Origin of the sequence: Absicoccus intestinalis (assembly GCF_033971885.1) — a bacterium.
GTDB classification, from domain to species: Bacteria; Bacillota_I; Bacilli_A; order Erysipelotrichales; family Erysipelotrichaceae; genus Absicoccus; species Absicoccus intestinalis.
In genome coordinates, this window is record NZ_JALBUS010000004.1 from 57672 (window position 1) to 171910 (window position 114239).

At 38.7% G+C, this 114239-nt stretch carries 135 protein-coding genes, 2 tRNA genes and 1 other annotated feature (2 of these 138 cut by a window edge); of the genes, 29 read left to right on the forward strand and 108 right to left on the reverse strand.

All coding sequences use genetic code 11. The annotated features are described in order from the left end of the window. The 9 genes from MOZ64_RS03450 to thrC all read right to left on the reverse strand — a co-directional run. Positions 1-582, reverse strand: the 5' portion of a protein-coding gene (locus MOZ64_RS03450; RefSeq protein ID WP_320325213.1) for a PP2C family protein-serine/threonine phosphatase. The gene continues 66 nt to the left of window position 1, outside the view; 582 of the gene's 648 nt are visible here — the first part of the coding sequence; the start codon lies at positions 580-582; the stop codon falls past the left edge of the window. Positions 583-619: 37 nt separating this feature from the next. Beyond that, the gene (gene pepT, locus MOZ64_RS03455; RefSeq protein ID WP_320325214.1) at positions 620-1810 is read right to left on the reverse strand and encodes a peptidase T; all 1191 of its coding nucleotides are present in this window, start codon (positions 1808-1810) and stop codon (positions 620-622) included. Further along, positions 1807-3405: a putative manganese-dependent inorganic diphosphatase gene (locus MOZ64_RS03460; protein WP_320325215.1), complete on the reverse strand. Its 1599-nt coding sequence runs from the start codon at positions 3403-3405 to the stop codon at positions 1807-1809. Before MOZ64_RS03460 ends, pepT begins: the two co-directional genes overlap by 4 nt. Before the next feature lie 111 nt (positions 3406-3516). Then, positions 3517-3801: an HU family DNA-binding protein gene (locus MOZ64_RS03465; protein WP_320325216.1), complete on the reverse strand. Its 285-nt coding sequence runs from the start codon at positions 3799-3801 to the stop codon at positions 3517-3519. A gap of 65 nt (positions 3802-3866) precedes the next feature. Beyond that, the gene (locus tag MOZ64_RS03470) at positions 3867-4415 is read right to left on the reverse strand and encodes a Maf family protein (RefSeq protein WP_320325217.1); all 549 of its coding nucleotides are present in this window, start codon (positions 4413-4415) and stop codon (positions 3867-3869) included. Next, complete coding sequence (locus tag MOZ64_RS03475; RefSeq protein WP_320325218.1) at positions 4412-5101, reverse strand: TIGR01906 family membrane protein; 690 nt, start codon at positions 5099-5101, stop codon at positions 4412-4414. The genes MOZ64_RS03470 and MOZ64_RS03475 overlap by 4 nt, the downstream gene beginning before the upstream one ends. Position 5102: 1 nt before the next feature. Continuing rightward, positions 5103-5537 (reverse strand): ACT domain-containing protein, encoded by a 435-nt coding sequence (locus tag MOZ64_RS03480; RefSeq protein ID WP_128520779.1) that lies wholly within the window; start codon positions 5535-5537, stop codon positions 5103-5105. Beyond that, positions 5530-6387, reverse strand: coding sequence for a homoserine kinase (gene thrB, locus MOZ64_RS03485; RefSeq protein WP_320325219.1), 858 nt, complete (start codon positions 6385-6387; stop codon positions 5530-5532). Before thrB ends, MOZ64_RS03480 begins: the two co-directional genes overlap by 8 nt. Further along, on the reverse strand, positions 6380-7855 hold the full coding sequence (thrC, locus tag MOZ64_RS03490) for a threonine synthase (RefSeq protein WP_320325220.1): 1476 nt from the start codon (positions 7853-7855) through the stop codon (positions 6380-6382). The genes thrB and thrC overlap by 8 nt, the downstream gene beginning before the upstream one ends. A gap of 141 nt (positions 7856-7996) precedes the next feature. Between thrC and MOZ64_RS03495 the strand changes: the two genes are divergently transcribed. Together MOZ64_RS03495 and MOZ64_RS03500 are read left to right on the forward strand one after the other, a co-directional pair. Continuing rightward, positions 7997-9316, forward strand: a complete 1320-nt coding sequence (locus MOZ64_RS03495; protein WP_320325221.1) for an aspartate kinase — start codon at positions 7997-7999, stop codon at positions 9314-9316. 3 nt (positions 9317-9319) lie between these two features. Beyond that, complete coding sequence (locus MOZ64_RS03500) at positions 9320-10303, forward strand: aspartate-semialdehyde dehydrogenase (protein WP_320325222.1); 984 nt, start codon at positions 9320-9322, stop codon at positions 10301-10303. Between the two features lie 61 nt (positions 10304-10364). On the opposite strand, the gene MOZ64_RS03505 is transcribed toward MOZ64_RS03500, so the two are convergent. The 3 genes from MOZ64_RS03505 to rlmD all read right to left on the reverse strand — a co-directional run bounded on the left by MOZ64_RS03505 (position 10365) and on the right by rlmD (position 12829). Next, positions 10365-11252, reverse strand: a complete 888-nt coding sequence (locus tag MOZ64_RS03505) for an NlpC/P60 family protein (RefSeq protein ID WP_320325223.1) — start codon at positions 11250-11252, stop codon at positions 10365-10367. A gap of 171 nt (positions 11253-11423) precedes the next feature. After that, positions 11424-11511: transfer RNA gene (locus MOZ64_RS03510), tRNA-Leu, on the reverse strand. 13 nt (positions 11512-11524) lie between these two features. Then, positions 11525-12829 carry a 23S rRNA (uracil(1939)-C(5))-methyltransferase RlmD gene (gene rlmD, locus MOZ64_RS03515; RefSeq protein ID WP_320325224.1) on the reverse strand — a complete coding sequence of 435 codons (1305 nt, stop codon included), beginning with the start codon at positions 12827-12829 and terminating at the stop codon, positions 11525-11527. Positions 12830-12923: 94 nt separating this feature from the next. Between rlmD and MOZ64_RS03520 the strand changes: the two genes are divergently transcribed. Genes MOZ64_RS03520 through MOZ64_RS03530 form a run of 3 tightly spaced genes read left to right on the forward strand, consistent with a single transcriptional unit; the run spans position 12924 to position 16934 of the window. Then, complete coding sequence (locus MOZ64_RS03520; RefSeq protein WP_320325225.1) at positions 12924-13358, forward strand: MarR family winged helix-turn-helix transcriptional regulator; 435 nt, start codon at positions 12924-12926, stop codon at positions 13356-13358. Further along, complete coding sequence (locus MOZ64_RS03525; protein WP_320325226.1) at positions 13352-15100, forward strand: ABC transporter ATP-binding protein; 1749 nt, start codon at positions 13352-13354, stop codon at positions 15098-15100. The genes MOZ64_RS03520 and MOZ64_RS03525 overlap by 7 nt, the downstream gene beginning before the upstream one ends. After that, positions 15087-16934, forward strand: a complete 1848-nt coding sequence (locus MOZ64_RS03530; RefSeq protein WP_320325227.1) for an ABC transporter ATP-binding protein — start codon at positions 15087-15089, stop codon at positions 16932-16934. Before MOZ64_RS03525 ends, MOZ64_RS03530 begins: the two co-directional genes overlap by 14 nt. 58 nt (positions 16935-16992) lie before the next feature. Here MOZ64_RS03530 and MOZ64_RS03535 read toward each other — a convergent pair whose 3' ends face one another. Genes MOZ64_RS03535 through MOZ64_RS03550 form a run of 4 tightly spaced genes read right to left on the reverse strand, consistent with a single transcriptional unit; the run spans position 16993 to position 22855 of the window. After that, a complete protein-coding gene (locus tag MOZ64_RS03535; RefSeq protein ID WP_320325228.1) occupies positions 16993-17577 on the reverse strand; it encodes a hypothetical protein in 585 nt (194 codons plus the stop codon). A gap of 39 nt (positions 17578-17616) precedes the next feature. Then, positions 17617-18690 (reverse strand): CamS family sex pheromone protein, encoded by a 1074-nt coding sequence (locus tag MOZ64_RS03540; RefSeq protein WP_320325229.1) that lies wholly within the window; start codon positions 18688-18690, stop codon positions 17617-17619. Next, positions 18677-20671, reverse strand: coding sequence for an NAD-dependent DNA ligase LigA (ligA, locus tag MOZ64_RS03545; RefSeq protein ID WP_320325230.1), 1995 nt, complete (start codon positions 20669-20671; stop codon positions 18677-18679). The genes MOZ64_RS03540 and ligA overlap by 14 nt, the downstream gene beginning before the upstream one ends. 30 nt (positions 20672-20701) lie before the next feature. Further along, complete coding sequence (locus tag MOZ64_RS03550) at positions 20702-22855, reverse strand: ATP-dependent helicase (RefSeq protein ID WP_320325231.1); 2154 nt, start codon at positions 22853-22855, stop codon at positions 20702-20704. 128 nt (positions 22856-22983) lie between these two features. On the opposite strand from MOZ64_RS03550, the gene MOZ64_RS03555 reads away from it, so the two are divergent. Further along, positions 22984-23481: an ECF transporter S component gene (locus MOZ64_RS03555; protein ID WP_320325232.1), complete on the forward strand. Its 498-nt coding sequence runs from the start codon at positions 22984-22986 to the stop codon at positions 23479-23481. 44 nt (positions 23482-23525) lie between these two features. Here MOZ64_RS03555 and MOZ64_RS03560 read toward each other — a convergent pair whose 3' ends face one another. Together MOZ64_RS03560 and MOZ64_RS03565 are read right to left on the reverse strand one after the other, a co-directional pair. After that, positions 23526-24701, reverse strand: a complete 1176-nt coding sequence (locus tag MOZ64_RS03560; RefSeq protein ID WP_320325233.1) for a hypothetical protein — start codon at positions 24699-24701, stop codon at positions 23526-23528. A gap of 12 nt (positions 24702-24713) precedes the next feature. After that, on the reverse strand, positions 24714-25649 hold the full coding sequence (locus MOZ64_RS03565) for an AEC family transporter (protein ID WP_320325234.1): 936 nt from the start codon (positions 25647-25649) through the stop codon (positions 24714-24716). Positions 25650-25687: 38 nt separating this feature from the next. Here MOZ64_RS03565 and MOZ64_RS03570 point away from each other — a divergent pair, with 38 nt between their 5' ends. Then, the gene (locus MOZ64_RS03570) at positions 25688-26557 is read left to right on the forward strand and encodes a class I SAM-dependent methyltransferase (RefSeq protein WP_320325235.1); all 870 of its coding nucleotides are present in this window, start codon (positions 25688-25690) and stop codon (positions 26555-26557) included. An 83-nt stretch (positions 26558-26640) separates the two neighbouring features. Here the strand turns inward: MOZ64_RS03570 and MOZ64_RS03575 are convergent, their stop codons facing one another. The 4 genes from MOZ64_RS03575 to MOZ64_RS03590 form a co-directional block, all read right to left on the reverse strand. Continuing rightward, positions 26641-26823 carry a ferredoxin gene (locus tag MOZ64_RS03575; RefSeq protein ID WP_128520762.1) on the reverse strand — a complete coding sequence of 61 codons (183 nt, stop codon included), beginning with the start codon at positions 26821-26823 and terminating at the stop codon, positions 26641-26643. Then, the gene (locus MOZ64_RS03580) at positions 26816-27490 is read right to left on the reverse strand and encodes an ATP-binding protein (RefSeq protein ID WP_320325236.1); all 675 of its coding nucleotides are present in this window, start codon (positions 27488-27490) and stop codon (positions 26816-26818) included. The genes MOZ64_RS03575 and MOZ64_RS03580 overlap by 8 nt, the downstream gene beginning before the upstream one ends. Positions 27491-27556: 66 nt before the next feature. After that, entirely contained in the window at positions 27557-30610 is a 3054-nt protein-coding gene (locus MOZ64_RS03585) for an AAA family ATPase (RefSeq protein WP_320325237.1), read from the reverse strand. Further along, a complete protein-coding gene (locus MOZ64_RS03590; RefSeq protein ID WP_320325238.1) occupies positions 30607-31746 on the reverse strand; it encodes an exonuclease SbcCD subunit D in 1140 nt (379 codons plus the stop codon). The genes MOZ64_RS03585 and MOZ64_RS03590 overlap by 4 nt, the downstream gene beginning before the upstream one ends. 109 nt (positions 31747-31855) lie before the next feature. On the opposite strand from MOZ64_RS03590, the gene MOZ64_RS03595 reads away from it, so the two are divergent. After that, positions 31856-33532: an aryl-sulfate sulfotransferase gene (locus tag MOZ64_RS03595; RefSeq protein ID WP_320325239.1), complete on the forward strand. Its 1677-nt coding sequence runs from the start codon at positions 31856-31858 to the stop codon at positions 33530-33532. 120 nt (positions 33533-33652) lie between these two features. On the opposite strand, the gene MOZ64_RS03600 is transcribed toward MOZ64_RS03595, so the two are convergent. The 4 genes from MOZ64_RS03600 to MOZ64_RS03615 all read right to left on the reverse strand — a co-directional run bounded on the left by MOZ64_RS03600 (position 33653) and on the right by MOZ64_RS03615 (position 37339). Next, entirely contained in the window at positions 33653-34498 is an 846-nt protein-coding gene (locus MOZ64_RS03600) for a MetQ/NlpA family ABC transporter substrate-binding protein (RefSeq protein WP_320325240.1), read from the reverse strand. Between the two features lie 94 nt (positions 34499-34592). After that, positions 34593-35261, reverse strand: a complete 669-nt coding sequence (locus MOZ64_RS03605) for a methionine ABC transporter permease (protein WP_320325241.1) — start codon at positions 35259-35261, stop codon at positions 34593-34595. Then, on the reverse strand, positions 35242-36288 hold the full coding sequence (locus MOZ64_RS03610; RefSeq protein ID WP_320325242.1) for a methionine ABC transporter ATP-binding protein: 1047 nt from the start codon (positions 36286-36288) through the stop codon (positions 35242-35244). Before MOZ64_RS03610 ends, MOZ64_RS03605 begins: the two co-directional genes overlap by 20 nt. Positions 36289-36324: 36 nt before the next feature. Further along, positions 36325-36551: a binding site (T-box leader), on the reverse strand. A gap of 65 nt (positions 36552-36616) precedes the next feature. Next, positions 36617-37339 carry an amidohydrolase family protein gene (locus tag MOZ64_RS03615; RefSeq protein WP_320325243.1) on the reverse strand — a complete coding sequence of 241 codons (723 nt, stop codon included), beginning with the start codon at positions 37337-37339 and terminating at the stop codon, positions 36617-36619. A 92-nt stretch (positions 37340-37431) separates the two neighbouring features. Between MOZ64_RS03615 and MOZ64_RS03620 the strand changes: the two genes are divergently transcribed. Then, complete coding sequence (locus MOZ64_RS03620; protein WP_320325244.1) at positions 37432-38112, forward strand: alpha/beta hydrolase; 681 nt, start codon at positions 37432-37434, stop codon at positions 38110-38112. Here the strand turns inward: MOZ64_RS03620 and MOZ64_RS03625 are convergent. From MOZ64_RS03625 to MOZ64_RS03645, 5 genes are read right to left on the reverse strand one after another with little or no spacing between them, the layout of a single operon-like run. Continuing rightward, positions 38093-38710 carry a cysteine hydrolase family protein gene (locus MOZ64_RS03625; protein ID WP_320325245.1) on the reverse strand — a complete coding sequence of 206 codons (618 nt, stop codon included), beginning with the start codon at positions 38708-38710 and terminating at the stop codon, positions 38093-38095. The genes MOZ64_RS03620 and MOZ64_RS03625 overlap by 20 nt on opposite strands. 26 nt (positions 38711-38736) lie before the next feature. After that, positions 38737-39759, reverse strand: coding sequence for a recombinase RecA (gene recA, locus MOZ64_RS03630; RefSeq protein WP_320325246.1), 1023 nt, complete (start codon positions 39757-39759; stop codon positions 38737-38739). Then, positions 39760-40239: a CinA family protein gene (locus tag MOZ64_RS03635; RefSeq protein ID WP_320325247.1), complete on the reverse strand. Its 480-nt coding sequence runs from the start codon at positions 40237-40239 to the stop codon at positions 39760-39762. It abuts the gene before it with no gap. Continuing rightward, positions 40239-40817: a CDP-diacylglycerol--glycerol-3-phosphate 3-phosphatidyltransferase gene (gene pgsA / locus MOZ64_RS03640; RefSeq protein ID WP_320325248.1), complete on the reverse strand. Its 579-nt coding sequence runs from the start codon at positions 40815-40817 to the stop codon at positions 40239-40241. The genes MOZ64_RS03635 and pgsA overlap by 1 nt, the downstream gene beginning before the upstream one ends. A gap of 12 nt (positions 40818-40829) precedes the next feature. Next, positions 40830-41879 carry a helix-turn-helix domain-containing protein gene (locus MOZ64_RS03645; protein ID WP_320325249.1) on the reverse strand — a complete coding sequence of 350 codons (1050 nt, stop codon included), beginning with the start codon at positions 41877-41879 and terminating at the stop codon, positions 40830-40832. A gap of 121 nt (positions 41880-42000) precedes the next feature. Here MOZ64_RS03645 and MOZ64_RS03650 point away from each other — a divergent pair. The 3 genes from MOZ64_RS03650 to MOZ64_RS03660 all read left to right on the forward strand — a co-directional run bounded on the left by MOZ64_RS03650 (position 42001) and on the right by MOZ64_RS03660 (position 43905). Then, positions 42001-42074: transfer RNA gene (locus MOZ64_RS03650), tRNA-Thr, on the forward strand. Between the two features lie 119 nt (positions 42075-42193). Continuing rightward, the gene (locus MOZ64_RS03655; protein WP_320325250.1) at positions 42194-43300 is read left to right on the forward strand and encodes a site-specific integrase; all 1107 of its coding nucleotides are present in this window, start codon (positions 42194-42196) and stop codon (positions 43298-43300) included. A gap of 404 nt (positions 43301-43704) precedes the next feature. Then, positions 43705-43905: a hypothetical protein gene (locus tag MOZ64_RS03660; protein ID WP_277017508.1), complete on the forward strand. Its 201-nt coding sequence runs from the start codon at positions 43705-43707 to the stop codon at positions 43903-43905. 23 nt (positions 43906-43928) lie between these two features. On the opposite strand, the gene MOZ64_RS03665 is transcribed toward MOZ64_RS03660, so the two are convergent. The 34 genes from MOZ64_RS03665 to MOZ64_RS03830 form a co-directional block, all read right to left on the reverse strand. Beyond that, the gene (locus MOZ64_RS03665) at positions 43929-44252 is read right to left on the reverse strand and encodes a type II toxin-antitoxin system PemK/MazF family toxin (RefSeq protein WP_320325251.1); all 324 of its coding nucleotides are present in this window, start codon (positions 44250-44252) and stop codon (positions 43929-43931) included. A 3-nt stretch (positions 44253-44255) separates the two neighbouring features. Continuing rightward, on the reverse strand, positions 44256-44501 hold the full coding sequence (locus MOZ64_RS03670) for an AbrB/MazE/SpoVT family DNA-binding domain-containing protein (RefSeq protein ID WP_320325252.1): 246 nt from the start codon (positions 44499-44501) through the stop codon (positions 44256-44258). 463 nt (positions 44502-44964) lie between these two features. After that, complete coding sequence (locus MOZ64_RS03675) at positions 44965-46029, reverse strand: hypothetical protein (RefSeq protein ID WP_320325253.1); 1065 nt, start codon at positions 46027-46029, stop codon at positions 44965-44967. 178 nt (positions 46030-46207) lie between these two features. Next, a complete protein-coding gene (locus MOZ64_RS03680; RefSeq protein ID WP_320325254.1) occupies positions 46208-46762 on the reverse strand; it encodes a hypothetical protein in 555 nt (184 codons plus the stop codon). 15 nt (positions 46763-46777) lie between these two features. After that, positions 46778-47002 carry a hypothetical protein gene (locus tag MOZ64_RS03685; RefSeq protein ID WP_320325255.1) on the reverse strand — a complete coding sequence of 75 codons (225 nt, stop codon included), beginning with the start codon at positions 47000-47002 and terminating at the stop codon, positions 46778-46780. Further along, positions 47003-47305 carry a hypothetical protein gene (locus MOZ64_RS03690; protein ID WP_320325256.1) on the reverse strand — a complete coding sequence of 101 codons (303 nt, stop codon included), beginning with the start codon at positions 47303-47305 and terminating at the stop codon, positions 47003-47005. It abuts the gene before it with no gap. Between the two features lie 22 nt (positions 47306-47327). Then, positions 47328-49103: a GH25 family lysozyme gene (locus MOZ64_RS03695; protein ID WP_320325257.1), complete on the reverse strand. Its 1776-nt coding sequence runs from the start codon at positions 49101-49103 to the stop codon at positions 47328-47330. Further along, on the reverse strand, positions 49100-49447 hold the full coding sequence (locus tag MOZ64_RS03700; protein WP_320325258.1) for a hypothetical protein: 348 nt from the start codon (positions 49445-49447) through the stop codon (positions 49100-49102). Before MOZ64_RS03700 ends, MOZ64_RS03695 begins: the two co-directional genes overlap by 4 nt. Next, positions 49444-49647, reverse strand: coding sequence for a holin (locus MOZ64_RS03705; RefSeq protein ID WP_320325259.1), 204 nt, complete (start codon positions 49645-49647; stop codon positions 49444-49446). Before MOZ64_RS03705 ends, MOZ64_RS03700 begins: the two co-directional genes overlap by 4 nt. Positions 49648-49702: 55 nt before the next feature. After that, the gene (locus MOZ64_RS03710; protein WP_320325260.1) at positions 49703-50089 is read right to left on the reverse strand and encodes a hypothetical protein; all 387 of its coding nucleotides are present in this window, start codon (positions 50087-50089) and stop codon (positions 49703-49705) included. After that, a complete protein-coding gene (locus MOZ64_RS03715; RefSeq protein ID WP_320325261.1) occupies positions 50090-50521 on the reverse strand; it encodes a hypothetical protein in 432 nt (143 codons plus the stop codon). Continuing rightward, positions 50515-50940, reverse strand: a complete 426-nt coding sequence (locus MOZ64_RS03720) for a hypothetical protein (RefSeq protein WP_320325262.1) — start codon at positions 50938-50940, stop codon at positions 50515-50517. The genes MOZ64_RS03715 and MOZ64_RS03720 overlap by 7 nt, the downstream gene beginning before the upstream one ends. Next, positions 50937-51116: a hypothetical protein gene (locus MOZ64_RS03725; RefSeq protein ID WP_320325263.1), complete on the reverse strand. Its 180-nt coding sequence runs from the start codon at positions 51114-51116 to the stop codon at positions 50937-50939. Before MOZ64_RS03725 ends, MOZ64_RS03720 begins: the two co-directional genes overlap by 4 nt. A gap of 64 nt (positions 51117-51180) precedes the next feature. Further along, on the reverse strand, positions 51181-51510 hold the full coding sequence (locus MOZ64_RS03730) for a hypothetical protein (RefSeq protein WP_320325264.1): 330 nt from the start codon (positions 51508-51510) through the stop codon (positions 51181-51183). Then, a complete protein-coding gene (locus MOZ64_RS03735) occupies positions 51507-52457 on the reverse strand; it encodes a hypothetical protein (RefSeq protein ID WP_320325265.1) in 951 nt (316 codons plus the stop codon). Before MOZ64_RS03735 ends, MOZ64_RS03730 begins: the two co-directional genes overlap by 4 nt. Before the next feature lie 17 nt (positions 52458-52474). Beyond that, on the reverse strand, positions 52475-52939 hold the full coding sequence (locus tag MOZ64_RS03740) for a hypothetical protein (RefSeq protein WP_320325266.1): 465 nt from the start codon (positions 52937-52939) through the stop codon (positions 52475-52477). Further along, positions 52939-54753: a phage tail spike protein gene (locus MOZ64_RS03745; protein WP_320325267.1), complete on the reverse strand. Its 1815-nt coding sequence runs from the start codon at positions 54751-54753 to the stop codon at positions 52939-52941. The genes MOZ64_RS03740 and MOZ64_RS03745 overlap by 1 nt, the downstream gene beginning before the upstream one ends. Continuing rightward, entirely contained in the window at positions 54750-55517 is a 768-nt protein-coding gene (locus MOZ64_RS03750; protein ID WP_320325268.1) for a hypothetical protein, read from the reverse strand. Before MOZ64_RS03750 ends, MOZ64_RS03745 begins: the two co-directional genes overlap by 4 nt. A gap of 4 nt (positions 55518-55521) precedes the next feature. Further along, on the reverse strand, positions 55522-57483 hold the full coding sequence (locus tag MOZ64_RS03755) for a phage tail protein (RefSeq protein WP_320325269.1): 1962 nt from the start codon (positions 57481-57483) through the stop codon (positions 55522-55524). 3 nt (positions 57484-57486) lie between these two features. Then, the gene (locus MOZ64_RS03760; protein ID WP_320325270.1) at positions 57487-57870 is read right to left on the reverse strand and encodes a DUF5361 domain-containing protein; all 384 of its coding nucleotides are present in this window, start codon (positions 57868-57870) and stop codon (positions 57487-57489) included. Continuing rightward, positions 57870-58148, reverse strand: coding sequence for a hypothetical protein (locus MOZ64_RS03765; RefSeq protein ID WP_320325271.1), 279 nt, complete (start codon positions 58146-58148; stop codon positions 57870-57872). Before MOZ64_RS03765 ends, MOZ64_RS03760 begins: the two co-directional genes overlap by 1 nt. Positions 58149-58152: 4 nt before the next feature. Then, positions 58153-58725 carry a phage tail tube protein gene (locus MOZ64_RS03770; RefSeq protein WP_320325272.1) on the reverse strand — a complete coding sequence of 191 codons (573 nt, stop codon included), beginning with the start codon at positions 58723-58725 and terminating at the stop codon, positions 58153-58155. Between the two features lie 14 nt (positions 58726-58739). Further along, positions 58740-59072: a hypothetical protein gene (locus tag MOZ64_RS03775; protein WP_320325273.1), complete on the reverse strand. Its 333-nt coding sequence runs from the start codon at positions 59070-59072 to the stop codon at positions 58740-58742. Beyond that, positions 59065-59322, reverse strand: a complete 258-nt coding sequence (locus tag MOZ64_RS03780; RefSeq protein ID WP_320325274.1) for a hypothetical protein — start codon at positions 59320-59322, stop codon at positions 59065-59067. The genes MOZ64_RS03775 and MOZ64_RS03780 overlap by 8 nt, the downstream gene beginning before the upstream one ends. Then, on the reverse strand, positions 59315-59647 hold the full coding sequence (locus tag MOZ64_RS03785) for a hypothetical protein (protein ID WP_320325275.1): 333 nt from the start codon (positions 59645-59647) through the stop codon (positions 59315-59317). The genes MOZ64_RS03780 and MOZ64_RS03785 overlap by 8 nt, the downstream gene beginning before the upstream one ends. Then, positions 59644-60021, reverse strand: a complete 378-nt coding sequence (locus MOZ64_RS03790; RefSeq protein ID WP_320325276.1) for a hypothetical protein — start codon at positions 60019-60021, stop codon at positions 59644-59646. The genes MOZ64_RS03785 and MOZ64_RS03790 overlap by 4 nt, the downstream gene beginning before the upstream one ends. A gap of 5 nt (positions 60022-60026) precedes the next feature. Continuing rightward, positions 60027-60161, reverse strand: coding sequence for a hypothetical protein (locus tag MOZ64_RS03795; RefSeq protein ID WP_320325277.1), 135 nt, complete (start codon positions 60159-60161; stop codon positions 60027-60029). Beyond that, on the reverse strand, positions 60161-61015 hold the full coding sequence (locus tag MOZ64_RS03800; RefSeq protein ID WP_320325278.1) for a phage major capsid protein: 855 nt from the start codon (positions 61013-61015) through the stop codon (positions 60161-60163). Before MOZ64_RS03800 ends, MOZ64_RS03795 begins: the two co-directional genes overlap by 1 nt. Positions 61016-61027: 12 nt before the next feature. Next, positions 61028-61501 (reverse strand): capsid assembly scaffolding protein Gp46 family protein, encoded by a 474-nt coding sequence (locus tag MOZ64_RS03805; RefSeq protein ID WP_320325279.1) that lies wholly within the window; start codon positions 61499-61501, stop codon positions 61028-61030. Between the two features lie 81 nt (positions 61502-61582). Further along, positions 61583-62296 (reverse strand): VG15 protein, encoded by a 714-nt coding sequence (locus MOZ64_RS03810; RefSeq protein ID WP_320325280.1) that lies wholly within the window; start codon positions 62294-62296, stop codon positions 61583-61585. Then, positions 62268-63734 carry a phage portal protein gene (locus MOZ64_RS03815; protein ID WP_320325281.1) on the reverse strand — a complete coding sequence of 489 codons (1467 nt, stop codon included), beginning with the start codon at positions 63732-63734 and terminating at the stop codon, positions 62268-62270. The genes MOZ64_RS03810 and MOZ64_RS03815 overlap by 29 nt, the downstream gene beginning before the upstream one ends. Next, entirely contained in the window at positions 63731-65089 is a 1359-nt protein-coding gene (locus MOZ64_RS03820; protein WP_320325282.1) for a terminase large subunit domain-containing protein, read from the reverse strand. The genes MOZ64_RS03815 and MOZ64_RS03820 overlap by 4 nt, the downstream gene beginning before the upstream one ends. A 74-nt stretch (positions 65090-65163) precedes the next feature. After that, a complete protein-coding gene (locus MOZ64_RS03825; protein WP_320325283.1) occupies positions 65164-65550 on the reverse strand; it encodes a hypothetical protein in 387 nt (128 codons plus the stop codon). Between the two features lie 131 nt (positions 65551-65681). Beyond that, positions 65682-66029, reverse strand: coding sequence for a hypothetical protein (locus MOZ64_RS03830; RefSeq protein WP_320325284.1), 348 nt, complete (start codon positions 66027-66029; stop codon positions 65682-65684). Positions 66030-66514: 485 nt separating this feature from the next. Between MOZ64_RS03830 and MOZ64_RS03835 the strand changes: the two genes are divergently transcribed. Then, entirely contained in the window at positions 66515-66709 is a 195-nt protein-coding gene (locus MOZ64_RS03835) for a hypothetical protein (protein ID WP_320325285.1), read from the forward strand. A 12-nt stretch (positions 66710-66721) separates the two neighbouring features. Here MOZ64_RS03835 and MOZ64_RS03840 read toward each other — a convergent pair whose 3' ends face one another. The 14 genes from MOZ64_RS03840 to MOZ64_RS03900 all read right to left on the reverse strand — a co-directional run bounded on the left by MOZ64_RS03840 (position 66722) and on the right by MOZ64_RS03900 (position 72648). Beyond that, positions 66722-67159, reverse strand: a complete 438-nt coding sequence (locus MOZ64_RS03840) for a hypothetical protein (protein ID WP_320325286.1) — start codon at positions 67157-67159, stop codon at positions 66722-66724. A gap of 4 nt (positions 67160-67163) precedes the next feature. Further along, complete coding sequence (locus MOZ64_RS03845) at positions 67164-67391, reverse strand: hypothetical protein (RefSeq protein ID WP_320325287.1); 228 nt, start codon at positions 67389-67391, stop codon at positions 67164-67166. Beyond that, the gene (locus MOZ64_RS03850; RefSeq protein ID WP_320325288.1) at positions 67366-67515 is read right to left on the reverse strand and encodes a hypothetical protein; all 150 of its coding nucleotides are present in this window, start codon (positions 67513-67515) and stop codon (positions 67366-67368) included. The genes MOZ64_RS03845 and MOZ64_RS03850 overlap by 26 nt, the downstream gene beginning before the upstream one ends. A gap of 145 nt (positions 67516-67660) precedes the next feature. Next, positions 67661-68518, reverse strand: coding sequence for a tyrosine-type recombinase/integrase (locus MOZ64_RS03855; protein WP_320325289.1), 858 nt, complete (start codon positions 68516-68518; stop codon positions 67661-67663). After that, positions 68515-68838, reverse strand: coding sequence for a single-stranded DNA-binding protein (gene ssb, locus MOZ64_RS03860; protein ID WP_441293711.1), 324 nt, complete (start codon positions 68836-68838; stop codon positions 68515-68517). Before ssb ends, MOZ64_RS03855 begins: the two co-directional genes overlap by 4 nt. A gap of 15 nt (positions 68839-68853) precedes the next feature. Further along, the gene (locus MOZ64_RS03865) at positions 68854-69063 is read right to left on the reverse strand and encodes a hypothetical protein (protein ID WP_320325290.1); all 210 of its coding nucleotides are present in this window, start codon (positions 69061-69063) and stop codon (positions 68854-68856) included. After that, the gene (locus MOZ64_RS03870; protein ID WP_320325291.1) at positions 69060-69476 is read right to left on the reverse strand and encodes a DUF551 domain-containing protein; all 417 of its coding nucleotides are present in this window, start codon (positions 69474-69476) and stop codon (positions 69060-69062) included. Before MOZ64_RS03870 ends, MOZ64_RS03865 begins: the two co-directional genes overlap by 4 nt. Before the next feature lie 34 nt (positions 69477-69510). Then, the gene (locus tag MOZ64_RS03875) at positions 69511-70194 is read right to left on the reverse strand and encodes a hypothetical protein (protein WP_320325292.1); all 684 of its coding nucleotides are present in this window, start codon (positions 70192-70194) and stop codon (positions 69511-69513) included. Between the two features lie 185 nt (positions 70195-70379). Further along, the gene (locus MOZ64_RS11670; protein WP_502547939.1) at positions 70380-70487 is read right to left on the reverse strand and encodes a zinc ribbon domain-containing protein; all 108 of its coding nucleotides are present in this window, start codon (positions 70485-70487) and stop codon (positions 70380-70382) included. A 114-nt stretch (positions 70488-70601) separates the two neighbouring features. Beyond that, positions 70602-70892 carry a hypothetical protein gene (locus tag MOZ64_RS03880; protein ID WP_320325293.1) on the reverse strand — a complete coding sequence of 97 codons (291 nt, stop codon included), beginning with the start codon at positions 70890-70892 and terminating at the stop codon, positions 70602-70604. Then, on the reverse strand, positions 70867-71601 hold the full coding sequence (locus tag MOZ64_RS03885; RefSeq protein WP_320325294.1) for a hypothetical protein: 735 nt from the start codon (positions 71599-71601) through the stop codon (positions 70867-70869). Before MOZ64_RS03885 ends, MOZ64_RS03880 begins: the two co-directional genes overlap by 26 nt. A gap of 9 nt (positions 71602-71610) precedes the next feature. Beyond that, positions 71611-71841 (reverse strand): hypothetical protein, encoded by a 231-nt coding sequence (locus MOZ64_RS03890; RefSeq protein WP_320325295.1) that lies wholly within the window; start codon positions 71839-71841, stop codon positions 71611-71613. Between the two features lie 217 nt (positions 71842-72058). Further along, entirely contained in the window at positions 72059-72316 is a 258-nt protein-coding gene (locus tag MOZ64_RS03895) for a hypothetical protein (RefSeq protein WP_320325296.1), read from the reverse strand. 140 nt (positions 72317-72456) lie between these two features. Next, positions 72457-72648 carry a hypothetical protein gene (locus MOZ64_RS03900; protein WP_320325297.1) on the reverse strand — a complete coding sequence of 64 codons (192 nt, stop codon included), beginning with the start codon at positions 72646-72648 and terminating at the stop codon, positions 72457-72459. An 81-nt stretch (positions 72649-72729) separates the two neighbouring features. On the opposite strand from MOZ64_RS03900, the gene MOZ64_RS03905 reads away from it, so the two are divergent. Together MOZ64_RS03905 and MOZ64_RS03910 are read left to right on the forward strand one after the other, a co-directional pair. Beyond that, on the forward strand, positions 72730-73218 hold the full coding sequence (locus MOZ64_RS03905) for a hypothetical protein (protein WP_320325298.1): 489 nt from the start codon (positions 72730-72732) through the stop codon (positions 73216-73218). A gap of 124 nt (positions 73219-73342) precedes the next feature. Further along, positions 73343-73765: a hypothetical protein gene (locus tag MOZ64_RS03910; protein ID WP_320325299.1), complete on the forward strand. Its 423-nt coding sequence runs from the start codon at positions 73343-73345 to the stop codon at positions 73763-73765. A gap of 187 nt (positions 73766-73952) precedes the next feature. On the opposite strand, the gene MOZ64_RS03915 is transcribed toward MOZ64_RS03910, so the two are convergent. After that, entirely contained in the window at positions 73953-74168 is a 216-nt protein-coding gene (locus MOZ64_RS03915) for a helix-turn-helix domain-containing protein (protein ID WP_320325300.1), read from the reverse strand. Between the two features lie 131 nt (positions 74169-74299). On the opposite strand from MOZ64_RS03915, the gene MOZ64_RS03920 reads away from it, so the two are divergent. The 4 genes from MOZ64_RS03920 (at position 74300) to MOZ64_RS03935 (ending at position 78979) form a co-directional block, all read left to right on the forward strand. Next, a complete protein-coding gene (locus tag MOZ64_RS03920) occupies positions 74300-74926 on the forward strand; it encodes a LexA family protein (protein WP_320325301.1) in 627 nt (208 codons plus the stop codon). A gap of 35 nt (positions 74927-74961) precedes the next feature. Continuing rightward, a complete protein-coding gene (locus tag MOZ64_RS03925) occupies positions 74962-75213 on the forward strand; it encodes a helix-turn-helix domain-containing protein (RefSeq protein WP_277661738.1) in 252 nt (83 codons plus the stop codon). Positions 75214-76061: 848 nt separating this feature from the next. Further along, positions 76062-77336, forward strand: coding sequence for a 2-hydroxyacyl-CoA dehydratase subunit D (locus MOZ64_RS03930; RefSeq protein ID WP_320325302.1), 1275 nt, complete (start codon positions 76062-76064; stop codon positions 77334-77336). Further along, entirely contained in the window at positions 77333-78979 is a 1647-nt protein-coding gene (locus tag MOZ64_RS03935) for an acyl-CoA dehydratase activase (RefSeq protein ID WP_320325303.1), read from the forward strand. Before MOZ64_RS03930 ends, MOZ64_RS03935 begins: the two co-directional genes overlap by 4 nt. A gap of 49 nt (positions 78980-79028) precedes the next feature. Here MOZ64_RS03935 and MOZ64_RS03940 read toward each other — a convergent pair whose 3' ends face one another. From MOZ64_RS03940 to MOZ64_RS03955, 4 genes are all read right to left on the reverse strand, one after another. Further along, a complete protein-coding gene (locus MOZ64_RS03940) occupies positions 79029-79706 on the reverse strand; it encodes a transaldolase family protein (protein ID WP_320325304.1) in 678 nt (225 codons plus the stop codon). 61 nt (positions 79707-79767) lie between these two features. Further along, on the reverse strand, positions 79768-80328 hold the full coding sequence (locus tag MOZ64_RS03945) for a 5-formyltetrahydrofolate cyclo-ligase (RefSeq protein WP_320325305.1): 561 nt from the start codon (positions 80326-80328) through the stop codon (positions 79768-79770). Next, positions 80321-80587 carry a hypothetical protein gene (locus tag MOZ64_RS03950; RefSeq protein ID WP_320325306.1) on the reverse strand — a complete coding sequence of 89 codons (267 nt, stop codon included), beginning with the start codon at positions 80585-80587 and terminating at the stop codon, positions 80321-80323. Before MOZ64_RS03950 ends, MOZ64_RS03945 begins: the two co-directional genes overlap by 8 nt. An 8-nt stretch (positions 80588-80595) precedes the next feature. Beyond that, positions 80596-81240, reverse strand: a complete 645-nt coding sequence (locus tag MOZ64_RS03955) for an HAD family hydrolase (protein WP_320325307.1) — start codon at positions 81238-81240, stop codon at positions 80596-80598. A gap of 122 nt (positions 81241-81362) precedes the next feature. Here MOZ64_RS03955 and MOZ64_RS03960 point away from each other — a divergent pair, with 122 nt between their 5' ends. After that, a complete protein-coding gene (locus MOZ64_RS03960; protein ID WP_320325308.1) occupies positions 81363-81923 on the forward strand; it encodes a 3'-5' exonuclease in 561 nt (186 codons plus the stop codon). 37 nt (positions 81924-81960) lie between these two features. On the opposite strand, the gene MOZ64_RS03965 is transcribed toward MOZ64_RS03960, so the two are convergent. From MOZ64_RS03965 to MOZ64_RS03975, 3 genes are all read right to left on the reverse strand, one after another. Beyond that, positions 81961-82230: a hypothetical protein gene (locus MOZ64_RS03965; RefSeq protein ID WP_320325309.1), complete on the reverse strand. Its 270-nt coding sequence runs from the start codon at positions 82228-82230 to the stop codon at positions 81961-81963. Positions 82231-82374: 144 nt separating this feature from the next. Further along, positions 82375-82854, reverse strand: a complete 480-nt coding sequence (locus tag MOZ64_RS03970; RefSeq protein ID WP_320325310.1) for an S-ribosylhomocysteine lyase — start codon at positions 82852-82854, stop codon at positions 82375-82377. A 41-nt stretch (positions 82855-82895) separates the two neighbouring features. Then, positions 82896-84557, reverse strand: a complete 1662-nt coding sequence (locus tag MOZ64_RS03975) for a diphosphate--fructose-6-phosphate 1-phosphotransferase (protein ID WP_320325311.1) — start codon at positions 84555-84557, stop codon at positions 82896-82898. 227 nt (positions 84558-84784) lie between these two features. Here MOZ64_RS03975 and MOZ64_RS03980 point away from each other — a divergent pair, with 227 nt between their 5' ends. Beyond that, a complete protein-coding gene (locus tag MOZ64_RS03980; RefSeq protein WP_320325312.1) occupies positions 84785-85870 on the forward strand; it encodes a SpaA isopeptide-forming pilin-related protein in 1086 nt (361 codons plus the stop codon). A gap of 39 nt (positions 85871-85909) precedes the next feature. Here MOZ64_RS03980 and feoB read toward each other — a convergent pair whose 3' ends face one another. Both feoB and MOZ64_RS03990 read right to left on the reverse strand, forming a co-directional pair. Further along, positions 85910-88261: a ferrous iron transport protein B gene (feoB, locus tag MOZ64_RS03985; protein WP_320325313.1), complete on the reverse strand. Its 2352-nt coding sequence runs from the start codon at positions 88259-88261 to the stop codon at positions 85910-85912. Further along, entirely contained in the window at positions 88248-88964 is a 717-nt protein-coding gene (locus MOZ64_RS03990) for an MJ1433 family protein (RefSeq protein WP_320325314.1), read from the reverse strand. Before MOZ64_RS03990 ends, feoB begins: the two co-directional genes overlap by 14 nt. Positions 88965-89026: 62 nt before the next feature. On the opposite strand from MOZ64_RS03990, the gene MOZ64_RS03995 reads away from it, so the two are divergent. Further along, a complete protein-coding gene (locus tag MOZ64_RS03995; RefSeq protein WP_320325315.1) occupies positions 89027-90202 on the forward strand; it encodes a BaiN/RdsA family NAD(P)/FAD-dependent oxidoreductase in 1176 nt (391 codons plus the stop codon). Positions 90203-90259: 57 nt separating this feature from the next. Beyond that, positions 90260-91537: an O-acetylhomoserine aminocarboxypropyltransferase/cysteine synthase family protein gene (locus MOZ64_RS04000; protein WP_320325316.1), complete on the forward strand. Its 1278-nt coding sequence runs from the start codon at positions 90260-90262 to the stop codon at positions 91535-91537. 65 nt (positions 91538-91602) lie between these two features. Here the strand turns inward: MOZ64_RS04000 and MOZ64_RS04005 are convergent, their stop codons facing one another. From MOZ64_RS04005 to MOZ64_RS04020, 4 genes are read right to left on the reverse strand one after another with little or no spacing between them, the layout of a single operon-like run. Beyond that, positions 91603-92784, reverse strand: a complete 1182-nt coding sequence (locus MOZ64_RS04005; RefSeq protein WP_320325317.1) for a CobW family GTP-binding protein — start codon at positions 92782-92784, stop codon at positions 91603-91605. An 11-nt stretch (positions 92785-92795) separates the two neighbouring features. After that, positions 92796-93320, reverse strand: a complete 525-nt coding sequence (locus tag MOZ64_RS04010; protein WP_320325318.1) for an SOS response-associated peptidase — start codon at positions 93318-93320, stop codon at positions 92796-92798. Beyond that, positions 93299-93952 carry a B3/B4 domain-containing protein gene (locus tag MOZ64_RS04015; protein ID WP_320325319.1) on the reverse strand — a complete coding sequence of 218 codons (654 nt, stop codon included), beginning with the start codon at positions 93950-93952 and terminating at the stop codon, positions 93299-93301. The genes MOZ64_RS04010 and MOZ64_RS04015 overlap by 22 nt, the downstream gene beginning before the upstream one ends. Beyond that, positions 93949-94629 carry a Crp/Fnr family transcriptional regulator gene (locus MOZ64_RS04020; RefSeq protein WP_320325320.1) on the reverse strand — a complete coding sequence of 227 codons (681 nt, stop codon included), beginning with the start codon at positions 94627-94629 and terminating at the stop codon, positions 93949-93951. Before MOZ64_RS04020 ends, MOZ64_RS04015 begins: the two co-directional genes overlap by 4 nt. 122 nt (positions 94630-94751) lie before the next feature. Between MOZ64_RS04020 and asrA the strand changes: the two genes are divergently transcribed. The 4 genes from asrA to MOZ64_RS04040 are packed head-to-tail and all read left to right on the forward strand — an operon-like array spanning position 94752 to position 98246. Next, on the forward strand, positions 94752-95771 hold the full coding sequence (gene asrA, locus MOZ64_RS04025) for an anaerobic sulfite reductase subunit AsrA (protein ID WP_320325321.1): 1020 nt from the start codon (positions 94752-94754) through the stop codon (positions 95769-95771). Next, complete coding sequence (gene asrB, locus MOZ64_RS04030; protein WP_320325322.1) at positions 95764-96552, forward strand: anaerobic sulfite reductase subunit AsrB; 789 nt, start codon at positions 95764-95766, stop codon at positions 96550-96552. Before asrA ends, asrB begins: the two co-directional genes overlap by 8 nt. Before the next feature lie 8 nt (positions 96553-96560). Beyond that, on the forward strand, positions 96561-97571 hold the full coding sequence (gene asrC, locus MOZ64_RS04035; RefSeq protein WP_320325323.1) for a sulfite reductase subunit C: 1011 nt from the start codon (positions 96561-96563) through the stop codon (positions 97569-97571). A gap of 39 nt (positions 97572-97610) precedes the next feature. After that, the gene (locus MOZ64_RS04040; protein ID WP_320325324.1) at positions 97611-98246 is read left to right on the forward strand and encodes a Crp/Fnr family transcriptional regulator; all 636 of its coding nucleotides are present in this window, start codon (positions 97611-97613) and stop codon (positions 98244-98246) included. On the opposite strand, the gene MOZ64_RS04045 is transcribed toward MOZ64_RS04040, so the two are convergent. Both MOZ64_RS04045 and MOZ64_RS04050 read right to left on the reverse strand, forming a co-directional pair. Further along, positions 98247-99521 (reverse strand): glutamate-cysteine ligase family protein, encoded by a 1275-nt coding sequence (locus tag MOZ64_RS04045; protein WP_320325325.1) that lies wholly within the window; start codon positions 99519-99521, stop codon positions 98247-98249. A 64-nt stretch (positions 99522-99585) separates the two neighbouring features. Further along, positions 99586-100155 carry a xanthine phosphoribosyltransferase gene (locus MOZ64_RS04050; protein WP_320325326.1) on the reverse strand — a complete coding sequence of 190 codons (570 nt, stop codon included), beginning with the start codon at positions 100153-100155 and terminating at the stop codon, positions 99586-99588. A 97-nt stretch (positions 100156-100252) separates the two neighbouring features. On the opposite strand from MOZ64_RS04050, the gene MOZ64_RS04055 reads away from it, so the two are divergent. Next, positions 100253-101299: a hypothetical protein gene (locus tag MOZ64_RS04055; protein WP_320325327.1), complete on the forward strand. Its 1047-nt coding sequence runs from the start codon at positions 100253-100255 to the stop codon at positions 101297-101299. 100 nt (positions 101300-101399) lie between these two features. Here MOZ64_RS04055 and MOZ64_RS04060 read toward each other — a convergent pair whose 3' ends face one another. The 12 genes from MOZ64_RS04060 to MOZ64_RS04115 all read right to left on the reverse strand — a co-directional run bounded on the left by MOZ64_RS04060 (position 101400) and on the right by MOZ64_RS04115 (position 112961). After that, positions 101400-102515, reverse strand: a complete 1116-nt coding sequence (locus MOZ64_RS04060; RefSeq protein ID WP_320325328.1) for an iron-containing alcohol dehydrogenase — start codon at positions 102513-102515, stop codon at positions 101400-101402. Next, positions 102515-104047, reverse strand: a complete 1533-nt coding sequence (locus MOZ64_RS04065; protein WP_320325329.1) for an APC family permease — start codon at positions 104045-104047, stop codon at positions 102515-102517. The genes MOZ64_RS04060 and MOZ64_RS04065 overlap by 1 nt, the downstream gene beginning before the upstream one ends. 1 nt (position 104048) lies before the next feature. Next, the gene (locus MOZ64_RS04070) at positions 104049-104663 is read right to left on the reverse strand and encodes a cytidylate kinase-like family protein (protein WP_320325330.1); all 615 of its coding nucleotides are present in this window, start codon (positions 104661-104663) and stop codon (positions 104049-104051) included. 45 nt (positions 104664-104708) lie between these two features. Further along, positions 104709-105938, reverse strand: coding sequence for an aspartate aminotransferase family protein (locus MOZ64_RS04075; protein WP_320325331.1), 1230 nt, complete (start codon positions 105936-105938; stop codon positions 104709-104711). Positions 105939-106184: 246 nt separating this feature from the next. Next, on the reverse strand, positions 106185-106739 hold the full coding sequence (locus tag MOZ64_RS04080) for a helix-turn-helix domain-containing protein (protein ID WP_320325332.1): 555 nt from the start codon (positions 106737-106739) through the stop codon (positions 106185-106187). Then, positions 106720-108075 carry an aspartate aminotransferase family protein gene (locus MOZ64_RS04085; protein ID WP_320325333.1) on the reverse strand — a complete coding sequence of 452 codons (1356 nt, stop codon included), beginning with the start codon at positions 108073-108075 and terminating at the stop codon, positions 106720-106722. Before MOZ64_RS04085 ends, MOZ64_RS04080 begins: the two co-directional genes overlap by 20 nt. Positions 108076-108181: 106 nt before the next feature. After that, positions 108182-109081, reverse strand: coding sequence for a tetratricopeptide repeat protein (locus MOZ64_RS04090; RefSeq protein ID WP_320325334.1), 900 nt, complete (start codon positions 109079-109081; stop codon positions 108182-108184). Continuing rightward, positions 109081-109578: an HD domain-containing protein gene (locus MOZ64_RS04095; protein WP_320325335.1), complete on the reverse strand. Its 498-nt coding sequence runs from the start codon at positions 109576-109578 to the stop codon at positions 109081-109083. Before MOZ64_RS04095 ends, MOZ64_RS04090 begins: the two co-directional genes overlap by 1 nt. A 51-nt stretch (positions 109579-109629) precedes the next feature. Continuing rightward, a complete protein-coding gene (locus tag MOZ64_RS04100) occupies positions 109630-110073 on the reverse strand; it encodes an Rrf2 family transcriptional regulator (RefSeq protein WP_320325336.1) in 444 nt (147 codons plus the stop codon). A gap of 13 nt (positions 110074-110086) precedes the next feature. Next, positions 110087-110848 carry an ATP-binding cassette domain-containing protein gene (locus MOZ64_RS04105; protein WP_320325337.1) on the reverse strand — a complete coding sequence of 254 codons (762 nt, stop codon included), beginning with the start codon at positions 110846-110848 and terminating at the stop codon, positions 110087-110089. Next, positions 110845-112350, reverse strand: a complete 1506-nt coding sequence (locus tag MOZ64_RS04110) for an ABC transporter permease/substrate-binding protein (protein WP_320325338.1) — start codon at positions 112348-112350, stop codon at positions 110845-110847. The genes MOZ64_RS04105 and MOZ64_RS04110 overlap by 4 nt, the downstream gene beginning before the upstream one ends. Positions 112351-112352: 2 nt before the next feature. After that, positions 112353-112961: a 4Fe-4S binding protein gene (locus tag MOZ64_RS04115; RefSeq protein ID WP_320325339.1), complete on the reverse strand. Its 609-nt coding sequence runs from the start codon at positions 112959-112961 to the stop codon at positions 112353-112355. Positions 112962-113087: 126 nt separating this feature from the next. On the opposite strand from MOZ64_RS04115, the gene MOZ64_RS04120 reads away from it, so the two are divergent. Then, the gene (locus MOZ64_RS04120; protein WP_320325340.1) at positions 113088-113525 is read left to right on the forward strand and encodes a hypothetical protein; all 438 of its coding nucleotides are present in this window, start codon (positions 113088-113090) and stop codon (positions 113523-113525) included. Here MOZ64_RS04120 and MOZ64_RS04125 read toward each other — a convergent pair. Then, a protein-coding gene (locus tag MOZ64_RS04125) for a diaminopropionate ammonia-lyase (RefSeq protein WP_320325341.1) crosses the window boundary here: on the reverse strand, positions 113514-114239 show its 3' portion. Its footprint extends 390 nt past the window's final position; only the last 726 of its 1116 coding nucleotides appear in the window; its start codon lies off the right edge, out of view; its stop codon occupies positions 113514-113516. The two genes, MOZ64_RS04120 and MOZ64_RS04125, sit on opposite strands and share 12 nt — an antisense overlap.

Here is a 114239-nt window from a genome sequence, read left to right on the forward strand (position 1 = left end):
TTGTTCGATCGATGTATTTTGATCCAATGCATGAGCTAATTCATCCACAGATAAAGACTCCAGTACACCATCTGAACCAAAAACCAATTGATCCCTTGCTTGAATAGACAAAGAATGCGCATAGTAAGCCGTTAAATACCCCATACAAGAAGTAATCACATGCGGATAGCCTTCTAAAATATGCGGTTTTGATAAAAGCATCAAAGTATGATCCCGAAACAAAAAAATCGGACTATCTCCCACATTAAAATACGTAAGTCGTTTTTTTTCGATATATCCACCCGAAACCGTGCACATGGATCCATTCATCCTTTTTTTGATTGTTTGATCCATGGCTTGCAATGTCTTTTGAATGTCTTGCCCTTGCCAGTCTGCCAATTGTTGACAAGTAAAACGAGCAGCCCGCAAAGGAGCATTCGAAGTAGAAACCCCATCCGCAACAAACAATCCCACATGATCTTTCGCATGTCGTGTATGGATCCAACTTGATGGCATGATCAACTTTCGACCTTTCTGATATACACCAAAATAATCTTCATTCTGTGCTTTTTTCCCAGCTATGCTGAATGCTTGAATTTTCATTACTTGTATTATATAAAAAAACACAAAAAAGGGCATCCTAGATACCCTCACCTTTGATAATTTGTACCAATATTTCTACCATTTGTGCCATTTTAGAAAGAGAAGCAAATTCCCGTGGTCCATGATGAAGAAACGTTCCCGTACCCAGATTGGGGCAAGCCAATCCCTTTTCACTCAACATCGCGCCATCCGTTCCGCCACGAATCGGGATGGATACCGCTTCCAAGCCACAGCGCGCCATCGCTTTTTTCGCCCGATATACTGGCGTCTTATCGGTCATAAATTCGGCCATATTATGATATTGATCATGCATTTCGATGGAAAATCTTTGTCCATACTTGTCATTTAAAGCATCGACAACATTGTTCATCAACGCTTTCTTACGTGCAAATTTTGTGGCATCATGATCACGAATGATATAGACCATCTTTGCCTTGGCCACATCACCCTCCAGCTTTAATAAATGAAAGAACCCTTCTCTACCTTGCGTATGGGCTGGCGTTTGATTATGCGGAATACAATGGGCAAAATCCATCGCCAACAAAGAAGCATTCACTAATTTATCTTTACCTTCGCCAGGATGAATTGCGGTTCCTTTGATCGTGATCGTCGCTTGGGCTGCATTAAAATTTTCATATTCAACATTATCAATACGATCGCCATCGATCGTATATGCATAATCGACTGGAAACTTCTGCAAATCAAATGTATCCGTACCACGACCAATTTCTTCATCCACAGTAAACGCAACACAAATCTTACCATGTGGTAACGATCGTATTTGTTCGATAGCCGTAAGAATAATGGCGATCCCCGCTTTATCATCTCCACCCAATAAGGTATTTCCATCCGTTACGATCAAGTCATCGTGGATACATGTCTTCAATACCGGATAGATGTCCGGATCGATCACAAGTCCATTCTTTAAAGTAATCGATTGCCCATCATAATCACGAATCATCTGTGGTTCCACCCTGGCTCCACTGATTTCAGTTGCTGTATCCATATGAGCTAAAAGCCCAATGGAATCGTCCGCTTTGGTGGCATTTAATGTTGCATAAACAATCCCATCGTTTCCTTGTTCAACATGATCAAACAAGGAAAGACATTCTTTATACAATTGATTCGATAATTCCCATTGTTTTGCGGTACTGGGAATTGTCGTACTTTCTTCATTGGATTGGGTATCATACGATATATACCGCAAAAAACGATTGGCAACACTCATAATAACACCTGCGCTAGTGACGGTACGATTTGTTTTTTCCGAGAAACAAATTGCTGATCGGCAAAACGAGCTACGGCCGGTGCCACATCTTGTGCTAGATCACCGACACATAAGAAACGAGAGCCATTGCCTTCTACATTGGTAAAGACCATCATCAATAAATCATAATGAAGCTTTTTGTTTTCTTGTTCCATAAATGCCTTAAAATCTTTTTCGATATAATCTACATCATCCAGATTATAAGTAAATACTTGTGAAATATCGATACGATGACCACTCAAGATATATTCTTTTGTATCGTTATACAATAAGTTTTTAAATTCCTTTCCCTTGATAGTTGCCGTATTTTCAAATAGTTCTTTTGCCATGTCGTTCAAACACAATCCATATTCTTTTTCCAAATATGCCTTTAGATCTATATCTATTTGTGTTGTTGTCGGTGAATGAAAATTTAATGTATCACTGATCATGCCATAGGCACATAACATGGCTATTTCATTGGACATATGAATATGGGCTTCGCGATACATCATCGCAACGATCGAGCAAGTACTACCAATAATCATATTTCGAAACGAAATGGGACGACTTGTTTCAATATCACCAATACGATGATGATCCACGATTTCCACAATTTCAGCCGTCTCAATATCATCAATCGATTGTTTGACTTCATTATGATCAACCAAGATAAATTTTTTCTTTTCACTCTTCAACAAATGATATCGTGCAACCGAACCCACCAAATGATTCTGAAAAAGGACGGGATAACTCGAATGACGCGTTTTCAACATTTCACTTTCCACTTGCTCCACAAATTCCGATTGACTAAAAGATATGATCTTTTCTTTTGGCGTCATGATAAAAGATACCGGAATGGAACGATAAATCATTTGGATCACTTTCATGATATTGTAGGGCGTCTGGATCAATGTTGCACCCTTTTGTTTGGCAATTTCGATGATATAATCCGATGGACGATAATTTTGCGTACAAACAATGACAGCACAACCACGAACGATACTCTTAAACATATCATCTTCATGATCATCCAAGACCATGATGGCCCCTTCCAAATTTCTTTCATTCAACCGTTTATCCGATATGCGCACATATCCACTACGACAAAGATTTCCCTCATAAATAAATTGACCTTTTAAAGCACGGACAATATTTGCTAGAGGGGTATCTTTTAATAAATCTTTGGTGATGCTCACATCCTGCATCTGGATCTTTGAAATGTCATTGATCGTACAAATACCTAGATATTCATCTTCTTCATTAACGACATATAATGTTTTTACATGATGCTCTAAACAAACATCCCAAGCAAAACGAATCGTATCGTCTGGATGCACCCGAACAGCTTCATCAATTTCGATTTCAGATAAAGAACATTTGGCAGTATTCATATATAGTGGCGGTTGTATGCCTACTTTATCTAATATAAATGAAGTTTCTGGACTTAAATGTCCAATTCGACCGGCTACGGCATGAATTCCTTGGGCTTCTTTAAAGGCCGTAAGCGCCAATGCAGAACATATCGCATCCGTATCTGGATGTTTATGTCCTATTACGTAAATTGGTAAACTCATAAATTTCCTCGTTTTCTAATAGTCTGTATCTATTATAACAAAATTTATAGCGCTTTCACGGTTTCGCACATATTTTAAAAAAAGAGCACATCGTGCTCTTAGTCCATATCCTTATTTCACTGCGTCTTTCAAAGTTTTTGCTGCTTTGAATTTAACGCTCTTCGAAGCAGGAATCTCAATCTTTTCCTTCGTCATTGGGTTAATACCTGTACGAGCTGAACGTTGAGCCAAGGTAAATTTTCCAAAGCCAAATACATCAACGGTTCCATCATTTTTCAATGTATCAGCAATCGTATCAAATACGCTTTGTACATATGCAGTCGCATCTTTTTTCGAAATACCATACTCTTCAGCTAATGCATTAGCTAAGTCTTGTTTTTTTACCACTTCTGCCATGATAATTGTTCCTCCTTTAATTCTTGAACGCGCTTATTGTAACACTTACAAACTGAAAAGAAAAGCTAAAACCGCACGTGGAAAAATTGACATATTCTTTCCATTGGTAAGCCCACAACATTGGAATACGATCCATCGATCCATTCCACAAAATCGCATTCTTGGATTCCATATGCACCGGCTTTATCCATACAAGAACCACTATTTACATACCGATTGATTTCATCATTCGATACATCACGAAAATGGACCTTGGTCGTTTCCACAAACGGATAACACTGATGATCTTTGATGATACAAACCCCCGTTTTCACTTCATGGGTTTGATTGGATAATGCATGCAGACATCTTTTTGCTTCGTTTTTATTTTTCGGTTTTCCTAACCGTTTTCCTTGAAAATAAACGATCGTATCCGCACCAATCACAACATAGTCCGGATACACATCCGCAACATCCATAGCCTTTGTTTGCGCTACTTTCATTAAAGCTTCATCAATGGGTAAGCTTTCATCAAATACCTCTTCTACTTTGGCAGGTTCCACTTCAAAGCGAAAATGAGCCTGTTCCAATAATTCTTTTCTTCGCGGTGAATTCGAAGCCAATACTATTTTCATGAATCCTCCTCAAATCCAATGGGTGCTTTTTTTAAGAGTAGACGCCCACACCCTATACAAACACATCCTAAGATCACTATGACTGTGATCACGATGCGAATGACTAATTGTGAAAAAACCGTTTCTGGTAACATATCAATCATAAAGTCTACACCTGGGGTCAATAACCAATACTCATTGGTAAAGAAGACTTGATGAAAATGCGTCCAGAAATCCGTAAAATCGGTCAAGATCCACATTCCTAAGATCCCAATCAATATCAGAAAACCGATACACGCACGTAAATATCCCTTCGCCAAAAAGAATTTGCCATTTTTCTTACGATACATACATATCCCAATCCCAATGGCTGCCATCGATAGGATGTTTCTGACCATCATCGCATTTTGATAAAATTGTTTCACATCCTTCATATGGGTCGTTTCACGCCAATCAAAAGCTTTGCGTTTCGTTTTGGATTGGGTAATGGTCACTTGAATGTCTTGTCGATCATCTTTTAGATAATCCAACAATACCGTAATACAACGATCCAGGTCACGATCTGAAACATCCAAACGCGCCGCTAGATCCATACGATCATAGATGTGATAATAAAAACTTGGTTGAAGCGCCCAAAGTCGCACGCTCCATAAAAGAACGGCAACAATGACACACCAACCAAAAAGTAAACAGATCCATTTTTTCATCTTATTCTACAGCAACCAGATCTACTTTATCGATGACATCTAGATTTGACAATAAATGCAAGAAAACGTCGATCGTGACATCCATATCGGTGATATCCAAGGTCAAAGATAAAGTATGGATCCCATTGATAGGTATTGTTTGATTGATCGCTAAGATATTCCCATTTTTAGAAGCTACTAAATTCAATACTTTGGATAAAGACCCTGCTTGTTGAGAGATGATCATCGTAATGACCGCTCGGCGACGAGATGTTTCATCATTGAAAGAAAAAACAGCATCTTTATATTTATAATACGTACCACGTGATACACCAACCGCTTTTACAGCTTCACTAATGCGTTTGACCTTTCCTGACTGCAACAAGTTACGTGCTTCTATGACTTTTTCTAATACATCTGGCAATATATCTGAGGAAACGACATAATACTTACTCATACTCTATATACGCTCCTTTTTGAGAAATTTGTACATGATGCCAAGGAACAACCAATGTACTGGCAAGATCATCTAATTTTTTCTTGTCTTTTGAAATCGCAAGCATCGAACTACCCGAACCAGAAATCCACATGGATAAATCATGTGCTTGACAATAGGCATGAATCCCTTCATATTCTGGGATCAAATCTTTTCTATAGGGTTCATGTAAATAATCAACGCAACTCAGAAATAAAGCTTCTTCATCTCCTGTTTGTAAAGCTTGCTCAAACACCAAAGCATGGGCCACTTGTTGTTTGGCCTGATCAAACGAAATCGATGGTGGCAAAACTTTTCGTGCTGCTTTGGTCGATATGGTTTCTTTTGGCACGATGGCCAAGATCTGCCAATTTGCGGTTGGAAGATAGGTCATATGAGGTATCCCATCGATCATGATGGATACCGTAGCTGCACCAAAAATTGCTGGTGCCACATTATCTGGATGACCTTCAATATCGGTCGCAATTTTTAATACATCCGCTTTTGTTAACGATGTATGAAACCAGGCATTCGCACCTAAGATTCCTGCAACAATGCATGTGGCCGAAGACCCAAAACCATGACTGAACGGAATATCCGTTTGAATGTGCAAATGAACGGCTGGTTTTTTTACATCCAATATTTCGCAAGTTCGATAAAATGCTTGCAGGACTAAATTGTCTGGTGTCCCAAATTGAGGATCACAACCAGAAATCCATGTCGTATGTGCAACATCAAATGTAAAGGTTGACCACCAATCTAGAGCAATCCCCATACAATCAAAACCAACACAACAATTGGCCGATGTAGCAGGGACACACACTTTAATCATGAAACAACTCCTCAATATAATTGGCGACATCTTGTTTCATATCATCGATTGAAATGACATCTTTATGTAGAATTGGTAAATCATTCAATTCAGCCAATCCCTTTGGTGTTTTTTCATGGGCATAGTCTTCCAATTTTTTCATGGCCTGCATCGGATCTGCTTCTTTTACGCCAATGGCATCCAATACATCTTGGGCAAATTTATAAGGACTGGCGGTAGCCAAAGTCACCATTGGACGCTCCTTAGCTGCTTTACCAATTTCATACCCAATTGCAGAATGAGGATCCAAAATTTCGTTCGTTTCTTGATACGTTTTACCAATGACCGCTTTGGTTTGTACATCATCAATATAACCACAATCAAATAAGGATTGGATCTTTTTCAACAAATCCGCTGGAATTTGATATTTCCCGGTTTGCGCCAATTCATCCATGCAACCTTTCACAAAGTCTGCATCACAATTGGATACATAATAGAGCAAGCGTTCCAAATTCGAACTAATCAAAATATCCATACTTGGTGAGATGGTTTGAATAAATTCACGATTTCGATCATAAATACCCGTTGTTAAAAAATCAGTCAACACATGGTTCGCATTGGAAGCAACATAGAATTTTTCAACAGGCAATCCCATCAAGTAGCCATAATAACCGGCTAACACATCACCAAAATTACCAGTAGGAACACTATAAGAAATCTTATCTCCCAATTGGATCACGCCTTGGTTGACCAATTGCTTATAGGCTTCAAAATAATAAACAATTTGCGGAACCAAGCGACCAATATTGATAGAATTCGCACTGGTCAAACGCACATGATATTTGGCAGCCACTTCACGCAAATCAGGATCCAAGAATAATTCTTTTACCTTGCTTTGCGCATCATCAAAATTACCTTTCACACCATATACTTTGACATTCTTGCCTCGTTGGGTGACCATTTGACGATATTGTACCTGACTGACTTTATGATCGGGATAAAAAACCACAATACCCGTATCTTTTACATCTTGAAAACCAGCCAAAGCTGCCTTGCCGGTATCACCGCTAGTTGCCGTAAGGATCAAGGCTTTCTGATGTGCCGATCGTAAGGCGACCGACATCAATTGAGGAAGCAAAGTCAAGGCAACATCCTTAAAGGCAGATGTAGGTCCATGGAATAATTCCAATACATACACATCACCTACTTTACGTAGTGGGGTGATGTCTGGTGAAGAAAAGGTGTTCCCATAGGCATTGGCCACACATTGTTCCAATTCTTCTTTGGTGAAATCAGGTAATAAATGATGCAAAATATATACAGCATTTTCTTGATAACTTTGTTTACAAATCGTAGTCAAATCTAATTGTACTTGAGCTAGTTCTGGCCAAACATATAATCCTCCATCCGGAGAAATACCTTCAAAAATGGCTTGTTTACTAGTGATTTTTCGATCTCTATTTCGAGTAGATTCGTATACTTCGTGCATGTCAAATCCTCCTTGAAAATCTACATCTCCTATGATACAATGTCCACAATGCAAAAACAAGTGTTTTCAAACTGAAACTTTTTTCTTGCATCATGTACACCATTCGTACACAAAATCTTAATGATAGATATGGAGACTAGCATGTTAAAAATCACAAAATTTGGTGGTAGCAGTGTCGCAAACGCAACACAATTTAAAAAAGTAAAAAATATTGTAAAGTCAGATCCTGCTCGTCAATATGTTGTTGTCAGTGCCCCAGGACGGCGTACGGCAAGCGATAATAAAATTACCGATTTGCTCTATCTATTAGATGCACATCGTCATTATCATGTCGATGCTTCGAATGTCACCAAGATCATTCGCGAGCGTTTTTTATCGATCAAAGAAGAATTAGGCTTACAACTAAATATGGAAAAAGAACTCGATGAGTTCTTTGCGAATTTATCCAAAATGACCCAAGCCGAAATTGTCAGTCGTGGCGAATATTTCTGTGCCAAAATGATGGCTGAATATTTAGGCTATGCCTTTGTTGACGCTGCCGATGTCATTCGTTTTAAAATGGATAAAAGCATCGACTGGGAAGCAACGACCGCAAAAGTAAAAGCCAAATGTGCAAAATATGACCATTTTGTCTTTCCTGGCTTCTATGGAACCGATGCCAATGGTCATATCCAAACTTTCCCTCGTGGTGGTGGAGATATAACCGGTGCTGTCTTGGCACGTTGCATTGATGCTGATATTTATGAAAACTGGACCGATGTTTCTGGTTTCTTGATGGCAGATCCACGCATTGTCAAGAATCCTGAACCCATTACGCATATCACGTATTCGGAATTGCGTGAATTATCGTATATGGGAGCCAGCGTATTGCATGAAGATGCCATTTTCCCGGCCAAAGAGAAAAATATACCGATCCATATTTTAAATACCAACCGGCCACAAGACAAAGGAACGATCATTCAAGAAAATATCGATCAACCAAGTGAATATCCCATTACGGGCATTGCCGGTAAGACCGGTTTCACAAGCATTCTTGTCTATAAGAAACATATGTCCAATGAAGTGGGTTACATTCGTAAAGTCTTATCCATCTTAGAAGATTATCGCATTTCGATTGAACATATTCCAAGTTCCATTGATTCCTTCAGCATTGTAGTTGCAGATAAAGATGTAGAAGATATATTATATGAAATGGTCGCACGTATCAAAACAGAATTAAAACCTGATCGTGTACGTGCAAAATCCGGTCTTGCTTTGATTTCAACCGTTGGTCGTAACATGTCATCCAAACCAGGTACTTCTGGTCGTTTATTTGGCGCACTAGGTTCCAATCATATCAATATCAGCATGATTGCTCAAGGCAGTGATGAAATGAATATTACAGTGGGTGTCAAAGAAGAAGATTTCAAAAAGACCATTCAAGTCATTTATGACACGTTTGTTACAAAAGAAGGAGAATAGATCATGAAAATCGCAATTGTTGGTGCAACCGGTGCTGTAGGTCAGCAAATGTTGCAATGTTTAGAAGAAAGAAACGTTCCTGGTGAATTGAAATTATTAGCTTCCGCTCGTTCGGTTGGTAAAACATTTACATATAAAGGTCAAGAAATTGCTGTTGAAGAACTTTGTGAAGACTCTTTTCAAGATGTCGATTATGCTTTGGGGGCAACTGGCAATGATATCACAAAAAAATGGATGCCCTGGGCACAAAAAAATCATGTGATCGTAGTGGATAATTCCAGTGCTTATCGTTTAGATAAAGATGTCCCTTTGGTCATCCCGGAAATCAATCCAGAAGATATTCAAAATCATCATGGTTTGATTGCCAATCCCAATTGTGCAACCATCATTGCGTTGGTTGCTTTAAATGCCCTTCGTAAAGAATTTGGCATCAAACGCATGATCGTTTCTACGTATCAAGCCGTTTCGGGGGCAGGTGTGAAAGGTATCCACGATCTAGAAGTACAGTCCAAAGATCCAAGCGTACCTAGTACGGCTTTCCCTTATCAAATTGCTTATAACTTAATTCCTCAAATTGGTGATTTTGATGATCAAGGCATCTCTAAAGAAGAATGGAAAATGCAAAATGAAGGTCGTAAGATCTGGCATGATGAAAACTTGCTCGTTAGTTGTACTTGTGTTCGTGTGCCTATCTTCCGTAGTCATAGCGAAAGCATTTTCATCGAATGTGAAAAAGAAGTGGATGTTGAAAAAGCTCGCGCATTGATCAATCAAGCGGCCGGATGTGTCTTAAAAGATGATCCTAAAAAGGGTATCTATCCAATGCCATTGGATACAACCAATCAAGATCTTGTCTATGTTGGTCGTTTCCGTAAGGATATCTCCGATCCAACTGGCCATAGCTTATCGCTATTCTGCTGTGGCGATCAGATTCGCAAAGGTGCTGCCACCAACGCTGTACAAATCTTACAAGAATTGATCAAGTAACAAAACCCAGACCATTCTGGGTTTTTTCTTATGCAGAAAAAAAGTCGTGTATTTCACACGACTAATGACGAACATGGACATAAGCAATCAATGGTGATGAACACTGTACACTGGTAATAACGGTTTGGTTCCCATTCCATCCTCCATGGACAGCCTGGCCATTACCAATATAGACGGAAACATGTCCTTGATACACACAGATATCACCCGGAACTGGATTGTCCGTTCGGTCCCCTAAGGACAAGTATTCTTCTGGCCATCCATGAAAATCAATGCCTACCGCTTTTAATGAATTCGTGACAAGCATCGTACAATCTTGGCTCACTCCCACTTGTGCTTTAGCCGCTTGGGCAATTTTGTCATAAAAATCATCTTTATTGACATGAACAGTCAATGTGGTTTCTGCCTGGCCACCTGATTTATTGGTTGCGGTAGCCGTTACTGTATATGTACCAATTTTAGAATAATCGACACTGCCTGAAAAAGAAAGGGTCGCATCTTCATCTGTGGATACATAAGAAGATAGATCCACTGTTTTATTTTCAACAGTATCGATCGTAGTTTGGCTAACTTCTAAATTTGGTTTTGGTGCCACTACAGATACTGTCGTTTTCTTCTGTTCTGTTGATGGCAATATTGTATTCTTTTTCGAAAGTTTAAAAACGACGTTTTGGTCCCCTTTTTCATCGAGCTCCAATCCCGAAACTTCCATTCGGTATGTTTTCGATTCATAAGTCATGACCTCTTGGTCTTGAATCAAACTTGTATTTTTGTACTTCATAGTTCCCATGTTTTCGGTATACATTTTTTCGAAAACCGGAATGACTGAACTCTTATCTTTATAATCAACTTTGTATGTGCTCCCCTCGTTGGCAAATACAGGTGTGGCCAATGAACCTAGGCATGAAATAGATGCGAAAATCATGGCCCATCTTTTTGCGTAACGCATTAAATCCCTCCATTCTTTCATAAAGCCTTTTTTATGTAATCATGAATTTCCATCAAATTCCACTTTTTAGCCTAAAAACACACAATTTCACACAGGATTTCCCACTTTTTGAGACAAAATAAAGAAAAAGCGCTTCCATTTTACCACTTCTGGAAGCACTTGATTTTCTTATGGTGCGGCCGATGCGATTTGAACGCACACAGAAATAATTTCCACAGCCCCCTCAAAGCTGCGTGTCTACCGATTCCACCACGACCGCGTGTAGTCTTATTTTAATCTATTTTTTCCAATTTGGCTACACATTCTATACCATTTGTTTGACAAAATAAATCGACGGGTTGCACATATTGGCAATCATAGCCCACCTGTGCAAAACTTTGGATATCTCGTGCTAATGTCTTTGGGTTACAAGACACATAGATCACACGTTGTGGATCTAATTTCGCAATATCTTCAATGCCTTGTTTATTCATCCCTTTTCGTGGTGGATCCACAAAAACAACATCAACATTTTGTTTTTGTTCTTTCATGGCATGTGCAAACTGACTGGCATCCATACAATAATAAGACCCATTATGGAGATCGTTTAACGCATAATTTTCTTTCGCATTTTCCACCGCTTCGGGCACAATTTCTACCCCAATCACTTGTTTCACATAAGAGGCCGCCATCATTCCAATGGTTCCGGTTCCAGCATAGAGATCGATGACCGTCATGGATGGATCCAAGCAAGCTGCCTGCAACGCTTGTTGGTATAAGACTTCCATTTGCATCGAATTGACTTGAAAAAACGCTTTGAAATGCAAACGTACTTGGTTTTCGAAACAGGTAGCCAAGATATATGGCTTTCCATATAATACCTCGTACTCTTCGCCTAAGATCACATTGTCTTTTCGCGTATTTCGATTATAAACAATGCTTGCCACATGATCAAATGTAGCCACACAATCTTTCACCAATGGCTCCCAATCGTTTTTTTGTTGACCAATCAAAACAATTTGTGATTGGTGCGTGGACGAACAATATCGTATATATATATGTCGTAAACCTTGTGCGAGTCGAGGTGTTAAATGTTGTTGAAACCATTCATACAAGTCATTGATCACAGGATCTTGAATGGCACAGCGTTGAATAGGAACAATGTCATTGGAATGTAGACGATAAAAACCCATGACCACCTTATCCGAATGAATCTGAATCGGAAATTGGGCCTTATTCCGATAGGCATAGGGTGTATTCATGCCCAATGGATATCGAACTTCTTGTTCCGGCATCCAATCCTGTACCATTTTTTGTTTATAAGCCAATTGAGCTGGATAGCGCATATGTTGCAACTGACATCCACCACACGTCTTAGCAACCGGACAAACCGGTTCGATCCGATCCGGACTGGGCTTGATGACTTCTATCAATCGTGCATAGGCATATTTTTTACAAACCTTCGTGATTCCTACTTTTACTTCTTCTTGAGCTAATACATTGGGAACAAAAACAACCCATCCATCAATACGAGCCACGCCATAAGCCATATTCGTTAGATCAAGGATCTGGGTCGTATATACTTCATTTTTCTTCATGTTCACATTCTAAACAATTTATTTGTAGATATCAATTGACGAATGCGTATATTCGTTGTATATATATTTAGCATGCTAAATAATAGGAGGAGTTATGTTTCATTATGGATATTATTTTAAGCATATTAACATAGAAATTAATAAATATATTCAGCAACGTTTGCAATCGTTTGATTTGACCAAACCACAATTGGATATTTTATTTATTCTACATCAACAAGAGGATCATCGCATCACCTTAAAAGAACTACAAGATCAGTTGCAACTTTCGTATCCGACCCTAACGGGGCTTGTCCATCGGTTGGAATACAAAGGCTATGTCTATCGCAGTCTCAGTAAGAAAGATAAACGAATTCGGTATATCAATGAAACGGAAGAGGCACAAAAGATCCATCATCAAATTTGTCTTGTATTTGAAGATATGGAATCGCAATTGATGAAAAATATCGATGTAGATTCCCAAGCGTCATTACGATCGATGCTGATACAAATTTTACAAAATATAGAAATGGAGGAAAAACCATGTTAAAAACGATTCTTTCTGAACTAAAAGAATACAAACGTGCTACCATTGTTACCCCGTTGTGGGTCATTGTCGAAGCCTTGATGGAAGTTTTTATTCCCTATCAATTAGCCATCATGGTCGATGAAGGCATTCAAAAAGGCAATCTACACGTTGTTGGTATAAGTGCTGCATTGATGTTGGCCGCTGCTATCCTTTCTTTATATTGTGGGTTCCAAAGTGGTAAATATGCAGCCTATGCATCCACTGGATTTGCGAAAAATCTTAGAAAAGCGGAATATAAAAATATTTCCAATTTTTCTTTTAAAGAAATTGATCACTATTCCACGGGTTCATTGATCACGCGTATGACAACCGATGTTACCAATGTGCAAATGGCATTCATGATGGTCATTCGTACATGTGCTCGTGCACCCATGATGCTCATTGCTTCTTTGGTGATGACCTTTTTGATCAATCGCAAGATCGCCCTGATTTTTTTAGGCGTCAGTCTTTTTCTCGCCCTTGTCTTATTTGGCGTCATCTTTATTGTCCGTCCCATCTTCAATCGTTTATTCAAAAAATACGATGCCTTAAATGCACGTATCCAAGAAAATATAACCGGTATTCGAGTCGTCAAATCCTTTGTGCGGGAACCTTATGAAATTCATAAATTTGAAGATACCAGCCAAAACTTATTCAAGATACAACGATTAGCGGAACGTATCTTAAGCATCAACTCACCAGCCATGCAACTTTCTGCTTATATCATGATTTTAGGGATTGCCTGGGTTGGTGCTCACATGATCGTGAGTTCCCAATTGACAACCGGTCAATTAATGACTTTATTGACCTATGTCATGAACATCTTATTCGCATTGATGATGTTATCGATGGTCGTCGTCATGGTATCGATGTCCATTGCTTCTGGTCAAAGAATCAGTGAAGTATTAACGCAAAAAAGTTCGATCGTGTCCCCTGAAAATGCGATCAATTCGGTTGCCGATGGCAGCATTCAATTTGATCATGTCTATTTTGATTATGGTAAAAACGATAAAGAAGATGAGCATGTTTTGAGTGATATCAATATTTCCATTCCTACTGGTTCGACCGTGGGCATATTTGGTGCTACCGGAAGCTCAAAATCAAGTTTTGTTCAATTGATTCCTCGTCTATATGATGTCACGTCCGGATCCATCCGAGTCGGTGGTATCGATGTTCGAAAGTATGATCTGGAAGTGTTGCGTGATAATGTCGCCATGGTCCTTCAAAAAAATATCTTGTTTTCTGGTTCTATCAAAGAAAATATGCGTTGGGGAAATCCAAATGCGAGTGATGAAGAAATTCTAGAAGCTTGTCAGTGGGCACAGGCCGATGAATTTATTCAAAAAATGCCTGAAAAATACGATAGTCATATTGAACGTGGTGGAGCCAATGTTTCGGGTGGCCAACGACAACGTTTATGTATTGCCCGTGCTTTATTGAAAAAACCAAAAATCTTGATCTTGGATGATTCTACCAGTGCTGTTGATACCAAGACAGATGCGTTGATTCGTCAGGCTTTTAAAGAAAAAGTACCCCATATCACACGCTTGATCATTTCTCAACGAATCAGTTCCATCCAAGATGCGGATATGATCATTGTTTTAAACAATGGAAAGATCGATGCCATCGGTAATCATGAAACCTTATTGAAGACATCACCAACATATAAAGAAACATTTGAAGCTCAACAAGAAGGAGGAGGTGATTTTGATGAAGCAGAATAGTTTAGTCCGTATCGTAAAAGAAGTCATTCATAATTATCCTATACATTGTCTACTCGTATTGATCTTCATCATCCTTTCATCATTGGCCAGTGTCTATGGCAGTATGTTCCTGCAACAATTGGTCGATGACTACATTACCCCATTGATTGATCAGACCCATCCCAATTACACGCCTTTGTTTCATGCACTGATCCAAGTTTCCATCATTTTTCTGATTGGTGTATTCGCAAACTGGTTATTTAATTTTCTATGTGTGACCATTTCCGTTGGCTCTTTAAAGAAATTACGTGATGGCTTATTTAAACACATGGAAACCTTGCCTATTGGCTACTTTGATACCCATGCCCATGGGGACATCATGTCAGTCTATACCAATGATATTGATACGCTACGTCAATTATTATCGCAAAGTATTCCGATGGCTCTTTCTTCATTGATCACGATCATTACCGTATCGATTTCCATGTTGATCTTAAATATTCCTCTGGCCTGTGTCACTTTTGCGGTTGGTGCTTTGATGATCCTTGTTTCCAAAAATGTGTCAAAAAAATCCAGCACCTATTTTATTCGCCAACAAAAAGATCTGGGTACGGTCAACGGATTTATTGAAGAAATGATCGAAGGAAGTAAAGTCATCAAAGTCTTCAATCATGAACAAGCATCGATTGAGGAATTTAATCAATATAATGAAGATTTGTTTCATGCCGCCGACCAAGCCAATAAATATGCCAATGTCCTAATGCCAATCTTAGGTAATATGGGCTATATATCTTTAGTATTAAATGCGTTAGTAGGATCTATCTTAGCCATCAATCATATGGGTGGCTTAACTTTAGGAACCATTGCGGCTTTTATCCAGTTGAACCGATCTTTCAATGGTCCCATTGGTCAGATTTCAACCCAATTAAATGCGATCGTCATGGCTCAAGCCGGTGCGCAACGAATCTGTGAACTCCAAGATGCTGTAAGCGAAGTCGATGATGGCCGAGTCACCTTGGTCAATATGAAACAAGATGAACAAGGAAATTGGCATGAATGCCATGAAAATACAGGTCATTGGTTCTGGGCGCATCCACGTAAAAATGGAACCGAATATGTTGAATTAAAAGGTGATGTTCGCTTCTTGGATGTTTCCTTTAGCTATACGCCGAATAAAGAAATTCTCCATGATATCAATTTATTTGCGAAACCCGGTCAAAAGATCGCGTTTGTTGGACCAACCGGGGCAGGTAAAACCACCATCACCAATTTGATCAATCGCTTCTATGACATCCAAAAAGGTTCCATTACCTATGATGGCATTGATGTTAAATTGATCAAGAAAAAAGACCTGCGTCAATCTTTAGGTATCGTCCTTCAAGATGTTAACTTATTTACCGGTACCGTGATGGATAATATTCGTTATGGAAATTTAGAAGCCAGTGACAACGATTGTATTGCCGCCGCAAAATTGGCCAATGCACATGAATTTATCATGCACTTGGAACATGGCTATCATACGATCATCAATAGTAACAGTTTATCGCAAGGTCAACGACAACTTCTTTCCATTGCGCGTGCAGCTGTTGCCAATCCACCGGTCTTGATCTTGGATGAAGCAACATCTTCCATTGATACCCATACCGAACGTATCGTTCAAGAAGGTATGGATAAACTGATGGAAGGCCGTACGGTCTTTGTGATTGCGCATCGTTTATCTACGATACAAAATGCCAATGCCATCATGGTCTTAGAACAAGGTAAGATCATCGAACGTGGTAATCATGACGATCTATTAAAACAAAAAGGTAAATATTATCAATTATATACAGGATCATTTGCCGATAATGCCTAAGAGAAATTCTCTTAGGCATTAATATTTTCCCACAAAAAAAGGCAAAGCCAAGCCTTGCCTATCGGGTAATTTCATTGACCAATTCCTGATCTTTTGGTGTCGTTAATACATCCGTCGTTTTCTTACCTGGTGCCGTCTTTGTGATCTTGATATAGATCTGACTCGATTGAGGATGCGAATTATCTACCACATAATTATATCCATCGACTTCGAGATCATACATCTTTCCTTTACTGCTATTGGTGAAATAGGTCTTGATCGGAAGCAAATTATCCACAACACTATATGCTTCTTCCGTGATTTGATTGATCGTGGCTTGATCGGCGTCATCCGCACAATCTAAATTCACACGTAAAGTCGCACTTTCCAAAGTGACGGTCACATCGGATACACCACTAATTTGGGCAACCTTTGTTTGCACTTCGGCTATATTTTCCGTTGTGATCTTTGGATCTAAATCACCATCTTGGAAACGATTGCCCTCAACGGGTCGATCACTGCCGATGGCACTCGTTCCTACGACATATAATACGAAAACAATGGGAATCGCAATCAAGATCAACGTGATCCAAACAAGTTTATGTCCCTGTTTTCGTTTCACCTTCTTCATTCGTTTCGGTTTTCTTGTTTTTTCTTCTTGCATAGCATGTCTCCTGGCTTTCATTATAACATACTCTGCAAACTACATGGAAGTCACACTGACCACTTCCGTCGAGTTTGCGGCTCGCTTCATCATGCAGTACACCTTATCATTATTCGTGATCCGTACCGTATATTCGCATGTACGTTTTTTGAATTTCGATAAATTTTTTTCTGCACTCTGTGAAACCGCCAACATTTCACCTGCTGTTTTCCCATGCGCGGTAATGTCAATGGTCATTCGCGTGAGGGTATCCCCTTCATACTTGGCAGAGCCAATCACATACGAATTATCTGGCAATACCTTTTGCATGGCTTCTTGGAAAGATGTAAATTGATCGGCGGTCGTTGAATCTTTACTTGTTAAACTGGTACTTGGAACGCGATACCATTTTTCATCTAAAACGGCATATTCTTGTTTATTTCCTTCAAAGTAGCCAGAATACATATATCCGCCCGTATCATCCGCGGTTTCACTACCATTTAATTCATAGGTGGCCACATAGATGGGAATATTATCATTGATCTCATTAAAACGTGAACGCATATAGTTGACCAATTTCGTAGATGTTACTTTCAAATATTGTCGCATTTTTGCTTTCGTGATCTTCGTGTTATTATCGCCGACACGATCATTGACAACCAAGCCCAAAGAAATGCCTTTTAGATCATTTTTCTTATACCAATCCAGCTCATAGATATCCACCAAAATGGTAGCTCCTTTGACCTTGCCATTGCCCGTATCAAATTCATCATTGGTACTTGGATTTAAACCATTGGGATTATCATCACGTAATGTTCCTAAGAGTCCACGTGAGCCATCGGTTGCATCCAATTCATCATAATCCAAGAAAGCATGAGTCTTATAACCAACTTCGCTTGGCGAAAAATAGTGTTTGGAAAGATCCATCAAACCATCTTCAATTTGTATCCGGACATCTTCACTCGCAATGATTCCAACATGTTTGACCCGCGTATCACTGGATTCATAGGGTAAGATAGCACTATATTCTTCTTGTTGATCCGATGAAGATTTGGACGAAGTGATCGATGAACAACCACTACCACTTAATAAAGAGGCACAAAGAATGCCTACGAGTATATTACGCTTGTGCATTTTCTACCTCCTGTAAAAATTCATCCTCACTCATCGTTGCTACGCCTAACGTTTGTGCTTTCGTTAATTTTGAACCCGCTGCCGTTCCATAAATGACATAATCCGTTTTCTTTGAAACCGATCCCGATACATTGGCACCTAATGAAACCAAAATGGCCTTGGCCTCGTTGCGCGTATAATGTTCCAACGTACCTGTCAATACACAAGTTTTATTCGTAAATCGACTTTGTTGGATCGATTTCTTCGTTTGCGTCATACACAAACCTTGATCTTGTAAGACCTGTATCAAATGGATATTCTTTTCTTCTTGAAAAAAGGCAACGATGCTTTCGGCAGTAATTTGACCAATATCTTTGATCTGGATCAAATCATCGATCGAAGCTTGTCGCAAGGCATCCATCGAACCAAATGCATTCGCTAAGATCATGGCTGCTTTCTTACCAACTTGTCGAATTCCTAAGCCAAATAATAAAACACCTAATTCTTGTTTTTTGCTGGCTTCAATTTGTTCCAGTAATTTATCCACAGATTTAGCTTGGTAATGTGGTTTATTCAATAATTCTTCGCGATGATCTTTCAAAAAATAAATATCTTCAATGGAATTCAATAAGCCCCAATCATGTAACTGTTCAATTTTTTTATCACCGAGCGTTTCAATATCCATCGCATCTCGGGATGCAAAATGAATCATGCTTTCTACAACACGAGCTGGGCAATCTTGATTCACACAATAATGCGCTGCCTCATCTTCAAAACGCACCAATTTTGAACCACAAACCGGACAAGTAGATGGAAAGATGTACGGCTTTTGTGTCCCATCACGACGTTGTGGAATGGCTCGCACAACTTCTGGTATGATCTCACCGGCCTTATGGATCACAACAATATCGCCAATTCGCAAATCTTTATGAAGGATCATATCTTCATTATGCAAAGTAGCTGCTTGTACAGTGGTTCCTGCCACGCGAACCGGTTCTAAAACTGCATTGGGTGTGATCTTGCCAGTTCTTCCCACACTCAATTGAATATCCAACAAACGCGTCTGGACTTGTTGAGCTGGAAATTTATACGCAATCGCATAACGTGGTACTTTAACAGTCGTACCCAAACGAGAAGAATCCGTTAAAGAATTCAATTTAATGACCATACCATCGATCTCATATGGTAAACTTTCTCTTTTCTCACCAATTTCTTGAATGAATGCCCAAATTTCATCCGCGTTCTTACAAACTTTACGAATGGGATTGACTCGAAAATGAAGTTCATGCATTTTTTCTAGTGCTTCTTCTTGGGTCAAAATGCCAAAATCCTGCGCATTTTGAAAATAATACCAATAGGCATCCAATTTTCGCGAAGCACAGATGCGTGAATCCAATTGACGAATCGAACCAGCTGCGGCATTGCGCGGATTCGCAAATGGCTTTTTATGAGCTGCTTTTTGTTTCGCATTCAATTTTTCAAAGCTTTGTTTGGGCATATAGACTTCACCACGTACTTCTACATGCTGCTGAGTAGGAATATGCATCGGAATCGAAGGAATGGTACGGATATTATTGGAGACATCTTCTCCCACCGTTCCATCACCGCGAGTCACAGCACGGATGAATTCCCCATTATCATAGGTCAGTGACATAGCCAATCCATCGTATTTACATTCCACTACATATTCTGCATCGGTAACGCTTTCTTCAATACGGCTACAAAAAGCACGGATCTCATCCAGATTAAAAATATCGGAAAGCGACAACATCAAAGATGTATGGGTCACTTTTTCAAATCCATCTAAGACCGACCCAATGATGCGTTGACTGGGTGAATTGGCATCGTACATTTCCGGATGTTTTTGTTCCAAATGAATCAATTCATCCAATAGACGATCATATTCTTGGTCAGGTACCGTTGGATCATCATAGACATAATATGCGATCGAATATTCTTCTAATATTTTTCTGAGTTCTAGAATTCGTTTCTTTTCATCCATATAAATATACCTATCAATGTTTGTATTATATCACGATTCCCGTTTCTTGAGAGATGGATGTAGGATATTCAATTTTTTCACACCAATCTTATGATCAAACGCAATCGTTGCCACACGGCCTTCAACCTTAATGATCACACCTTGTCCATAGACCGTATGTTCCACAATATCTCCCTTCCGATATTTGGATTTATGACCAGCTTTCGGTCTCGAAGATAAAATTGGTTTTGATGCTTGATGTTGACTTGTCTGCATCGCATCCGATTCAATAAAAGAGGCAGGAATCTCTTTTAAGAACCGGCTTGGTAATTTATTTCCTTCCAACATATAGCTATAGCCACGATTGTAAGTAATATATAAAACTTTTTTTGCCCGGGTCATGGCAACATAACACAAGCGTCTTTCTTCTTCCAAGGCAGCATTGCCACCTTCATCCAAGGAACGTAAGCTTGGAAAGATACCATCATTAAAATTTACCAAGAAAACCGTATCAAATTCCAATCCTTTGGCAGCATGGACGGTCATCAAAAGTAAATGATCTGAATTGGCCACCTCATTCCGATCGGTAAATAACGAAATATCTTGAAGATAGGTTTCCAACGTGGTATCTGGATTTTCTTGTACCGTTTGTGCGATATCTTGTTTTAATTCTTTCAAGTTATCGATACGGGTTGTATCTTGTTCTTTTTCCAACATATCCATATAACCGGATCGTTCCAATACATAATCCAGGAAATCTTCTAATGCATAATCATCTCGATGCGAGCGTAAATCATCAATTAAATGAACAAAGTCTTCACAACGTTTTTTTGTTGCTCCCGAAAGATCTTGACTATGACGCATGGTCTCTAACATATTGAGATGACGAGCGGATGCTTCTTCCTGAATTTTTTGAAGCGATACGGCACCAATTTTTCGACGAGGCTGATTGATCACACGAGTCACAGCTAAGTCCAGCGAAAATTGTTGTGGATCTTCTGTATCCGGATGAGTACATAATTTCAAATACGATAAAGCATCTTTAATTTCCTGTCGTTCATAAAAGCGAATCCCGCCATAGACAACATAAGGAATATTGGCTTGTCGCATTCGTTTTTCAAATGCCCGAGATGTGTAATTGGATCGATACAATACGGCCATATCCGCATAAGAAATGCCTTGATCATGGCGTTGTTTCACCAATTTGGCTACATACAATGGTTCTTGATCATCATCCAACTCACAATGTACATGAATCTTATCCTTACCTGGCAAATTGGTGAATAGATCCTTTTTGATGCGCGATTGATTATGCGCAATGACCGCATTGGAAGCATTCAAGATGGGTTGTGTGCTTCGATAGTTCTGATTCAAGATCACAGTTTGACAATCAGGAAAATCTTTATCAAAACGCAAGATAATATCAACCGATGCCCCCCGCCATGTATAAATCGTTTGATCGGGGTCCCCCACCACACACAATTTGGTATCAGGTCCGGTCAATAAACGAATGATGCCATATTGGGTTGGATCCACATCTTGAAATTCATCCACATGAATGTAATCCAAGCGATTTTGCCATTTTTTTCGAACTTCGCGATCAAAGTTCAATAAATGATGGCCTTCCAATAATAAATCATCAAAGTCAAATGCCTTCATCTCCTTTTTTTTCTTTTCATAGTTGCGATACAATTTGACCATGATTTCTTGCTCTTCTGTTTGCACATAATTTTCAGCTTCTTCCGGATCCACATGTGCCATTTTATGACTGGAAATAAAGCCAATCACTTTATTCAATGGAAAACTTTTCTTATCGATATCCAACTCTCGATAGAAAGGATTCAATATGGATCGTTGATCATCGCTATCTAAGATCGTAAAGGATTTTGGATAGCCTAACTTATCCGCATCTTCACGTAATATTCGTACACACAAAGCATGAATCGTTGAAATACGCACACTATATGCATCTTCTCCAAGTAAATGGATCAGGCGTTCTTTCATTTCATTGGTTGCCTTATTCGTAAATGTGATGGCAAGAATACGACTGGGATATACGCCAATCTTGTTGACCAAATATACGATACGTGCCATCAATACACGTGTTTTTCCAGATCCAGCCCCAGCAATGATACGCACATGCGAATCAATGGTCGTTGCTGCTTTATATTGATTTTCATTTAAAGAGTCCAGTACTTCTGTCATTTTATCACCGTGCTTTATCATATCACGGTTCAATTTGTTATGTATAGAATGAATACCATCTATTGTTTTCTTTAATTAGACAAACCAAAAAAATTGCGCTAGAGTATGCCTAAGGAAGGGTGAGAAATATGTCAACACAAAAAGAAACACATCGTATCGTACTTGTCGCTTTAGGCATTGCGTTAGTTGCCATTACAACACTTTTGATTCGGATTCCCAATGGTCTTCAAGGATATGTCAATGTGGGCGATGCTGTTATTTTTATCTTCGCTGCATTGGTTGATCCAATCGACACATTATTGATTGGTGGTATTGGTTCTGCCATTGCTGATGTTGCAGGTGGTTATGCCTACTATGCGATCTTTACCTTGATCATCAAAGGCATTGAGGGCTATGTCGCCAGTCGTTTATACAAACAATGGAACAAAGGTTGGTTCGCATTTATCATTGCTGCTCTTTGCATGATTGGTGGTTATATCATTGCGGACAGTATCGTGAATCAAAGCATTTGGTTAGGTCTTGCTTCGGTCGCCGGAAACCTTGTACAAGGTGGTGCCAGTGTGATCATTGCGATCGCATTAGAACCAGCCATTAAACGAGCCGCCATTAAACGATTTTCTTTTTAGTCAGCTAAGCTGACTATTTTTTTTATTAAAAAAAGCCCAGTTACCTAGGCTTGATGAATAAATCCGCTTTCTTTGATGCATTGTTTGATATAAGGCACATCCTTTGGATTGGCAATGATCGCGTGAAAATATAAACTACGATCCTCTTCTTCCAGTAAAGCATCGATCATTGTCGCATCGTCCTCCATCCATTGCGTAAAATAAAATTGTTTGTTGTCATAAGAAATCGGGTCTTCATGTAATAATTCATCCAAATGCGAACAAATATCCGATTTTTTACTAGCCATCAGTAACCAGGACCACTGGGACTCATCCTTATAAGGAGCCATCAAACATAAGGCTTCATTGACCGGATCCACACTTCTTTCACAGGCACCATCAGCAACGACCTTCACATCATCGAATAGATGATACACTTCTTGGGTACGATATTGGATGGCTTCTTGTTCCATCGCATGTGCATGTTCCAATTGTGGTTGGCGCCCTAATTGTTGACACAGATCTTCATATACATCCAAGGGCAACGAAATATGTGGATCTTTCCGATTTGCCAATTCAATAAAATCACAAATTTCATTGGCATGTTTGATCGTATCCGCATTCATGGTCGCATACGGACCGACGCCTTCTTTCGCCAGTGTCACCAATGCGGCATTCTTATAATAACGGGCATTCTTTTCCCAATCGTTCCAAACAAAAAAGCTATCCATCAGATCATGCGCTTCCATGCGTGCAAATTCAGAAATATCCATATCCCCAATGGCGGTGGAAATACGTCCATCTTTTTCAATGGGTAAAAAATACGTTTGATCATACATATAATTCATATTTCTGACTTCCGGATTTTTCAGCAATAGATCCTTTAAATAGACAATTTCATCTTCATAGATATGGTGTAAACGATGAAAATCTTCATCTGCATCAAAATCCAGATCATCAATCAATTCATATTCCCCTGGACATTCGGTTTGAATATCTTTACAAAACTCCACCGCAAAAGCATGGAAACCAGCGCCGCCATGTCGTGTATTCGCTTCGATGATCACATCATCGTCTTCTTCGGTAATCACAATATTCCCTTGTACACAAGCATAGATCACAACACGATCTGCTTGTTCTTCTATTTGCATATGTTCACGCGCACATAGAGCACCCATGACTTGATATAACTCATTTTTTTCTTTTTCGTTTCGATCCTTACAAATCATCCGTACAAACATTCTTTTGACCTCCTAGATCCATCCATGAGATTTCATTATAAAGAGCCACATTGTTAAAGTAAAGGCAGATACTAATGTCGTCAAAGAAACAACAGCCGCACTGAGTTCTCCTTTATGATGCATATTGATGGCCATCACATAACTGGATACGGTCGTTGCTGAACCCATCATCACCAATAAAGCGACGATGTAACTATTGCGAAAACCCATTCGAATGGCCAATGGCATAAACAAAGCAACAAAACCAACCAATTTCATAAAAGTGGCAACAAGAGTTTGTTTCCATACTCTTCTCATACTATGAAATTCAAAGGCAGCTCCCATCGCAATCAGAGATAACGGTGTTGCCAGATTTGCCACCGATTGTACCACTTTGCCAAAAATAACGGGATATGGCAAGTGACAAACCGACCAAAATAAACCAACCACAATGCCAATGAGAATGGGATTGGTCAATATTCCAATCAGGCTTTGTTTGATGGCTCCTGCCTTTTTTTCGGAACTGGTCAACGTCAAGATAATGACGGCTGCTACATTGTATAAAGGAACCGTACCGATGATCATTAAAGGAGCCATGCCAGAAGATCCATAAATATTTATGATAAATGCTAAACCAAGAATGGCTGCGCTACTGCGATACGTCGCCTGAATGAATTCGCCACGTTCGGCTTTATCATGCATGGGTAACGATAACAGAAAAGCAATGCCAATGGATGCCAAAGTGATGACAAAACAAAATAACACATATTTCCCATTCCAGGCTTTCGCAAAATCTTGTTGTGCAAGATCTTGAAATACCAGAACCGGAAGAGCAATTTGAAACGCAAATCGATTCATCTGATTGGCAAGCGCTTTATCGAGTATGTGAACTTTTTCAAAAAAATATCCCAAAACGATCAATAAAAAAACGGGCATCGTCGCTTCTAAACTAAAAATCAAATTATCCATGGGTTTATTATATCACGAAGTTACTATATAATATCCATATGAATCAAATCGCAAAAGACTGGAAAGACTATGAAGTCATCGATACCGGAAATAAAGAAAAACTAGAACGTTGGAATCACATTGTATTGCGTCGTCCGGATCCCGTTTGTATCTGGCCCATTGAAGATGCCACTCCATGGCATCAAGCCGATGCCATCTATCATCGCTCCCACAAAGGGGGTGGCTATTGGGAAACCAAGAAACAAACCAAAGAATTCTGGACCATTGGTTATAAAGAATTGCGCTTTAAGATCAGTCCTACAGGATTCAAACATACCGGTCTATTTCCGGAACAAGCCGCAAACTGGGATTTTATCATGAAGTCCATTCGTAACTCCCAACGTAAAGATATTCGTATCTTGAATTTATTTGCCTATACAGGTGGTGCCACCATGGCTGCGGCCAAAGCAGGTGCCAATGAAGTTGTTCACGTAGATGCAGCAAAAGGAATGATCCAATGGGCGAAAGAAAATATGCAACTCAATCATCTAGAAGATCATAAAATTCGTTTTATTGTCGATGATTGTTTAAAATTTGTGAAACGAGAACAACGTCGAAATCGAACCTATGATGGTATCATCATGGATCCACCAAGCTATGGTCGTGGTCCCAAAAAAGAACTCTGGAAATTGGAAGACAATCTCTATGAGTTGGTCAATGAAACACAAAAGCTATTGAGCGAGGATCCTCTATTTTTCATCGTGAATTGTTATACAACAGGGTTTTCTTGCCAAACTTTACAAGAAACGCTACAAAGAAGTGTACAAAAAGAACATGGTGGATCCATTGAAACAGGTGAAAATCTATTACCAGTGACCCATGATCACAGTGTCTTGCCCTGTGGTATTTTTGGCCGTTGGATTCCATAACATTGTTTGCGCAGAATTTTCTGCGTTTTTTTCATTTCCATCAAAAAAAGCTGCCTTCGTAAAAGACAGCTTGCAGGGATATATTATTTTTTTTGGATGGCACCAACTGGACAGCTTCTTTGTGCTTCTTCAGCTGCTGGATCTTCCGTATCCACATCTTTCGCATGGGCTTGATAACTATCCTCACCCATTTCAAACACATCTGGACAAAGGCCCACACACATACCACAACCGATGCATTGATCATTGACTTCGTATTTACTCATCTAAAATCCTCCCATCTCGAGAAATCGTTACGACTTGCCATGGAATAAATTTGCCACTGGCTTGTAAGGCTTTTTTCGCAGCCATTTCCAAACCACCGCAACAAGGCACTTCCATTCGTACGATCTTCACGCTTTTAATCTTATTACGAGAAAGAATCGCTGTTAATTTTTCACTATAGTCGACTGGATCCAACTTTGGACAACCTACACAAACAATATGTCCTTGGATAAAATCTTGATGAAAATTCGCATAGGCATAGGCCGTACAATCCGCCGCAATCAATAATTTCGCATTTTCATAAAAAGGAGCTTCCATTGGCAATAATTGAATTTGGACAGGCCATTGTCTCAATTGACTTTGTTGCACCAAAGAAACCTGTTCAACATCTTTTCTCTCAAACATTTGTACTTGATGGCCTGGACACATATTACTTTGCTTATGTCGTTGTACCGCAATTTCATCATAAGCAGCTGCTTCCCTTTTTTGAATCTGGATGGCTTGCGTTGGACATTCTGGTAAACAATCGCCAAATCCATCACAATAATCTTCACGAATTAAATGTGCTTTTCCATTGATCATTTCAATGGCTCCTTCATGACAGGCTTGTGCACAAGCACCACATCCATTACATTTGGATTCATCAATCGTAATAATATCTCTTAACATCTATGCTTCCTCCTATCTATTACTATAATGAAAGAACCAATCTTATTTCGTTTGATTTCCAACAAATTAACTAATTTGCCAACGAATATGCGACCCTTTATCATCTTTTGTGACGATCAATTGATCTTCGATTGACTGTTTCAATTCATCCACATGACTAATCAAACCAATCATTTTTGTACCGGTTGACATACGTTGTAAAACGCGAATGGCTTGTTTACGTGCATGATCATCCAAGGTACCAAAGCCCTCATCAATAAATAAGATATCCAATTGGATACCAGATGCATGGGCTTGAATTTCATCAGCCATTCCTAAAGCTAAAGAAAGGGCAGCCATAAATGACTCTCCACCCGACAAGGTACGAACTTCACGAGTTTGTCCGGTCACATGGGAATAGACCATAAAATCAAGACCTCGATTCTTGCCTTCACCAGCTGTTTCGACATCTTTCATCCGCAATTCAAACATGCCCGAAGACATTTCTAAGAACCGAGCATTGGCTGCATCCAGGATACGAGCTAAATACGTTCGTTGCACATAGGTTTCAATATCCATACGAGATCCTGGTATATTTCCCGATAATTGTCGATACAATCGATCATACATTCCATACATATGTAGCGTATTTTGGTGTTGTTGCCACTGCGCTTTGATCTTTTGCATCGTTTTCTGATTATTGTCAAATTGCGACAACGATCGCACGGCATGCTCGGAAGTTTCTTTGGCCGTTTCTTCTATCGATCGTAGTGTTTCTTCCATTTTTTTGATATCCGGTCTTGGTCGATTTTTGATCAATTGCTGTGCATCTTGAATCTGAGTATGGATCGCAATGATCGATCGTTTAAAGGTATCCACAGATCGTTTCCAAGTTTCCACATCTTCTTTGGTATATTGCGTGACATAGGTTTGCCAATCATCGATGGGCTGTTCTTTCTGTTGTTTAAGAAAAGTAGCCTGTGTGCTTTCCATCCATTGTTTTCTTTGTGGAAGTTCCTGTTCGTACTTGCTTTTCAATGTTGCCAAACGATGCCATTCGTTCGACACTTTTTCTAGATCATCATGGATCGTTTCATATGCCTGTTTCTTGTTTTTCATTTCACCATGTTTATCTTGCCATTGTTGCTCAGCCTGAAACAACGATTCAAACGGTGTTGCTTTTTTTAATGTCTCTTTTTGTACCTGCCACTTTTCTTTTTGTAGCGAAAGATCCTGTTGGCGCGTTTGACAAGCTAAGATCTTTGTTTCCATATCCTGGATTTGTGAAGTCATTTTTTCTATTTCTATGGTACTCTTTTGAAATCGTTTTTGATCATTTTGCCATTGATTCCATTGATCTTGATACATTTGATAAGCGGTAGTAAAATCTCCCTCATGTTGATTGCTCAATTCTTGTCGTTTTTTTGTCATCGCATCAATATCATAGGCCATCTTTTCTCGTTCTGTATCTAAGCTTTGTACCAAAGCTTGTTGTTCATTGACTTCTTCTTTTGTGATCGTATTTTCTTGTTGACTAGCCGGATGAGGATGTTGACAAGAACCACAAACAGGACATGGCTTTCCTGGTTCTAATTGAGCAGCGAGCAAACCGGCTTGGGTATCATAAAACTGATTGGATACTTGGTGATAACTGATCAAAGCTTGATCGTGTTCAAAAGCAATATTTGTGTAATCTCCTTGCTTCATTTTTATCTTTGCGTCTAATTCATCCATTTGATCCAAGTCTTTGTCCCAAGCATCCAATTCTTGTTTTTGATTTTCCAGTTGGAGCTTACGAACATCTAGATCTTTTAACGTATCCAAGATGGTTTGATGCCTCTCTTGATCTTTTTTCAAACGGATTCGTTTCTCTTCCAACGTTTTTAGATCCGAAACATTTTGTTTCTGATCATCATTGACTTGTTTCAATAACGTATCACAGTGATCGATTTCTCCAAACGTTTTGCGAGCTCTTTGTACTTGTTCTTCCAACGCATGATACCCTTTCATCCATGACTCGTATTGTTTCTTTTCCTGCGCTTCTTTTGTTTGTAGATCAATCATACGTTCATGAAGTTTTGGTTCTTTTTCCTTTACCTGTAACAGATGGGTTTCTACTTCCTTATATAAATTGAGAGCTTGCGTATATTGTTGATACAACTGATGTAGATGCCATGCTTGTTCCGTTTTCTGGATCCAATCTTCTTGCTTTTGAATATTTGGTTTTTGTCTTTCCAATTCTGCTTTTTTCTTGTTCGCTATGGATAAAGATGTATAGGCCTCTTCCAAATGGATGGCTTGTTGAAACAATGTATAGTACGTATCCCTTTCTTTTTGAGCTTGCTGGTTTTTTTCATTCCATCTGTCACTTTCTTGCTTCTCGGATTTTAAAGCCGCTTGTAACTGTTGAATATATGCCTCTAAGTCATTGTTTTTCCCATCGATGATCATTTGTCGATTGGCTATCAAAACGGGGTCATCACATTCAAAATGTTCAAATTCAGAAAACAAGCGCAACTGAAATTGATGAAGATCATTTTCTCCTTGTTTCTTTCGTTCATTCGCTTGATCAATGATCTTCTGATAAAGATCGGTATGAAAGAGCTTACGGAAGATGGCTTTTTTATCATCGGAATGGGATCGCAATACATCCATAAATTCGCCTTGAGCGATCATGGCCACTTGCATAAATTGTTCTTTGGATAATCCCATAATTTGTTCGATCTTCGCATTGGTTTCTTTTGGTGGATACACGCGTCCATCGGGCATGATCAAAGAGACAGAACCATTTTCCGCTTTTTCCTTACGTTGCCCTTTTTTAGGCCCTCGTTTATACATCTGATAATGAGCCGGCACGCGATGAATCGTATATTTTTGACCATGGTCGGTAAAAGTCAATTCAACATAGGGAGTCGTATCATACGAACTAAATTGACTTTGGAGGATAGCTCCCATTTTTTTATTATTGTTGGAACTGGCTTGGCCATATAACGCAAAAACCAATGCATCAAAAATGGTTGTTTTCCCGGATCCAGTATTTCCGGTGATCAAGAAAAGATTTTGATTGGGCTTATCAAAATCAATCGTTGTTGTTTGTGCATAAGATCCAAACGCACATAGCGTCAATGTATTGGGTTTCATTCTTCCACCTCCAGTACAGCATTCAAGATATCTTTTAAAGCCCTTTCTTCTTCCGTATTCATTGGGCCTAAAAATTGCGAGCAAAGCGTCCATGGATCGGCGATTGGTTCGCTCGAAGAAATCGTTTGATAGCTCGATGTATATCCAAATGCTCGTTTGATTTCCAATAGATGAGGAAAAGCTGTGCGCAGTTGTTTTTGGATTTCAGCTACATAGATATTGGTTTGATCGGTCAGTTCCAACGAAACATAATCCTCACAAGCTTGATCCAATAACGTTTCCAAAGATCCCGAGAGTTTACGAATCGGATGGATTGGAGCTAATGGTAAATATTGGATCGCAATCTTTTCTTTTTCTTTGATTTGAATCATCACGATATGTTTTTCTTGTCCAGCTTCACTAAGTGAATACGGCATGGGTGTACCACAATATTGAATGGTCTCCTTCCCAACTTTCGTTGGTTTGTGGATATGGCCTAAAGCAACATAATCAAAAGGAGCCAAGATATCACTATAGATTTGATCGATATTGCCTACGGTACAAACTTCAGAATCCATTCGTTCAATCGAGGATGGATCACTTCCTTTTGGTACAAAAAATTGATGCGCTACAAAAATATTTCGTATGGATGGATCGATATGTTCTCGTTGCAACAATTTTCGCATCGAAGCATCATACGATAATCCATCCTCTTCAAAAATAGAACGGACCATGGACGGTTTAATGAATGGTAACAAGAAGAAACGCACAGGTCCATAGGCATCGTTTATATCAATCGTAAAGATGGATTCGGTTTTATTTTGTGGTGGCTGACCAATCATATAGATATTTTGTTTCGATAGAATATGACGAAAACAATCAATGCGTGGTGCACTGTCATGATTTCCTGAAATCATCATGAATACGCAAGAGGGTAAAGCCATTGCCAAAGTGGAAATAAAAGCATCAAATAATTCAATGGCTTGAGCACTTGGCACGGCTTTATCATAAATGTCACCAGCAATGAGGATGACATCAGGCTTTTCTTTTTTTGCATAGGCAATAATTTGATCAAAGACATATCTTTGATCTTCGATCAAATCATAATTCATAAGATTCATACCAATGTGTAAATCGGATAAATGAAATATTTTCATGATAACCTCCCTATTCTCTAGTTATAGTATCATTTTATTAATTTTCATGTTTTTTTAAAGTATCTCTAATTTTTCATAGGATAAAGTACTCTCGTTTAGGGAGGAATTTATGAAATCACATCGTAAGATTGTCGCTTGTGCCTTAGTATTGGCCTTGATGTTAAGTGCATGTTCGACAACCAGCACAACGCAAATCACTGATACTGGTGATACCGTATTGAAAAATACGAATTTTGATTCTTTGGAAAATCGAAAGAAAAAAACCGTGGCTGCTATGGTCGAAACGTTTTATTCGACCGATTATTCGAGTTCGGTTAAAGAAAATATCGATGATCTAAAGAACCAAAAGGACTATACCGATGAAGATATGTTGATCATTCATGATCCATATGGAACCAATCATTTGTCTTTATATGTTTACTTCAAGACCGATAAAGCCGTTCAAGTATCTTATACGATCCAAGCGAAGAATACGTCCGATTTTAGTGAAACGGTTGAAAAAAGCGCCAAGAAAACGCATGAATTTACTGTACTTGGATTGATTCCAAATACGACCAATACCATCACCTTTACATTAACGGATGCGAATGGTAAAAAGACGACAAAGACCATCAAATACAAGATGGGCAAAAAATTAGGCGTAGAAGAAACCAATTTGGAAGTTACGGCCAATAACGAAACCCAATCTTTATCCAATGGTTTATATGCGATCTTAGGCAATGACAGTGATGATCAAGATTTTGTTTATTATTATGACAATAATGGAACCCTTCGTGGTGAAACGCCCATTATCGGTTATCGTGCCCATCGTTTATTGTTCCGAAACGGTTTGATGTATTACAGTATTTCCGAAACCAAAATAGCAGCTGTCAATTCTTTCGGACAAGTCAAGAAGATTATCCATACGGGTGATTATGAACTCCATCATGATTATTGTTTCGATGATGATGGAAACTTACTTGTCTTAGGAAGTAAGGAAGGGAAATCATATAGTGATTCCAGTAGTGAAGATCTGATCTTGCGCATAGATCCAGATACCGATAAGATCTTACAAGTCGTCGATCTAGGTGATATTTTAGGTGATTATAAAGCCACAGCGCATAAAGCCAGTATTACCAATCAAGAAGGTGTCGTTGGTTTAGATTGGATCCATATCAATGCCATTCAATGGTTGGGAAATGATACGGTCATTTTATCGAGTCGAGAAACTTCATCCATCCTTAAAATTAGTCATTTATTTGATGACAGTCCAAATATTGATTATATCATTGGTCAACAGAATTTCTGGGATGCTACATATGGAGATAAGGTATTGAATCAAGTTGGTACGTTCGCAAATACAGGTGGCCAACATAGTGTAACCATTGAATACGATGATAGCTTAGCCGATGGTCAATATTATTTATACATGTTCAACAATAATTATGGTCAGTCACCAACACAAACATACGATTGGACGCAAATTGATGGTATCCAAACAAAGACCAATTCAAATTTAAGTACAACGGAATTAGCTCAAGCCTCTTCGTATTACTACAAATATTTAGTAGATGAAAATGCTGGTACGTATGAATTGGTACAATCCTTTGCAGTTCCTTATTCTTCGCATGTATCAAGTGTTCAGGAATTAGCTGGCAATATTATTGTGGATTCGGGATTCCAAGGTATCTTTGGTGAATACACAAAAGATGGTACGTTATTAAAGCAATTTCAGATGAAATTAAATAAATATATGATCTATCGCGTATACAAATACGACTTTGATGGATTCTACTTCAATAAATAACAAAAAAGAGCTGTGCAAATAGATCCATCTACTTGTCTACAGCTCTTTTCTTTTGATCCATACAAAAGAACCAGCAGAAGCAAGACCCATTTGCTTCTACTGGTTCCAAATTGGACTTATTTATTCAACCGGTAATACTGTTCCTTTGAATTCATCTTTGATCCATTTTTTCGTTTCATCGGATTTTAAGATCTTGACCAAAGCTTTAACGGCCTTACTATTCTTATTGGTTTCTTTTACGGCAATGACATTACCATATGTTTTGGCAACTTCACCAGAACTGGATTCACTGGCCAATAGCTTATCGGTAACTTTTGCATCCAATGCATAGTTTCCATTAATGACACCAAAATCAACATCGGCTAATTTTGAAGCAATTTGGGCGCCATCCATTTCCACTAAATCTAAATTATGTGGATTGGAAGTAACTGCTTTTAAAGTAATCTTGGTTGTCGTTGGCGTTACGCTCTTTTTCAATTTGATCAAACCTTGATCTTGCAGCAACAACAAGGCACGAGCTTCATTGGATTCATCATTTGGAATGGCAATTTGGGCACCATCTTCAATTTTGTCAAGATCATCACTCTTTCCAGCATAAATGCCCATTGGCTCAAAATGGATCTTTCCAGCAGATACTAGATAACCATCATCCCCTTTTTTGTATCCTTTATCTTTGTTGTAGGATGTTAGATAAGGTTGATGTTGGAAATAATTGGCATCCAAGGAACCATCCGAAGTGGAAGGATCAATTTCTGGATAATCCGAAAATTCTTTGATTTTTAGTTTATAGCCTTTTGCTTCAAATTCTTTTTTTACATGTTTTAAAATAATCGCATGAGGCGATGTTGTTGCGCCTACAGTTAATGTTTTGGTTTGTTTAGCGGCTACATCTGGTACATTGGCAACTACTAATGACAATGCCAAAGTCGAAGCAGCTACGGCTTTAATGATCTTACTTACTTTCATTGTTCTCTCTCCTCTTTTATTTAAGTACACTTAGAATAGCATAGCACATGTTATTTGCATACTAACCAATATTGATATTGGCTATAAATATTTTTTATCGGGTGAACTTTTCAACCAATCGATCACCAATGACCTGAATGACCGAAATGATCAATAAGATCAAGATGATGATGACCAATGTAATATCGCCCATCGATCGATACAAACCATAGCGAATGGCCATATCTCCTAAACCACCTGCACCAATGGTACCAACGATTGCAATTTGACCAACTAAAGCAATCATAGAGATCGTTATCCCCCGAATCATGCCAGGAATGTTTTCACGTAATAATACTTTGAAGATAATTTCTTTTGGGCTTAGTCCCATGGCTTGACTGGCTTCAATGATGCCGGGATCAATTTCCATGATAGAAGTCTCCATTTGTCGTGCAATAAATGGGGCCGTACCAATTACTAAAGGAACCAAGGCGGCTTGCATACCGATGGTCGTTCCGCAAATAAAGCGGGTAACAACCGCAACGGTTGGCACTAAAATGATAAATGGAATGGAGCGAAACAAGTTAATGATCTTGTCCAAGATCCAAAAAATAACTTTATTTTCAAGAATACCTTCTTTGCGGGTCACCACCACAATGACGCCTAAAAACAATCCAATGATCGTTGAGATCACACCACTGACAATCAACATATATAAGGTATCGGCAATGGCACTTGGAAATTCATCCGCATATGCAATGACATTAGAAAACCATGCTTCCATATTTTTTCACCTCCACTTTTACGCCACTTTTCTTAAAATATTCAAATCCTTTTTTGATATCTTTGCTATCGCCTGTAAAAATCGCTTCAATTTGACCAATGGGACTGTCATGCACAATCTCTACATTGGCAAATAATAAATTGATATTCACATTAAATTCACGCGATACTGTGGATATGATTGGTTCAGCCGTATTGGCACTTTGATACTGCAAATGAACTAAAACTTGATTTTCTTTTAATGCGATCAATGGATTGCTTTCTTCAATCAAGGTGTCGATCTTTCTAGTATTATTTGTGGTATTGATAAAGTTTCTTGTGACTTCTTGTTGCGGATCACTGAATACCGAAACAATATCCCCTTGTTCAACAACTCGACCATTTTCCATGACCGCAATATGATCACACACTTCTTTGACAACCGCCATTTCATGCGTAATGATGACTACGGTAATATGCATTGTTTGATTGATCTTTTTAATCAGATCCAAGATGGTTTGTGTGGTTTGCGGATCCAATGCACTTGTGGCTTCATCACACAATAATACTTTTGGATTATTGGCTAATGCACGAGCAATGGCTACGCGCTGTTTTTGTCCACCCGACAATTGACTGGGATACGAATCTTTTCTTTCTTCCAAATCGATCAATTCCAACAATTCATTCACTCTTTGATTGATACGGTTTTTATCCCATCCAATATGTTCCAATGGCATCGCAATGTTGTCATAGACCGTGCGAGATTTCATCAAATTAAAATGTTGGAAGATCATCCCCATTTTTTGTCGTTCCACTCGCAATTCTTTTGGTGTCAATTTTAATAGATCTTTATCTTCTAAATAAACATTTCCATGATCGGGACGTTCTAATAAATTGATACAACGAACTAAAGTACTTTTTCCTGCTCCAGAAAAACCAATGATGCCAAAGATCTCACCTTTTTGAATATGTAAGCTGACATTTTTGACAGCTTGCACTTCTCCATCTTTGGTTTGGAACGTTTTTGATACATGTTCCAATCGAATCATATTTTCTCTTCTCCTTTTCATAAAAAAAGCCCCATCCATTAGGACGAAAGGCTTCGTGTTACCACCTAATATTCATGAAACAATCACTTGCTTCACCTTATCGAGTACTTCACTCTTGTGCGATAACGAACACAACCGGCATAACTTACCTATCAGTTATGCAACTCCAAGACCATCTTCAACATATATTTTTGATCTGTTTTCACCAACCACAGACTCTCTTTTCAAATGTATATGCCTACTCTTCTTTTCAACGTCTTTGTTTCATTATATCGATAATTTAAGGATTGTCAACATAATTACTATTTTCATACATGATTAATAGGTTTTAGCAAACACGCCAATCTGGATAAAACTGGATCCCATTCTTGATCATGCGATGAATCAAAGGTCGACCTAAGGTTTGAAAATAATGTTCGATCGTTGGTACTTGAAGCACAAGGATATCGGCTCGTTTCCCAATTTCAATGGAGCCGCGATCATCCAAATGATATTCCTTGGCTGGAATCGAAGTCATGGATTCAAGCACAGGTTGACTTGGTACATTCAAACTATTGAAGAGTTGATAGGCTAAGGGCTGAAAACTATAGACATAGCTATTGGGACGACCAAATCCACACGATAAACAAAATGTATTGTAAGTCTTTTCAAACATTTTTCGTGATTCGATAATCGGTACATCGGACGTATTTTTACGCAAAAATACATCTTGTGTCAGCTCATGTCGTAAGAGTGCTTTTTGACTGGTCAATAAGGTCAAGATACCATTCATTTTCATCGCAAACAAAGCCGATCCATCTTGTCGTAATTGATCACCCAAGCGAACATGATGAAATCCTTCATAGTTGCAATCAATGAAAGCAGGTAATACGCATTCCCCACAAGAATCGATCACGACCGTAGCGGGATCTAACCATTTTTTAAAGCTATGAGTACCAAAATCGATGATTCGTTCATGATGAATGGCTAAAAACGCTTGGTGTAATATGGTAAAATGAGCATCACATGTATATAAATTCTCAATATTTTTTATGATCAACGTGGCTTTCATATGTTCATTATAAACTATTTGGGCTGGCTTTTCTTCTATTGATTCTACTTTTCGCTTTGACTATAATAAGTCCAAGTCGGAGGTAAACATCTATGTTTTTCTTTCATCCTATCCAAAAACCGGTGATCGTGACCATTCATGGATTTGGTAAACGACTCCATACAGAATTTGATCCATTCGCCGCTTATTTCGAAAAACGGCGCTATACCGTGATTCAATTTGATATATATGACCTGAATAATCCCAACGATGCAGATCCTCAAGTTTGGATCGAACGTTGTGAAAAGAAACTTTTAGAAGTGACAAAACAATATGAACATGTCATTGTGATTGGTTTTTCCATGGGCGGGGTCATTGCTTCTTATTTAGCATCTATCTTTACTATTGATCAATTGATCTTAGTGGCTCCTGCCTTTGAATACATCAGCGCACATACGGTACTTGAATATGGCGTAAAAGCCGTTAAAAATATCTATCAAAATCAACCTCAAAAAGAAGAAAAGCCGAGTTCAAAACAAACTTCGGCTTTTACGGAAATTGTAAATACCTATCGCGAATCCATCGCATCGGTAAATTGTCCTGTCTTGCTTCTACATGGCTTAAAAGATGAAGTCATTCCGCTTTCCAGTAGTCGAAATGCTTATCAAAAAATCAAAGGCAAACATCGTTTGATTTGTTTTGAAGATGGCAAACATCGCATGTTGTATGACAATACGATCCAAGAAACCATTTTCCCTATCATCGAATTGATGATCACCAATCGGCTGATGTAATGGTAGAAACAACATCAATGCCATTCATAGCCATATTTTCTAAGCCAAATGCATTCCACATAGTTGCAGGATGCATTTTATTATCGTAAGTATCCACACAATCCACCGGAACGATCAAGCGATGTTCCTCCTTATTGTGTTCATTGAGCCAGCTTTGAAAACTCAAAACAAACTGTAAGATACATAGATCTGTACAACAACCTGTAATGATAATGTCTTTGTACCAAGATAATTCATCTTTTAAGAATTCTTGAAAAGCCGGAGCCATAAAGGTATTGGTACTATTTTTCGCTATTGTTCGCTTAATATAAGGTTGTAACGAATCAATCACTTTTGCTTCTTGAGTACCAATGACACAATGAGCAGGAAAGGCCTGAAATTCTCTTGTATGTGGCGGATGATTATCACACACAAACACATTACGGCAATCCAATCCTTTTACTAAACGTTCGATCGATGGGCCGATCGCACCAATGCTTTCATCATGTAAAGCTCCTTCATTGATAAAGCCATTGACCATATCAACCACAAAAACAATGGGGTCCTTTATTTGATTGGCATGGATGGGTACATACTCATTTTTTTCTAAACGTGCCATCTTTTCTCCTTCTAAAAAAGATGTGATCAAGCCACATCTTTTTGTTCGGCTTCATACGCCTTCAATTCTTGTTCAATTTGTTCCTTAAATTCTGGATGCTCTTTGATATATTGTTTCACCGAATCGCGTCCCTGACCAATCTTATCCCCTTTATAACTGAACCAAGAACCACTCTTATGAATGATATCGGCTTCAATACAAAGATCGATCAATTCCGATAAGTAAGAGATGCCTTCGCCATAGATAATTTCTAAGGTTGCCGTTTTAAATGGAGGGGCCACCTTGTTTTTGACAACACGCACCTTCACTTTATTCCCGATCATTTCGGATCCATTTTTGATTACTTCCGAACGACGGATATCTAAGCGAACCGATGCATAAAACTTGAGTGCACGTCCACCCGGCGTCGTTTCTGGATTTCCATAAATGACCCCCACTTTTTCACGCAATTGATTGATGAAAATAGCGGTGCATTCATTATGATTCATGATCCCAGCTAATTTACGCATAGCTTTTGACATCATACGGGCTTGTGCACCGACTTGTAGATCACCCATTTCGCCATCCAATTCCGATTGTGGAACCAAAGCAGCCACACTATCGATCACGACCAAATCAACAGCCCCACTGGCAACCAACATATTCATGATGTTCAATCCTTGTTCTCCTGAATCGGGTTGAGATAAGATCAATTCTTCAATATCCACACCTAAATTATGCGCATAAACCGGATCGATTGCATTTTCGGCATCGATGAAAGCTGCACGTCCGCCTGCTTTTTGAACTTCAGCAATCGCATGCAAAGCCAATGTCGTTTTACCACTCGATTCAGGACCGTAAATCTCGATGATACGTCCTTTCGGATAGCCGCCAATCCCTAATGCACGATCCAATAGTAAACTTCCCGAATGAATGGGTTCTACATTGACAGCTGGCCGTTCTCCCAACTTCATGACCGAGCCTTTACCATATTCACGTTCAATTTGTTTGACGACATCCTCTAGCAATTTATCTTTATCATTGGTCGTTTCGGTTTTTTTTGTTGCCATTTATTCACACTCCTTTTTCACTTGCACTAACAAGTTATTGATCATTTGTTCCACTACATAGATACGAACTTCATTCCTATCCATCCTATCACATTGAAAAGGAAAGAGATATGTATTTGCTCGGGTCGCAATAGCACAATATACACATCCTGCTGGTTTTCCTTCCATCGTAGATGGGCCCGCATTCCCCGTAAAGGATATCGCAAAATCAACATCCATGATTTGTTGGGTATGTCGCGCCATGGATTGGGCACATGGGCCGGAAACGACCCCATACTCTTCTACGATAGACGGTTCCACATGGACCACTTTTTCTTTTATTTCGGTCCAATAGGTCACAAATCCGCCTTTTAAAACACGACTAGCGCCGGGGACACTGGCAATTGTTGCACTAAATAAACCAGCTGTTAAACTTTCACAACTGGCTATGGTAAAGCCTTGTTTTGTGCATTGTTGAACCAATTCTTCTACTGGTTTCATCACATGCTCTCCAAGACATATTTTTTTAATTTCACAAAATAAATATATCCACTATATAAAGACATAAGCGTAGCCAACCACAACAGGATGGATCCCATTGGAATACCAATCAAGGCAAATGGCCAATTACGCAACAACAGTACACATAAAGCAATCATTTGTAAGACTGTCTTACATTTTCCATAAATACCGGCACTAACGACCCGACCATGCTGAGCAGCAACCATGCGTAGCCCATCCACGATCAAATCACGAGCTGTCATTAAAAGTACGGCAATCAAATTGGCTTGCCCTGTCGCAGCCATCATGATCAATAAGGTATTGACTAATAATTTATCCGCAATCGGATCTGCAAATTTACCAAATGATGTGATCAAATGATTTTTACGGGCAATACGTCCATCCAAAAGATCGGTGATCGATGCAACCGCAAAGATCAAAAATGTCAAAATATCACGCAAAGCGAGACCACTTCTCCTATCTACCACACCAATAGTCGTAGGAATACATAAATATACAATCACTACGATTGGCACCATGATAATACGTGCCATCGTCAATTTATTTGGTAAATTCATCTTGTCATCTCCTTATTCACTCGTTGTTGTCTGATCGGTCGTTGTCGTATCGGATGAAGTCGTACTATCCGTTGTCGAAGAACTATCGGTTGAATCCGTACTCGTGGATGTCTTTACTTCAAAATACAATACAGCTGGAGTGCCTTTTTCCCAATTGGTTTTTGAGAAAGATACCGATTTGCCATTCAAACGAATCTTGTTGTTGTCATAAGTACCAATCTCTACTTGGATCAAACAAGCAGAATCCACACTGATCGTTTGTTTAAAAGTACCTGAATATTCTTTATCCGCTGAAGAATTGACCAATTGATCATCTTTGTAGACCGCAATCGTACTATCACTCGGTAAAGTGATGGTCAATTGCAACTCTTTTGAACCTTCTACTACATTGGTTACTTCATAGGCATTGTTATCCTTATCCGTAGCTGTCAACGTAATCTCATTGTTTGTCGTTTCTTGTGATGATTTTTGCTGTGCCAATTGTTCAGTTTGTTTTTCTTTTTGTTTGATTTCTGCTTGTCGTTGGGCTTCTTCTGCTGCTAAGCGCCGATTATTCGCATAACTAACACCCATATTGAATAAAGACAAAACCAACACAACAACAATGCCAAGGATCACAATATGATAGGTACGTGCATACTTCGATGCATTCATTCGTTTATTCCAATTGCGTATTCTTGAAAAAACGCTATTACTATTATTTTTATCTTTTTTCGCTTTCTTCGTTTTCGCCCGTTGATGATTGGGTTTCTTTGGTGATTGACTTGTTTTTTTGGGTTGTGGTTTCGGCTTTTGGGCAGCCAATTGCTGTTTGCGAGCTTGCTCATAAGCCGATAAATTTGCTTCGACCTGTGGTTGAATCGCTTGCCAATTCACACCAATGGCTTCGCAATACGACTGCATAAAATAACGAATAAATGAATAATCATCATTAAATACTTCTAAATGATTTTCTTCAATGGCTTCAATGTATTGTGGCGCCAATCGTGTTTGTGAAGATATATCTTGAATAGAAAGCTGCAAAGCTAATCTACGTTGTTTCAATATTTGATAATAAGTCACTATCGTTCCCCCTATAATCCTAATCATTATATCAAAAAATGATTCACCCTTGTAGGTGGATGTCAGTTATTTTTTTATAGTAGTTGACAAAACTGGTCTTTATCTGTCAAAATAGACGTATGCCGATATAGTATAATGGCAATACGGATCCATGGTAAGGATCAACTCGTGGTTCAATTCCGCGTATCGGCACCAGTGCTTTATATAAAGGGTTTCAGAGACCAATGGGCAACTATTGGGCAACTCTAGAGACCCTTTTTGTTTGAAAAGTGGTTTTTATATTTGTATCGGCACCATTATTTGGGAGATAAAATATGACCGTAAACAAAGATAAAAAAACTGGAACATGGTATTATCATTTCAAAATAACCATTGACGGCAACACACAGTGGCACAAAAAAAGAGGCTTTTTAACCAAGCATGAGTGCTTACTTGCCGAGGAAGAATTTAAACTGTCACTTCAAGATCCAATTCAATATGCCACATTTGAGCAAATCGTCAAATCTTACCTTGCAAATTGGTCCAATCAGGTCAAGGCCATTAGTGTAAATACAGATAGATATATAATCATAAAACTACAGAATAAATTCAGAAATACACAAGATTTCCGTGATTATCGAAAAATTCAAATATATATCAATGAGCTTGATAGTAAATATTCCAAGACCTATGTTAAAAAGATATATTACACATTGGTCAAGATTTGTAAGTTTGCTGTCTTGTACGGTTACATGAGTACAAATCCAATGGATCGAGTGCGCTTCTCAGCACGTAGAGATGAAAAGAAAAAAGAAATGAAATTTTGGGAACCTGATCAGTTTAAACTGTTTATAAATGAGATTCATGATCCAATGATGCATCTACTTTATTCCACCTTATACTATATGGGATGTAGAAAAGGTGAGGCTATGGCTTTAACATGGAAAGACATCGATTTCTACAGACATACAATCACAATCAATAAAACATGCAAAATGCGTGCTAGAGAGCCTGGAAATTACACCACACCACCAAAAACAAAAAATAGTTATAGAACAATCACAATGCCAAAAATCTTGTACAAAGAAATGAAAGAATGGAAAGACATAGTAATGGGCTTTTCTGAATACTCTGATGATTTTTTCGTGTTTGGCGGATGTCAGCCTTTGCCAGCCGAAACTGTTCGTAGACATTTTAAAAAAGGCATATATGATGCCAATATCAAATTAATACCACAAGAACAGATACCAGAGATACGTATACATGATCTACGTCATAGCCATGCAAGCTATCTTATTAATCACATGACCAATGGATTCACTGATTTTGATATTGCCAAACGTCTAGGTGATACGGTTGATACCTTACATAACACTTACGCTCATTGGTTCAAATCGGCAGATAAAGGCATCGTTGATTTTATGGACGACGATATACAATGATTTATCATATTTTTATAAGATTATAAATCATTCGCAAAAATAATCAAATTGTTGTTTACATAGTGCATGCACCATGTTATAATATGTATGTAAAGAGATAAAGAACCTAGTTCTTTAGGGGGTAAGAGATGAAGAAACCAAAGAAAAAAGGCAAGTCCAAATATAAACGGTTCAAGCAATATTTGGAAATTGCCAAAGAGTTGTTAGAAATCGTCTCACTGATTCTAGCAATAATCAAGAGCATGGGGAAATAACTTCCCCTCTCTTGATTCCATTCTAACATATACCAAAAAGAAAGGAATGATTTTAATGAAAAAAATTGAAATTGTAAAAATGGTATTGGATATAATCGTAATCGTATTATTGATCGTATTAATTTACACATTAATTAGATAGAGGTCCCTATGGGTAATCATTTTGATCAAAAAAAATATATGAGTGATTGGAAAAAAGAAAATATGGGTAGCGTTTCAGTACGCTATAAAAAATCTTTTGTTGACCAATTCAAACAAGCCTGTACAGAGCTTGGCATCACCCAATCAGAAGTATTTCGAAAAGCTATGCAAGAAACAATAAATAAAGCACAACAAAAGACTGGCAAATAGCCAGCCTTTTGTTTATAATGAGCTTAGAAGAAAGATCTAACAATCTCCAAAACTTCGTTTAGAGTGCTGTCCGGACACTCTTCTTTTTTTATGGGATTTCTTTTTCCAATATCTACTGTTCTGACATGTTCGCATAAGATAGCTCCTGTAATTGACAGGCCATCCGGAATCAAAACATGAGATGGAAAATATTTAGTATTGTTTGTGATTGGACAAACAACATACAATCCCATAATGCGATTATAATCATTGTTGGATATAATCAATGCTGGGCGTCTCCCAGCCTGTTCATGCCCCTTTGTTGGATTAAAATCCATAAAGACTATATCGCCCTGCTGAAACATCATTTATTAGATCACCTCCTTGCCTACAATATCATTATCCCAAAACTCTTCTTGAGTTGTTGGACCATCATAAGATGCGAATCTTTCAGCCAATGTCATTGGTTTCTTTTTTTTAGGAGATAAGATGATTTTTTCATCTTCAACTTCCATAGAAAGCTCATCGCCAACATTCAATGACAACAGATTCATTACAGCCATAGGTAACCTGATACCTTGTCCGTTGCCCCACTTTGATACTTTTACTCCTTTCATTTCATTTTCCTCCTTTTAATTTCAAACATGATTTGCATCCATAAATAGTATATACATTGTATAAACTTATGTCAACAACACAAAAAAATCGGGATGACCGCTAAGGCCATCCCTTTTTACCGCTTCAATACATTTTGAAATATTTCGCTAACAATCAGTATAATGAATGCCAAAAACATACCCAATACAAGCATTAGAGGAAACAATACAATATGCCATGGCCAATCAATAACATGGCATATTTTTAGAGCGATAACAGCAATTGGCAATGTTACATAAGCTATGATAAAACAACGATCATGATTATATTTTTTCATAAATATCCGCATTTGAAAAAAAAGCGCACCTAATTAAAGGCACGCTAATTACTCGACAAGAAAATATAGCTGATAAATTCAACAAAAATTACAGTTTTTAGAAACTGCAAAAACAATATTCGAAATTGGTTAGAATCTACTCGAAACTAGGTCATCATAGCATCGATATCTGCATTAGTCACATCGCTCTTTAAAAGCACGTACTGACCATCGCTATCATTAGCTATCATAGTGTCTATTTCTGTATTTGTAACATCCGTAGCATCCGATGACTTGATATATGTGGTACTTATTGTATTTCCATCAGAGTCCGCATTTGCTCGTGTGGCTAATCCGTTAAACTGGGTGGCGGTAACTTGTGCTGGAAAAGTTGCATTTTTAAAAACATCATACTCATACAGATGCCCAGTTCGTGCAAGTGTGCTATTTGTTGTCCAATATGTAGTGCCAAAAAACAGTATATTGCAGACAACCAAATCACTGGCGTATTTGTTTGTGCTTTGGTCTTTTTTGCTGATACTAAATGTAAATCTTATGCTATCAGTTTGGGTTGTTTGCGATGAATTTCCACCAAAGTTACAATCAAATGGTATAGAATTCCATCCGGACCATCCGGATATATCATAGATACCAAGTGTAAGCCATGTCGTTGGTGCTCCAATGGTCGCGTGCTCCACTTTTGCTCTGCATCCGGAAGCTCCATTACCCGATATATTAATTAATATCTTTTTTAATCTCGTGTAAAAAAAACATTTGTTGGCATTAACAGTAATTCTAAGTTGGTCATTGATTGTAACAGTGTCAAAAGTATTATGCTTACCGATGCTAAACGAACCTGTACCAATGGCAGATAAAAGTGCGATTTTATTTGCATCATCTGCTCCGTAATCTAACCATGTGCTACCGCCATCATTAGAGTATTCGATTGTGATTCCTTTCGGATTTGCAAATTCGGCACGATTGGCGCTATGCAAGCTTGACATAGCAGCGTCAATTGGAGATATATCACCAACAATATTGGTATCGCCCCAAAGCAGACGCGATTCGTGCACCGCTTTAGTAGCATCTCTCGTATTATCAACATTACCAAGTCCAACCTGTACTTTGGTAACTCCGTGAGGATTGGATTTATTGCTCGTGTGAGCTGTCACTAGAGCCTTAACTTTCGACCACAGACGGCTAAGCCCTGTACTATCTAAGTACTTAGTCATGATTACTTATCCTTATCTTTAATTACCACGGATGTGCTTCCAGATAAAACAGACTTCTGCCATGATTCAATTGCATCTAACCGACCGTTTATAGTTGTGATTTGAGCCTTCAATTTGCCCCAAAAGTATTTTAGGTTGTCGAAACTTATGTATTTCATATACTACCTTCTTTCGCTCATTACACAGCAATTGTATCAATTTCGGCCGTCGTGATTGCAGTAATATCTGATTGCTTGATATAACCACTCAAATCAACATCTGTATTTCCTATTTTTTCGAACTTTGATGTGGCCGAAATCCATACATACTCATCATAAGCATCGCTAGAATCAGAATGCTTATCTGACACTAAATAAAACACTCCATTAGTTCCAGTAGTAGGCAATTTGTCAACGATTTGAAAGCTTATGCTTGTCACACCGGACAATGCCGCAGCGATAGAGCTTGATACTTGTGATGCTGTTTGAAATCCTGAATCATTGTTCAATGCACTCACTTTTGTCGGTACAGTGATATTAACCGCCTTGCTTGATGGAGTAATTGCATTGCCATTAACTTTGACTTGTTCAATGATATTGACTTGTGCACCTGATGCAACACCGGACAGTTTGCTTTTTTCTGCGGTGGTATAGTCGTTGGTCGAAAGTCCTTTGCCACTTTCTTGCTTCACAAAATAATTTTTTAATCGGTTCCAAAAATATGTAAGACCTGTACTATTTAAATATTTTTCCATTTTTCCATCCTTTAACTACATGCCATAAATAATTTTATCGATATCTGTATCAGATATAACACTCATTTCATCTTGCAGATGTAGATCATTTGATTTCTTGTTTCCAACTAGTTCTATATCATTAATTTTGGGCTTATTAGACAGTGCATTATAGTCGTAAATCAATTCTAGATCACTTTTTGAAAAACTGATGTCATTATCATCCAATATAGATAGCTCAATTTTTGCGTCTTCTAACATCTATATCACCTCGTTATCCAATGATCTAAAAATATCGATTCTTTTTATATTTGTTGCATACGCTTCACCATCTAAAAGCTTTAACCTAACTTGGATATCTGCACCACCGTGCGCAAAAAGAAAGGTCTCTTCCTGTGTTAGATGTGCTTGCACGATGTTCTTTTTAATGATTAGTTCATCTTTATCCTTGATAAGTTTAGTCATACGATTTTGCGATATGATCAGCCTGACGTTTTCACAATCTGTCAAATCCATATCGATATCAAGCTTGCAACTAATTGTTGGAGTAGTTCCCATGCGCATAGATGATAACTCCTTTCTGCAATCATTTTCCAAAAATGCTTAGTAGTTTTTTTAACAGAGATATGATCATACTAAGTAGGCTAGTCAATTCTTTTGATTCTGAGCCTTGCTCTTTTTTTGTATCATCTTCTATAACGTCATTTTTGTTTTCGTTATTGTCTCCTTTTTGCGTATTATCTGCAATTTTAGACTTGTAATGGTCAAAATCAACGTACATCGCATTTTTATCCAAAGACAAACCACTATGTGAATCGATAGATGTATATTGATGGATGGTACCAATGCTTGATGTATCGCTATGATATAATCCATCATTTTTATCCCATTTAGCTACCCATTTGTCATACTGATTTAATTCGCTATCATTAAACCAATTTTCAAAGAACCAGGTACTTGAATAAATTCCTGTATAGAATCCTGCATCTTTAATAGCCTTACATACGATTTTACATGTCTGCACTGCACGTTCTTTTGTCCATGCATTGCGCTTCTTTTTATATTCATCGGCATCTTCCATATCTAGCCATACACCTAATTCAGGCTTATATTTTTTGGCAAGATTAATTGTATATTGTGCTTCCGCTTTTGCTTCATCGTCATTAATAGCATAGTCATATACATATAATCCGTATGGTTTCTTCAGCCCATTCATACGTTCAATCCATTGATCAAGCTTTTTGTCTGTATTTTCTCCATAACAACATCGAATGATTGCAAAATCATATACAGACAAATCAATTGAATCAATATTGTGTTCAGATAAATCAACACCCCAATGTTTAACATTTGATTCATCGATTTCTGATTTTGTGGTTGGTGTTTGTGGCGCGGTGGTATCTGTACTAGGTCCTCCAAAAGTGGCCCATTGATCAACACCGTATTTTTCTGACCCTGATACAGCCACAAAGTATCTGTACTTATTGCCATTAGGTTCAGTTTCGACCCATGAGATATAACGATGACCATTACCAATCCATTTATTGGTATACGTTAGTTTCTTACCTGACTTTAAAGTTTCAACGACCATTCCGGTTGGTGTATCACGACGTTTATTAACATTTTGTGTAAGCGTGGCTACACCAACTTCATTGATCAACTGTGATTCGCTATAGCCACTATTTGTAGCTTCATTGTTTGGTGCATAAACAAAATATCGATACTTGTTACCGTTTGGCTCTGTTTCGACCCAACTGATATATCGCAAATTATTGAAAGTAGTAACATTTGTATATGTTAACTTCTTTCCAGTTGGTAATGTTTCTGCAATAATTCCATTAGGTGAATCTCTACGTTTATTAGTAGGAACGGTTAATGTATATGTTCCGTTTTCATTTGTTAACTTGACGCCAGCTAATTCTTTATGAATAAGATAACCACATAATCGTAAGTTGTTATATCCGTTAGGATAATACGATCCAGGCGCTTGGTACATTTTGTTTAAACGAAAATTAAATTCTTTATACGACGATTCCGAGATAGTAATTTTACCGTCGCTAATGCCTTCTACAACTGCTACATGGCCATAATAATAAGGCGCTACTCCACCGCTAAAAATAGCCAATGCTCCTAATACAGGTATTGATGATCTAGTATATTCAGGTGCATAAGCATTCCATAATTGCGACGCACCAGATACTTTGTATCTATCCAAGGGTTGATTATGGCCTACAATTTCAGAAATACGTGCCGTTGCGTATGTGAAGCAATTCGGCATGGCCACACCAGTCCGCGCCAATGCATATTGCATATACTGCGAACTGCCAAAATTTCCATATGATGTTCTAGGTGTAAAGCTCATGCTTTATCATCTCCTTTTTTTTCAAGCTTTGTGATTCGACAGCATGCACTGTCTAAGTCTTTTTCTATTTGTCCTAACCTGAAATCATGTTCCATCTGCTTCTTTGTCATCTTCTCAATGTCGGACTTCATGCTTTTCAAATCAAGTCTTGTTTCGCTCGAATCGCGACATAGTGCATCAAGCTTGATATTAGCTTTTACAACTCCTTCATTGGCTTTAGCTACATCTTCGGCATCTTTTTTTGAATTATTTTTTACTGTCACAACAACATTAACAATTAACGCGATAAATGCCGCTGAAGAAAACAAAAATTCAAATGTCATGCCATCGTTTGGATTAATCATCCGTCTACCTCAGGTAAGCCGCCAAGACTTGTAAGCAGTGATATCAGTCCGGCCAAAAGGCTTGCGGATAGCACCACTTTCCAATCTACTGATTCAATCATGGTACTAGCTCCGATGGTACCTACTGCCGTTTGACATACCGTTTTGATAGCTCGTGTAAGTGATGCGTCCCACCACTTTTTATTTTTTAATTTATCCATATTAATCTCCTCATTTTTTAAATAAAAAGGGCTATTTCTAGCCCTGTGCAAAACATTAAACTGTTTTTGTGTAGTAAATCGTCACATATAGATTACGTCCAGATTTTACAGAATACGTATCAGTGCCCGTAATAGTTACTTTCGTTGCATTGATTCTTAGACCTACAGTCTTATCACTTGTTGCTCCAGTAATAGGGAATCGTACATAAGAATCACCATCACAATAGATTGCTTTATAATCGACAATAACATCAATGTTGGAAATGCCATGCGCAAAACTTACAGTATTGTTCAATGCCTGATTTTCCCATTTTATAGTAATAGCATAAATCTTCTTGCCATCAATCCATGTAGCACCTGTATCATGCTCTGTAGTACTGTACGACACATCTGCGTATGTCATAAGTTTATATGCATTGGATTCTGCTTTAACATTAAACATTTACAACACCTCCTTAATCTGACTTAAGAAGGTGCTAATATGTTTTAATACTTTAGTTAGTACCCCCCCCGAAGTAATCCATGAAGCGGTTACTATACGCTCAATTGCTCCAGTTGTTGTAGAAAAGTTTGTGATTGTTCCATCGGTATTAATTACGTAAAAGCCATCTCCACTTCTGCCTGATCCAGCAATTCCCAAATAGAAAATCCTTTGAGTGAAAATTGGTCGGTATCCTTCAGGAATCACTACAGTAGTAGAATTATATCCACTTTTGGATACATTTCCGATTTTATTAATATCAGCATTCACAACATTTCCGCTTTTATATAATTTAATTGTCATGCCATCACCTGATACAGTCGTTGTCTGCACGTCAAGATCATCTTGTGTAATGACTTTATAAGCGGTAGATTCTGCCTTTGCATTTAGCATGATACCACCGCCTTTTTGACGATTTCTACAATATCATTAAGGGTTAATGACCCCCCCCGATTTACACCGACTACACCATCGATTTTTACGCCATTGTTATTAGAAGAATTTAGCCACTCGGAAACTTCTATATGCATTGATGTTCCATTAGTTGTAATCAAAAGCGAAATCGTGCGATAAACTGTTGATGTAGACAGAGTATACCAATTGCCATTGTAATACTTAGCAATACACATAACATTTCTATCACTACCTGGAGCATGCATATAAATTACAATATAATCAAAAGTGGTTGGGTCCTCAGCGCACGTAATATCATGCATATATTTTACCGATGTGCTCGATCCAAGTACGGTTTCTTTGATATCACCTTGTTCCACTAATTTATAATTATTGCTTTCTGATTTTGTATTGATCATTCGCTATCTCCTTTCACGACGACTTTAGTGTTACCGGACATAACTGCGTCCTTCCAGTCTGAGATATCGCTCACGTTGTTAAGAGCGGTGCCAAAATCCTCAATAAATTTATTGATTTTTTCATGCCAGTCCGATTCACCTTTTACGAGCTTGTAGTCATCTAGATTTACTGCCATTATTTATTACCCTCCTTCTTTAACGAACCACTAATCTTGATCCTTTTGATTTCGCCTTTCAATATCATTGCCACGTCACCTCCGGGCTCAATATAAATTCATCACATGGAACAACGGTATATACATCGCCATTTTCCAAAGTTAATTGCACGTCATAGCAGTATCCGCCAAAATCCATACTGCTTGTATCAATTGGATCCAGTTTGAATGTATTGACCGTTCCATTTGATTTGACGTCTTTTTCAATCAATATTCTTTCATCCGCATATGATTTTTTTACCGTAAAAAGACATGTTTCCTTGTCAGTGACAAGATGATTCGTTCCATCTTCATTTGTGATCAGCACATCGATGTTTTGCGTATCGCCTCGAACCATTATGATCTTATTTGTCATCTTAGTATCAGTGCCCCTGTTCTCACACTATCTTTAAAAACAACTGCGTATTGGCCATTTCTTACCTTGTTGATTTGGTCAACTGTCAAGCTAACCCCATTGCTATCGACAAGAACTTTTGGGCTGGCACTGACCTTTGTATGATTCATATCCGTGTGCTCGTATGAGCACATGACATGTACAAGAGATGTACCGCCGCATGTAACATTTTCAACTGAACTGCATCCGGCACCTCCGTCAAACAAGTATAAGTCAACCGTTGGATAACAGTTCATTTCATGATCAATCGTACCAATGACAATAGATTCTGTTTCTTTTCCTGTTTCTAACGCAGAGATGCGTGCAGATAATTTTGCCTCCGTCGTATCTTCAATCTTCTTATATTCCGATTTTGCGATTTCCGAATAATACTTCGCGTTATCTGTATCTTCTCCAACTCTTCTTCCTGTACCACCTTTTGCCCATGAGTTTGAGATGGTTGACCAATATTTGGCGTTATCCGTATTTTCGCCATCTCTTTTTCCAGTCTCGCCATGGGCCCATGATTCCGCCCATTTGTAACCCTCATTGATCAACTTATCAACTTCTGCTTTGGCCGTCTCATATGGGTCATCGTAATGGGTCTTAACAGATGGTGAAATTTCCAGAATAACTGGATAGTAGCTTACGACTTTAGTCAAATCATCCTGGTTATATACGATGATCTGTGCCTTGTACTTTCCAGCTTTCCAACTGATCTGTGTATCGACCCAAAAGCGCACGATACGATCATCAATGGTATCCGCCGGGCAGTGCAAAACATTGCCAAGAGATGTTTCAACATCAACATATACTGTTTTGTATTTTAGATTTTCTTCGACTGCAATACGGACCTCATAATTAGAATCGTACTGCATCAATGGGATCGTTATATTCTCTTCATGGTTTGATAGATTGATCCTGTACATAGGCATTCCTCCTTTCGCTACTTGACAACGAGCTTTGTGATAATACCGTTAACGCATGTGATATAGATATCTGGCTTGCCAACAAAATTAGGTCTTAGTACAAGCTTTGGTGCTACAAGGCTCATGATATTAAATGCTTTACCAGTCGTACCATTAGCACCGTCACCTTGATTCTGACCAAAGTATTGACCGTTATAGTACATGGATACATGACCGTAGGGATTACCCGCAAATTGGGTGCCATCCCAGAAACAGATATCGCCGTTCTTGTATTGCTGTCCAGTCACGTTCTTGCAATAAGATGATAGCCCGTTTGATTGCCACCCGGATCCAATATCCCAGGCATTTCCCGATATCCTGGAATGACCGCCCCACATGACATATACGTTAAATCCATCTACACACTGTGCGCCATATGCGCCGTCTACATCGTTCCAAGTGCCATTGTATTTGCTGACAAAATCTTCAAAATTTTTTGCCATTATTTGACACCTGTAACTACGCCGTTTACCACAGATATCGATTCATCAACTTTATAGGTACCATTCAGGCCTCTGGCTCCGGAACCGCCGTGGATAGATACAAGTCCAGCACCATCCAAACGCAACTGCTCACCACCGTTTGATAGGACAACCATGCTTTCTGTGACTGATACATATCGAGAAGCACTATTTTGCAGAAAGGCACCATTGCTATTTATGATGACTTCATTATCACCGCATTTAGCTAGAAAATTTCCGTTATTGATTAAGACTTCTATATTTCCAATTTTCCAATGCGCATTCCTTACAGATTCGATGCCACCGTAAAACTGTCCTATAAAGTCAAGTATCACGGAATTTGACCAGTCCCAGTCATTTCCAACCTGTTTCCTTGTTACTTCAAGTCCTTTCGTGCCTAATGCCATCGCTCCCCAAGTCCCATCATTGGTCTTGTTTTCGACTTTGATGGACTGCACATCACCTTGATTCATGGTTGTTTTAGATGCTACATTCTGCGCATTGAACCCATCAACCACACCAGTGATAGCTTTTCCTCGTATTGTGTTGGTCCTGCTGTCCGTAACATTTGACACAGTTCTCTGCGTTTTAGCTGCACTTTTGAAAAAATTTTCCTGATAATCACCAAGCTTTATATTCGTAACCAATCTATTTGTAAAATCAACGGTCCTTTCAATGACCCTTGCTGTTGTCTGTATTCCAAGTACGTCATTATATACATCGACCGAATCTCCCAGGTTTAGTGAAACCAATGGCTTGATATCTGCGTATTCAGGCAGTGAAGAAATGTCAATCAAATCGATGTCATATGTAATTGTAGGCATATCAATATGATTGACCGTGAATTCTTTTAGAGCCCGTTTACGCAATTCATCATAAAATTGTTCTCGTGTATCACATATGATCGTGCCAGCACTTTCATTTGTGGACGCATCCTCTTTGAGCTTGATGTCAGAGTATTCAACTTCATAGGTGTTTTTTAACGAATAGGGAAAATTGTTTGGCGTCTTAACAACGTCTTGATACCAAACGCCATCTATTTTTTTAGCCAATCGGTTGCCAAAGGCATTGCCGTCTCTATCACCGTATCCTTTTGGTTGCACCTGTTTATACGTGTTAGACAGGTCAACGGTATATTTGATTCCTGTCATATTTACACCCGTTTGGATGCGTATCCTATTTTCTTTTGATTTTGTATCCAGTGTTTTATATGCTCTTATCTCATAGTTATTAAAGATGATTTCAGCATTCCACACGTTAACAAAGGAAGTATCGCTATCACCAAATAATGCATCAAAATAAGTAATATAACTCCATGCTGTTGATGCAACAGTGTCAATATTTGACCACGCTTTTAACTCGGATGATATATAGTCCTTTGTCCCATATACCCTTACAGGTGCTTCAACAATTTCTTTCAAAGCTTCTTTACCGGTTTTATTTTTGTAGGAAACTTCAGAACATCGTATGCATCTTGAATCATAGAATATTGGATATGCTTCACAAGTGATCAGATATTCCGTCTTTTCGCATTTCATTACCCGAAACACCTGCATATCTGCAAAAGCATCCGCATCCGGCGCATTTTCACGTGGATTATACTCAACACCAATTAGAACATCTTCCTTAATGATGCGATTATTATTAACAGAAAAAGGAATCTCCATGTGAAGATTCCATAGTGTATTGATACCTTCTGTCAATGTACAAACGGATGGCTCTATGACCTCTCCAGGGGTTTCTTTGAGCTTGTTGGCCTTGTAATCAAATGCTTTACTATCAAAAATCTTGATCATAAGCGCCTCCAATTAGGAATAACCGAAATATTAATACCATCTGTTGCGCGAATATTGTTTACACCATGCTCCATGACCAGATTCTTCAAATTGCCGACGTAAGACAATACTTGTATTGATCCATCATTCTTGTAGCATCGAATAATGGCGTCTCTTACGCTAACGTTTGCTTTAGACATGCCAGGCAGTTCAAACGAAACATCATATGATCCACTATCGTTTGATATAGATATCATCACATTTCTCTTTTCAGTATTGCTATTCGTCAATATGTACATCGGCTCACATCGATACCACGAATTATATTCGATTTCCGCAAGCGTATATGAATATAAACCGCCAATCGCATATTCATACGGTGCAAATGTAAAATTAACTTTCGCGATGCCTACCTTTTTGACACTTCTGTCTGCTGATTCAATCTCAACCTTTGACAGATATTTAAACCATTCTAAGCTTGTCGATTCCTGAAAAACTATCTTTTGATCATTGACGTTAAAGCTATATAGCCACTGCTTCAGTAGTGCCCACTGATTCCCCCATTGTCCCTTTTCTTCCTCTAAAAAATAAAAAGAGTATGGGTCTGTATATTCTTTGTATACATTCTCAAATACTCTATCACGGCCATCTTTTCCGATCACTTCATCATACTCATAGTACTTTGGCTGTGGTGCGTTCGCATCTCCTGGAACGATCAACGGTGCGTATCGAGTAGAGCTTTCACCGTTTATGACCAAATGGAATGCATCATAAATTTTTCTCATTTATCTACACTCCTTTCAGCATGTTGTAATTAATAACGCTTTGTGTGGATTGATCACGCATGAATTCGATCAGCGTTCGACCATTAAGTTTGACATCTGTATTTTTGTTAAGGATTGCATTCATGATATTGATTATGATTGCCAACTGCCCTGTAATCGCCGATACACCGCCATTTTCCGTTGGATTAACGGTTGGATCAACATGTATCGCATTGATACCGTTTGTGGCTCTAATAGTAGCTTGCTTAGTCATATCATCAATTGCTTGATTCAATGGTCCAGTATTGGCAGTCACACCAACACCAATTCCAGAAGGCAGATATTTACCAACTTCGTCTGCCATTAACTTTGAAGGTGACTTGATTCCAAAGAACTTTTTGACATTTCCTATTGCCGCTTTGCAGATAGCTTTCAATGCCTGCCATATCTCACTTGCAGAACCTTTGATTCCACTTGCAATACCGCGCACAATATCGCGACCAATAAAACGCCAACCAGCGCCAAGATCAATTGTTTCTTTGATATTCGAAACAATATTGCGCATGATATTACCTGGCAAAGATGCTAATGATCTTAATCCGGAACCTAAAAATTTTACAATACTGGCGCCTAGATTGGCCCATCCTACCGCGGTTATGACACTGAAAATAGCTTCTACTATTTTCCCCGAATTCGCAATTAAATTTGGAATATTTGTGATGATGCCTTGGACAAGCATCAGAATTATCTTCCCACCTGTTAGCAATATTTTTGGCATGTTGTCGTTGATGATACCGCAAATGTCAATCACTATCTGTGGCACATACTGTATCAACACAGGTATCGAATTTATAAGACCTTGAGCAAGCGCAACCGCTAATCTCAATCCAGCATCGACCAGTTTTCCTGAATTTTGCCGTATGCTGGCCACTAGCTTGCTGATCATCGGCAGTATCTGAGCCATTAATTTTGGCAATCCTTTTGGCAGACCTTTTGCTAGATTGTCCATCATCTTCACAGCAGAGTCAGTGAATTTCGGGCCTTGTGTCATAAGTACGCTATAGATAGCCTGAGGTATGGCAACCATCATATTGCTAATAACAGGCCCTAAATTGCCTAAAAAAGTGCCTGCTGACATGATCAGGTTTTGCATCGATTTCTGCATGGATAGCACAGCATTACCTTCGCCGTCTTTGACACCAGTAAGCGATGCCATAAAATCTTGTGCTGATGCTTTCATCATATTGAATGATCCACTAATTGTCGTTTTAGCTTCCTTCGCCGATGTTCCAGCAATGCCTAAATGCTTCTGCATGACGCTGATAGCGGAAACAATATTAGAAAAACTTAAGTCACCGTCTTTTACAGTAAGATTCAAATCTTTCTGCTCTTTGGTCATTTTTGATGCATCCGTAATTAACCTTTGCATCTCTTCTTTTGTACCGCCATAACCCAATTTAAGGTTGTCCAGCATCATATAGTTTTGTTTGGCAAATCCTTGATATGCGTTCTGGATATCCTGCATATTAGTACCCATTTTGTTGGCGTTATCGGCCATATCAATGACAGCACGATTTGACATCTGAGCAGCTTTTTTGGTATCACCGCCAAGTGACTGTAACATCGATGCACTGAAAGACGTCACTGTCTCCATATATTGATTTGCACTCAATTGAGTGGTTTGGAATGATTGTCGTGCATAGTCCTTTACTCGATTTGCAGAATTTTTAAATAAAGTTTCCACGCCACCAACAGATTGTTCAAGATTTGCACCGGCTGTTATAGAATCTTTTAGAAACTTGCCAATAGCCGCCCCACCAATCACGGTTTTAGCGATAGTCGCAAACTTGCCGCCAAAAGCGCGTCCAGCATTATCTCCTTCGGCACTCATCGGGCCCCCAAGGACACCACGAATGCGATTGGAAATTCCTTCTGCAGATGGCATGATCTGTACGTATGCCTTGCCTAGTGTAGTTCCGCTTGCCATAGACTATGCCACCCCTTTCAATATTTTTTGACGTTCGATTTCGAATTGCTCTACCGTATCAAATGCTACAATGCTATTTTTGTTATCACATTTGCCAGTCAGCATATCCGCCAATGATTCTGGACGATTTTGATTTTTCTGACCATCTTCGGTATTCATCCAAATCAAAAGATTCAGCTGGTCAAAGATACGTGCCAGCAATAGATCGGTCATATCGACATCGACGCCATTCAGCTTTTTAAATATTCTAGAATCAGGCCCTAAACCAGTAGCTAGCATAGCGATATAATCAGCGTCATACTTACGATAGTCATAAATATGATATGTTTCGGCAAGGTCACATATGAGTGCCGATTCATCCGCATCCAGCATACCAGCCAGGGCCATTAGTTTTTTAGTTCATCTGAATTAAATACTTTTCCTAATGCTTCTCCAACATCATTTGCATCAACAATGCCATCTTCATCCTTCAGATGATCATATAAACGTTGTTTCTGGTCTTTTCCTAACAACAACGTGCATACATCAGAAATTGCATAAGGATCTTTCTCTGATTCGCGTAATGCATCCATCAAAAGCATATTCCTTGTACGCTTTTTGTTGATATGCAATTCAAACCCGTCTTTCAATTTGACAGTAATAATATTAGTTTCTTTAGACGCCATTTAGTTAAGCCCCCTTAGAATAGTATTCATAATGTGTTTTTCCATTCTTGTCCGCAGACGCTGTTAAAGTGATGCCGAATCCGACTGCGTCATTATCCTTGTAAGTGATCTTATCCAAATCAGACAATGTAGCATTTGGTACTACGATACGATGCAAGATGCCACCTTTAGCAATCAATTCAAAAACATAGGCATGTGGTACTAAATCATACGCGCTAATATTCACCATGATACCTGATGATAGGTCACCAGTTACATTGCTATCGCCAAAGACCATCTTTAACGCTTCATCCTTTAATGTTTCAATTAACGTAAAAGCAAATTTATCTTCACGGCCTTTATCAGCCACTAAAACAACGTCTCCGCCCCAAGCTTTTACGTTTTCGGTATCAATCTTATATTCGTTTTCTATACCATCATCTGAGCAGTAACCCGCGTTTTTAAAGGCGGCATCTAATACCGTAGTTGCATCTGTTGGCAATGTTGTTCCTGTTGGCGCCACGAAAACAGATCCACCAACTTTAGGTTTTCCATATGTCACGTTATTTACATTATTTACATCTGTATTTGTTGCCATAAATCATTTCCTTTCTAGTAAGTAAGATCATAGATACACTGATATCTATACCTTTTTGTTGTTGTGTCGGTAAAGTTGTAATCCGAGTTTAATGTAGATGCACCGACCTCATCCAATTGAACGATAGCGTCCAATGTTTTCTTGACCAATTCATTAAGCTTTGCCGCTTCGTACATGGATATCGCATAGCTCTGAACGGCAATCGTTGCATGATTGATCCAATTGTCACGGCTTGCCCCGGTCTTCTCAATCAATACAAAAGAATCCGGCTTTTCTGTCGGTTCTTCAGTATATACTGGAACATCAAGCTGCTGCTTGAGCCAATTTAATACAATTTTTTCAATCAACTTTAACACTCCCTACAGCCTTTGATAATATGTTGGTCTTCTTGTTATAGAATCCGGCCTCATAGGTGTCCGCCTGTACCCGTGCAAAACACCTTTGATTTGTGGTTCCACTTTCAACTGAATATCCTTTTTCGATTGGTGTTGCTTCCAGTGCCGTCTGTGCACACGAATCAATAATTTTTTTCATCTGTGGCGACAACATTAATTCTGCCACGCCTTCTCGATTCAGCTCAAACTTCACATTAGCCACAATATTCAACCTTCACTTTCTTATTCCACCTTAAAGGAATATTTTCTTCAATGCCTTCAGTTGGCATCCCATACGTTCGAAAACGTTTTCCAAATATGATCACATCCATATCGATCCAATCATTGGTATCACCTTTTGGAATAGCAAGCGTATAGGCTAATTTTTTGCCATACAAAGATAAAGAATTAGAAATATCCTCACTGCTTGGCTCACCCACCAAAACATCACGTACGGGTATCTGCTTTTCTTCGTATATTGGTGCTCCAAATGAATCTGTACCTTGCTGTACTTTTTGAATCAGAATAACATCAGTACCTCTGATCATATATCCTCCAGTGGAGAATGCATGCCAATATGATCTCCAATTCCGAGCATTTTCTTTTCTATTTTTGATAGATAAAGCTCACCTACAGAACCGTTGCTTATGGTAAAAGACTGGGAATACCCTAAAGCGGACATGCTTCCCTGTGTAGATCCCACTGGAAAACCGGTCGTGCTTTCACCGTCTCCAAGTACCCGTCTGACCATACGGCATGATACAAGCTTTAAAACGTCGCCATCAATAGTATCCGTATTTTTGCAGTATGCTTTGATAATGGCTCCAGCCTCATCTAATAAAAACGTACATTTTCCCTTTTCAGATTCGGTCATTTCTCTGAATCCACTGATTACATCTTCTGTCGTTGCATACGCAACCATTTATATCACTCCTTTGCAGAGCTTGCTTTTTCTTTTTTTTTCTTAGCTTTTTCTTTGTGGCCTAATTTCTTATATTCTTCTACTCGATCATCAGGGACATACATAGATGTCCCTGTCATCTTGTTAATGAGTTCGATCATTAAGCAGTCACCGTTAATCGATTAAATACGGTCGTATCACAGCGGAATCCCAATTCAATTTCTGCACGAACTGCAAACATATTTTGCTGCCATAAATTGATGGTTTCACTTCCAGATGTGATGGTTGCTTGGTCGGAAATTGTAACCTGTACACCTTCGACCGTTCCATAAATTGCTTTTGTCCAGTCACCAACAAATCCGACTGTATTTGGCGTCCCCGTAACATATGCCCCTTTGGACTGTTTCGTTGGTGCACCTAAAATCATTGGAATAGCTCCTTCAGCTACCGAATTAATAAACAATGGCCGGTTTGTAGTATCTGTTGCGGTCAACAAAATGCTCTTACAACGTGGTGAAATCACATAACCATTCACGATTCCGTCATGTTCCGAAATATCGAGATCAGCAGCAACCAAGCCCTTATATGCATCTGTTTTGATATCTTGACCGGTAACAGCTTTTAACGTATCAAAGTCTTCGCCTGGCTTATCAACCTTTCCAAATACTGTTGCATCAAATTTATTAGCTAATGCCAATGGCAGACGTGCAACCAATGCATCATATAAAGCAGGAATATCTCGCTTAAACTCCATAGAGAATGGTTCAATAACTGCTAATTTATAAGCAACTAATTTTTTTGTATCCACTGTTGCTGAAGATACTGGCTTGCTGTCCCCTTCTTTGACCCATGCAGCTTCTGGATCTGACAAAATAACTGGAATTGATACACCTGTTCCAGGCAATTGGACTTGCCGTGCCAACTGCATAACTGCTGATTGTTCTTGTGTGTTCTGCAAAATTTCGCTAGATACCTCAGTAGGTAACTGTAATGATTGTCTTGTTAAATTTGCCATATACGTTCCTTTCTAAAAATTTTCATTCATCCAATCTTTAAATAAATCTCTGGTTTTTTTACCGGAAACATGAGAAGGCTCACCAGAATCCTTCACTTTTGGATATCCATTTGGATTCGCAAATTTCAAAATGGCTTCTGCTTGTGTTTTACACGATTCTTCATCATCACCAGATAAAAGATCATATGGTACCCCTGTTTCCTTCGATACTTTCATACGCAGATCTCTGACCTTATTTGATTTTGTGATCTGATCAAGCTGTGCCTGCAGTGCATCGGCCTTCTCTGTTGCCTTTTGAAGCTCCGTTTTTTCTGCTTCTTCCATTTCATCAAATTTCGTGGCTTTCGCCTTTAGATCATCATAATCTGCATACTTGTTTTTAACTTCTACGATACGTGATTGAACAATGCGATTTACATCATCCTGCGTAAAAGTTTTTTCCCCTGTTTGAGGGTCGTTTCCCATATTGGTATTTTGTTCGCTCATATTTTCCTCCTTGAGCTGTAGCTCCATAAAATGGATAGTCTTATCCTCGTTTATGGCACGAGTTGCCATATAAAAAGATGGTCATTGCTGATCATCTTTTTTAGCATATAATTCACGTCTTCTGGCGTTACGATCATCTTTGATTTCATCATAGCCTTTTCTGCGCATGGAATTAAGCTTTTCATTAATGGTGTCGCCTTCTGCATCATCAATTTCTTTACTAAGACGATCCGGGTCATATCCTTCAACCGTACTTTCACCATCAAATCGTATCGCAAATTCACAATCGCAATTGTTATGGATATGGCCTAAATATCTATTGCCATTATTCAAATTAGCATGAAGCCATCCGAAACTAGATAAATACTTACAATAGGGGCATGAATCACCATGATTGATCCATGCGTATTCTGCACCATCTCTTTTAGCGTTTTGTAACATCGTATCGGATGCTGATTTTTTGACCAGACGGCCTATCGCATCAGCTGGACCATTTAATTTATCTTTTGTCCCATTGATGGCACGGGCAACATCTGCCATTTCTGGTAAATCTGCCGGAACAGCACCAATTACATTGGCATTTTGCAGTTTGGCCAGTTGGTCATACATCTGACATGCCAATTCGGATGATGCGCCTCCATAACGATTGACCAATGAATACGCATACTCAATGATCGGGTACATATCTTCTGTTCCATGTCGTTGGATATACTCATTCAATAATTCGGATGCCTTTTTGTTGATTTTCGACAACCTTGTCACATAATCAAGCCATTCCTTCGATGTTATCTGCATTATCTTTATCCTTTACATTAGAATTCATCGATCTAATTACATTGGAATTAAATTCTTGCTGAATGACCAAATTCCCCTGGTTTCTCTTTTCCTGTGCCTTGATGCGTTGAATATCTGCTTGATCAAATCCAACCATTTCCAAGAATACATCCGTTTCCCCAAAGCCTTGACGGGTTGATGCAATCTTGATTGCGGCATCTGCTGTTACAGCAACTGATGGCATAGCCGGATTCTTGAAATGAGGAATGATATTTCTATCATTATCTTCCAATTCATTTAAGCTGCAATTTTTAGCAACTGCCTGTGCCATTTCTGCAATGGTCTTCAATGATTTTGCATTTCCAGCATTGAGCTGTTCTGCCAATGAAACCAATGTCTGTGATTGTGCCAGGATAGCATCCGATGAAGTCGGATTGGCATCATTGACAACACCTGTATCCGTTACTGTCAATCCAGTTGCAGCGCTGAACTGTGTAGCTAATATCCTTAGCATCTGCACATGCGGTTCAATCGAGCCTTGAGAAAACTGGCCGACCGTCGGCTTCTCGCCTGTTTCTGGATTGCTTGTTGATGCCAAGATACTACCGATATACTGTCTGAATTTGTCGGATATGACCGCATCATACTGATCATCCGTAAGGCCAAGCATATACTTTTGCGGACTTGTTGAAAATTCAAGCCCGATCGTTGCGTTGGCAACTGTCCGCACATACCCCTGTATCAATCGGCGTACAGACTCTTTTATTCTTGAACGTCCAAACGGCTTTCGACTGGTTGCATTCCATATCATAGGTTCCATCAATGGTCTTCCCATGCGATGCGGATGCTCGATTGCTTCCCATCTATCATCTATTTTGACGAGCTCCCAAATTGAATCATCTGTATACAGATTGATATGAGAAGGCGTCCATGTCTTGTCTTTCTCATCTTTAACGGTATCGATAATAGCCATTCCACACTCGATACGGCCTTTTTCGCCGTTCCATAAGGCTGATGCACTCATCGGTGAATGGAATCGAATACGACATTGAATATCATCATCAGCGGAAAGTGTCGCAAATGTACATCCAAATTGAAGCTCATCACGACATGCTTTCATATATTCGGACACAAGATTATTTGCGTTCATGATACTCATGACCTCATCTGCATCATTACCATCCATACTGACAAAACCATCAAACATGGACCTGGACGCCAAGACATCGACGCATTTTGCTCCCCATTCACAACTGATTTCCAAATTATGGAAATGTTTAGGAATAGCCAGGCCTAGATTGACCTCAGATAACGGAATATGACCTTCGTAATATCTTTCTTTAGTTGCGTTTTTTGCATTGTGATAGTTGAATGTTTCAACTAATTCTTGCAATTGCATCTGTTCTTTTAATCCAAGCCCAACGACTTGATCCGGAACAATTGTTAAATTTACCATCATCCAATCCTCATCTTTCTATGTGGATCTCTTTTTGATTCTTTCGCACCCCAAAAAGCTAATGCACATGCTTCAATTGGAGATGAATCATCTCCACCAAAGGCCCATCCACCGCCTAATGGTCGTTTGATTGATGTTAATGCACTATCACTTAAAGCATCTTGGTATTCGTACCAAGTCACTGAATGCTCATTGATTGCGTCCGTCAATAGACTGACCGATGCCAATACATCCTTTATCCTTGGTCGTATGATCGACCCTTTTGCGCGCCATGTATCAGAAATACGATCAACAAGCACATCGACACCATTTCTTCCATCAATCACCACACAAGATGCCTGATGATATCTTTTATTTAACCAATCAGATAGCCATCGGATGCCTTGCCCTGTCGGTTTACGACTGATAAATGAAATTCTTGGTTTATTGTTGGATTCAAATGGTATAACTGCACCACATAGGCACACTTCAGAGCCATCCGGACTGAACTTAACACCATAGGCCGTTTTCCCATTTGGTTTTGGCTCAAGAGATGCACATGCTTCCCATGCTTCTTTATGAATTGCAGAATCATCCTGTTCAGTTATTGCCGGGCTCCACCATCCAAGGCGCTCACGGGCAAAACCGTCCGCACTCATCGTTCGGCATTCCTCGGAAGTAAATTCTTCTGACAGGTGATATCCAAGAGATGGGTTCGTACTATACCAAACGGATGAATCTGCAATGTTGATATCCGTTATACTGTCACCATCAACGGACCACTCATGCCACGCATCATGCGGTCCAGGATTCTGTAATGATGTGGTACGTCTTCTTCGGAATACTTCTCCAGGACATCGAGGGTATGGCGGCGTACCTGTATAGATGATCTGTCGCGTACCGGTAGCACTGGCAGCCAATGTTGCCATGATAGCTTCCACTTGATCATCTGTTAATTCCTGTGCTTCGTCGTATATGACCAATGAGATCCCGTCGAAACCACGAGCAGCCTGTCTCGATCGGGCAGAATATTCAATGACACCGCCATTAGTCAGTTCAATACCTTCTTCGCCATTAGTAAAAGATATCCGCGATACCTTATCCATGATCTCTGGATGGTTCTTATTGGTGAACATCTGAACTAAACGTTTAAATGATTTTTTGGCCGTCTTTACCTGGTGAGCCGTATGCAGGATCTTTTCACCATTAATGATCAGACCAAAAAACTCGCGTGCCTCAAGACAAACATTTTTACCATTTTGCCTAGGTACCGCGAGTCCTGCCGATGTCATTGTATATTTTTCGTTTTCATCAAGACCCAACCAACAATCAACGACCAACTGTTGCCATGGATCAAGCTTAGATCCATATGCCTCCATCAAATCACATGCATCTTGTCCATCTGAGTGTGTTCTTTTTGGTTCAATCTTGATTCTAGGCTCTTGAGAGCCCTTTAAGCTTGCGATTGTCTTCTCTCCTTGATGATATCCAGCATATTCTTATGCTTCAATTCTTCTTTCTGCTCGTTAGCCACTTCTTCTGGAAGACATTCGAGTATCTTGTTCATGCCAAGTATATAAGACTTCCATAGATTCTCATACGACTTAAAAAGCGGATTCTCTCGATATCCGCTTTGACCACCGCCATTGTTGTATTCAATGATGATATTTTGCTCACACGCTTGTTCACGAATGTCCTCTAATTTGATCTGCATCCAGGATACATTTTGTATGATGGGCAACATCATTTTGATGGATTCATCACTGAAATTGTTTGTTTTTAATAGCTTTTTTAACTTGTTTTGGGCCCTTTTTGCCCTTGTTTTTACTGTATCCTCCAACCTTATATGTCACCTCTTTCCTGACCACCCCCTGCCACCCAATGGGTCAGGGGGTAAATCGGCGCTGACGCGTGAGCTCGCCGTCATGTTAAAGGAGGCTAACCTCCCCACCTTAAAATTTAAAAATGTTTTTACCAATCACCATCTGAAATTGGTTTTTTCTTTTTTTTACTTAATAATTCAACACTAAAATCCACTTTATTGGACTTCCAGGCATTGCAACAATAGTGAGCTGCCTGTAGATTGTTCCAATCTTCTGCCGCAGCTCTTGCACTTGGATACCCAAATTCTTTCCACCGGCTAACAGGTTTTATTTCATCAATCACAAAACTCAATGGATGTTTAAAATCACTTGGTTCATCATAGTGGATTGGACCATACCTACCATGGCATATACCACACTCACACCCCATCGCTTTCAACCGGGCACGGTGTTTTCGGCGCAGGGTACCATTTGCATATCGTACATTCTGTTTCATGCTCCCCACCCTATTGGATAGGCACGATAAAAGGCGGCGCTTCAAGAGCATCCGCCTCGTGTGCTTATCTACTGGTTACCTTCCTGGTAACTCTGTACATTACCATACTATCACATAAAACCAGGAAACATTGTTTCCTATTTTAAAAATTTATACAAATATTTCATCTTTTTATTGACGTTACGTTACCGTTACGGTATAATATAAATGTAGAAAGGAGAACAAACCAATGGACAATATAGTCCTTGTGATCAATCTTATCACCGCTATCATCAATCTGTTAACTGCCGTGATTATGATAGTGGCGATAGTCAAAGATCACTAACGATTGGAGAGGATAAAACCTCTCTAATCCTCAACTGTATTGTATCACATTGATTCAATCATAGACATGGAAACAATCACATTGATCATCAGTATTGCAGCACTATGCATATCAATATATGGATTAACAATCGCAATCAAAAATAGAAAGGACAAATAACATGCATACCAAATCAATCAAGCTATCAAAAAAGAAAGATGGTCGTGGCTATATAACTAGCTATACTGTAAACATTGGCACAGCAGAGGCTCGTGAATGCGGTCTTGTATCAACCGATGGATCACCCATTGAATTAGAAAAGGTCATCGATACCGAACATGGCCAAATCATCATCAGAAAGAAAGTCACGGAGTGATCCGTGATTTTTTTATGCATTACTTGTACTTAATTCATTCAACTCATTTCGTATATGCTTCCAAAGTCCAGGTCTTGTATACCCATATTTTTCGGCAACGGCATTAAATGTCATATCACCAACTACATATAAATCGAAAAGAATGTTACGATCACGAATGTTAAGTAGTTCTAACCATCTGCACTCATAGATGCGTTTTTGATAGTATTGTATTTCTCTTTCAACGCGCTCTGCCTTTTCCATCAATCCAAGTGGACTGATGTACTCATGTTCATACTTCGGCATTGGTAATGTTGATTGTTCCTGCTCTCTAGTAAGATGCACATTGGCATGCGATAAGCCTAACTTTTGGTGATTGATAACCTCCAATTGTTGATTAAGCTCAATAATGCGATGACAGCAATAATTGAGTGATCTTAAATCGTTTAATATTTGTAGCTCTCTTGCCATGCGCCTACCTCTTATATTGATAAAATTGGCTTTTATCCAAACACCATACTTGTCCATCATCAAACTGGACATCATATAGCTCACCTAGGTCCATCTTAGTGATATGGATAACAACTCCAATTTGACCAATATAATCTTTTTTTCGTTTGCCGTTTTTGCTAACTATAAAGTCTTCGTATGAATGTATAAGCTTTTTGAACTTAACCCTAGTCACATTGTTCTGTGCTTCCATTTACACACTCCTTTAATACCTCATATGCCTTGTTTACCAGTTCTAATTGAAACCATGACCCACATCGAATCGTGTGATCATATGCAATTTTATACAAATATTCCAATGCATCTTTTTCGCCCATATTGCCTTGCCTCGTTCTCTCTTTTTTATTGTCAAATAACTCTATATTATTTTACATTTGGATTTCATTGCTCATAGCCTTTAACCGTGCCGTTTCAGACCGTTTTTTCAAACCAAAAACTTTGTATATTTTTTAGGCCATAAAATCATCCGTTTTTCCACATTTCATCCAGATGTTTTTTCTTCTGCTTTTTTGTCGATTTCGAATAAATTGATGTCGTATCAAGACTGGAATGGCCAAGTATATCTTTCAGCTCTGTCACGTCTCCAATCTGTTCCATGAAACGTGTTGCGAACAGGTGCCTAAATGCATGCGGATGAATCTTGCTTAGCTTGATGCCTCGACATTGACCAGCCACTTGCTTCAACCCTCTGTATACGCTCATATAATCCACATCAAATAGCTTTCCTTCATCGATTCCAGTGCCCTCTGCGTACGATATCAATTCACGTCTAAGCTTCGTATCAACGATGATATCCCTTGTCTTCCCTTTGTTTCGTACCGTGATATACGGCCCTTTTCTAAGACTTTCTATCGTAAAATACTTTAATTCGCCGATTCGGATACCTGTTTCACCAAGTATTCTCATGATGTAATACATATCCATCTCATCCTTCTTTTTGGCCATTCGAAGCATCCTTTTGTACTCTTCCTTGGTTATAACATCTTCAATCGATGCTTTTTCCTGGACCTTGATATTTTTAACGGCCAGTTTTGAATCAAACCGTTTCAAGCGTGATAGATCATCAATGTTTGATTCACAATATTTGACCAATTTGTTGATGATAACAATTTCATTGTTGACCGTCTTTGGACTGTATGTATCAATCAGATGGCGTTTGTAGTTGATCATGGTCGCCTTAGTAACCTCGCCATCCGGGATATACTTCAAGAATTTATTGACCGCGCATTCATAGCGCTTGATCGTGTTCTCACTTTTTTCATCTTCAAATTCGAGATCCAGCCATTCCTGTTTCTTATTTTCAAGATCATGCTTATTCATAATTGCGCTTTTTCAAGGAAAGTAAAATTATCAACTACAACTTCAGTAACATATTTCTTAGTGCCGTGATCATCATCATAGTGCCTTGTCTGTATACGCCCTTCCACACCGATCAATGATCCTTTATTAAGATATTTAGCCATCGTCTCGGCCAGTCGGCCCCATACGACACAATTGATGAAATCAGCTTGCTGCTGTCCTTCTCTGACAATGCTTCTAGCCACGGCCAACGTAAAAGGCGCAACACTGGTGCCTGAAACAGTGCTGCGCAATTCGATATTTTTTGTCAATCGTCCTGTTAATACTGCTCTATTGATCATAATTTCCTCTTTTCCTTAAACTAAAGCTTTTGCTATTTCGATTGCTTTTTTTGCTATTCTGGCGGTCTCGTCTCCACCAAAATTGATTGTCATCAGTTCGATAAGTAATTCACTAAATTGCTTTGAAAGTTCAAAACTTTGCTGTGATTGTTTCAATGCATTAGTCATAACTTTGTGAGTGTAGAATTGATCTTCCATTTGCTTTTCGACTGTTGCTTTTTTCATCGTTTTCCTCCTGGCATTTCAGGCATTGGCATCCAATGAGTGACCCCATTCTTTTTGTTCCAATGACTTTCAGTCCATCTGTATGATCCATCAGTATGTAAATTGATAATATATTCTCCAAATTCTCCATTATCACCACGTTCTTTTTCAAAATAACAATCTATTATTCTTTTTTCACTTTTACCAAGATACACAAAATATACATCATTCGTTTTTGGCAATTTATCATCAACACTAATCCAATTACCAAATTTAACGATGTTAGCTTCTTTATCTGCAATCGTGCATGCTTCTTCTAGCTTCCCCAATGCCCAGTGTATGCCATTTCCAAAAGCAATTTCATTTTCATCGATCAAACTTAAAATAGTATTAAGCGCCATAATGTAGCTTTGCTCTTTACATAATTCATTCATTTTTTACCTCTTACTTTACGACCATTGATCGTCATCAAATGTATCTAAGATCATACATTTTTTTCTTGTATCTGCTTCTGCAAATATCAGATACCGTCTGTCGTGATATATACAAGTCGCTTGATGCCGCTCTTGTTGATGGCCATTGTTTTACAAGCTGACCATCTTCATACAAGCCGATTGCCTTGCCAAATGCTTGTCTATTGTTTTCAGTAATGTATTTTTGTCTATCAACTATCTCGATCTTATTCACATCCCAATTATTGCTTTTTAGAAGCACATACTCTCCATCGTGTAGATCCATAAAATATCTCGCATAGACTCTTGCTGCTGATACTTCATCAAATCCACCAATCCGGACTGTCCAAATGCCATGATGCAAATATGGCATGAGTTCGTGCTTTTTGCCCGAACGGATGTACAATCGATAAAATCTTCCATCACATGTCACGTACCATCTAGATGGACACCTTGACGCATTTAGTTCAAAAAACTTATACTCTTTGAACTTACTCGATTCTTCGTCTTCATCTACTTCCACTAGATAGCAGCCATGATAATCTTTATTTTGATATACAAACCTTTCAAATCCACAGTTTGTCAGGCCAAGCTCATCCATCACCTCGCCGGATGTGATGATACCTCTGACATTGGTAATATCTTTTCTGTCGAGCATGTAATATCTTTTGCTTCTTTTTTTATAAGCCGTATTGATCATCCTTTTTTGGCGGCTGTTTATATTTTTTCAACCATTTTCGATAGCATGTATAACCACAAAAATATATGATCTTTCCGTGATTTTTCGTCTTGTACAGCCAATCCTGTTTATATGTGGATGTCAGCTTCACCTTTCCACACACTGGACACACTATCTTTTCAAATTCAGATATCTGCATATTTTTTTCACATACCTGAATATTTTTCGAAAATGATTCTTTGCCCACAGCCTGAGCAGAATCTATCTGACGGATATACAAACTCACCACACACCGGACATCGATAAAGATTCATACTGTCCGGAATGTGTCTTGCAATCTTTGGTGCATATCTCACACTGCTGTATAAGCTGACGTTTTTGCTTCTTGCCCTTTTTTTGCGTTTCCTAGCCACAATCCAATACCTCGCTTAAAATAACCTTCCCTGCACATTTACTGATTTTATGTATTTTCCAAACACCTGGAACAAAGACTGTTCATCAAGAACGGATGCACCACATCCAAACATCTTTTTCCCATGGCTGATGCTGTAATGATATACATCAGATCCATAAAACTCTTTCGGTTTGATGTAGACAATGAATTTGTAGCCATCAGTTTGAAAGCTAATGGCATCATTGCCAATGTATTCATCCAAATGTGTCACAACACCGTATCGTTCTTCAATGTCTTTCCTAAGGTCCATGAGATTGAGCATCATTTAACCCTTCTTTCATTTTTTCGATTTGTTGGATCAGTTCATCACTTGCTTGTTCCTGACCGATATCGCTATACCAATCCGGATAATCATTTGTTTTCTTTTTTTCATTGCGGCTCCAATTTCTAAATACCGCTTTCCAATCAACGATTGGTGCATTACCGGTCGTCCAATTAATTGCATTGTAGTAATCGTAGAAACGTTCAGGGTCCACCGATGAATGGATCTCATTTTTGTAAGCGATGATTTCATCCAGAGTTGGTGGCAACTTTCTCTCTACTCTCTCTTTATTCTTTATATTCTTATCATTCTTTACATTCTTGTTTGTTGCCCTTTGATTGCCCTCTGTTTGTCCAATGGTGTGCCCATTGTCTGCCGTTTGTGTACCTTTTGTTTGCCCTATTGATTGATACAAATCGTAGTTTAGTACCATTATTAGGGTGTTTCTGTTAGTACTTTTGCTTGCCACATCTCCGGTTTTTTCTAATTTTTTCAAGCTATTTCTAACCTGTTTTACAGTTAGTCCAGTCTGAACCGACAAACTGCCATAACTGGTAACCAAAGAGCCACGCTTTATGACCTGTCCGCGCCATCTCTGATCAGTATGATTGGCCATCAGTAGCAGATGTATAAACAAAGCTTTGGTATTAACATCTGTGTACCATTCCCAGTCTATGATCTTCCGATACAGCTTTATAAATCCCTCATTCATATGAATCTCCTAGAATTGAGAAAGATGATCCATCACATTAAGGATGGTTCCAAACCCACTCAATCCTGTCACATTGAATACTGCTCTCATACCATCATCAAAAATGGCAATCACTTGTTGCTTGTTTCCATATCCGGCATGCTGCACATACCTTAGTTCTTTTAAATCCACGAGCTCATTGGTACATGCTAAAGCGTGCTGCAAATAATCCAATATGATCTGTTTATTTTCATCAAACATATGATCCATCCTTTCCAAACGGCCATTCCTACTGGACTGCATACGGTCTTAAGACGTGGTAGCAAATTTGAATGAATATTGAAGGAAAATAATGCAAAGAAACTGTAAATACGTATCTGCCAAAGGCATTCATTCATCTTATATAGACCATACACAGTACAGTAGAAATGACCGGAATGTTGTGCTAAAATATGTATGTTATTTATTCGCGACTGATCTATGTATCAGTTGCTTTTTTTATTCCCATTTTTTTAACTTCTGAGGCCGTTGACGGGAAAGCACGAATGAATATACTCGATGGTATCAGATATCTTTTATTCATTGTTTTTGATAGAAATTGATATTCTTCAGTTTCACACCATTTTATGCCGTCATTACCAGGCCTTTGCTGCAAAATACGAATGCTATCATATGCAGTTTTTTCACTTACGTGAAGCAAATATGAAACATCTTTATAGTTTAGATATGGCTTCATTTTTTACCATCCTTTCCTTTTATGCTTGCCCACAGATATCTGCCTGCCAGTTGATCGCCATCATTTTTTTTGCCGATATAGAAATGGCTAGAGTTTCAGATTGACAGACAGGTATCTGCAGACAAACACAATCGATTTATCTAACTAATACACCATGCTGTTATTGCGAGCATCACATACAGCATTGCAGCTGCAATAAATGCCGCAGTTACAATTTCAATCAAAGATTTGATAAGCTTTGATGATTCCTTTTTTACTGGCTTTGGCTTTAATGCCTCAACCTCTCTTTTTGACGCCATATCATTGATATGACGCATCATTTCATAATCCATAACTATTTCCTTTCTGTTACAATCTCCTCTTCATCACCAACATTCACTTGATATAATGCTTATATAAGTGGGGTGGCTTTTATGCATGATTTCTTATCCAGCAATGAAATGAGTAACATCATTTCCGTACTTGCCTTATTGGCTGCTTTATATAGTATTTGGTATACAAAACGTTTCAATCGTCCACGTATTTCTATTGAAGATTTTCATGTTGATAGATCTTATGAATATCCAAGCATTGAATTTTCGATACTAAATTTTTCAAACACACCAATTACTTTGAAATCAATTACTTTTTCATTTGATGGGCATCCTGTATCTCCAATGAGCGAATATGAAGGACCCAAAGAATCAATTGATTTTCCAAATGGTATACATTTGGAAAACCATATCGTTAATAGCTCACCATTGGTGCTTGAAAGTGAAACAACAATGCTGCCAAATTCAAAAGATAAATATCGATATTACTTTAAAAATGTAGATCATGAAGTGACTATCACCGTTGAAACGAATCGGATGCTTTCAATCTGTTCTAAAAAGAAATCATTTGTTTTCCGCACGAATAAATGAAATCAGTATCACGATCTGACAAATCAACGTGCATATGTTGCATATAATTGATAATTTTGTTGTATCCATATAGGCCTCCTTAATAATTTTTTCTGTTACAATCCCCTTGAAAGGAGGAAAAACAATGGATGAAAAATTAAAACAATCAGTAAATTCAGCATTAGCTCCAACTATTAAAAATTTACAAGAATCTCTTAAATCCAGTATCTTGACATACAATTCTGAATATTTTGAACGTATTAGTAAAAACGTTTCTAATGCCTTCAATGATTCTCCAATAGCTAACAAAATAACATCAGAATTTATCGATACAATTAACGAACTAGTATCATCTTTAAATTCAATAGACTTGGACAGTTATAGTGAAGATGATATTGTTCCCAATGAAGTTGCGAATGCTGTTAAAAAAATAGTTACTTCACTCAATGAATTGCCTAATAATAAACAAAAATTAAAACAGATAATTATCAAAGAGCCGATAACGCGCACTGATATTTACAATTTGATACTCATCTTACTGACAATCTTCACTATTTTGAAAGATTAATGATCATGCTCAAAAGCATAATTAAAATCAATACAAATTGATAAAAAGTGCATCTATCAAATAGCCTCTTTAGACTTTGAATTTCACAATCAAGGTCTTTTATTTTTTTATCTTGATCCATATTTCATCCTTTATGACGCATCGTTTCATAATCCATAACTATTTCCTTTCTGTTTGAGAAGTTGCATTATTGCAACTTATCGCCAAAAAAAATTAATCCTGCTTTTTGAGGCGTTATATTAAGAGCTACAACTATTTTTTGGGCAGTGGAAACTGAGCAAGATCTACCGTCTAGTAAACGACTAATTGTAGACTTATCTACACCACTTTTATTGGCTAAATCAGTAATTGTATATCTATTTTTCCTAATTTCGTCATTGAGCATTTCAATATTTACATCCATCACAACCTCCTCCTTTCAACGTTGCGTTATCGCAACTTGTATTTACATTATAACCTAGTGTTGCAGAATGTCAACATTAATTGTTGCTTTTTTGCAATATATTATTTTATACTCATAATAGGAGACCAATTATGAAAACTATACAAGAAAAAATAAAAGAGAGAAGAACTCAATTAGGATTATCACTGGAAGATGTCGCACAGGCTCTCGGTGTTAACAAATCTACAGTAATGAGATATGAATCTAAAAGTATTGAAAAAATGCCAATCAACATCATTCCCCCTTTAGCAAAGATATTACAATGTAGTCCAGAATATTTAATGGGATGGGAAGAAACAATAGACAAAGAATCTAGCGCTTATCAGGTATCTACCCAAACATTACCTATACTCGGATCTGTCGCGTGTGGTGAACCGATATACTGTGAAGAAAATCGTGAATCATATGTATTAAAAGGAACGGAAATTAAAGCTGATTTCTGCCTTAGAGCACAAGGTGACAGTATGATCAATGCCAGAATTAATGATGGTGATATTGTATTTATACGTAAGCAGGACATCGTCAACAATGGTGAGATAGCTGTTGTTATCATTGATGACAGTGCCACCTTAAAAAGGTTTTATTACTACAAAGAAAAGAATATGGTCATTCTAAAGCCAGAAAACCCAAAATACGAAGATATCATATTGACCGGGGAGGCATTGGATAATGTTAGAGTACTGGGCAAAGCAGTGGCATTCCAAAGTGATGTGGAATAGGAAATAAAACATATGAAATTTGAGTGAGAACAAATATGACCTTAAACGAAAGAATTGGCTATGAATTACGAAGTCAAAGATTATTAAGAAGAATGACGATTCAACAAGTTGCCAATAGATTAGGCAAAAGTAAAAATACTGTCTCATATTATGAACTTGGAAAAATCAAAATTACTATTAATGATTTAATTGATTATTGTAATGTCGTCGGATGTGACTATATTGAAGTATTAAAAAAAGCTAATGGTGAATGGGATAACACCATTCACCAAGATATAAAAGAATAAGAGCATATAATTTAACATCAAATCCAATAACTAATAGCCCTTAATCAATAATCAATATAATCACTAATTAGACATTATGTATGTCATTGAATGCAAAAAAACTTGCCTGTAACTTGCTAAATCATAAAAATTTATCACACGTTTTAAAAAAAATGCTATATGTATCGCTTTTTTAATCTGAAATTAACTTGCTTTTAATTTGCTATTTGATAAAAATATTCTCGATTAAAACAGATAAATCAACTGAAATTCATTATATTCAGTCCAGACATTAAAACAATAAAAAAATGGAGTGATAGTTTTATTACTATCACTCTGGAAAAGATGTAATCTTTTTGTTCTTCATGCATATTATATCTTTTCAAACTAATCGATTCAATTTAATTTTATATTACTAATTTGTATCGGCACCAAAATCATATCACAGAAACGGGCAACTTTTTGGGCAATTCTTATTAAAAACAATAGTAAAAAAGACGAAACCGACACAATAAAGCCCTTTATATAAAGTCAATTAAAGCTTCTTATTGAGTCCGCGTATCGGCACCAGTTCTTTATATAAAAAGGGTTTCAGAGACCATTGGGCAACTCTAGAAACCTTTTTTTGTTTGAGTTTGTATTGACTCAAAGTAAAAATAGCCACTTCTAGGCATTATTAATGATAACTATAGAAAATAAGAGAAGACCAATATCATCCCCTTATAAGATATATTTAATTTTAAAATTCTTGACATCCATCCTTAAAAACTCTTTTTTGTTCAATTTGACATATTTGTCTAAACTTATTTTTCAACACCAACGTCTTGTGCTATTTTAAAGCTATCTAACACAATTAAAGGGAGGATACTATGTCCAATATCTATGAGATGTTTGGTGATTATATGTATAAAGAAACGTTTCGCAATCCGAAACGAGCTCAAAAAATCTTATGTCTAGCCTATGAAGCTTTTGGTCTCAAATCCAAAGTCTTTCCCAATAAAAATTTATCGAAAGCGAATCAATATCTAGCCAATCTTACAATGGATGCCATTGTGAAACCTTTTTCACACCCAGAAAACTCCGTACTGACCAGTATTTTCTTTCCGAGTGAGATCATTCATGCCTTTGGACTGGATCCTCTATGTGCTGAACAATTTTCTGCTTATATCAACGGTGCCAAAGCCACCCGTGCTTTTCGCGAAATTGCTGAAGGTGCAGGCATTGCCGAAACGTATTGTTCCTATCATAAAATTCTTATGGGTGCATCTGAAGTCGGTGTATTACCGAAACCTACCTGTATTGTAAATACATCGATTATTTGTGATGCCAACAATTTGACTTTTCGCCAAGTGGCACAAGATGAAAAAGTTCCTCATTATTACGTAGATGTGCCCTTTGAAAAATCAGAAACATCCGTGCAGTATGTAACCAAACAATTGGAAGAGCTGATTCCTTGGTTAGAAGAAAAAACAGGTCGTACCTTGGATTGGAATGTTTTAAAACAAAATGTAGAACGGTCCAAAGAAACCATCGATACGATCAAAAAAACGTATCTCTATCGAAAAGATCGGTATCTTGCCAATGACCTAACGAGTGAATTATTCCAGGCATTAGCTATCAACACCACATTAGGTACGCCTGGTGCCTTGAAGTTTGCGAAAATGCTATTGGCCGATTATCAGAATGCACCTCGATCACATGCCCATAAAATCGTTTGGATGCACACCAATCCACAATGGCAACAACCATTAAAAGATATCTTTAATTATTCACAAGATTGGCAAATCATCGCGACAGATATGTGTTTTGCGACCTTAGATATTGAAATCGATCCTGAAAAACCATTAGAATCTCTAGCACGCCGCATGGTTTATAACACCTACAATGGCCATGCCAAAGATCGCATTCAAGCGACAGCCAATATGGTCAAACAACTGGATGCCGATGGTGTCATTTGTTTCTGTCATTGGGGTTGTAAACAAACTTGTGGTGCCAGCGCCATGATCAAAAATGAACTCGAATCCCAAGGAATCCCAACCCTGATCTTAAATGGAGACGGTGTAGATCCGGCCAATTCATCCGATGGCCAGATTCAAACCCGGGTGGAAGCCTTTTTAGAAATGTTGGAGGACCATGCTGCATGATGTACTATACTTGTAAATATACACCCCTAGAAATTTTGGCTGGATTTGATGTGGAAACATGTCGATTGGATCCACATCCAGATACTGTAGATTGTGCCAATGGTTGTGCCCATCCCAATCTTTGTGGATTTGGTAAAGCCCTCATTGAAACGATTCATACACAAAACGTCCGTGAAGTGATCTTAACCGATTGTTGCGATGTGATGCGTCGTATCTATGATGTGTTATTAACTTTTGAAGATCTTGACTTTCTCTATTTTTTGCCTCTACCTCATAAAGGTGGACCACTAGAAGTCAATTTATATGAAGCACGAATCAAAGATTTCATCCAAACCTATGAAGCCTATAGCCATAAAACATTTGATGTAAATAAAGCCATACAAGCCTATCTTCATCAACCCGACTTACCGGATAAGACGGATCCATATATTCGATTGACGGGTGCGCATGGTGGTCATTTGCTGCTCGAAAAAATCAAAGATACATTTCCCAACGTGAATGTCATGGATGATACTTGCAGTGGTAATCGATATGTAGAAAAAGAAGAAGTCGATGCCGATCACTTTATCCATGTGTATGCCAATCATGTTCTTAATCAAAGAAAGCCTTGTATGCGCATGCTTCATACGGAAAATCGAAACAAAGACGAACATCCTATCGGTACTATTTACCATACCATGAAATTCTGTGACTATTATGGATTCGAATATATGAATATGAAAGAAGATGTGAATATGCCTTTATTAAAAATTGAAACCGATGCCACACCACAAAGTAGTGGGCAATTAAAAACGCGTTTGGATGCATTTGCTGAAACCTTAGGCGTGAAAAAACAACAAAGCCGAAAAGTTCATACGGATCAGCCCATCTATATTGCAGGCATCGATTCTGGATCCACCAGTACCGATGCGATCATCATGGATGAAAATGCGAAGATCATTGGTCGATCGATCGTAGCAACGGGAATTGGGGCCACCCAAAGTGCAGATAAAGCCTTACAAATTGCTTTAGAAGATGCGCATCTTTCCAAAGATCAATTAACGAATGTGGTCACAACGGGATATGGTCGAGAAAATATTGGTAATCATGCCGATTCGGTCACCGAAATCACATGCCACGCTAAAGGAGCTCATTATTTACATCCAGAAACCAAGACGATCATTGATATTGGTGGCCAAGATTCAAAAGTCATTCGAATCGATGCGCAAGGAATTGTTGAAAACTTTGTCATGAATGATAAGTGTGCAGCAGGAACTGGACGTTTCTTAGATGCCCAGGCACGGGCTTTAAATATGTCATTGGCAGAATTATCCGAAACTGGTCTTCATTGGAAAAATGATATTACGATTTCCAGTATGTGTACGGTTTTTGCAGAAAGTGAAGTCATTTCCTTAGTGGCAGACAATGTCGCCATCAGTGATATCATTCATGGACTGAATAAATCCGTTGCTTCCAAAACCGCATCGCTTGTCCATCGAATCAAAGGGGAGCCAGAATTTATCATGACAGGTGGTGTCGCTCAAAATGCCGGTGTTGTCCAATGCTTAGAACAAGCCCTAGATGCAAAGATCTATATTGATGATCGCGCTCAATTATGTGGGGCCATCGGTGCTGCTCTCATTGGTTTAGAAGAAATCAGATAGAAAAAGATCAGAGAAAATGGATTCTCTGATCTTTTTTATAGAATTTGAATTAGTCTAGATCTGTCATGGCTTTTTTGCCAGTTAACTTTTCAAAATCACGGACAAAATCTTGAACGGCTCCATCTATGGCCAAATTCTTTACAAACGAATCAATGACGCTTGGTGCTGCCGTCGCACTGCCTACGCCATATTGCGCCAATTCCATAACTTGTTGAGAATTTTTGAAAGAAGCCGCCAATACTTCGCAATCAAATGCACTATTATCTAAAATATCTTGGATCTCTTTGACCACTTCGACCCCATCATATCCCATATTGTCAATACGATTGACATAAGGGGCTACATAACTGGCTCCTGCTTTGGCAGCTAAATACGCTTGCATAGGTGTATAAACAACGGTTCCACAAGTTGGGATCCCTTCTTTTGTCAATTGTTTAATGGCTTTGAACCCCTCTGGAATTGAAGGGATTTTTACTACGGTATTTTTTCCTAACAAATCAACGATCATATGTGCATCCGCCACAATACCATCTGCATCCAACGCAACCGCTTGCGCAAAAAGAATATCGTCTTCCCCAATAAATTCACGAATCTCTTTTAATGTTTTTCGTGGATCCTGATCAACCTTGGAAAGAATCGAAGGATTTGTGGTCACTCCATCAACAGGATAATATTCATATAAACGTTTAATTTCATCCAAATGTGCATCATCAATAAATAATTTCATGTGTATGTCCTCCATCTGTCATAGATATAATATCACTTCATTATCATTATGCAATATCTTTTTATTGTTTTTTATTGTTTATTCCTATTTCAGACACAATAATATCCATGACCACATCCTGTTCATTCACCGGGATGGCTTCCGTCATTAATTGATGAAAACAAATCATCATTTTTATCATGGATTGATGTTCTAAATAACGATCATAGTAGCCGCCACCAAATCCCAAACGCTGCCCCTTTTCATTACAGGTACAACACGGCACGATCGCAAGATCAATTTGCTTGGCAGGTATAGGGTCGATCGTATCGATAGGCTCTAAGATCCCCCATGTTCTTGGTTTGACATCCTCCCAACTCTGAATAGGATAGGCATGCATGATCCCTCCCGACTCACAACGAGGAACCACTACGGTTTTTCCATCTTGCCATGCTTGTTCGATCAAAGAATGCGTATCGACCTCACCATCCATGCTCACAAAAGTAAAAAGAGTTTGGGCTTTTTTATAGGCATCCGATTGCAGGATCAACGATAGAATTTTTTGACTCGCTTCTTTTTGATAGCCTTCGCTTAATTTTTTTCGCTTTTCATAGATGCTTTTGCGCAATTCTTTTTTATTCATAACGTGGATCTGGTTCATCTCCTTGTTTTTCGATATGATCTTCGATCATGCGCAACAAACCCATTTTGATATCCATCAGAGCTTGTTGCTGGGCTGCATCAGCCTGTTCATCCATCACAATAGACAAAATCAATTGACTCACGACCGATGGCTTTTCCTGATCGAATGATGCTTTGGTATATCCATGCAAATCAAGAAATAAATCCACCATTTCCTGGGTAAAACATCCTTGTAGTAATTCTGTATTTGTATATCCCATGATACCTCCTATAGTATATCGAATAGTTCATGAATCGATTCGATGCGGGGAATATCCAACGAACAAGGCCAATCCTTACGAATGACCCAAATGGTTGGAATCCCTAAACGATGTGCCCCAATGATATCGGTAGAGAAAGTATCGCCAACAAAAACCACCTCATTGGTTTCTAATCCTAGTTGTTTGCAAGCTTCCAGATACACTTCTGGAGCTGGCTTTTTACATCCCATTTCACCACTTGTGACAATGGCATCGAAATAACCTTCCAAATGTGCTCTTTGTACCTTATCACGTTGCGCTTCATTGGTACCATTGGTACAAAGTGCCAATTGATATTTTTGATGCAACTTAGCCAGATCCTCTTCGATTCCCTCAAAAGTAATCGTGTGTTTGCTTTGATGGTCATTCCACCAACGATTTAGATCCGAAATAGGTAATGGCAAATGATATTTTTTCTTCAAATTTTCCAAAATAAAACTTTTACGATAATTGCCTTTCATATCCCACAACATCAAATCTTGTAAGACAGTTTCGCGTTGATAGGGATCCGCAAACGTACAATACGTATCTAATAATTCTTCAAATGTTTGATATGTATATAAACAACGATTGCCAATCGTATCATCAAAATCAAATAATATTCCCTTGATCATAGTTCACCTCAAACTTATTTAATCATTTCAATGAAAATAGCGCAAATTTCATTTTACAATACCTAATTCTAACTGGTTTTCCTACTCTTGAAAAGTCAGGATCTTTATTTATACTAAATAGTATGATGGATACATATGTTGCGTTTGATGTTGAAACGCCAAATACACGAAATGATCGAATGAGTGCCATTGGCATTGCCCTGATCAAGAAAAATCAAATTGTCGATACCTTTTATACTTTGATCGATCCCGAAACATATTTTAATTCTTTTCATATGGAATTGACTCATATTGGCCCACAAACGGTGAAGAATGCCCCGAATTTTCAACAAATATGGCCCACTCTAGAAACCTATTTGGATCAAGGAATCCTTCTTGCTCACAATGCAACATTTGATTTACACGTCTTATTGGCATGTCTAAAAACCTATCATATTCCTTGGAAATCCTATATTGATTATGCCGACACGGTCCGCATTGGCAAGGCTTGTTATCCAGAACTCGATGATCATCGTTTGAATACAATGTGTGATGCATTGAATATTCCTTTAGAACATCACAATGCGCTCAGTGATGCCAAAGCCTGTGCTTCTTTATTTACCGACTTTTATGAACGAATCAATACGGATCTTTATATCCGTACCTTTGATGTGGCACACAATAAAACATTAAAACCCTATTAAAAAAGACGGCATTGCCGTCTTTTGTCATTATTGGGTATTATCCCTGGATGGATCGACTTGTAGGATGGGTATTCTGCGATACATGGTTGAAGTCCAAACTACGTAAGTGATCGATCAAGTCGCCAACAGTTTGGTTGGAGGATGTTGTCGGAATGGCCATAACTTCATCGATGGAATTACATTTATACGTTTTATCTGGTGCTATCACTGTTAAGTCCTTAAACACCGTATATTCATTTCCATTATCGTCTTCCAATACCCAGGCACTATTTTGTTTCAATCCATCAAAAAACAAGTCTCGAAACATAAATCTCACCTTCTAAATTATTTGGCTCTGCCATCCTCTACAGAGCCATGTTTGTATCATCTGTGATTATCATATCACAGAATTGCAAAATTTCCACTCTTTTACATAAAATTTTATTTTTTTTCATGAAGGTGAAACTTTTTTCTATTGTGGATATATTAAATGTGTTTCATCAATCCCTTTTAATGTATTTTCTAAAAATCGTTTCGCAACAATTTTTGTCAACGGCAAATTCATATCCAAATAATTTCCACAATCGCGCGGTGCTGCTCCCGGTACATCTCCTTCATATTCAGCCATGAAAGTAAACATTTCCGTAACAAGACCCACTACATCTTTGGATTCTAGATCACCAATCAAGATCATATAAAAACCAGTTCGACACCCCATCGGTCCAAAGTAGATGACTTTCTCTTTCCACACAGGATGATTTCGTAAAAACGTTGCGCCTAAATGTTCCATCGTATGGATTTCCGCTGTGTTGATCACCGGCTCACGATTTGGAGCTGTCATACGAATATCAAAGGTAGTCACCATTTCTTGTCCTACATGATCTTTTCTAGATACATAAATGCCTGGTAATAATTTTAAATGATTGACGGTAAAACTTGCGATTTTTTCCATATTGTCTCCTTTAAAAAAGGGCATCGATGATGCCCTTGGAATTATTCACCTTTTTCTAAAGCTAAGGTACGTGTTGTCAAATCACAAACATCGCTTGGTCCATAGTACTGGATTGCACCTGGATATGTATAAGCCGTTTCAACAGCCCATGCATCACGATGCGCCGCAAAGTAAGTGAATGGCTTACCATCTAATTCAACTAAAGCCTTACGAATAACTGGTTTGTCTTTACCATTACGACGTTCCATATTCATCATCTTCGTGATTGGCATACCACCAGCAACCCATTCTTCAGCTGGTTTTGATAAATTAGAAATCTTTGATAAATAACCATTATATCCATATTGGATCAACATGCAAGCATTATATCCCAATGAATAGCAATAGTCTGCATCAAAGTTTGATGGGAAAGCACAACGACCTTCATATCCAAAGAAATGATGTTGGGTCTTGAAGCTTCCATTGTATGTTCCTGCTTTTCTTCTTTCTTCCAATTTGTCTTTGACTAATTCCGCAAACAATTGTTCCGATTCGATCAATGATACTTGTACGTTACCATGCGGATCACGTTCCAAGAATAATTGTTTTTGAATGCCTTCTGGAAGAATATCAAATACACCAAACGATTCGGCTGTTAAACCATTCTTGATAAATTCATATTTTTCAGCCCAAGTTCCTAAAGCATTGAACGCATCTGCTTTGTCACCAGCTAATAATTCATTAATTTCAGCAATCAAAACTGAGAATTCAGGAACGAATTCAACAATACCTTCTGGAATGATCGCCACACCAAAATTATCACCATTTGCCGCACGAGCCGCTACAGAATCCGCAATCTGATCAGCAATTTGAGAAAGTGACATCTTCTTAGCCGCTACTTCTTCACCAATTAAACAAATATTTGGTTGCGTTTCCAATGCGCATTCCAAAGCAACATGAGAAGCCGAACGACCCATGACTTTGATGAAGTGCCAATATTTCTTGGCTGAATTCGCATCACGTTCGATGTTTCCAATTAATTCACTATATGTCTTTGTAGCTGTATCAAATCCAAAAGAACATTCGATATCTTCGTTTTTCAAGTCACCATCAATCGTTTTCGGACAACCAACAACTTGAACACCGGTATTATGGGCCGCAAAGTATTCCGCCAATACGGCAGCGTTTGTATTTGAATCATCGCCACCAATCATAACGATTGCATTGATTCCATGTTTCTTACAAACTTCAGCAGCTTGTGCAAATTGTTCTTCCGTTTCTAATTTTGTACGACCAGAACCAATGATATCAAATCCACCCGTATTACGGAATTGATCGATGTATTCATCATCAAATACGATATATTTGTCATCCGTCAATCCACTAGGACCACCCTTAAATCCATACAATACATTTTCTTTATTGGTTGCTTTCAAGGCATCATATAAACCACAAACAACATTATGTCCACCAGGTGCTTGACCACCCGATAAGATAACACCAACAACCTGTTTCTTTACAGGTGCTGTATTTGTACCCTTTTCAAAAGTGATTTCTTTTTTACCATACGTGTTTGGGAATAAAGCAGCAATCTTGTCTTGATCAGCTACACTTTGCGTAGGTTCTCCTTCTTTCACTGAAATCTCAGCAATTCCATTACGAAGCATACCTGGTAGTTTAGGTTGATACTTCAATCGTTCCATTTGAAGTGGTGAAATTTTCATAGTATATCTCCTTTTTTATTTCGCCATTATTCTATCATATTCCCTAACATTTGTGCACAAGAGGATTTGTTTTTCCTATATTCATTATGAACTATTCTAAATAGATAAATGAAATATATATTTAATTAATGTAAACATAATTATTATAAATATTTTGCTCTTACTTAAAAAAACCATTACACTTTTATATGTATACATACAGTGTAATAGGAAGGAGAGAGAGAAAAATGAAGATAAGCAACAAATGGAAAATTTGGCTATTTCTTGTTTGTAGTATTGTTCTATTCAAAGGATATACGTACACGATCCAAGCGGCTGAAGCTTCCCCCGATGATTCCTATACAGAAACCACTGGTGTGAACATTCAAAAGCAGGATGAAAACAACCAACCCATACAGGGTGCCCAACTACAAATCATTGATCAAAACAATCAAGTGAAAGAAACATGGACAACCGATGGAACGAATCATGAAACCAGTTTGGAACCTGGCACTTATACGCTCCATGAACAACAAGCACCAACTGGTTATGAAACCAGTAAGGATATTGTCTTTACGGTCACAAAACCGACAACCGATAATCAAAGCGATTTGATTGGTTATCACTATTGGGGCCTTCATACTGATTATTCATATCGCGTTCGAACCAAAGATCAATCACCGGAAGATGGAAAAATCGTTTATTGTCTGAATGAACACCGTACGTATCCATCCAACAATACATATAACGAAAACGATGGTATAGGCGCAGATCTTAAACGATCCGTGGCAATTGATATCACCGATATACAGGCTTTTCAAACCAATATAAAAAGAGTTTTGTATTATGGTTATGGCTCCGATGTACTAGGACTCCAAGCACAATACAAAATGACAAGTAATGCTTTCCGAAAAGTCACCCAAGCTGCGATTTGGTATTATTCCGATGGACAACTCGTCAATATCCCGGATACACCTGGATCACATGGTAGCTATATGATCTATCATTTATTAGTAGAAAGTGATCTTGCTGTACCAAATAACATCCAGTTGAAACTCTATCATCCAGATGATCCACATTATCAAAATCTAGTTGGTTTTGTCCTTTATGAACCTTTGACCATTACAATGATAGATAAAACAAAGACGGTTCCCGTTACCCCAGAAGTACCTCCTACACCAACCAGATCGTACCCTTCACAACCAAAAGTAACCGATGTACGATCGACCCATGGTGTACAAACGGGCGTATCTCAATCGGTTGGATCTTATTTATTTGTATCCATGATCGCATTGTTTGGTTTTGTAGCCATCCTAAAAAAACAAATACGATAAAAGAAAGAGAATCTTGCATGAAAACAAGATTCTCCTTTTTTAAAACAATAAACCAATATGATAAACAAGGAAGGCCATGATCCATGCGATCACACATTGAAAGAGCACCATATTTACCGCACTTTTGGTTCCGGATTCATTTTTGACCGTCGCAATCGAAGCAATGCATGGTGTATACAACAAACAAAAGACCAAGAAAGACAAGGCCGCTAAACCCGAAATGGATCGTTGGATCAACTGGGTGGAGCCATACAAGACCGTCAACATCGAGACAACGCTTTCTTTTGCTAAGAAACCGGAAATCAAAGCTGTGACCATGCGCCAATTACCAAAACCTAACGGCACAAATACAGGGGCGATCAATCCAGCTACAGCCGCTAAAATGCTCTGACTCGAATCTTCGACCATATGTAAAGAAAAGTTGAAATTCTGCAAGAACCAAACAACGATCGTACCCACAAAAATCACAGTAAAGGCTCTTTGAAGGAAATCCTTCGCTTTATCCCACATCAACATCAATACGCTTTTAGCGCCTGGCATACGATAATTTGGCAATTCCATCACAAACGGAACCGCTTCCCCTTGAAAAACATGATTCTTTGTGAAAAAAGCAATCAATATGGCCATCACGATTCCCAATACATACAATCCAACCATGACCAAAGCGCCATAGGTTGGAAAGAATAAATGTACAAACAAGGCATAGATGGGCATCTTAGCCGAACAAGACATAAAAGGAATCAACATCTGCGTCATCTTTCGATCTCGATCGGATGGCAAGGTACGAACCGAAAGAATAGCGGGTACACTACAACCAAAACCAATCAACATAGGAACGATGCTTCGTCCGGAAAGACCAAAGTTTCGTAAGATCTTATCCATCACAAAAGCAACACGAGCCATATAGCCACTATCTTCCAATAAAGATAAAAAGAAATATAAGACCACAATGATGGGCACAAAACTGATGACCGTGCCTACACCGTTACAAATCGCATCCACGATCAATGAATGTACGGGAGCAGAAACCTGATTGATCGTTAACCAATGATCGATCCATTGCGTGAGATAACCAATACCTGCTGCTAAGAGATTTTGAAAAAACAAACCAATCACATTGAATGTCAACCAAAATACCAATCCCATCACACCAATAAAAGCTGGAATTGCCGTCCACTTTCCAGTAAAGAATCGATCCAATACCGTCGAGCGTTGATGTTCCTTGCTTTCGCTTGGCGTAATGACCGTTTCTTGACAAAGTTTATCAATAAACGCAAACCGCATATCGGCCATGGCCGCTCCGCGATCCATACCGCGCTCTCTTTCCATTTGCACGATGATCTTTTCGATGATCTCTTTTTCATTTTCTGTCAAATCTAGCGCTTCTTCAACACGCTGATCATTTTCAATTAACTTACTGGCTGCAAAGCGTATAGGAATGCCTGCATGCTGGGCATGATCTTCAATCAAAGACATGATTCCATGAATAGCACGATGAACCGCCCCATCGTGATCGTTTGGATCACAAAAATCTTTACGAGCTGGTTTTTCATCGTATCGAGCAATATGAATGGCATGATCGATCAATTCTTCAATTCCTTGATTTTTAGCAGCTGAAATCGGAACGACCGGTATTTGCAGCCACCGCTCCATTTCATTGATGCGAATGGCACCCCCATTCCCAGTCATTTCATCCATCATATTGAGAGCTAAGATCACCGGGATATCCAATTCCAATAACTGCATGGTCAAATATAAATTTCGTTCAATATTGGTCGCATCGACAATATTGATGATAGCGGTTGGCTTTTGTTCCAACACAAAACGACGTGAAACAATTTCTTCATTGGTATAAGGAGATAAAGAATAAATGCCGGGAAGATCGACTACTTCCGTATCTGGATGTCCTTTGATCGCACCACTCTTTCTTTCAACTGTGACACCAGGAAAATTACCCACATGTTGATTGGAACCAGTCAATTGATTGAATAAAGTGGTTTTCCCACAATTTTGATTTCCCACTAACGCAAAGGTCAATTTTCCCTTATTTACTTCATGCCCTTTATGCTCCACCTTATAATCATGTGTATCATATTGTTCACCCAAACGAGGATGAGGAATATCCTTTTCCACTTTTTGTTGGCGATACACACTGAGCTTTGCCGGACGAGGATCTTTGATCTCGATATTTTCTGCATCCGCCAAACGAATGGTTAACGTATATGTAGAGATGCGCAACTCCATTGGATCGCCCATGGGCGCAAATTTAACCAAAGATACATCCACCCCAGGAATCAATCCCATATCTAAAAAATGTTGACGTAAGGCCCCTTGGCCACCAACATTCGTAATGGTCGCCATTTGACCGATTGATAACTCAGTTAGTTTCATGGAAATCTCCCTTCGCTATTCGTTGTTTGAGCGCACCATAGAAATTTGGATAGGTCGCATGTACAAAAAAGGAATTCTTCACCCAATTTTTCAACAATAAACGAAACATTTTCTCAATGTCTGAATTATAATGGGTAATATCTGCTTCCGTTAATTGATCGTATACACCACGTAACCGAAATTCATCCAATAAATGAAACAAACCCCAAAGCAATTGTGTAAAACACTCTTGCTCCAGCAACAAAGGATTGCTGGCCAATTCGATCAATTCCATTTTTTCAGCTTGGATCAACTGCTCGATTTGTTCAAACACTTCCTTGTTGATTTGGATCTGGATGGATTCTTCATCGATGCGTTTTAATTGTTCCGGTATCTTTTTTTCATCTTCACACAATAAATCATTCGGTGATATATCCATCGTTGCAACTTTACTGATTTCCTCAAACAACTGGGATCCCAAACCCGTAAAAAACGTACTCGTCAACATCCGTGTTTTCTGTGCAGATTCAGCTTTTTGTCGATCATCCATGATTTGCCCAACCACAATGGTCGTTATCGCAAAACTAATGGGCACAAAAGCCAGATCTTGTAAGATATAGAATCCCGTCGTGTGTAAGTCATGAAATACCAAAATTTGAATACCATAAATCAAAATCGATAATAAAACTAGGCTCACCACAATTCCTATCGTTCTTTTCTTCATTTCCTTCCCTCATTTCTGCTTTTCATATTGTACTACATTCCCAAAATCAGTACACTAAAATCATGGCTACTGTACTTATCATTGGGGGTGGACCAGCCGGCATGATGGCTGCCTATGCCGCCCAGAAAAATCATCATACCGTTCATCTATTTGAAAAAAATGAACAACTCGGAAAAAAACTCTTATGCACTGGACATGGACGATGCAACGTGACCAATCGTTCAGCTGATTTTCTGTCCCACATTGTTTCCAATCCAAAGTTTTTATATAGTGCCCTTCACACGTTTTCCAATCAAGATATGATGCGATTTTTAGAACAGCATCATTGTCCATGGATAGAAGAAGATCAAGGACGAATCTTTCCAAAAAGCCAAAAGGCACGATCCATTCTTGATGTCATGACAAGTGTACTTTCTACCGTTTCGATTCATTATAACGAACCCGTCCGTCATTTGATCGTAGAAAAAGATACCTGCATAGGCATTGCAACAACGAAACAAAACTACTACGGCGATTGCGTCATTCTGGCAACCGGAGGACTCACTTTTCGCCAAACCGGATCCACGGGTGACGGCTTTCGCATGGCCCAAGAAATTGGTATTCCCATCATTCCTTGTCGTGGCGGTCTAGTCAGCTTAGAAACCAAAGAACACTATGATCTACAAGGTATTTCGTTACCTGTTTCTTTTGCGATTGCCCAAAAGAAGAGAACCTATAAAGATACTGGAGAAATTCTTTTTACCCATTTTGGTTTAAGTGGCCCTGCGATCATCAATGCTTCCAGTTCGATCCAATTCCCCGCTACCCTAACGATGCAACTGCTACCTAACCGAGAAGCTCATGAAATTGATCATCTATTAACCAATCGTGCAAGGAATAAAGATGTTTTGTCTGCCATTGATTTTCTTCCAAAACGACTCGGTAAAGTCATTTGTATGCAAGCGAAGATCGATCCGAAAAAAAAGATGCATGATCTCACAAAGAAAGAACGACATCACCTTGTGGAACAAATTCAATCTTTCTCATTTGCACTGATCCAACCAAGGCCCATCAACCAAGCCATGATCACGCAGGGTGGCATTTCGACAAAAGCCATCGATGCGAAGACCATGACTAGTAAAACCATCAAACATTTGAAATTTGCGGGTGAAGTGATCGATGTGGATGGGCAAACAGGTGGCTACAATCTACAAATTGCTTGGACAACCGGTTTTGTTGCCGGATCCACCATTGACTAAGTCTTTATTTCTTTCTTTTCATACGCTACAATGATTTTTAATAGGGAGACTTTCAAGATGAAAAAAGAAACAAAATGCATTCAATCTGGATATCAACCAAAAAATGGTGAATCCAGAATGATCCCCATCATTCAAAGTACCACTTTTAAATACGATACCAGTGAAGACATGGGAAAATTATTTGATCTACAAGCAGAGGGCTATTTCTATACACGCCTTCAAAATCCAACCAACGATATGGTAGCCGCAAAGATCTGTGATCTGGAAGGTGGATCTGCCGCTATGTTGACTTCCAGTGGCCAAGCCGCCACTTTCCTGGCTGTATTCAATATTGCGACGGCCGGTGATCATGTCATCGCAAGTTCAGCCATCTATGGTGGATCCTTCAATTTATTTAATGTGACCATGCGTAAAATGGGCATTGATTTTACCTTTGTGGATCCCGACTGTTCCGATGAGGAATTAGAAGCAGCTTTTCAACCCAATACAAAATGTGTATTTGGTGAAACCATTGCCAACCCATCTTTGGTTGTCTTCGACATTGAACGTTTTGCGAAAGCAGCTCATGCCCATGGTGTACCATTGATCATAGACAATACGTTTGCGACCCCCATCAATTGTCGTCCCTTCGAATGGGGTGCCGATATCGTGACCCATTCCACGACAAAATATATGGATGGGCATGATGTGGCCGTTGGCGGTTGTATCGTTGATTCCGGTCATTTTGATTGGATGGCACATGCCGATACTTTCCCTGGCTTGACAACACCAGACGAAAGTTATCATGGTATCACCTATGCCGAACAATTTGGTCAGGCCGGTGCCTATATCACCAAAGCAACCGCTCAATTGATGCGTGATCTCGGCCCGATTCAATCTCCACAAAATGCTTTCTATTTAAATTTAGGATTGGAATCATTAGCTGTCCGTATGCCTCGTCATTGTCAAAATGCTCAAACGGTTGCTGAATTCTTAGAAAAGCATCCTATGGTGGCTTGGGTCAATTATCCTGGCTTAAAGTCAAACAAATATTATGAACGCGCCAAAAAATATATGCCCGATGGTTCTTGTGGAGTCATTAGCTTTGGCGTCAAAGGTGGTCGTCAAGCAGCAGAAGAATTTATGAAGCATTTAAAAGTAGCCATGATTGCTACCCATGTAGCGGATGCCCATACTTGTGTTTTGCATCCGGCCAGCTCGACCCATCGTCAATTAAGTGATGAGGAATTGATTGCTTGTGGCGTTACCCCCGATCTGATTCGTTTGAGTTGTGGTATTGAAAATGTCGATGATATTATCGATGATCTCCATCAAGCGCTTGCTAAAATTCAATAATTCTATCCCTAAAAGTTTTCTTTTAGGGATTTTTTCATAATAAAAACAAGGCCTCGACCTTGTTTTTATTGTGGATCAAATTCATCCGTCAGACAAGCATCCATCGCATCAATGATAGCTTGTTTATCCATATCTTTACCAATGAATACGATCTTATTTTCACGATCTCCATATTTTTCATCCCAAACTTCTTTCAAGCTTGGATCGCGTTCAAATTCGCGTTGTTGGATTTCTGGCTCACAAGCAGCGATCCACATAGAATCGCGACCCGTCGAAACTTGGTTACCTGCTTGTTCAAAGACATACAAATAATTCGGATCCATATTGTACCATAGATAGCCTTTGGCACGAATGATAGAATCCGGCCAAGATTGCGTATAACGCTCCAAGGCATCCATCATAAATGGTTTTCGACTTGTATAGACAAACGTTTCGATACCATATTCCAAAAGTTCCCCTTCATCATGGTGATGATGATGTTCATCTTCTTCATCGTCCTCTTGCATTGCTTTGACCCAGCCTTCGTTATAGTACGCATCTTCAAAATTAAAGTTATGTGTATCCAACATTTCATTCACATCCACTTTTCCATAAGAAGCTTCAATGATCTTAGCGCCTGGATTCAAAGCAAGGATCATTGCTTTGATCTGCGCTTTTTGTTCTTCATTGACCAATTCTACTTTATTTAAGACGATAATATTCGCAAATTCCATTTGTTGGATCAATAACGAACGAATGTCCTCTTCTTCTTCATATTGGTCTTTGTTTTCGACAAAGTCGGTACCACAATCAAATTCATACGCTAAGCGATTGGCATCCACGACCGAAATCAAATTATCCAGATGACAAACTTCAGGAATTCCACGTGTTGCCGCTGTTTCTTCCATCATGGTGATCGTTTGCGCAATAGGAATCGGTTCACAAATGCCACTTGCTTCAATAATGATATAGTCAAATCGATCCATCTTGGCTAAGTTGACCAATTGATCCATCAAATCGTTTTTCAATGTGCAACAAATACAACCATTTGATAAAGGAACCAAACTATCATCTACCTGTTGGACCGTACCCCCTTTTTCAATCAATCCAGCATCAATATTGACTTCCCCAATATCATTGACAATAACAGCTACTTTATGTCCTTTCGGATCTTCAAGAATATGATTTAATAATGTTGTTTTTCCGGCACCTAGATACCCTGTAATCAAAGCAACCGGTAAAGATTCAAAACCTTCTGGCATCAACATAGACATTCCTCCTAAAATAATCGTTCTTGATAATACGCCTGATGCGATTGTAATGCAACTGATTGGCTTGAAAAAATCGTTCGAAAATCATCGGAAAACCAAATGGATAAATTGTTCACCAAAACTGGCATTCGATCATGGATTGGTTTGACGACTTCGTTGGCATCTTGCGTAATGATCACAAAATCATCCTGTATGCAAATTCCAGCCAAATACAACATCTTATCACTATCAAATTTCACTTTTTGTTTCAAAGCATCCCATTCATAAAATGCATCCGCAGGAATCACACACCGATGGTGTAAAATGGCCTCTTTAAACATCGGCTTGGTAAATATCGTTTCTTTTCGTGCATTGATGATACGATCCTTTCCCCAATGCCATGGCATACAAACCAGTTCATTGCCTTGTGGTTTGATGATCAAAGCTTGTTGTCCTGGAAAGATATCACCCGTTTTGGTATGCAAACCAATAAAGGAAAAACGACGCTCCAGATTGGCCTTTCCTTCTTTGCTTAAATAGTAACATCCGCACATGCAACTAGCTCCTTTGTTTCAATCCCCGTTGCTCCACAATATGTATGTAACGCATCTACATAAGAATCAGGTGGTAAAATCGTATCTCCAAAACCATATAAGACCGTTAAGATTCGATGATGTCCTTCTGTAACCATGGCTTTTTGACTATCACTGGTCGGATTCCCAAAGGGACCCATGGCATCATGCAAACAAGGTAAAGAACCAATATGAATTTGGTCTTTGCCAATGCCTGCATAGTATGCATCGGCATCCGCTTGTTTATAGATAATATCACCTTCAATCGAATCCAAAATATACGATCCAATCGAAATACCAGAATCAATCGACATGAGGTTGTTCAGATCCACGACATTATTGATTTGATACAAACCTTGTTTTTTTACGATGCGACGAATCATGGCCTCGGCAGCATTACGATAACGAGAAGGACTCTTTCCTAATGTCGAATACGCTTTTCGTGTAGCCGCTATAACAGGCATCTTAGTTACATCACTTGTTTGCATATTCGCATATTTTGTCATGACTGCATGCATGGCTTCTTGCAATCTTTTTGAGCTTTCTTTTACATCTACATCATAGACTAAAATACCCAAATGATTGGGTATCGTTAATGCATTGGTAATCTTCATTGTTTTCTCTCCTTAATCAAATGAAACGTATTCTTATCAAAATCAATCAAGCCTTTTTCTTTCATATGTTTTAATTCTCGAGTCAGAGCGGATCGATTGGCACATAAATAATCGGCCAACTCGTTTCGGTTCAATGGAATCTCAAAATAGGTCTTTTGTTGATGTTCGGCTTCTAAATTTAAATACGTCCAGATCTTATCTTGTAAGGTAGGTTTGGATACAATAGCGGATTTTTCAATCAATTGTTGATTTTTCAAGGATAAAGTATAAAACATATTCTGGATCAACCGATGGTGGAAAGGACAAGAATTGGAACAAATATGCAACACACGTTGTAAAGGAATATATAGAACGGTACAGGGCTCGATTGACAAAAATGAGACCGTTGATCGTTTGGAATCGGACAAGGCAAAGCTTTCACCAAACAGTTCACGGGGGCCCATACGTACTAAAGTTGTTCGATGTCCATAAATATCTTCACTGACCATATCAATGTGGCCCAGTAAAATAACACCGACATCTTCAATGATGTCTTCTTCATCCCGAATATAGATCTTTGGCGCATACGATACGACACGAGCGCCAATACAAGTCAACATTTGCGTTAGATCTTCGGTCGCTATATGATCAAATAAAGGACATTGCCGAATCGGGTCGATATAGGATTCGAAATGCATGTTGGTCACCTCTTGCGAAAATTTTATCAAACTAAGATAAACGTTGCAACGGCAACACTCATTTTCTATTGGCTCCATTAAAATGAAGATAGAAAAGACTGAAAAGGTCATGGAGGGTGAACATGGGCTATATTATGAGTCAGGAAAGCTTTGATGCGATCCTTGATGAATTATCATCAACCTATCGCATATGGGCGCCTGTCAACAAGGTAGGTGAAGGCCGCCATACCGATACAGATATCGTACGTTACGATTTTGTATCTTCGGTAAAAGAAATCGAATGGAAGAAAAAATCCGATTATGCCTTCAAAGAAATTTTAACGCCTCTTTCACAAACCTTGTTTTTCTTTACTGAAGATCAAGTGAAAGAAGCCAATCGTGAGTATAAAGATGTATTAGTTTTCTTACGAAGTTGTGATATGCACGCTTTGAAACGACAAGACGATATCTATCTACACAACGGACAAGAAAGCGACTATTTTTATGAACAGATGCGTCAACATGTCCATTTTGTTTTAATGGGTTGTTCCCATAGCTATGACGAATGTTTCTGTGTGGATATGGGATCCAATCAAACAAAAGATGGATATGTCTTCTCTTTTGATATGATCGATGGCAATGTCCATTCGGATGTCAAAGAGGCTTCCATGGTTGCTGTGTTTGATAAATATGCCAGTCAAAAAACCGCAATCACGCCACAATATGTAACCGAAAATGATGTGCGTGTCACAGTGCCGACCGAAATTCCACTATCGATCTATAAATCCGATATGTGGGATGAATATAAAACCCGTTGTATCGGCTGTGGTCGATGTAATTTTGTATGTCCAACTTGTACATGTTTTACCATGCAAGATATTTACTACACCGACAATGGAAAAGTGGGTGAACGTCGTCGTGTATGTGCCAGCTGCATGGTTGATGGATACACCAATGTAGCCGGTGGTGGACAATACCGCAAAGACCAAGGCGAACGTATGCGTTTTAAAGTCTTACATAAGGTTTATGACCATCGTCAACGATTTGGCCATGATATGTGTGTAGGTTGTGGCCGATGCACCGATGTTTGTCCAGAATATATTTCAATGGCTGCCGCCATCAATAAACTAAATAAGACAGTGGAGGAACTTAAAAATGAATAATCCCTATTTACCATTTCCTTCGGAAATCTTAGCTGTGATCAAACATACCGAAAAAGAATATACCTTTCGCATGGCCTTTACGGGTCCGGTAAAACCCGGTCAATTCTTTGAAGTTTCGATTCCTAAATATGGAGAAGCACCGATCTCCGTATCAGGAATTGGCGAAAACTTCGTTGATCTGACCATTCGTAAAGTAGGACGTGTCACCAATGAGTTATTTGAACGCTATGTTGGCCAACATTTCTTTATGCGCGGGCCTTATGGCAATGGGTTTGACACAGACTTATTCAGCCAAGGGGAAACCTTGGTCGTAGCTGGTGGTACCGGTGTATCTCCCGTTCGAGGTGTCATTGATGCGCTTGCCAATAGTAAAGATGCGAAAGACAAACATGTGATCGTTGGTTTCAAAAGCCCAGATGATATGTTATTTCGCTCAGATCTAAAAAGATGGAATGAAAAATTAGATCTTTGTTTAACAGTAGATGGTGCACCTGATGGGTATACAGGCAATATTGGTTTAGTCACAAAATTCATTCCCGAAGTGCCTTTAAAGGATGTATCCACAGCCAAAGCCATCGTTGTGGGTCCCCCACCGATGATGCGCTTTTCCATCATGGGATTTTTGGATAAAGGCTTCAAAGAAGAAAACATCTGGGTATCCAATGAGCGAAAAATGTGTTGTGGTTTAGGTAAGTGCGGCCATTGTCGCATTGGCAGTACATATGTATGTTTAGATGGTCCCGTATTTAATTATACGGAAAGTAAAAATCTGATCGATTAGGAGGTACCATGACAACACTTGATATCAATGTAAAAAAACTAAAAAAGAATAATTATCGTGTCTCCAAAGTACGTGGTGAAGCCGCTTGTCGTGTACGTTGTCCTGGTGGCATGTTAGATACGGAATCCTTACATCGTGTCATTGAAATTGCGAATACGTATGGCAATGGTACGATCAACTTTACCAATCGACAAGGTATCGAGATTCCTGCCATTTCAATGCGTGACATGGAAAAAGTAAATAAAGAACTCCAATTGATCATCGATAATACCAAAGTCAATCAAACGCAAAGAGATGCCGGTTATGATGCATCCGGTACACGAAACATTGTTGCTTGTCCAGGATCGCGTCTCTGCCCTTTTGGTTGTTACGACACCAAAGGACTAGCCCAAAAAGTCGATCGCATGATCTTCCCAAATGATCTGCACACCAAGATTGCTTTTACTGGTTGTTCCAACGATTGTGCACATGTTCGTTTGAACGATTGGGGCATCATGGGACAAACGGAACCGCAATACAATAAAGATCGTTGTGTTTCTTGTAAACAATGCGTCAAATATTGTGAAAAACGTTCGGTAGGTGCCTTAAAAATGGTTAACGGCAAAGTCGTTCGCGATCCAGATAAATGTATTGGTTGTGGTGTTTGTGTCCATTATTGTCCAACTCGAGCTTGGACACGCAGCAAAGAACACTATTTCCGCGTTGTCTTGTTGGGACGTACCGGAAAGAAAAATCCACGATTAGCGGAAGATTTTATTAAATGGTGCGATGAAGAATCCTTGTTGCAGATGATCCAAAATGCGTATGCATATGTGGAAGAATATATCGATCCACATGCCGTAGAAGGAAAAGAACATTATGGATATATCGTCGATCGCACGGGATTTGATGAATTCTATAAATGGATCATGAAAGATGTCAACTTGAATCCAAAAGCAGAAGTCAATACACGTCCATATTGGGGTGGCAAACACTACAATCTTTCGAACAATTTCAAAAGCCATAATTTGGAAGACTAAAACTGGATACCCATCCAGTTTTTTCTTATAATAAGAACTATGAGTGATGTAGCTGTATTGAAACGTTGCTATATCTTTCACGATATAGCTGATATTGAAAAAACATTGCAGGAAGTCCATGCCTTTAAGAAACATTATGATAAAGGCGAAACCATCGTGATGGAAGGTGATGATGCCAACACGATGGGAATCATCCTGCAAGGACGAGTACGTGTCCTTCGCAACGATATTAATGGGAATCGAACCATTGTCAATCAAATGGGCCCCGCACAGATTTTTGGTGAAACTTTTGCCTGTGCCAACATCAAAACCTATCCGGTTTCGGTAGAAGCGGTAAGTGCATCCGACATTATGTTTATCCAACCCCAAGAAATCTTGGCCAATCAAACCGATACCCAATTGATTTCTAATTTGTTGAGTTCTCTGGCCTCTAAAAATCTTGTATTAAATAATAAATTAACGATCATGTCAAAACGTTCCACCAAGGAAAAATTGATGACGTACTTGTATTCTCGTGCAAAATATCATCAGACCAATACATTTGATATTCCTTTCAATCGGCAAGAACTCGCTGATTATCTAGGTGTGGATCGTAGTGCTTTATCCGCAGAATTAAGCAAGTTAAAACAAGCGGGCGTACTGGACTATAAAAAAAATCACTTCGTTTTGAAGTGATCATTGAAAGATGGTAATAAAATCTTCGATCGATCTGGAATGATTGATGATTTCTAGGGCAGGACTGGTTGCGGTATCAAATCGGAAAGAAACAAGCTCTAATAATTTTTCTTCGTTGTATCCGCGTTGACATAGACCTTCATAGGCTACGACATAGAGGTGTTTGCAATCCTTGATCAATTTATCCTGATTCAAGGATTGGACACCACCTTTTTTATTGACAAGTGATCGTGAAAAAGACAAAGAAGGTTGCCAATGAATGAGAGCTTCTTTATTGGCTTCGATGCCAACGAGAAAAGCCAATGCACCAAATACTTCTTGAATGGGTTGCATACATAAACTTCGATGTTCAATCGTTCCTCGATAGGTCAGATCATCCAATTTGAACGTACGAAGATAGGCAATATCGTCTAAGGTTGGTTGGATGATAACTTCTTTTCCCTTCGAATCACGCGCCTTGATTTGTTTTTGCTGGACATACGCTTGAAAAGGAATGGGGTCAAAATGCAGATATATGCCATCTCTTATCACACAATACATGCTTTGGGAAGCAATATAATCAATCATCCCATCAATGGTTGAGGGAACCGTATCAAAATCGCCTACATTCTTAAGATTCTTACCATGCATACTTTCTTCCCAGAACCAATCGCGAGCCAATACATACTCATCCAATATCGAATTCGCAAACAATACACTTAAATACGGCTCAATCGTATGAAAGATCTGAAGACTGATCAAAAAATCGTCAATATTGGCATCCAATTGCACTTGGGCAGCACACGCAAAGAAACCATAGTTGGGATATGGAAAATCATTTTCTTGTAAATAGGTATACAACATGCGATATCTTTCGGTAGGAATGGGAATGTTATGATTTAATGCATGATGCGGATTGATCCCCATTCCTGTAAGTACATGTTCATTCTTTTTGAATTGATCTTGAAACCAGTGATAATACGTTTCAAATCGATCTTTGATCCGATACATGCTGTTTTCAGGTGCAAAAGAAAACTCGAGCGTATTATAACTACAATCAAACGAAAGGATATCGCCATTTTCCATCTCGATATTCGCAATTTGTCCCTCATCATCCCTATGTACGATTGGTGGATGAAAGGCATGGACAAATTGTTGGGTTATCGAATGAACAACGGAAAAATCAACTGGTTCTTGTTTCAAATTGACGATAGGCAATTCTAATTCAATACCTACTTTATCTGTTTTTGGTCGTCTTAATGGTTCCATATATTTTTGGATAATATGTTCTTTCATAATTTAACTTTTCCTATCTGTTTTATATGTTTTAACATATTATTCCATGGGTTGCAACCTCATTCTAGCGAAAAACGATATGTCCTGGTTCCATCGATTCAACAATGGCAAGGCTTTCCAATCGATATCCTTTCTTGCGTAATCGATCACCACCCCCTTGAAAGCCTTTTTCGATACAAATGCCAATACCAACAACTTGCGCATGAGCTTGGTGACAAATATCAATTAGACCATCCATGGCTTTGCCATTGGCCATGAAATCATCAATGATCAAGATCCGATCATCAGGTTGGATGAATTTTTTTGAAACCGTAATATCATAATCTCGATCATACGTAAAAGAATGTACTTTGGATGTATACAATTCCCCATCCAAATTTAGACTTTTGGCTTTTTTGGCAAAGACAACCGGCACATGAAAGTGTCGAGCAGCCATGCAGGCAATCGCAATGCCACTTGCCTCGATCGTTAAGATCTTGGTAATGTTTTCATCCGCAAATAAACGTTGAAATTCGGCACCAATTTCATCCAAAAGACCAATATCCATTTGATGATTTAGAAAACTATCCACTTTTAATACATCACCATTCCGTACTTGACCATCTTTACGAATACGTTGTTTTAACTGTTCCATTGATTTCCTCCCTACATGTAGATATAGGATAAATTATACTAGCGTTTGTATCGAACACAAAATGTTTTTTTGGATATGCCTATGCTATAATTTCAGTATGAGTACAGAAGAACAAATTAAACAAAATATTGAATCGGCAATGAATCAACTCAACCAATTTTTGAAGAGTGATACCATGCAGTCGGTCAAAAAAGCAACAACCAATACGATCCAATCCGTATCCAATTCGATTTCCAAAGCATTGGCACCAGAACCCCCACATCCAGTGTATTCGCCAAGAAAAATCAAAAAAATTAAAAAGAAAGCAATCGATACCCGAAATTTTGGTATTTTCATCGCCGCCATTGGTGTGATCCTTGCATTAGGTAGCATCGGTGATCTCGAAGCCATGATGGTTGGGATGGCCTTCTTGATCATTGGTGGTTTGACATGGTGGAACCAGAAACAAAAATTAAATCGCATCGATCGTTTCTATTTGTATGCCAATGCTCTAAAAAATAATGAAGCCATCCCCATTGAACAACTTTCGCAATTGGCTGCTCAAAGTGAAGAATCAACGGAAAATGATATTCGTTCGATGATCAGTCATGGTTTGTTTGAACAAGTTTACTTTGATGCATCTCATCATATTGTCTATAAAAATTATACTGCCTATCAGAAATCAAGCTTGCCACCAACTCCTAAAGAAGAAAAGGCGGAAAATGCATATCCTGAAGAAATCCAAGATTTCCTGGAACAAATGAATGCATATCGAAATACGATTCTTTCTTTATCGAATCAAATTAAAGATACGGACATTGATCAAGAATGTAAAAAAATGCTCATCATCTTGGCAAATATAGAAAAATATATCACGAATCATTTTGAGGTTTTACCTAAAACCAATCGAATGATGAAATATTATTTACCAACCGCGATCAAACTACTAGGTAACTATCAAGAACTCGAAGCCGGGCATATCCATTTGGGCACAAATGATACGACCATTCAAGATATCGAACGCGCCTTGAATCAACTCAATGAAGGTCTTATCAATATTTATACAGATATGTGTCAAGATGCTTCCATGGATATTCATGCCGATATATCCGTCTTACAATCGATGTTGCAACAAGATGGTCTAAAAGATAAAATTCCATCCTAAAAAGAGTGCCAATGATACGACCCCTGTCAAGTAGAAAGTACAAATACAAAAATGTGCTTCCCTATTTTTTAGGAGATCCTATCAAAGACACTCTTTTATTTTACATTGCTTTTTGATATAAAGATCGAACCAGATCGATATCGACTTTGACTGGTGTATTGACTAAATTACCCGCTGAAACTTTCATACAGTTTTCGCTCATCCATTCGATATCTTTTTCTTCCAATCCTAGATCGGACAATTTCGATGGCAATTCCAATTGAGCAATCAAGTCTTTGATGGCTTGTACTAAATCATTGGTGCCAAAGATTTTCGCAATATCATCATATTTTGGACACATTGTGGCTTCAATCACAACGGGTGTCAAACAAGCCAATCCTTGTCCATGGACAATATCTTTTAAACCACTGGCTGGGTGTTCCATGCCATGGGCTAAAGTGACACCAGCCTGACCAATGATCATACCACCAATCGTTGCTGCTAATGTCATTTTATCCCATAGATCTTCATCTTTGCATCCTTCATACAATGGCACTAGACTTTCTTTGATATAGCGAATTCCCATTAAGGATAGAGCATCCGTAAAAGGCTGTGCATTCTTTGCCGTATAAGCTTCCATACAATGACATAAAGCATCAAAACCAACCGATGCCAAGACCCGCTTTGGCATGGTCATCATACATTGTGGATCTACGATTGACACTTTCGCAATGATGGCTGACGTTCGTAAACTTTTCTTGTCTCCCGTATCTGGATTTGTCAAAACCGCAAATCCATTTCCTTCACTACCCGTACCACATGTTGTAGGTACTAAGATCATTGGTAAGGCTTCATCACTGACTTTTCGACCAAATATATAATCATTAATGTCTCCCTCATTAACAGCTAGAAACGCAATGGATTTTGCACAATCCATGATGGATCCTCCACCCAAAGCAATCACCATGTCACAACCCTGTTCTTTCGCAAGATCCGCACCTTTTTGTGCTGTGGTGGTGAGGGGATTTTGTCGTACTTCATCAAATAGTACGGAAGAGATTCCTTCGGCTACCAAAGCATTCTTTACGCGATCATAAAGACCCGACTTTTTGGCGGAACTACGTCCTGTTACGATCAAAGCTTTTGTCCCATACTTTTTTGCATAGTCTCCAATCGAATTAACTTTTCCTGCGCCAAATACAATATGGACAGGTTCATAAAAATCAAAATTCATCATTATAATTTCACCGCCTTATCATTTAGTACACTCGCGATGGCTGCTTCAATCGCAAGATCCAATTTTTCATCCAATTCTTCTGTTGGTTCTTGTAATGTAGCTGCATCCGAATCCGAGATGATCTCAATCAAAGAACCAAATTTTTCACCATATTTCATTTTCGAATGAATATAGAAAACACCACCTAAAGCTACCCAACTACCAGCCATCAACCATTCTTGCAAACCTAAGGTAGCACCGGTACCTGGAATCAAATAACAAGCCACCATGAAACCTGACATGATACAAGCCATGATGCCAACGAATTTATAGTGTTTGACTTTATATGGACGAGACATATTCGGTTGCGTCTTACGGAGGATCAAGAAGGAAGCTGAAACCATACAATAAGCTAAACAGCATCCAAAGTTTCCGGCATTCACGATCCACACCAACATTTGACGACCCGCAAAAGGTGCCAATACCGTTAATAAGCCAATTAAATATAAAGCATTTACTGGTGTTTTATATTTCGGGTGTAATTTAGCGAAACTCTTAGGAATCATATAGGATTCAGCCATTGAATACATGGCACGAGAACCACCCATCAAAAAGGAATTCCAGCTGGTGACAATACCACACATTCCACCTACGATCAGTACTTTAGCCATGATCGCACTATGGAAAGCTTTGGACATGGCATCGGCTGTCACCAAGCCATTTCCAGCCATGGATCGTAAAATCTCATTATGATTTAATTCATAACCAACGGCTAAAACAACAAAGCCATAGAAAAGGACAGCTAAGACAATCGATAAGATCAAGATCTTACCAATTTTTTTCAGATCTACATTGATTTCTTCGGCGGCTTGTGGAATTACATCAAAACCGATAAAAAAGAATGGGGTAACTAAAGCAACACGAAATACCGATTGCACAATACCAATATCATTATTAAAGAAATGTTCTTGCAGGTTGGAAGAATGCCCCGTAAAGACAGAGGCAACGATCAATAAGATACCACAAACACCAATGATAACTGTTAAAATCGTTTGTAAATTCGCAGCTGCCTTTACACCACGAATATTGATCCACATAATGAACAATGCAACAACAATCGCGACGATCAACCAAGAGGCATAGACATCAAATCCAGCTACTGTATATAAATAGCCTTGCAAGAATGGAGGATAAATATATGTAATAATGGTTGGTAATGCACAAGCTTCAAAACAAGCTACACTAACATAGCCTAAGACAATGGCCCATGTACAAATGAACGATCCTGTGGGTCCCATCGCTTTATGACTAAAAACATGTTCACCACCACATTGTGGCATAGCAGCAGTTAATTCAGCATAGGTCAATCCAACAAAGAAGATCATGATGCCGCCAATGACAAATCCAAGTGCAGCACCAAGAACACCACCTGTATTGATCCAATCACCGGTGGAAACAACCCAGCCCCAACCAATCATGGCACCAAAGGCAATTACTAATATATCCCAGGCACCTAATACTTTATCAAAATCCGATGTTTTCTGGTTCGGCATATCAATCCCTCTTTTCTAACACTCGATTGGCAAATTCTTCAATAAATTTTGCCGTCTCTTCAATACCAAGTACGGAACTGTCAATCAATAAATGTCGATTGTGACGATCCCCACGATAGGTTCCCGTCATTTGTTCATAGCGTGCATGTAATTGTTTACCTTGTGTTTTTACACGATATTCGGCGGCTTCTTGGGATATATGCAATGTATCGATTACTTTTTTCAAACGGACATCATAAGGTGCATATACAAATACATTTAATACATTTTCACGATCTTTTAAGACATAGTCAGCACATCGACCGACAAATACACAAGGCCCACGATCGGCAAGTTTCTTGATGATCTGCGTTTGAATATAAACCACACGATCTGTCAGAACTTGATACTTTGTAGGACTGGCTGAAGATTCTAATTCTCGACTTCGACCTTTTACTTCTTGTCCAGTTTCGGCCGCCTCTACTAATGTAGTAGACATCCCGGTTTCTTCAATGATCTTATCGATGATTGATCGATCATAATAAGCAATCCCAAAATCCTTACTGATTATTTCACCGATTTCTGGTCCGCCAGAGCCATACTCACAACCAACCGTAATAATGATATTTTTTTCCATAGAATTCCACCTTTCTTAAAAAAAAGACGCAAAGGAGCGCTGAAATTAATCAGCGGCTCCTTTGCCTAAAGCGATAACACTCTCTTTGATGATCTCGACAGCTTTGTCGCAATCTTTTTCATCGATGATTAGTGGTGGAATCAATCGAAGAATATGTTGGCCAATGGCCGTTGTCAATAAATGACGATGTAAACATTCATGTTTCAAATCCGTACTATTGATGGTTTCATCAAATTCAACACCAATCAATAGTCCTTGATGTCTAACTTCTACGACATGTGGTAATTTTTCTAATTTAGCACAGATATAATCTCCCATCTTCTTAGCATTACCTGCTAAGTCACGATCTAACAATTCATTGACTTCCGCTAAGGCTGCGGCACAACATACGGGATGTCCACCAAATGTCGTTCCATGCGAACCCATATCAAATGCAGTAGACACTTCTTCGGTAGCACAAATGGCACCAATTGGCATGCCACCACCTAAGGCTTTAGCCATCGATACGATATCGGGTTTCACACCATAATTCATATAAGACATCACGGCTCCCGTACGACACCATCCGGTTTGCACTTCATCGATCAACAACAACATGCCCTTTTCATCACAGAATTCTCGCAATCCCGTCAAGAACTCTTTGGTTGCTGGATGTACGCCACCTTCACCTTGAACCGGTTCAACCATGATGGCAATGGTATTTTCGTTGCATGCATCCTTGAATGCATCCAAATCATTATATGGAGCATAAGAGAATCCATAGGTCATTGGTCCAAATCCAACTTGACATCCATTACCAGGTTGTCCCGTCGCGGACATGGCACCAAATGTACGACCATGGAAACCATTTTTGGCGGTTACGATATGATAACGGTTCGGTCCATAATGTTCGATTCCATATTTACGAGCCATCTTGATCATGGCTTCATTGGCTTCCGTACCTGAGTTTTGGAAGAAAATCTTATCCATACCAATGGTTTCACAAACTTTTTCGGCTAATAAAGCTTGAGGAATCGTATACGGATAGTTAAATGTCTGCATGATATCTTTACATTGATCTTGAATAGCAGCCACAACTTTTTCATTACAGTTACCAGCCGAGTTTACTGCGATACCGGCATAGAAGTCTAAGTATGGTGTCCCATTTTCATCATACATGTACTGATCTTTGGCGGTTTCTGCTAAGAAATCAAAACGTTCATACGTTTCGATCATGTACTTGTTGACCTTTGCCTTAATGTCTTCAAATGTGAGTCCAGTGTCTTTCAGTTTCATTGTTTGCTCCTCCTAAGCAGCAAAAAAGCGCTATCCATCCAAATGAATAGCGCCTTTGCTTTGTCTTTTATTTTGTACAACCATACTTTAGCATAAGCTTTTTTCATTTTCAATACCCATTTTCAGTAATATTTTTACAATTTTTCATTCATTTTCAAACAATATATTGTACACAAAAATTAGCGTATACTGGATCATTTTAAAGATCCGGCCATAAAAAAACAGGAAATATAACATTTCCTGCATTTATGAATAGTCTGCAAAGAACGACATAAATACACATGTATCTTTGCCTATGTTCGTATAGATATGAAACTGATCCGATTCAAAACGGAATACGTCACCCTTACACATTTGATACGCCTTCCCACCTACCTTGATTTCCAGATTACCTTCCAACATTGTAATATATTCTCTGGTATGTGTGCCATGACTACCCGCTTCATAACAATTCCCTGGTAAGATTTCGATTCGATATATTTCCATCTGATGATTATCCTGAAATGGAAAACACGTCCAAACTTTGTATTGTCCATCAACGTCCTTGGTTGGCACTGTATCTTTCACATGCACGAGGAAGGTATCATAAGCGGGTGTACGAATCAAATCCTCAAATTCAATGCGCATGCCACTGGTAATTTTAGCTAAGACACCAATCGAGGGATTGGCACTGCCCCGTTCAATCTGCGAAAGCATGCTCTTGCTTACACCGGTTTGTTCGGCAATCACATCTAGGCTCAAATTTCGTGCTTGTCGAATGCGCTTTAAATTGGTTGATATATTATGACTGATGTAATCCATAGACAATGGCTTGCTCCATAATATCGAGTCCGGCTTCCAGTTGCGCATCAGTCATGACCAATGGCGCCAAGAAACGAATGACATTATTATACGTGCCTGCTCCTTCCACTAACAAGCCATGATAGGCACAATACTGAATGATTGTTTTTGTCAATTCCGGATCTGGCTCTTTTCCATCTTTCACAAATTCAATCCCAACCATTCCACCAAGACCACGCACATCACCCACGCAAGGATATTTTTTCTGCATTTGATGATAACGATCCACTACTTTTTGACCTATTTTCAGAGAACGATCCGCTAAATGATCACGTTCCATTACTTCGATAACTTTTAGAGCAGCGGCACAAGCCAACGCATTTCCACAAAAAGTTCCACCAATTGTGCCTGGGGCCGGTGCATCCATAATTTCTTTTCGAGCAATAATGGCTGAAAGGGGTACCCCACCCGCAATTGATTTTGCACTCGCAATAATATCCGGTTGTACACCGACTTCTTGCCAATATTCACTCGCAAACATCTTTCCCGTACGGCAAAAACCAGATTGAACTTCGTCCGCTACCAATAAGATACCATTTTCATCACAAATGCGACGAACAGCTTGGATCCATTCCAATGGCGCTGGAATAAAGCCACCCTCTCCTTGCAGGGGTTCAACGACCATGGCCGCAATCGTATTGGCTGCTCCGCATTCTTCAAACACTTCTTTGATCGAATCAATATAATAATCTAATAAATCTTCTTCCGGCATACCTTCAGGACAACGATAATAATAAGGGAATTTGGCACGATATACCCCATCTGGGAAAGGGCCCATATCAACCGCATAGGCTTTTTTTGATGTCATGGCCATGGTCATCAAAGTACGACCATGAAAAGCTCCAGAAAAGACGATCACATTGGGACGTTTGGTGAATGCCTTCGCAATTTTAACCGCATTTTCATCGGCCTCCGCTCCTGAATTCGCAAAGAATGCTTTTTTTTCTTTCCCTTTGACAGGGGCAATTTCACATAGTTTTTCAGCTAAAGATATATAGCCTTCATGCGTGGTGACATTCATCATCGAGTGAAAATATTGATCGGCTTGATTTTTTACGGCTTCTACGACTTCAGGTTGGGAATAACCTATATTTAAAACACCAACACCGCCAACCCAATCTAAGAAGCGATTGCCATCTACATCTTCGATCATAGCACCTTGCCCGCGAGAAATAACACATGGATACACACACCCAATCGCATTTGGAACTATTTTATGACGACGATTCAGGATAGCTTGTGCTTTGGGACCAGGCAATGTCTCTGTTTTGATTTCTGGTAAAGCATCTTTTAACATATACTACCTCCTCAAACGCAAAAAAGAGCATATGGAAAAACCATATACCCTCTTTGGCATGCATTTATTTGTTTACTATTATATACAAAACTGACATTTTTACAAGTTAATTTAGCGGGGAATCATCGACTTTCGCCAAACATTGATTCATAAAAAGAATCAATGGCTCATTTTCCAAAACAATAATAAATGGCATCATGTTGAACATCACTTCTTCGATTGTTCCGGGTTGATACATTCCACTCTGTAGATCGATGTCGTCTTCCTCCAAATCACCCGACACAAAATTTTCAAACTCAGGAATCTTATCATCCAATTCTAAGATGTATTTACGTGCTTGATGGTAATTGCCAACACGATATGCCGTAATCGCTTCAAAAAAGAGCATAGCCACATTTTCGGATGCATCATACAGATCAATCAAATGATCTAAATCCTCCGCATCTTCCATCATCATATAACATCCAGCCAGATCAAATCGAGCACCTAGATGATCGTTTTCATCCAGTTCTATCAAATCTTGTAAAATACCAATCGCCATCGTATACGAATGCATATCTAAATATTGTCTTGCCAACGTATATAAAGTACGCATATATGGACGTGTTTCAAAAATCATCCAAAATTCGCCCTGATTTTCTTCATCAAAATAACCATTGGCTTTCAACTTTTCTTTTTCTTCATTTAAAAGATTGGTCCATTGATGAATCCGGTCAATGGGATCATCATACTGAAGCGAAACCAATTCGGTTTTCGCATCTAATAAATCAGGATTCAATTCGATGGCTTGTTGAAGCAGTTTTTTTGCTTCTTGAGCGTTTTCCTGTTCCATGGCTTGATCAAATAGATCATAGGCTTGGTCCTTATCTTGTTCATATTCGCCCGCATTATATTCTTCCAAAAATTGTTGTAACAATTCATCTACATCGTCATCTTTGATTTCATCTTCGTGCTGGTCTAACCATGCATTCAGTGCGCGTATTGCTGCCTCCGTATCTCTTGACATCATTGATCCTCGATTTCATACATATCCTTGAATAATTGCTTTCCCGCTCTTGTTCGGAAAACCTTTTGATAAAAAGCTTTACGAGTCTGCGCATCATAGTGGCTCTCATCCGCATTCACCAAAAAATCAGCTTCGACAAGAATCTGATAATCCAAGCCATCAATATGTGTAAATGTATGATGATGTCCAACTAAATATACAATACGCTCTACTTGTTCCTTAGTGCAGCCCGTATCTTGTAAAAATTCATAGGTGAGTGGCATACCTTCTTTTTCTTGATACGTACCGGCTGTATTCCCATATTTCTCACGACATAGAGGACAAGCAATATCGTGGACGATGGACGCTACTTCTACAATAAATTGTGTATCTTCATCCAAATTTTCCAATTCTCCAATGGTTTTGGCATAGGCCCAAACCTTTGTCAAATGGGCAATATCATGTAAATTATGATCCGAATAATTGATCATTTTTTCAAAAATTTCTGCTACATTCATATATTTATTATACCTGTATCGATCTATTTCAACAACACTGGATTGAAAGGGCTATGCTTGTTTTTCTTGATCTAAAACCTGATGTAAATTTTGAATCACATCCGATACTTTATAGGATCTTAACTCCTTCTCAAAATCTTTTTGTATTTGTATCAATTGTCCATCTAAGACCTTATGGATATTTCGTCCTACCGGACATTCTGGATTGGGATTTTCATGGAAATGAAAGATTTCTTTTTCACCGGCATTTACAGCTGTATAAATATCAAAAAAAGTCACTTGATCCAGCGGTTTTTCAATGGTGACATCATTCTTGCCACGATGGCTCATGATGATACCCGCTTTTTTCAGATTGGACATCACACCACGCACGATCACAGGATTAGCCCCGATACTTTTGGCTAAAAAGCTACTATTTACAGGTACACTTCCATGAAATGTATCAATAGCCGCTAAAATATGTATCGCAATCGTAAACTTACTTGTGATTTGCATGTTTGTTCTCCTTTTATATGTTTTGATCTGAATGCAACATAGGATATCGCTGTCGATCAACCAAAGTAGCCACAAAATCATTTGCTGGATGATCGATCAATTCCTGGGGACGATCAAATTGAATGATTTTTCCATGATCCATGACCAACACTTTTGTGCCCAATAGCAATGCTTCCTCAATATCATGGGTCACAAATAAAATCGTGATCCCCGTCTTCTGATGGATTTGTTTGATTTCCTTTTGTAGTTGTGAACGCGTGATCGCATCCACAGCGCCAAATGGTTCATCCATCAATAGAATATCTGGACTCGCTGCCAGGGCTCGGGCAATGCCGACACGCTGTTGCTGACCACCCGATAATTCATAGGGATAACGATCCATCATCGATTTATCCAACCCCACGATATCCATCGATTTTTGTACAGCATCTTTGGTTGCTTGTTTATTCCTTTTATTTTTCAGGCTCGGTACATACGCAATATTTTCTCGCACCGTCATATGTGGAAATAAAACACTCCCTTGGATCGCATATCCAATATGACGACGTAATTGAATCAAATCAACATCTTTAATATTTTTTCCATTCACAAAAATATCACCAGAAGTAGGCAAAATCAAGCCATTGACCATTTTTAACAGCGTTGTTTTACCACATCCTGATAAACCGACGATAGTCACAAATTCACTTTGATTGATCGATACATTTAAATCATCAATGATCCGATTTTGATCATACATTTTTTTGACATGCTTCATTTCAATTACTGGATTCATTGGATATGTTCCCTTTCTAGAAATGCCTTGGCTACTGCTTTCGGTTCTTTCTTTTGTGTTTCTACTTGATCATTCATTTTTGCCATGTCAGTATCACTGATCGTGTTATTTAATTTTTTCAGAACATGACGCAATTCAGGGTGTTTCCGTAAAACTTCATTGCGGACAACATTTCCGCATTGATAGGAAGGATAAAAATGTTTATCGTCTTTTAATACGACCACATCAGCTTTTGAAAGCTGCCCATCCGTTGTAAAAATATTCATCACATCGATTTGTTTGTCATTGATAGCTTGATACTTTAAGCCAATATCCATATCTTTTGTAGAAGCAAAATGGAAACCATAGGTCTTACACAATGCATCATAGCCATCTTCACGTTCAAAGAAATCATATTCAGCACCAAAGATCAATTGATCCGATACCTTCGCTAGATCAGAATATGTATGCAGACCATATTGTTTGGCAATCTCTTTTCGAACAACCAAACCAAAGGTATTATTAAACCCATACATACCAACCCAAGACATATCATATTTTTTGTCATAGGCCTGTTCCAATTGGTAGAATAACTTCTCTGAATACGTTCCCTTCCTTTTTAGCACCATATTCCAAGCGGTACCGGTATATTCTGGATACAAATCAAAGTCGCCTTTTTCCATACCGGGTTGGATATTGGATGTTCCGCCACCTACTCCCTGTGTGATTTCCACTTTCAAATTTGTATCTTCTTCAATCAAGATTTTCAACATTTCACCGATGATATATTCTTCCGTCATTGGTTTTGTCGCAATATGAATGGTGTCTTGTTGAAAAGGAACAAACAAATTGGTAATAAATATACCACAAACTACGAAAACCGTGATCCACATCGGTTTATTTTTCTTATGTTGTTTCCATCGTTTTTCAACGATGGATAAAATACCATCCGCCAACAAGGCCAATCCGGCAATCAACAAGCTCCCTGCTAAGGTCATTGCTGCATTATTTGTGGTAATACCTCGATAAATGGCAACTCCCAATCCTCCAGCACCAATAAAAGAAGCAATACCTCCCAGAGCAATGGTCATCGTGACCATATTTCGAATGCCTGATAAAATGACTGGCATCGCTAAGGGAAGCTTTACTTTCCATAAGGTTTGAAACCGTGTCGAACCCATACCGGTGGCGGCTTGGATAAGGACCGGATCAATGGTTGTAAGACCTGTATAGGTATTGCGAACCATGGGCAACAAAGCATAAATTGTCAAAGCGATGATAGCGGTAGCATTGCCAATACCTGAAAATGGAATCAAAAAACCCAACATCGAAATGGATGGAATCGTATAAAGAAAATTGATCGTATTCAATGTCGGTTTGGCACTCTTTTGAAATTCACTGATCAAGATGCCTACTAGACCACCAAAAACAATCGCAATCAAGATCGCAATCAAAGAAATTTCAATGTGTTCCATCAATAATCCGGAAAAGAAATCCCATCGATTGATCAATAAGGAAATCATGATCAACCTCTACGATCGATGGCATGTACTGGACAATTTTCATAGCACAAACCACAATGCAGACAGTGATCTTGTTCAATGAAATAGGGAGTTCCCGATTGAATGCATTGTTGCGGACAATTTCGCATGCATGTCCTACAACCAATACAAGCATCGGAAATCAGAAAACCATGTTGTTGGACAACTTCTTGATCCAAACGAAAACTTTGACGATCAATTGGATGTTTTCCGAGATCAAAAAATTCGATTTGGCCATTATCCACCACAAAAGGTTCCAAAATATAACGAGAATCTCCTGGATAGACATCATTCATGACTGGATTGGCTTCAAAAATACGATCGATCCAAACTTTCGGATTGTTTAATTGTTTGACTTTTCCATGTAAGCGAATCATTTGAAAATCGGTATTCAAACCGGTTATCGCAATATGTGGATTCTGGGTAATTTGATCATAAAAATCCTTTCCGCGTGCTGTACAAAAATACAACTTTTTATCTTCAATTAACATCACATCAATCATACGATTATGCGGCATTCCTTCTTTATCAACCGATGCAAAAGATACATCTTTGATCATTCTTAACATTTGTAGACATGCTTGTGCATTCATATGGTTTCCTCCTGATTTCTACATTTGTAATATATATTATTTCATTTATATCGTCAATATTATTATTACATTTAAAATCTTTGTAAAGAAACCCGATTTTCTTGGAATGGATGATATAGTAAAGCCATGAAAACAAAGAGAGAGATCGAGACCTATATTGCCTACTATAAGTCGGCTATCAAACAAAAAAAGAAATTGATTCAAGACTATCAAAAAAAATTGAATAAGTTGATTGAAAAAGAAAAATTTAAAGATATCCCTTTCTATGCCACATTGATTTCTTGGAATACCTATGAGATGGAAGCGCAAGAATTATGTTTAAAGGGATTAAAGAAAATTGACAAAAAAGAACAAATTGATCAATTGATCGATGACTACTCCAAAAAAATTGACAAACAAAAAACCAAGATCCACGGTGTGGATCCGGACTTAAATGAATCAACCATTGAGATGTGGTATGAAACCATCGCCAATAGTGATTTGATGCACCATCTCGTGAAATACCAAGGATGGTCGATGTTTGTAGAAGACTTAAAAGCCATTCAAGAAAAACTATATAATTAGACACCGATCTTCCCCGACCATGCTTTGATACAAGAAAGGGTCGGTATCCCCTTCCGTATTGATTAAAAGGATCGAAGCATCTTGTTGAATTTGAAATTGATTTCGCAATGCATCACTTTTTACGATTTGATCCACCAATCCCATGGTCAAAGCGCCGGATGGACCCGAAATGATATCATTGGTTTTCAACACATGCATGCCCCGAATAGCTGCATCATCTTCACATATACAAATACAATTTACTTGTTTTTGGATGATGGGCCACGTGATCAAACAAGGGATACCTCGATTGAGATGCGTCATGATCGTCGGTTGACATACTACCGATGATCTTTTTGTTTGTTCCATAGAAACATATAAACAAGGTGAGCTTATGGGCTGTACAATAATCAATTGGGCCTTAGGATACATGTGATGAAAAGCATCGATCATGCCACCGGCCATGGCACCGGTTCCCGCTTGTAAGAAAATATGTGTAGGTGTCGTAGAAATTTGTTGTTGGATCTCTTTGGCCATGGTCAGATATCCTTCAATGATCCAAGTTGGAATTTTGGTGTACCCATCCCAAGCTATATCTTGTAGCAAGATCCCATCGTTATCTTTGGCCCATGCCCTTGCTTTTTGGATGGCTTGATCATAGGAACCATCGGTTATCACCACTTGTACATTCTTTCTTTTTATCTGATTTTGATAGATCTTGCTGGATCCTTTTGG

Bases quoted from the DNA above. Each gene is read 5' to 3' on its own strand.
- MOZ64_RS03845 (WP_320325287.1), bottom strand. From the start codon at position 67,391: ATGGAAGCACAGAACAATGTGACTAGGGTTAAGTTCAAAAAGCTTATA.
- MOZ64_RS03530 (WP_320325227.1), top strand. From the start codon at position 15,087: ATGAAGCAGAATAGTTTAGTCCGTATCGTAAAAGAAGTCATTCATAAT.
- MOZ64_RS03595 (WP_320325239.1), top strand. From the start codon at position 31,856: ATGAAATCACATCGTAAGATTGTCGCTTGTGCCTTAGTATTGGCCTTG.
- MOZ64_RS03915 (WP_320325300.1), bottom strand. From the start codon at position 74,168: ATGGATGTAAATATTGAAATGCTCAATGACGAAATTAGGAAAAATAGA.
- MOZ64_RS04110 (WP_320325338.1), bottom strand. From the start codon at position 112,350: ATGATTTCCTTATTGATCAATCGATGGGATTTCTTTTCCGGATTATTG.
- recA (WP_320325246.1), bottom strand. From the start codon at position 39,759: ATGGCAACAAAAAAAACCGAAACGACCAATGATAAAGATAAATTGCTA.
- MOZ64_RS04065 (WP_320325329.1), bottom strand. From the start codon at position 104,047: ATGCCGAACCAGAAAACATCGGATTTTGATAAAGTATTAGGTGCCTGG.
- MOZ64_RS03980 (WP_320325312.1), top strand. From the start codon at position 84,785: ATGAAGATAAGCAACAAATGGAAAATTTGGCTATTTCTTGTTTGTAGT.
- MOZ64_RS03555 (WP_320325232.1), top strand. From the start codon at position 22,984: ATGTCAACACAAAAAGAAACACATCGTATCGTACTTGTCGCTTTAGGC.
- MOZ64_RS03815 (WP_320325281.1), bottom strand. From the start codon at position 63,734: ATGATGGTAAATTTAACAATTGTTCCGGATCAAGTCGTTGGGCTTGGA.
- MOZ64_RS04055 (WP_320325327.1), top strand. From the start codon at position 100,253: ATGAGTACAGAAGAACAAATTAAACAAAATATTGAATCGGCAATGAAT.
- MOZ64_RS03670 (WP_320325252.1), bottom strand. From the start codon at position 44,501: ATGAAAGGAGTAAAAGTATCAAAGTGGGGCAACGGACAAGGTATCAGG.
- MOZ64_RS03635 (WP_320325247.1), bottom strand. From the start codon at position 40,239: ATGAAACCAGTAGAAGAATTGGTTCAACAATGCACAAAACAAGGCTTT.
- MOZ64_RS03695 (WP_320325257.1), bottom strand. From the start codon at position 49,103: ATGAGCTTTACACCTAGAACATCATATGGAAATTTTGGCAGTTCGCAG.
- MOZ64_RS03735 (WP_320325265.1), bottom strand. From the start codon at position 52,457: ATGTACAGGATCAATCTATCAAACCATGAAGAGAATATAACGATCCCA.
- MOZ64_RS03620 (WP_320325244.1), top strand. From the start codon at position 37,432: ATGTTTTTCTTTCATCCTATCCAAAAACCGGTGATCGTGACCATTCAT.
- MOZ64_RS03840 (WP_320325286.1), bottom strand. From the start codon at position 67,159: ATGGCAAGAGAGCTACAAATATTAAACGATTTAAGATCACTCAATTAT.
- pepT (WP_320325214.1), bottom strand. From the start codon at position 1,810: ATGAGTGTTGCCAATCGTTTTTTGCGGTATATATCGTATGATACCCAA.
- asrB (WP_320325322.1), top strand. From the start codon at position 95,764: ATGAATAATCCCTATTTACCATTTCCTTCGGAAATCTTAGCTGTGATC.
- MOZ64_RS03550 (WP_320325231.1), bottom strand. From the start codon at position 22,855: ATGACAGAAGTACTGGACTCTTTAAATGAAAATCAATATAAAGCAGCA.
- MOZ64_RS04020 (WP_320325320.1), bottom strand. From the start codon at position 94,629: ATGCATTTCGAATCCTATATCGACCCGATTCGGCAATGTCCTTTATTT.
- MOZ64_RS03880 (WP_320325293.1), bottom strand. From the start codon at position 70,892: ATGATGCTCAATCTCATGGACCTTAGGAAAGACATTGAAGAACGATAC.
- MOZ64_RS03890 (WP_320325295.1), bottom strand. From the start codon at position 71,841: ATGTTTGATGAAAATAAACAGATCATATTGGATTATTTGCAGCACGCT.
- MOZ64_RS03765 (WP_320325271.1), bottom strand. From the start codon at position 58,148: ATGGCGTCTAAAGAAACTAATATTATTACTGTCAAATTGAAAGACGGG.
- MOZ64_RS03795 (WP_320325277.1), bottom strand. From the start codon at position 60,161: ATGATCGAACTCATTAACAAGATGACAGGGACATCTATGTATGTCCCT.
- MOZ64_RS03785 (WP_320325275.1), bottom strand. From the start codon at position 59,647: ATGATCAGAGGTACTGATGTTATTCTGATTCAAAAAGTACAGCAAGGT.
- MOZ64_RS03600 (WP_320325240.1), bottom strand. From the start codon at position 34,498: ATGAAAGTAAGTAAGATCATTAAAGCCGTAGCTGCTTCGACTTTGGCA.
- MOZ64_RS03905 (WP_320325298.1), top strand. From the start codon at position 72,730: ATGCATGATTTCTTATCCAGCAATGAAATGAGTAACATCATTTCCGTA.
- MOZ64_RS04095 (WP_320325335.1), bottom strand. From the start codon at position 109,578: ATGAATGTAGCAGAAATTTTTGAAAAAATGATCAATTATTCGGATCAT.
- MOZ64_RS03575 (WP_128520762.1), bottom strand. From the start codon at position 26,823: ATGAGTAAATACGAAGTCAATGATCAATGCATCGGTTGTGGTATGTGT.
- MOZ64_RS03835 (WP_320325285.1), top strand. From the start codon at position 66,515: ATGCATACCAAATCAATCAAGCTATCAAAAAAGAAAGATGGTCGTGGC.
- MOZ64_RS04115 (WP_320325339.1), bottom strand. From the start codon at position 112,961: ATGAATGCACAAGCATGTCTACAAATGTTAAGAATGATCAAAGATGTA.
- rlmD (WP_320325224.1), bottom strand. From the start codon at position 12,829: ATGAAGAAAAATGAAGTATATACGACCCAGATCCTTGATCTAACGAAT.
- MOZ64_RS03990 (WP_320325314.1), bottom strand. From the start codon at position 88,964: ATGAAGAAAAGAACGATAGGAATTGTGGTGAGCCTAGTTTTATTATCG.
- MOZ64_RS03560 (WP_320325233.1), bottom strand. From the start codon at position 24,701: ATGTTTGTACGGATGATTTGTAAGGATCGAAACGAAAAAGAAAAAAAT.
- thrC (WP_320325220.1), bottom strand. From the start codon at position 7,855: ATGCACGAAGTATACGAATCTACTCGAAATAGAGATCGAAAAATCACT.
- MOZ64_RS03950 (WP_320325306.1), bottom strand. From the start codon at position 80,587: ATGGGATATACAAATACAGAATTACTACAAGGATGTTTTACCCAGGAA.
- MOZ64_RS03725 (WP_320325263.1), bottom strand. From the start codon at position 51,116: ATGGCAGTAAATCTAGATGACTACAAGCTCGTAAAAGGTGAATCGGAC.
- MOZ64_RS03465 (WP_320325216.1), bottom strand. From the start codon at position 3,801: ATGGCAGAAGTGGTAAAAAAACAAGACTTAGCTAATGCATTAGCTGAA.
- thrB (WP_320325219.1), bottom strand. From the start codon at position 6,387: ATGATTAAAGTGTGTGTCCCTGCTACATCGGCCAATTGTTGTGTTGGT.
- MOZ64_RS03690 (WP_320325256.1), bottom strand. From the start codon at position 47,305: ATGCGCATGGGAACTACTCCAACAATTAGTTGCAAGCTTGATATCGAT.
- asrA (WP_320325321.1), top strand. From the start codon at position 94,752: ATGGGCTATATTATGAGTCAGGAAAGCTTTGATGCGATCCTTGATGAA.
- MOZ64_RS03970 (WP_320325310.1), bottom strand. From the start codon at position 82,854: ATGGAAAAAATCGCAAGTTTTACCGTCAATCATTTAAAATTATTACCA.
- MOZ64_RS03760 (WP_320325270.1), bottom strand. From the start codon at position 57,870: ATGGCCCTGGCTGGTATGCTGGATGCGGATGAATCGGCACTCATATGT.
- MOZ64_RS03615 (WP_320325243.1), bottom strand. From the start codon at position 37,339: ATGAAAGCCACGTTGATCATAAAAAATATTGAGAATTTATATACATGT.
- MOZ64_RS03975 (WP_320325311.1), bottom strand. From the start codon at position 84,557: ATGAAAATTTCACCACTTCAAATGGAACGATTGAAGTATCAACCTAAA.
- MOZ64_RS03865 (WP_320325290.1), bottom strand. From the start codon at position 69,063: ATGAAAAAAGCAACAGTCGAAAAGCAAATGGAAGATCAATTCTACACT.
- MOZ64_RS03460 (WP_320325215.1), bottom strand. From the start codon at position 3,405: ATGAGTTTACCAATTTACGTAATAGGACATAAACATCCAGATACGGAT.
- MOZ64_RS04045 (WP_320325325.1), bottom strand. From the start codon at position 99,521: ATGAAAGAACATATTATCCAAAAATATATGGAACCATTAAGACGACCA.
- MOZ64_RS04105 (WP_320325337.1), bottom strand. From the start codon at position 110,848: ATGAATCCAGTAATTGAAATGAAGCATGTCAAAAAAATGTATGATCAA.
- MOZ64_RS03870 (WP_320325291.1), bottom strand. From the start codon at position 69,476: ATGAATGAATTATGTAAAGAGCAAAGCTACATTATGGCGCTTAATACT.
- MOZ64_RS03790 (WP_320325276.1), bottom strand. From the start codon at position 60,021: ATGGTTGCGTATGCAACGACAGAAGATGTAATCAGTGGATTCAGAGAA.
- MOZ64_RS03820 (WP_320325282.1), bottom strand. From the start codon at position 65,089: ATGGAGGCATATGGATCTAAGCTTGATCCATGGCAACAGTTGGTCGTT.
- MOZ64_RS03540 (WP_320325229.1), bottom strand. From the start codon at position 18,690: ATGCACAAGCGTAATATACTCGTAGGCATTCTTTGTGCCTCTTTATTA.
- MOZ64_RS03720 (WP_320325262.1), bottom strand. From the start codon at position 50,940: ATGATCAATACAAAATCAGAAAGCAATAATTATAAATTAGTGGAACAA.
- MOZ64_RS03895 (WP_320325296.1), bottom strand. From the start codon at position 72,316: ATGAAGCCATATCTAAACTATAAAGATGTTTCATATTTGCTTCACGTA.
- MOZ64_RS03750 (WP_320325268.1), bottom strand. From the start codon at position 55,517: ATGAGAAAAATTTATGATGCATTCCATTTGGTCATAAACGGTGAAAGC.
- MOZ64_RS03960 (WP_320325308.1), top strand. From the start codon at position 81,363: ATGATGGATACATATGTTGCGTTTGATGTTGAAACGCCAAATACACGA.
- MOZ64_RS03660 (WP_277017508.1), top strand. From the start codon at position 43,705: ATGGGTAATCATTTTGATCAAAAAAAATATATGAGTGATTGGAAAAAA.
- MOZ64_RS03940 (WP_320325304.1), bottom strand. From the start codon at position 79,706: ATGAAATTATTTATTGATGATGCACATTTGGATGAAATTAAACGTTTA.
- MOZ64_RS04060 (WP_320325328.1), bottom strand. From the start codon at position 102,515: ATGATGAATTTTGATTTTTATGAACCTGTCCATATTGTATTTGGCGCA.
- MOZ64_RS04050 (WP_320325326.1), bottom strand. From the start codon at position 100,155: ATGGAACAGTTAAAACAACGTATTCGTAAAGATGGTCAAGTACGGAAT.
- feoB (WP_320325313.1), bottom strand. From the start codon at position 88,261: ATGAAACTAACTGAGTTATCAATCGGTCAAATGGCGACCATTACGAAT.
- MOZ64_RS03565 (WP_320325234.1), bottom strand. From the start codon at position 25,649: ATGGATAATTTGATTTTTAGTTTAGAAGCGACGATGCCCGTTTTTTTA.
- MOZ64_RS04005 (WP_320325317.1), bottom strand. From the start codon at position 92,784: ATGTTGATGCCAGAAGGTTTTGAATCTTTACCGGTTGCTTTGATTACA.
- MOZ64_RS04040 (WP_320325324.1), top strand. From the start codon at position 97,611: ATGAGTGATGTAGCTGTATTGAAACGTTGCTATATCTTTCACGATATA.
- MOZ64_RS03520 (WP_320325225.1), top strand. From the start codon at position 12,924: ATGTTTCATTATGGATATTATTTTAAGCATATTAACATAGAAATTAAT.
- MOZ64_RS03770 (WP_320325272.1), bottom strand. From the start codon at position 58,725: ATGGCAACAAATACAGATGTAAATAATGTAAATAACGTGACATATGGA.
- MOZ64_RS03535 (WP_320325228.1), bottom strand. From the start codon at position 17,577: ATGCAAGAAGAAAAAACAAGAAAACCGAAACGAATGAAGAAGGTGAAA.
- MOZ64_RS04070 (WP_320325330.1), bottom strand. From the start codon at position 104,663: ATGGAAAAAAATATCATTATTACGGTTGGTTGTGAGTATGGCTCTGGC.
- MOZ64_RS03755 (WP_320325269.1), bottom strand. From the start codon at position 57,483: ATGGCAAGCGGAACTACACTAGGCAAGGCATACGTACAGATCATGCCA.
- MOZ64_RS03680 (WP_320325254.1), bottom strand. From the start codon at position 46,762: ATGGAAAAATATTTAAATAGTACAGGTCTTACATATTTTTGGAACCGA.
- MOZ64_RS11670 (WP_502547939.1), bottom strand. From the start codon at position 70,487: ATGAATCTTTATCGATGTCCGGTGTGTGGTGAGTTTGTATATCCGTCA.
- MOZ64_RS03470 (WP_320325217.1), bottom strand. From the start codon at position 4,415: ATGAAAATAGTATTGGCTTCGAATTCACCGCGAAGAAAAGAATTATTG.
- asrC (WP_320325323.1), top strand. From the start codon at position 96,561: ATGACAACACTTGATATCAATGTAAAAAAACTAAAAAAGAATAATTAT.
- MOZ64_RS03810 (WP_320325280.1), bottom strand. From the start codon at position 62,296: ATGCAGATAACATCGAAGGAATGGCTTGATTATGTGACAAGGTTGTCG.
- MOZ64_RS03900 (WP_320325297.1), bottom strand. From the start codon at position 72,648: ATGGATTATGAAATGATGCGTCATATCAATGATATGGCGTCAAAAAGA.
- MOZ64_RS03800 (WP_320325278.1), bottom strand. From the start codon at position 61,015: ATGGCAAATTTAACAAGACAATCATTACAGTTACCTACTGAGGTATCT.
- MOZ64_RS03885 (WP_320325294.1), bottom strand. From the start codon at position 71,601: ATGAATGAGGGATTTATAAAGCTGTATCGGAAGATCATAGACTGGGAA.
- MOZ64_RS03665 (WP_320325251.1), bottom strand. From the start codon at position 44,252: ATGATGTTTCAGCAGGGCGATATAGTCTTTATGGATTTTAATCCAACA.
- MOZ64_RS03875 (WP_320325292.1), bottom strand. From the start codon at position 70,194: ATGATCAATACGGCTTATAAAAAAAGAAGCAAAAGATATTACATGCTC.
- MOZ64_RS03605 (WP_320325241.1), bottom strand. From the start codon at position 35,261: ATGGAAGCATGGTTTTCTAATGTCATTGCATATGCGGATGAATTTCCA.
- MOZ64_RS03585 (WP_320325237.1), bottom strand. From the start codon at position 30,610: ATGAAACCCAATACATTGACGCTATGTGCGTTTGGATCTTATGCACAA.
- MOZ64_RS03580 (WP_320325236.1), bottom strand. From the start codon at position 27,490: ATGTTAAGAGATATTATTACGATTGATGAATCCAAATGTAATGGATGT.
- MOZ64_RS03925 (WP_277661738.1), top strand. From the start codon at position 74,962: ATGACCTTAAACGAAAGAATTGGCTATGAATTACGAAGTCAAAGATTA.
- MOZ64_RS04085 (WP_320325333.1), bottom strand. From the start codon at position 108,075: ATGTTAAAAGATGCTTTACCAGAAATCAAAACAGAGACATTGCCTGGT.
- MOZ64_RS03590 (WP_320325238.1), bottom strand. From the start codon at position 31,746: ATGAAAATATTTCATTTATCCGATTTACACATTGGTATGAATCTTATG.
- ligA (WP_320325230.1), bottom strand. From the start codon at position 20,671: ATGGATGAAAAGAAACGAATTCTAGAACTCAGAAAAATATTAGAAGAA.
- MOZ64_RS03930 (WP_320325302.1), top strand. From the start codon at position 76,062: ATGTCCAATATCTATGAGATGTTTGGTGATTATATGTATAAAGAAACG.
- MOZ64_RS03715 (WP_320325261.1), bottom strand. From the start codon at position 50,521: ATGCTAAATGCAAAGGCAGAATCTACCGCTTATAAAGTCATTACACAA.
- MOZ64_RS03705 (WP_320325259.1), bottom strand. From the start codon at position 49,647: ATGGATAAATTAAAAAATAAAAAGTGGTGGGACGCATCACTTACACGA.
- MOZ64_RS03480 (WP_128520779.1), bottom strand. From the start codon at position 5,537: ATGAGTAAGTATTATGTCGTTTCCTCAGATATATTGCCAGATGTATTA.
- MOZ64_RS03610 (WP_320325242.1), bottom strand. From the start codon at position 36,288: ATGATTCGATTGGAACATGTATCAAAAACGTTCCAAACCAAAGATGGA.
- MOZ64_RS03935 (WP_320325303.1), top strand. From the start codon at position 77,333: ATGATGTACTATACTTGTAAATATACACCCCTAGAAATTTTGGCTGGA.
- MOZ64_RS04015 (WP_320325319.1), bottom strand. From the start codon at position 93,952: ATGAAGATTACCAATGCATTAACGATACCCAATCATTTGGGTATTTTA.
- MOZ64_RS03920 (WP_320325301.1), top strand. From the start codon at position 74,300: ATGAAAACTATACAAGAAAAAATAAAAGAGAGAAGAACTCAATTAGGA.
- MOZ64_RS03995 (WP_320325315.1), top strand. From the start codon at position 89,027: ATGGCTACTGTACTTATCATTGGGGGTGGACCAGCCGGCATGATGGCT.
- MOZ64_RS03945 (WP_320325305.1), bottom strand. From the start codon at position 80,328: ATGAATAAAAAAGAATTGCGCAAAAGCATCTATGAAAAGCGAAAAAAA.
- pgsA (WP_320325248.1), bottom strand. From the start codon at position 40,817: ATGAATTTACCAAATAAATTGACGATGGCACGTATTATCATGGTGCCA.
- MOZ64_RS03745 (WP_320325267.1), bottom strand. From the start codon at position 54,753: ATGATCAAGATTTTTGATAGTAAAGCATTTGATTACAAGGCCAACAAG.
- MOZ64_RS03910 (WP_320325299.1), top strand. From the start codon at position 73,343: ATGGATGAAAAATTAAAACAATCAGTAAATTCAGCATTAGCTCCAACT.
- MOZ64_RS03505 (WP_320325223.1), bottom strand. From the start codon at position 11,252: ATGCGTTACGCAAAAAGATGGGCCATGATTTTCGCATCTATTTCATGC.
- MOZ64_RS03730 (WP_320325264.1), bottom strand. From the start codon at position 51,510: ATGACAAATAAGATCATAATGGTTCGAGGCGATACGCAAAACATCGAT.
- MOZ64_RS03655 (WP_320325250.1), top strand. From the start codon at position 42,194: ATGACCGTAAACAAAGATAAAAAAACTGGAACATGGTATTATCATTTC.
- MOZ64_RS03740 (WP_320325266.1), bottom strand. From the start codon at position 52,939: ATGGCAAAAAATTTTGAAGATTTTGTCAGCAAATACAATGGCACTTGG.
- MOZ64_RS04120 (WP_320325340.1), top strand. From the start codon at position 113,088: ATGAAAACAAAGAGAGAGATCGAGACCTATATTGCCTACTATAAGTCG.
- MOZ64_RS04010 (WP_320325318.1), bottom strand. From the start codon at position 93,320: ATGTGCGGATGTTACTATTTAAGCAAAGAAGGAAAGGCCAATCTGGAG.
- MOZ64_RS04080 (WP_320325332.1), bottom strand. From the start codon at position 106,739: ATGGATTACATCAGTCATAATATATCAACCAATTTAAAGCGCATTCGA.
- MOZ64_RS03685 (WP_320325255.1), bottom strand. From the start codon at position 47,002: ATGTTAGAAGACGCAAAAATTGAGCTATCTATATTGGATGATAATGAC.
- MOZ64_RS03570 (WP_320325235.1), top strand. From the start codon at position 25,688: ATGAATCAAATCGCAAAAGACTGGAAAGACTATGAAGTCATCGATACC.
- MOZ64_RS03700 (WP_320325258.1), bottom strand. From the start codon at position 49,447: ATGATTAATCCAAACGATGGCATGACATTTGAATTTTTGTTTTCTTCA.
- MOZ64_RS03710 (WP_320325260.1), bottom strand. From the start codon at position 50,089: ATGTTTAATGTTAAAGCAGAATCCAATGCATATAAACTTATGACATAC.
- MOZ64_RS03500 (WP_320325222.1), top strand. From the start codon at position 9,320: ATGAAAATCGCAATTGTTGGTGCAACCGGTGCTGTAGGTCAGCAAATG.
- MOZ64_RS03955 (WP_320325307.1), bottom strand. From the start codon at position 81,240: ATGATCAAGGGAATATTATTTGATTTTGATGATACGATTGGCAATCGT.
- MOZ64_RS03855 (WP_320325289.1), bottom strand. From the start codon at position 68,518: ATGAATAAGCATGATCTTGAAAATAAGAAACAGGAATGGCTGGATCTC.
- MOZ64_RS03830 (WP_320325284.1), bottom strand. From the start codon at position 66,029: ATGAAACAGAATGTACGATATGCAAATGGTACCCTGCGCCGAAAACAC.
- ssb (WP_441293711.1), bottom strand. From the start codon at position 68,838: ATGATCAATAGAGCAGTATTAACAGGACGATTGACAAAAAATATCGAA.
- MOZ64_RS03675 (WP_320325253.1), bottom strand. From the start codon at position 46,029: ATGACTAAGTACTTAGATAGTACAGGGCTTAGCCGTCTGTGGTCGAAA.
- MOZ64_RS04090 (WP_320325334.1), bottom strand. From the start codon at position 109,081: ATGTCAAGAGATACGGAGGCAGCAATACGCGCACTGAATGCATGGTTA.
- MOZ64_RS04100 (WP_320325336.1), bottom strand. From the start codon at position 110,073: ATGCAAATCACAAGTAAGTTTACGATTGCGATACATATTTTAGCGGCT.
- MOZ64_RS03805 (WP_320325279.1), bottom strand. From the start codon at position 61,501: ATGAGCGAACAAAATACCAATATGGGAAACGACCCTCAAACAGGGGAA.
- MOZ64_RS04000 (WP_320325316.1), top strand. From the start codon at position 90,260: ATGAAAAAAGAAACAAAATGCATTCAATCTGGATATCAACCAAAAAAT.
- MOZ64_RS03850 (WP_320325288.1), bottom strand. From the start codon at position 67,515: ATGGGCGAAAAAGATGCATTGGAATATTTGTATAAAATTGCATATGAT.
- MOZ64_RS04075 (WP_320325331.1), bottom strand. From the start codon at position 105,938: ATGAAACTGAAAGACACTGGACTCACATTTGAAGACATTAAGGCAAAG.
- MOZ64_RS03625 (WP_320325245.1), bottom strand. From the start codon at position 38,710: ATGGCACGTTTAGAAAAAAATGAGTATGTACCCATCCATGCCAATCAA.
- MOZ64_RS03495 (WP_320325221.1), top strand. From the start codon at position 7,997: ATGTTAAAAATCACAAAATTTGGTGGTAGCAGTGTCGCAAACGCAACA.
- MOZ64_RS03525 (WP_320325226.1), top strand. From the start codon at position 13,352: ATGTTAAAAACGATTCTTTCTGAACTAAAAGAATACAAACGTGCTACC.
- MOZ64_RS03965 (WP_320325309.1), bottom strand. From the start codon at position 82,230: ATGTTTCGAGACTTGTTTTTTGATGGATTGAAACAAAATAGTGCCTGG.
- MOZ64_RS03475 (WP_320325218.1), bottom strand. From the start codon at position 5,101: ATGAAAAAATGGATCTGTTTACTTTTTGGTTGGTGTGTCATTGTTGCC.